This is a genomic window from Fervidicoccus fontis Kam940, assembly GCF_000258425.1.
Lineage (GTDB): Archaea > Thermoproteota > Thermoprotei_A > Sulfolobales > Fervidicoccaceae > Fervidicoccus > Fervidicoccus fontis.
On the sequence record NC_017461.1, the window covers coordinates 518,156 to 633,498 of the forward strand.

Sequence of the window (115,343 nt, forward strand, 5' to 3'; positions counted from 1 at the left end):
GTGATAAGCAACATAACGGGTTTCCTAGAGAAGAACGAAGTAAAGATCATGGAAGGCACCGATGTAAAAGATTTGAAAAAAGAAAATGGGCAGATTAAGCTAATTACGGATAAAGGGGAGATTTTTGCGAAAAAGGTCCTGCTCGCTCCTGGAAGGGGAGGGGCAAGATGGTTCCATGACTTAGCACAGAAAATAGGGATAGATATAGAGCCTGGTCCCCTAGATATCGGTGTGAGAGTGGAAATACCATACTATATAACAGAGCATATTACTAGCATAAACCATGACCCAAAAATAGTAATGTATACGAAGTTTTATGATGACAAAGTTAGAACATTTTGCACTAACCCACACGGCTTTGTTCTTAAGGAATATTATGATGACGGCACTGTAGGAGTGAACGGAGAGACTTACAAAAACTTAAAGTCAAAGAACACGAACTTTGCACTCCTAGTAACTTTAAAACTGACGGATCCGTATTCAGACGTCTTAGAATTTGGAAAATCCATAGCTAAAATGGCTACCAAGGTGGGAATGGGGAAGCCAATCGTTCAGAGAGTTGGAGATCTTGAGAAGGGAAGGAGGAGCACTTGGGAGAGAATTGGCAGGAGTGTAATTACTCCAACGCTCAAATCCGTAACGCCAGGAGACATAAGCTTAATTTTGCCTTATAGGGTTGTCTCAAACATTCTTGAAGCTTTAAGCAGGCTCGAAGAAGTTTATCCGGGTGTCTCATCTCCTCAGACTCTGCTCTATGCTCCAGAGATCAAGTATTACGGAGTAAAAGCAAAAGTCACGCCTTCACTTGAAACCAATATAGATAACATTTACGTCGCAGGCGATGGAGCAGGACTTTCTAGAGGAATAAATGTAGCAGCTTCTACCGGAGTAATTGCTGCCAGAGCGATATTAGGTATTTTATAAGTTTAAAATTTTTTAGAAAATTTTTGGCTTATTTTTAAAAAAATCATTACAAATGATTTGCTTTATTTCTTTAATTCTAAATTATAATTATAGCAATTCATTTACTTTGATCTCTTTTTTCTAATATTATTTTTATTATTTCATCTTAATGGTAAATTACTTATTGAAATTAAATATGCAGAGGAAATAAAAATGGAACCATCATTTTTTCCTATATATGTTGGGAAGAGCAAGAATATTTATAAACATCCTTATGATGAAAAACTCCTGATAATGGAGTTTAAAGACGATGTAACAGCTGGAGATGGCGCTATTCGAACGATAGCTCCTCATAAGGGAATAATTAATGCGAGGACCAGCCATTTCTTTTTCAAATTGCTGGAAGGGAAAGGTTTAAAAACCCATATGGTAGAATTTAACGGCAACAACAAAATGATAGTAAAAAGGTTGAAAATGATCCCTATAGAATTCATCGCAAGGAACTACGCGTATGGATCCCTTCTCAAGCGATTGCCTCTTTTCAAATTAATGCAACCCCTGGATCCTCCTTTAATAGAGTTTCACTATAAAGATGACAGCCTACATGATCCTCTAATTACGCATGATGATATAATCCTTTCGGGTCTTTTAACAAAAGGACAATTGGGAAAAATAGTCAGTATAACTGCAGATATCAATATGATATTAAGAACCTTTCTCGAAGAAAAAGGATTGAAGCTAGTAGATATAAAGCTTGAATATGGTTTCGATGAAAACGGCGAGATAATACTTGCTGATGAAATTACAGGCGATGGATTCAGAGTAGTCGATGAAAGAGGAAATCATCTGGATAAGGAGATCTTCAGAAAGACTAAGGATGTAAAGTTACTTATAGAATCCTATATGAAGCTCGCCAGTATATTAGGTATAGATTTAAGCGACATTAAGTAAGAGGGATGTATTTAGAAATGCCATTGGGATTTTTGGGATTGGTCGCATTTGAAAATGACTGGGACATTTTTCCATATGCATCATATGGTTTGCTTGCATTGCAACACAGGGGTGGAGAAAGACAGATCATATGCGGAGATTTCAAGGGTTCACTTAAATGCATGAACCTTAATGAATATGAAAGTGATAAAAATGAAATTAAAATGAGCTTTATAGCTGCAACAATGAACGGAACCTCTGGAAGCATTGAGGAAGTTCAGCTAGATGGCGAAAAAATTATAGCTATATCTGAATATGAAAGAGATACTCTCAGAGACTTGCTTAGTGAGATTATCAAGCTTAAGGATGAGAAAGTCACTAAACTTAAAAAATTAATAGATGAATACAGCGAACATGAAGTCCCATCTTTCATGGCAATTACTAATAGAAACGAAGTAATAGTGTGGAGAAGCCCAAACGGAATTACACCTTTGTCCATAGGCAACTATGGATTTGACATGGTTCTTTTCTCCTCGGAAACATCAGCAATAGATGTTTTAGACTGCGATTTCAGAAAGCACTTAATTCCTGGAGAGGTTGCGTACGCTTCTCCAAAAATTTTCAAGATCTTCAAAGGTAAAAACTCAAAAGAAAAAGGATCCATATGCCTCTTCGAGCTATTATATACAGCGAGACACGACTCAATAATTGATGGAGTTCCTGTATATGATTTCAGAAAGGAACTTGGAAAAGAACTTGCTTTAAACTTTTCTCATGATGTCGATATAGTAGTCGGCGTCCCCGAAACTGCATACCCTTATGCTATAGGGTTTTCACAGGCGATAAGAAAGCCGTTTGAACTAAGCTTTATTCCAACTGCAGGAAGGATGAGGTCTATGCTTAAAGCTTCAGGGATAGAAAGGCTGATCGCCGTCCACTTGAAAATGAACCCTGTAAAAAGCGCAATGGAGGGAAAAAGGATCGCGCTAATAGATGATAGTATGGTAACCGGGTCAACTATAAAGACTGTTTCGCAAATACTGAGGAATAGAGTTGGCGTGGAGGAGATACATCTTTTAATAGCCAGCCCCAAAATTGTTTCAAGTTGCCCATACAGGATCTTTCCACTAGAGGAGAGGAATCTCATCGCTTCTAACTTGGAAGATACAAATATTACAAGATATCTTGATGTTGATAGCCTTACATGGCTAAGCAATGAAAGCGTTAAAAAAGTAGCAGATAAGTACGGAATAAGTTTCTGCGATAGGTGTTTTAACAAAAATTCTGAGGTGCTCTGAAAAATGAGGGTTTTAATTGTTGGATCAGGCGCTAGAGAGCATGCGCTGGCGAAGCTTTTCATGGATAGTACTATGCTTTCAAGAATTTACGTTTTTGCTGATTATTTAAATCCTGGCCTAAAAAGGGAGACTGAGAAAACAGGAGGTAGTATTGTTATAATGAATACGAATAATGCTGAAACTGTGAGAGAGAAAGCTAAGGAGGTAAATCCAGACTTAATAGTAATAGGAGGGGAGGAACCCCTTTTCATGGGAGTTTCCGATGCTTTAAGAGAAGAGGGTTTTTTTGTTTTTGGAGCATCTAGAAAGAACGCAATGATCGAGCAAAGCAAAGTTTTTGCAAGATCATTCATGTGGAGGAATGAGATACCTGGTAGGCTTTTCTTCCAAGCATTTAAGGATCTTAGCGAAGCAGAAGAATTTATGAAATATGCAGGTGATGTCGTAGTTAAGCCTGCTAGACAAGCAGGAGGGAAGGGAGTTAGGGTTATAAGAGATACTAAAGCTTATCTTTCCGAAGAAAAGAGCTCTGTAAAGATGAAAGTTGCGGAAGATGTTTACAAGCAGCTTAGCGGATATGATGATATCGATTATAAAATACTTCTTGAGCAGAGAGCTGAAGGTGTTGAATATACTTTGCATGTTATCTCTGATGGATTTTATTCGATACCTCTTCCAATAATTCAGGATCATGCCCACGCTTTTGAATATGACATAGGACCTGAAACTGGAGGTATGGGGTGCATTTCTGGTCCGGGCATGTATCCGCCTTTTCTAACAAAAGAGGAGTTCAACAAAACAAAGGAAATTGTTGAAAAAGTTCTGGAGAACTTGAAGAAGGAGACAAAGGAACCATACGTTGGCGTTTTGGCAGGACAGATGATGTTAACTTGGGTATGGGGACCTACTGTGATCGAATTCTACAGCAGATTTGGAGATCCTGAAATTAGTGCCTTATTGCCGTTAGTAGAGGGAGACTTCTTAGAATTCGTTGATAAAGCATCAAGAGAAAAGCTATCGAGTGCTAGCTTGAAATTCAAAGATGATGTTTCTGTAGTAGTTAAAGCAATAGCTCCGTTGGGTTATCCTTTATATAGAAATGAAGCATCAAACCATCCTATCACTATTGATGAGAAAAAGATTAGGAACCTCGGTTGCGAAGCTCTATACGGAAGTGTCGAACAAAAAGATGGAAAAATGCTGACAAAAGGGTCAAGAGCTATTGAGATAGTTTGCTACGACAGCAAATATGAAGTTGCATATGAAAAAAGCGAAAAAGCTTCAAATCTTATAGAAGCTGAAGATGGGTGGCCACTTTTTTACAGAAGCGACATAGGCTCGCTGAGCATGATAAGAGAAAGAACTAAAGTCGCTGAGAGGATGAGGAGGGCATACAAATATAGAGAGAAAAAGGGGTTGCTTGGAGAGTTCTTTGTTTGGTTGCCTGAGAAAGGGATCATTTCTAACCCATTATTAGGATTTAAAAAGGTGAGCGAAAGTGAGAAATAGCCTTCCACTAACTACTCTTTCAAAACCAATTAAAGTCATGCTATTGGGAAGCGGAGAGCTTGGGAAGGAGATTTCTATAGAAGCGCAGAGGCTTGGGGCTGAAACAATTGCGGTCGATAGATATGACTTCGCCCCCGCAATGCACGTCTCAAGTAAAAGATATATTGTTGATATGATGAACAAGGAGGCAATTAAGGCACTAGCATATAGGGAAAGACCTGATGTAATTATTCCTGAAGTAGAAGCAATATCATTTGAAGCATTAGAAGAACTCGAAGATGAAGGATTTGAAGTTATACCTAATTCGGATGCAGTAAGGATTGCAATGAATAGAATTGAGCTGAGAAATGTAGCATCGGTCCAACTTAACCTTCCTACAACGAGATATTTTGTAGCTGAGAATGAGGAAGAAGCTATTGAAGGTTGTGAAAAAGTGGGATACCCTTGCATTATAAAACCTGAAATGAGTAGTAGCGGGCATGGACATTTCAAAATTAAGGAAGGAAGCAAGGAAGAGATCAGAAAAGGCTACACCTATGCAATAGGTCATGCGAGAGGAAAGAGTAAAAGAGTTATTGTAGAGGAGTTTGTAGAGCTTGAGACGGAACTCACTGTTTTAGTTTATAGATATGAAAGTGAAAGTGGAGGAATAAGTACTGAGACATGCGAGCCAGTTGAGCACTGGAGGTATGGAAAATATCACTACATCGAGTCATGGCAACCTTCAGTAAAGGATAAGAATATCCTGGCTAGTGCTAAAAGCATAGCTATTAAGGTCGCTAATAGGTTAGGAGGAAAAGGAATATTTGGAGTAGAGCTTTTCTTGACGAAAGATGGGAGAGTTCTTTTCAGTGAAGTTGCTCCAAGGCCTCATGACACAGGTATGGTGACTATGGTCACTCAAGACTTTAATGAATTTGCTATTCATGTGAGAGCTGCTTTAGGGCTTCCTGTTCCAAAAGTCGATATAATTTCTCCAGGTGCAAGCCTCGCAATTTATTCCAGCTTAGAAAATAGTTGGAGTTCCGTAATTGAGGGCGTATACAGCGCACTTTCAATACCTGGCGTAGGTTTGAGGATATTCGGCAAACCTTTCAGCTATAAAGACAGAAGAATGGCACTACTCCTGGCGAGAGGGAAAAATACGGAAGAAGCGCTAGAGAAAGTAAGGAAAGCATCGTCTTTTTTGAAAATAAAACAATAAGGAGGGGTGTAATTAGATTTGACCTGTAAGGGAAAAGTCTCTATAATAGTTGGAAGCGAAAGAGATCTACCTTTTTCAGAAAGGGCTTCAAAGATTTTAAAAGAAAATAGCATAGAGTTCGAAATAAAAGTTCTGAGCGCTCACAGGAATCCAAAAGATCTTGAGAATTACATATCAAATTCCGACGTAGACGTTTTTATTGCAATGGCTGGGCTGTCCGCACATCTCCCTGGGTTTATCGCTTCAAGAACAAATAAGCCCGTTATTGGAGTTCCTTTAAATGTAAGTCTAGGAGGGTTGGATTCTCTGTTAAGCATAGTCCAGATGCCGAAGGGTGTGCCTGTGGCAACGGTTGGGATCGATAATCCTGAGAATGCAGCTCATTTGGCTGTGAGAATTATAAGCCTATGCAGAGGTGTTTAGATTGGGTCTGTACAAAGTCGAAGTGATTATAACTTATAGAAAAGAGCTAAGAGATCCTGAAAGCGAAATAATTCATAAAGACCTCATTTTAAAAAAAGGTTATGCTAACGTAAAAAAAGTAACAACTGGAAAATACTTTTCAATGCTCGTAGAATCAGATACCAAAGAAAATGCGATAAGTACTGTTAGAGAGCTTTGCGAAAAGCTTAGAATATATAACCCGATAGCTCAGGAAATTGAGGTGTTTGTGCGTGAATAAGGTCGCAGTGATTAGCTTTCCAGGAACTAATTGCGACCTTGACACGGTCTCAGCCATTAAAGAGCTGACTAGTTTAGATGCAGAAATAGTTTGGCATAAAGACTTCAAGGGTAAAAAATATGATGCGATAATAATTCCGGGAGGGTTCAGCTATGGTGATTGGCTGAGGGCAGGTGCTATAGCTGCGAGATCTAAGGCAATGGAAGAAGTTGTTGAAGAGGCAATAAACGGAAAGCCTGTCCTGGGAATATGCAATGGGTTCCAAATTCTTGTCGAATCTTCCCTTCTTCCTGGAGTTCTGCTTCCAAACGAGTTGGGAAGATTTATATGCAGATGGACTAGAGTGAGTATAGAGAACCCAAAAGGTCCATGGCTTAAGCTTGCCAATAAAAAAGAAAAAATAGACATGCCTATAGCTCATGCTGAGGGAAGATTCTACATTGATAGCGAAAAGTTCAAAGCTATTTCAAATTCCTCACCGATTATTTACTATGAAAACGGTTGGAATCCGAACGGAAGCTTTTATGATATCGCTGGCATAGGAAATGAGGAAGGCAATGTGCTTGGACTGATGCCACATCCAGAGAGGGCATATACAGAGATTCTTTCTCCTAGGGGCTTTCACGGAAATGGAGGCTTGTTCTTCAAAAGCCTTGAAGATTCTCTAAAGAGGGGATGGTAATGCCTTTAACGAAGGAAGAAGTTCAAGAAATAAAAAGTTTGCTAGGTAGAGAGCCTACAGGCGAAGAACTTGCAATGTTTGAAGCACAATGGAGCGAGCACTGCTCATATAAAAGCAGCAGAGACCTTCTGAAGCTTTTATATACTAGAGGTGAGCATGTAGTTGTTGGAATTGGGAAAGATGCTCCTGCGGTCGAGCTCTTCCCCGATACACTCGTAGTATTTAAAATAGAAAGCCACAATCACCCTTCTGCTGTAGATCCTTATAACGGCGCTGCAACAGGAATAGGAGGAGTGGTGAGAGATGTTCTCACCTTAGGGGCTAAACCTGTTGCTCTATTAGATCTTCTTTACTTAGGGGAACCTAAAAATCCTCACGCTAATTGGCTAATTAAAGGCATTGTAAAGGGAATAAGTGATTACGGCAATAGAATCGGAGTCCCTACAGTATCTGGAGATACGTGGTTTGATCCTTCTTTCAACACCCAGCCACTGGTCAATGTTGGGTGCGTAGGAATAGTTAAAAAGGAGAATTTAATGAAGGGAAAAGCGGAAAGTGGCAACTTGATCGTTGTAATTGGGAACCCTACTGGAAGAGACGGAATACTCGGAAGTAGCTTCGCATCAAAGTCGCTGAGCGGGGAGCCTGAAAAGGAGATCGGGGCGGTGCAAATAGGTGACGCGCTTACTGAAAAGCTCTTGATAAGTGCCATACTTGAAATGATAGAGAGGAAATTAGTAAACTATGTAAAGGATCTGGGAGGGGGAGGACTTACTACAGCACTCAGCGAAACGCTCTCAGAATTCTCCTTGGGGGCTGAAGTCAAACTTGATAAGCTACACCTGAGGACCAATCTCACTCCTCTTGAAATGCTCGTTTCGGAAAGCCAGGAGAGAATGCTACTTATAATTGATGGGAAAAATTTTGAAGATGTTAAGAAAATACTTGAAAAATATGAAATAGCTTATTCAGTCATCGGGACTTTAAACAATTCCGGAATATTATCAATATATTATTATGAAAATAAAGTCGCAGAAGTGCCGGCTAAAGAGCTTGCAAGACCAAAAAGCATTAAGAGGGAATCTAAGCCTTCTGATACGTCGCTTCTTGGGCTCTATCCTGTTCAGAATATCGATGATACAGACTTGGAAGGATCTATATTGAAGCTGATTTCATCTTTGAATATAGCATCAAAGAGGTGGATTTACGAACAGTATGATCATGAAGTTGGAATAAGAACCGTAATTAAACCTGGGTATGGAGATGCCGCAGTCCTCAGGTTAGGACCAGGAGATAAAAGGGGGTTTGCTGTAAAAGGAGATGGAAATCCTAGATATACTTTTTTAGATCCTTTTAAAGGTTCAGCGAACATAGTAGCAGAAAACTATAGAAATCTTACCGCAGTAGGAGCTGAGCCTTTAGCTATAGTAGATGAGCTTAATGCGGGAAACCCAGAAAAACCCGATCACTATTGGTACTTTGAAAAGATGATAAAAGGAGTTTCCTGGATGAGTGAACAATTAAACCTTCCTGTTGTAGGGGGAAAAGTCAGCTTCTATAATGAAGATTCTAAGGGGAAGATGATTAAACCGACTACTACTATTATTGGAATAGGAAGAATTGATGACGTATCTATTGCTAAAACTTTAGATTTCAAAGAAGCTGGATCTATTATCGCAATAGTTGGGGAAACTCTTCCTGAAATTGGAGGCAGCGAGTATTTGTATGCAATTCATGGAAAAGAGTTCGGTGAAATTCCTTATCCTAGACCCTTAGCAGAAGTTAAAGCTGGAAGCTTTGTGAGAGAGCTCATAAAAAGAAATATTCCTCTTGCAGTACATGATATAGGCTCAGGCGGAATTTCTGTAGCTATTATGGAAATGAGCATTTCAGGAAAAATCGGTGCAACCGTCGATTTATCCTTAGTGCCGAATAGGGGTTGCAAGACTTTGACAGAGGTATTGTTTTCGGAAAGCGGAGCCAGATACATCCTGGAAATACCGAGGGAGATGAAAGATACTGTCATACAAATAGCAAGGACATTTAAGGTTGACCTATCGTTTATTGGGATGGTCTCAGACAATAATAGAATTGAGTTTAAAAATGGGGACAGAACAGTTGCTTCACTAAGCTTACAAGACGCGGAAAAAGTTTACGAGAACAGCCTGCAGGAGAATTTGGGGTAATGTTGATGTGCGGAATAAGCGCATTTTTAGATGAAGCTACATTTAAAGAAGCGATTGAAGAGATCGCGATGATGCTTTATAGCTTACAGCATAGAGGCCAGGAAGCTTTTGGTATATCAGTTTTAAGCAAAGACAGAAAATTCCTCGTTATGCGATCTAGGCATCAGCTTTTCTCCCTGTTTTTAAAATCGTGGAAAAAGGAGCTGATAGAGAAAAAAGTGATCGGTGGAATAGGCCATGTCAGGTATTCCACCACAGGAAGTTACAGTGCACCAAGCCAACCGGTTTTGCTTGAATCTAACGATATAAAATTTAGCTTAGCTTTCAACGGAACAATTGCAAATTATAAAGAGCTTGATTCAAAGCTAGCAAGAAGAAAAGGTGAATACAGGATCTCCCCTAAAATTAAGAATAACGATTCTATAACTTTAGCCAACGTCCTTTATTCTCTGTACATTGACAATGAAAAAGACATAGTGGAAGCGTTAAGATATCTCCCCAACTATGTAATAGGAGGATACAGTATTGTTGTTGAAACCAACGAGCCTAGAATTGTTATCGCAAAGGATCCTTATGGATTTAGGCCTCTTTCGTACTCTTACGAGTCCGGTTTTTATGCAGCATCAGAGAATCCTGCACTTGAGCTTATAGGAAAGAAGTCTTGGAAGGAAGTTCTTCCTGGGGAAATAGTCTCTTATGATGGAGGAAAACTTGAAAGAATATATAGCGAAAGAAAAGTCGAGCCTTCGCCATGTTTATTTGAATACGTTTACTTTAGCAGATCCGACTCCGTTTTCAATGGAATAAGCATATATGATGCGAGAATTAATATGGGCAGATATCTTGCAGAATATGCTCCTGTAGATGGAGATGTAGTAATACCTGTACCTGATAGCGGCAGAGTGATAGCACTGGGTTATAGCAAAGCATCAGGGATCCCGATAGAAGAAGGCATAGTTGTTAATAAATACCTCGGAAGGGGATTCATCACTCCCCCGTTTCAAAGACCACTCGTTACTAAAATAAAGTACAATATTGTTGAGGAGGCTGTAAGAGGGAAGGAAGTTGTCTTGATAGATGATTCGATAGTAAGGGGCACTACAATGAGCGATCTTGTACCAAAGCTTAAATTAAAAGGCGCAAAAAAAGTGCATATAAGAATAGGCTCACCTCCTTATAAATGCCCATGCTATATGGGGATAGACGTTCCTACAAAGAGTGAAGTAATTGCTAAAAACGACGAAAAAGTGATCGCGAAAATGATTGGTGCCGACTCTCTCATATACAACTCACTAGATAATCTAATAAAAGCTGTACCGCTGAGAAACCTTTGTCATGCATGTTTTTCATGCAAATATCCTTTTTCTGAGAAGAGCTCATGTGAATATATAAAAATGTTGATAGATAGAGGAGGGAGAAATGAGATATAAAGATGCAGGAGTAGACCTGCAGAAGCATAACAATATTCACGAGATTGCGAAAATGCATGTTTTTAAGCTCAGCAATGAGCTGGGATCTATCATAGGAGGAGTAGGAGGATATTCACCTTACATGAGAATATTCGGAAGAGAATTAACTCTGCATGTAGACGGTGTTGGGACAAAGGTCCAAATACTGAGTAAGTTTAAAAAGCTCGATGTTGCAGGATGGGACTGCATAGCCATGAATGCAAATGATATGGCTTGCGAAGGTTTTAGGACGTTGGCATTTTCTGACTACATAGCGATGGATAGCGCAGACGAAGAGGGTTTTGAGGAGATAATTAAGGGAATGATAGATGCGTTGAGAAAAGTTAAGGCGCCTCTCCTTTCTGGAGAGACTGCTATAATGCCTGGAATCGTGAGCGGCAAGGATGTTGTATGCTTTGCTTTAGGGTCAAGAGAAATTGAATTCAAAAACAAAGCGAAGGAGGGAGATGTTGTTGTTGGAGTAGAGAGCAACGGATTGCATTCAAATGGCTACAGCTTAGTCAGAAAAGTAGTCGAAGAAAAAATTGGAGGTTATGATAGAGAAATAGAAGGTTTGGACTTAAAAGTTGAGCTCACAAAGCCAACATTTCTGTATTATAACCTCATCATTGAATCCATAAAAAAAGATCTAATTAACAGTGCAGCGCATGTGACTGGAGGGGGATGGAAGAAGCTTAAAAGAGTCTTAGGAGAAGTGTTAGATATGAACCTCTCTCCGCCCCCTCCTCCTCAGATATTTGAGGTTTTACTGAAATACGGGGAAATACCTATTGAAGAAGCATATAGCGTTTTCAATATGGGAGTCGGTTTAGTTTTTACTACTGAGAAAGAAAGCTTAGAAGAATTAATTGAGCTTATAGAAAGACACAGCTTTCGCCCAGTTATTTTGGGCGAGGTTTCCAAAGGCTCAGGACTTTTAAAAATAGAGGCGAATAAATATGGGAAGAATTTCGTCTTATGAAATTGAAAGAATAATAAAAAATAGTGGGAAAATAAGCGTATCTGCGGTAGCAAGCCATTCTGCACTGGATGTTTTCGATGGGGCTCACGATGAAGGGTTCAAAACGATTGCTATATGTCAAAAAGGTAGGGAGAAAACATATGAAAGGTTCATCTCCGTAATAAGTGAAGTTATTATATTAGAAAAATTCTCCGACATCGTAAAAAAAGAACACCAAAAGAAGCTTCAAGAAAAAAACTCGATATTTGTGCCGAACAGGAGCTTTTCTGTATATGTGGGGTATGATAAGATAGAAGAAGAATTTGAAATCCCAATTTTCGGTAATAGATTTATGCTCAGGTATGAGGAAAGAACTGGCGAAAAGAACTACTATAAACTTCTAGATAAAGCAGGAATAAGAAGGCCGAAAACTTTCGCCAATCCTGATGAAATTGATAGACCTGTAATTGTAAAAATGCTACATGCGGTTAAGAAGGTAGAAAGGGGATTCTTTATAGCTATTGACAGAGAGGACTTCTACAGAAAATTCAATAGGCTTGTTAACGACGGCATAGTCAATAAAGAGGATATAAACCATGCGTCCATAGAAGAGCTCGTCATTGGGTCACACTTCAATGTAAACTACTTCAATTCTATAGCATTTAATAGGAACGAAATAATCAGCATAGATAGAAGAATACAAACGGATCTAGACGGCTTTCTCAGGCTCCCTGCAGATATACAGCTTGATTTAAAGGAATTTATAGACGTTGAAATGATTGAAATAGGTCACGAACCTGTGACCATAAGAGAAAGCATGCTTGAGAAGCTTTTTGAAATCGGAGATAAATTTGTTGAAGCTTCAAGAGAAATTGAGTCTCCTGGAATAATAGGTCCTTACACATTGCAACTTATAGTTACGAAAAACCTTGAGCCTATAGTATTTGATGTCGCCACAAGAATCGGAGGGGGGACAAATGCATACATGGGAATTGGCAGTCAATATAGTAAGCTTTACTTTGGCAAGCCAATAAGCCTCGGCAGGAGGATCTCGATTGAATTAAAAGAATGCTTAACCAAAGGTTGTCTGGAAGAAATTCTTACTTGAGGTGAGAGAGATGAATAAAGATGTTATTTGCGTATTTGATTGGAGGTACGGATCTGATGAAATGAGAGAGATATTTTCTCTGAAGAATATTGTAAAGACATATATAAAAGTGGAAAATGCTCTTATGAACGGACTTATAGATGCAGGATTTGCCCCTCCAGCTTGCAGAGACTCAGTAGTTAAATGTGGGGGCAATATATCTCCAGAGGAAGTATATGAAAAAGAAAAAGTCCTTGGGCACGATATTGCATCCCTCACATATATACTTGGAGAAGTTTGCGGAGAGTGCGGGAAATACGTTCATTTGGGCGCTACAAGCTACGATATTGTCGATACTACATGGTCCCTACTAATAAAACAAGCTGATGATGTACTGATATCAAAGCTTAAGAAGATCATTGAAAAGCTTATTGAATTGGCAAAGAACTACGCCAACTATGTAGAGCCAGGCAGAACTCATGGGCAACATGCAGATCCTATAACTTTCGGATTCAAATTTGCAAATTACATATATGAGCTGACAAGGAGCCTGGAAAGGATTAAGGATGCGGAAAAAAGGACTGTGAAAATTAAAATGTCAGGTGCAGTTGGAACGATGGCTGCCTGGAATGGAAAAGGGCTGGAAATTGAAGAAAGCGTAAGCAAGCAATTAAACATTGAACCTCATCTAATAAGCACGCAGGTTGCTCCAAGAGATGGATTGGCAGAAGTTATTTCTTCTCTCGCTATTCTCGCCTCCCAACTAGACAGATTTGCCTTAGAAGTGAGGGAGCTTTCAAGAACTGAAATAAATGAAATGTATGAGTACGCTGAGAGAATAGGCAGCAGTACAATGCCTCACAAAAGAAACCCTGTCACTGCAGAAAGAATATCGGGTCTTGCAAAAATAATGAGAGCATTTGTGATTTCCACTCTTGAAAACATCCCTCTGATGCATGAAAGAGATCTAACCAATAGCTCAAGTGAAAGGGTAATTCTTCCTCACGCATACTTAACTATGGACCAAATGATGGATGACATGATTAAGCTTCTAAATACCTTATATATAAATACTGAAGCCGCTAAAAAGAACTTAGAAATTACTAAAGGAGCAACATTGAGCGAAAAACTTATGCTCCTTTTAGTTGAAAGGGGATTTGCAAGGCATGAAGCTCACAAAAAAGTCATGCAGATATCTAGAGCGCTGAAAGAAGGAGAGAGCTTAATAGATGCTGCGCTAAGAGATGAAGATATTTCCAAGTTATTTACTAGAGAAGAGCTGGAAAGAGAGCTGAAGCCCGAAAAATATCTTGGAAACTATAGGGAGCTCATCGAAAGAACCATAAGTTATGCAGAAAAGAGGCTTCATGAGTTATGAGTGTAAAAAGCTTAATCGAAAAATACGACCTTGAAAACCTTACTATTGCTACTTTGGCAAGCCATTCCTCTCTCCAAATAGTCCACGGAGCGAAAAAGGAGGGATTTAAGACAGCGCTTATTACGCTCCATGATAGAGAGCATTTTTATAGAAATTTCGAAAACCTCATTGACCACCTGATTGTTGTGAACAGCTGGAATGAAATTTGTACTGAAAAAGTAGAAAAAAAGCTGGAAAGCTTAAATTCTATTTTTGTCCCTCACGGAAGCCTTGTGGAATATGTTGGAATTAAATGTGCCGAGTCCTTCAAGATTCCTTATTTTGGGACGAGGAAAATGTTTAGAATTGAAGCCGATCAGTACAAGAAGATGTCCCTTTTATATCAAGCAGGCATCCCAATTCCCAAGGAATATTCTCTTGAAGATGATATAGAAAAGCCCGTGATCGTAAAATTGCCAGGAGCCAAAGGCGGAAAAGGTTACTTTATAGCAACATCGAAAAAAGACATAAAAGAAAAATTGAGCGATCTCAAAAAAAGTGGAATAATAGATGATGAGAAAAATGTGATAATTCAAGAATACGTAATAGGAACCCCTGCTTACTTTCATTACTTTTATAGTCCAATAAAGAACAGAATTGAAATACTAGGTGCAGATATAAGATATGAGAGCAATATTGATGGACTGAAGAGGCTACCATCCGAATTTGGTATTACAAACTTTATTGAGCCTTCATTTGTAGTTGTCGGCAATCTGCCAATGGTTCTGAGAGAAAGCTTGCTCCCTAAAGTATTAGATTACGGGGAGAGGTTTGTAAAAGCATCAAAAACTGAAGCGCAACCTGGTATAATTGGACCATTCAGCATAGAAACCATAATAAGGGATGACCTAGAGATTATAGCTTTTGAGTTTTCAGGCAGGATCGTAGCTGGGACTAACTTATATATTAGCGGAAGTCCATATTCATGGCTTTACTTTAATGAAGAAATGAGCATGGGAAGGAGGATTGCTAGAGAAATAAAAATGGCTAAAGAAAATAACAGCTTGGAACTGGTATTAACCTAATCATTTTTTTAAAGATTTCTCTCTTTCTACATTTTTTTAAATATATCATACCTCTCCAGATACTCATCATCAAAACAAAGTAATTTCTATAAGCATTTTCATGAAATAACACGTCAATCTCAAGTCTAGGCCTTAACTCTGAGAACTCACCTGAGTAGCCAATAGTTAGCCACTAATTCTCTTGGCTATGGGACCTGTGATAGGCAGAACCCAAAACGCTGTTGAGGAAATTTCAAATATTTTGAAGTTATCTGAAAAACATATTCTTTATTCGGGGGTTCAGGTTTTATATAAGTTCATAGATCAATATTATCCCCTCATCTCCATTCCCCTGCATCCCGATCCCGATTGGTTCTACATGTGGCTTAGAGGCTTCCGAGAGCAAGGTATTTGAGGAATATATTTTCTAGCTCAAATCAGATAATCAATATCAGCCCCTATAAACCTTTATGAAACTCAAAACACTTTGTCTAGGCTATCTTTTCTTTTAATTTCTCATCAGTTATTCTTATCGCGCTCCATAGCTGGAGAGATCAATCCGTTGGTGCTCTCCTTCCTGCTTCCATTATTTTCTTAACATCATTTTCAGGAACTTTCTTGTCTATGTATTTTCTTATCGACCTTCTAGAAAGAATTGCATTAAAAACTTCTTCAGAAATCTTCCTAACCAAGTAGAAAATTAAAGACTAGGTTTATATGTTTCTCTCGTGAACAAAATTGATGCTAAAATTCCAAATAATGAAACTCCTATGCTGACAATTATCATAGAACTGATGCTTAAAAAACCTGAGATGGTCTGCAATATAGCAATGCCGAAAAAGACCTGAACATTAAACATTGCTGTAGCTGTTCCTGAGTATTTTGATTGAACTTCTTCTCTTGCCATAACAGGAGCTACTATTTGTAAAGCTATTGAAAGTCCAAGAGATATCATTGAAGCATAGAGCAAAATACTATTGTGTAAGTAAAATGAAATATAAATTAAAAACCATCCAATAAGTGAAGAGAGCGGAGTGGAGATTAAAATTGGCTTTCTCCTCTTTATAACATTATCGCTTATAAAGCCTACTATAGGAGAGAAAATAGTAGCCGTTATAGCAATTATCATAAGCATAATGCTTGCCTTTCCTATACTGAACCCAAACATTTCAGTTAGGTTCCTTTGACCCCATGTGGCTTGATATGCGATGCTAGTGCCATATCCGGCTAAAGCGGCTATTCCGACACCCCATATGTGCTTTTCTGAAGCTATTTTCTTCATTTCGGCAAATCTTTCTCTTAGCTTAGAAGTTTTTTCTATGCTTCCTACATCACTCGATTTTTTAAAAACTAAGTAAGAAAGCAAGGAAGATATAGAGGCCAATATTAAAAGTGTTGTTGTGTAGCCGAACCTCTGAAGAAAAATCCTTAATGGATAAGTCGAGACTATTGTACTGAAGTTCCCAATCATTATTGCGAAAGAGGTTAATTTTGCTTGCATCGATTTGCTAAAATATAGAGAAGATGATCTCATATAAGAAAGAAATGCGACAGCTGCCGCAAAGCCTATTAAAGTCCTTCCTACAATTAGGCCAAACTCATTTTTTAAAAGCATAAGGATAGTACCCAATGAAAGTACTGCAAGCATGGTGGCACCTATTCTCTTAACTCCATAAGAGTCTAATAGTGGACCGGTTATAAGCTGGGAGGTTGCATATGCATAAAAGTATGCTGAAGACATTGTAGATAGAAGAATATTGGCATTTATGCCATAATATCGAGAAAATTCATCAACTTCAGGCTTCATAATACCAGTCATTGTCCTGTGAAAATATACTAGGGCATATGCAATCAATAAAATGATCATTATCGAATAATAACTGTTATTCGACCCCTTTGCAGTCAATTCAATCACTAATCTTTTTATTGATTAGAGTAGGTGTAAACTATTTTTTAATTTTCTTGTATTTATTTTTTAAATTATAATTCAATTCTTTTGGTACTTTCATCCGAAGAAGCCTTCTATATATCTTTTATATTTTTATAAAAATATATAAATTCTATAAATTTATGCAAAAAAGTATAAAAATAGCCAATTAAGAATAAAAAGTATAGAAATGGGGGAAGTGTATAAATTGTCAAATGCTTTCAGTGAACTTGATAGGGCAAAGCTGAGCTGGGGACACATAAAGGTAATGATCGTTTCTGGCTTAGGCTTTTTTACAGATGCCTACGACCTTTTTGTAATTGGAATAGTTCTCATGCTTCTATCTGGACCGTATCAAACTTCATTCCACTTATCAGGGCATGAGATCGGGGCTGTTGGTGCATCATCACTTGCTTTTGCAATGATAGGACAACTTCTTTTTGGGAAGATCGCCGATAAATATGGTAGAAAAAAAATATATGGAATTGAGCTTTCTATTTTGATAATTGGAGCGCTACTGAGTGCAATATCATGGAATTTCGAGTCACTTTTAATCTCAAGGATTTTTTTGGGTATAGGAATTGGGGGAGACTACCCAGTAAGTGCAACTATAATGAGCGAATATGCAAATGCCAAAGATAGAGGGAAGCTTGTAGGATTGGTATTCGCCATGCAGGGCTTTGGAGCAATAACAGCTGTGGTAGCTTCTGTAATATTGGTTTCTTATCTTCCTGCTGAAATTACTTGGAGAGCACTCTTAGCTATCGGAGCAATCCCTCCACTCTCGGTCGTCTATCTAAGAAGAAAAGTACCTGAAACTCCGAGGTATGCATTGCTCGTATCAAACAATCAAGAAGAGGCTAAAAAGGCATCCAAAATCATTATAGGGAAAGAGATAAGATTTAATGTAGGTAACAACGGCATAAATCACTTAACGTTCAGAGAGTTTTTGGAAAAATACTGGAAGTCTTTGTTTATAGCTTCTTTTGCTTGGTTTCTAATGGACATAGCTTTCTACGGAACGGGCATTTACTCATCTTTTATCGTCCCCCAAATGATTTCTGTAGACTCAATACATATGAAAATCTTAATATCGGGAATACCATACTTCGTTGGCGCCTTTGGATACTTCTTTGCAGCCTTCCTAATGGATTCACTAGGAAGGAAGAGGATACAAATACAGGGCTTTATAGCAATGGCCGCAATTTATCTAATCGTTGCACTATCTCTTGTTAGTAATGGGAAAGACGTATTGGGATTCTATGTACCTAAATATTTAGCATTTCTGATATACAGTCTTTCATTTTTCTTTATAAACTTCGGACCAAATGAAACAACATTCGTATTTCCAACAGAGCTTTTCCCAACGAAATATAGATCTACATCGCATGGAATTGCTGCAGCTACGGGAAAGGCTGGAGCGGCATTAAGTACATATTTATTCCCATTAGCTTTGGAATCTATAGGTATCAGGGGAGTTTTGTTTATACTGTCAGGAGTGTCAATGCTTGGAGCGATTATATCAATATGGCTAAAAGAACCTGCTGGCAAATCGCTTGAAGAAATTACGGAAGAGAAAGTTGCGATCGAAGTTCCAATTTCTGTTCCTCATCCATATTCTAACTAAAAAATCTTTATTTTATCTCATCAACATCAAAATATAAACTTTTATGAAACCCGAAACTGTTTGTCTAGGCTAAGGACAGAAAGAAGAAGGATGAGACAATAAGGTTTCGTATAAAAATAACCTTTATGAAAATTTTAAGTAAAGTAGTAATTAGCAAAAAATACGCTCTTAATAGACCCTATTTGAACGAAAATTCTTTTAGTTAAAAATAACAAAATTAGTAAAAATAGAATTGGTGTAAATTATGGGTATTTTTACTTTTGAAAAAGAGTATAATAAAAATGTTAGTCTGAGCGAAATTTTAGATAAGTTTTCCAACTACTTAAAAAATAACGGATGGCAAGTTCAACAAAAAACCGGAGTAGATAAAGCTATCCTTCAAGCGAGAAAGGGGGGGATATTGAGAGATCTATTTGCTGCAGGAAGGGCGCTTACTTTCACTTTTGAGCAAGAGCCTGAGAAACTGAGAGTTAAAGTTGGAATTGGAAATTGGATCCAGAATATAGCTATAACAACAATTGAAACATTATTTTTGAGCTCACTTTTCTTACTAGTAGATATTCCGGAAATGCTTTGGAACAAACATATAGAAGAAGAGATTTTAAAAGAATTAGACAAAATAATTAACAATGCATAAAATTGAAGTGACGTAGTTGAAAATGTCCGAGCAGATTAGAATAGAGGGAGTAAGCATAAAATTATCTGAAAATAAGCCAGGAATTTACAAAATAACGATTTTTATAAAAAACGTTGGGGAAGTTAAAGCTGATATAAATAGCGCATATGTTTTCAACATCTATGGAAACGTATTTTGCTCTGAAATTTTAAACATTAGCCTTCAGCCTGGCGAAGTGAATACTATATCATTAGAGTGCAAGCTTGAAGAAAGAGCTCCTTATTTCGCAAAAGTAGCAACAAAAAAGGGACAGGAATCTCTTTACTCATTTAATATCTAGATATTTTCCTATTTTCCGTATTCCTTTTAACAGCTTCTCTCCTTCTAGTCATAAAGAACAAGGTTAGAAAGATTATCATTAAAGCAAAAGCAAGATTTATGCCAAAAAACTCTATTCCAAAATACTCTTTTGTCCAGCTCAAAGATTCGTAAAGAAGCTGAAGCTCTATAACTAAAGTTATCCCGCCAAACAAATAAACAAAGACCCTTCCTATATTTCCAGAGCTGGAATTTGATAACATATTAAATCTCTTTGAAATAAATCTCAGCATAGAATTTGTGGTGACTATGAAAGCCAACAGCACAAGAGAAGATCCTAATACTCCTATTATTACCCGTATAATTATTTCTATAGAAAATGATAAATTAATATGTTGAAATATTAAGGAGAACATATCGCTAAGATATGAAACCAACAAAACAATTGCTACAAATCTCGTTAGTATCGCAAAAGTCCCAACAAGCGTCTCAATGCTGCTGAAATATAGCTTAGAAATTCCATCTAAGGCCTTTCTCGTATTAAGAGGAATGAACGAAATAAGTTTTAATGCAAAGGTATCAATTCTTGAAGATATAGCTCCACTTACAATTAAAGTCGACATAACCGCTATAGTTGATATGCCAACCATTTGACTTGCAAGCATTCCAGATGATGCCAACGTATCTGCAAATATAATTCCGCTTTCTGCTATAGGGAAAAGGGTTAATGAGATGAGTGAGGCATTTTCAGGAGTCACTCCACCTAGAATCCCACCGATAAACAAACCGATCATTCTTATTGGTACTGCCAGCATCCCTAAAATGATTCCATACTTTATTACTTTTATACTATTGAAAAGACCTATATCTGCTCCTAGAGAAGAGAAGTAAAATAACATACCAATCTCTTTCATCCCTACAAGCATGTCAGCTATCTCCCCCGCACCTAAAGTTGATGAAAAGGCGAGGCCCGAGATGAATGCGCCAAATAACGGAGGGAGACCGAAGTATTGAGAGATAGATACATATCCGAGAGCTATAGCGAGAGATAGAATAAACTTATTGGTTTTTTCCTGCACCAATGCAGAGCTGCTCAAAATCCTGAGTATTAAATAAGCAGAAGCAAACATAATTAGAGAAAGAGCTGCAATCTTTAAGAAAAGCTGGAACCCGCTAATTATCCCAACATTAGAACTGCTGAATGAAAAAAGTATTGAGAATAAACTGAACTGTACAATATCTTCCATGCTGAACTGCAAAGTAGCAATCTGCTTAATTTTTGTCCCCAATCTTCCTCTATCACTGGATATAAGATAGAAAGTGACCATAGAGCAGTTTACAAGGAGAAGAAAAGTAAAAAGCCTTTCAATTTGAGAAAAGCCCAAAGTAAAAGAAACGATGCTGCTCAGAGTCCAAATGAACGTTATAGATACTAATTCTATAGCTACAACTCTAGAAAAAGATGCCCGCAGTCCTGAAATGCTTATCGATGAACCAGCTTCGAAAAAGAAAAGTACCAAACCTATTTCTCTCAATGCATCTGTATAACTGAAGTCAACAGAAATATGAAAATGCAAAGCGATATACGCTATAATAATTCCTCCAAAAATATAACCGAGGATCCTTCCAAAGCCAAATCTCTGAAAAGTTGAAGCTATGAATCCACTGACTGTCAGCAAAATCAGCACTGATAGCAAAGGATCCAATAGGCTTCCCTCATATAAAAACAAAAGTATTAAAATAAAAAAACTTTATCTATTAAATTGAATTCAAGCCTCGATCTTTCTCTTCTTTACTGCCCTATCAAAGACAAGCCAGTTGTTGTACCACTCCTCATTTTCCTTTTTTAAAAGCTCAAGAACCTCCTTCATTAAGTCCTTTGTCGCTATCTCGCTTACCCCTCTTTCAAGCAATCTGCCTTCAATTATTTTTGCTATTTTTCTAGCAACCTCAGGTGTCGCTCCAGTTTTTACAAGACTGACAATTATTTTTTCTGGCATGAACTCTTCTTTTTCTCCATTTCTTTTTAAAACTGAAATATTCATTATTCCACCATAAAGTTCTGTCTATAAAATATTAATGGATAACATAATAATAAGTTTTTAAAAGCAAAATTCTATTCGTAGCTGAAAGCGAGAATACGTTGGTAATCTTTATTAGTATTATTTTTTATAAATAATAACCTGGTAATGTAAAGGAAGATGCGACATGATACCTGAAGAGCTTGTCTCAAAGTATGTGACCCCTTCAATAAAAGGGCTGATTATACATAACTTAGTAAAAAGAGGGTATGGACAATTTAAAGTTGGAAAACTACTAGGAATATCCCAACCTATGGTTAACAAATACTTAAGCGTAAATGAATCCATATATATTGAAAAACTGAAAAAAGTTGGGATAAATGAGGAAGAAGTAAGTAGGCTTGTAGAAGTCCTTTCTGAAACGCTTCACGACAACAGACCGTTTGATTATATAAAGTTGCTCCATTCGTATACTGCTTCATTATTAGAGAGAGGCGTGCTATGCAATTTTCATAGAAAAATTTACCCAATAATTCCAGGTGATTGTAATATATGCCTAACATCGCATAAAGAAAAGAAAGATATCTTAATAGATGAGGTTAGAACCGCTTTTGAGTTGTTCAATTCTAACCCTAATAGTTATCTCCTCATTCCTGAAGTTGGTTCTAACATTGTGGCATTTCCAGAAAGCGGGAGGTCTTATATAGAAGCAGTCGGCTTTTCTGGTAAAATTGTAAACATTGGAAGCAGAGTTATAGCTGTAGGAGAACCGATGAGGGGAGGGAGCAGGCACACAGCGACAGTTCTTTCTAAAGTCAAAAATAGGTTCAATGAAGTGTGTGGTGTCATTGTAATAAGATATGATAGAAAGATAATTGAAAAAATGGATCGTCTTGGATATAAAATTTCTAAAGTTAAGCCGCATAGCTCTATGGAGGAATTTTACCTATATCTTGATGAGCTGTTAGGAGAGCTTAAAGATCCCCCTGATGTGATTGTAGATGAAGGCGGAGAAGGGATAGAACCTGTCTGTTACATATTTGGAAAAAATGCAATTGACGCGGTTAAAAAAGCTCTAAACACTATTTAATTTATTATCTGCATACTATTGATTTCTCCTTATACTTTTTGCAGCATAAGTGGCAATAAATCCATAAACTGCACCGCTAACCATTGATGCAATCACCCATAGAGACATCTCAATGCTACTTCCAATTGTCCCAAACAACAAAGCATCTAATGCCACTGCAACAGGTCCGGCGGCAATCGCTGAAAGAACTCCAGAGATAATATCCCATCTTTTATATCTGAAAAGGAAATATACAAATTCCGATGCGAGTCCCTGCAAAAGCCCGTAAATTATGTTAGTTATTCCGCCTGCTGGAGCTATTAAAGTTTCAACGAATGCCCCTATTACTTCCCCAAATAGAGCTGAAAGAGGCTTTCTTATAAGCGTGGCAGCAAGAGGAGCACCTATAAACCAAAGGCCGTATGAAGCCAATCTTGCGCCAACTGGACCTCCTACAGCTTCAACTGCATAATAAATTGACCATGATCCAGCAAATATAATTCCTGTTACTACACCAACGAGTGCTAAAATTGCGAGGTCAATGCCTGTATAGCTTGTTTTCTTCTTTTCTTTTTTCTCTGCACTGTTCATATGAGACCATCAAAACATTAAATGTAATAATAAGGATATAAAGTTATTGATTGTAAAGTTATAAAAATTTTACAAATATAATCGCAATCGCCCATTCTACTGCAATTAAACTTAGTATAAATATATCATATATAGAAAGTTTCTCCTTTTTTATCCTCTTCCTAAGCTTTACGCCTCTAAGCTCTGCAGAAATTCCGCTCCACTGGGCTCTTTCATAGCTTACATTTAATATAGAAATTAAAACTTCTTTTAAGATTAAAGGATTGAGTATATTTGTACCAGCCTTCCTCTCTTTTCTGGCTATCTGAAGCTCTCTGTAGTCTCTAGAAATTAATGGAAAAAGCCTAAAAGCGTGGGATATAGAAAATGCTATCCACGGCGGCATTCCAAGGTCTCGCTCTAAAGACCTGATCAGCTCTCTGGAACCTCCACTCATACCCAACATGAAGAGAGTTGAACCGATTATTAGGAAGAACCTTAAATTTACAAGCAAAAAGGATGTTAATGCGTTGTACCTAACAGAGAGCCCTCCTATTTTAAACAACATAGGACCGGTATTGTGAAAATAGATGCCGTTGATGAGGGCCCCCCACGCATTTATCATCAAAATAACAAAAATAAGCTTCATTGGAAGGGTCTTCCTTCCATAGCAAATACCTAATATGAAATTCAACAATGAGGGTATTAAGAGAGAGCTTGGCAAATTAAAAACAAATGCCATAATTGATACCGCAATCGCATATATGAAAAGCATAGAAGGCTTGATTTTTCTATGCTCCATGACTTACACCTGAAATGGTCTCTAGCTTTTTCGCTTCATCAATAGGATCCACTTCTTTGATACTTCCATTATATGTAGCATAAGCTCTATCTGCAATTTCAGACAAGACTCTTGGATCGTGAGTAGAAATCAGGAAAGAAGTGCCTTTTTCTTTAAGCTTGATAACATTGCTGAAAAAATCAAATAGCATAAACTTGTCAAGTCCAACAGTAGGTTCATCAAAAAGAACGATTGAAGGTTCGTAGCTCCATGCTATTACTGCAGAAAGCCACCTCCTTTGCCCAAGGCTAAGCGTGTAAGGTGAAGAGTTCTTTCTGCTTTCATAGAAGTCGAGCAGTGCTATTAATTCATCCTTTCTCTTTCCGGTCTTTTTCGATAGGAATTCGAGCTCTTCTTTCAAAGTGTTTTTTATAAACAAATAGTCAGGAACTTGAGGTACATAAAAAGGCTTGACATTCTTTCTTTCCGCATAAATTTTTATCTCTCCACTATATTTTTTATGAAAGCCTGCGATAGTTTTTAAGAGAGTTGTCTTCCCGGAGCCGTTTGGACCTACTAATGCAACAACCTCTCCCCTTCTCAAATCCAGATCAATATTTCTCAATATGTAGTCGCTTTCGTCATACCAGCATTCAACCCCTCTCATTTCTAGAATTTTTTCTCTCCTATTTTCATCTTTTTTCTTCTTGGTTTCAGAAACAGGATAAGAATCTACACCCAAAGAATCTAATTTTTCCAAAAATTCAGGAGAAATAGTGATGTCCTTGAAATAAGTGGTATCTGAATTTTTTCCCAATACTATAAGCTCAGATGCCATATCAATAAAATATTTTACTTTATGTTCTACCACAATAATGCTTTTTCCCATCCTTATTTCGCTAGCAATAAAATTTCTAACATCATTAATACCCCATGGATCTAAAGATGCTGTAGGCTCGTCGAATATAATTATAGGGGGATCATGAGCTATTGCAGAAGCCAATGATAGTCTTCTTTTCTCTCCTCCGGATAGGTTTTCAACATGCTCAAACATCTTTTTCTTCAAACCAAATGTTTCTAAAAGGTTTTCCGTCTTTTTCTTTGCTTCACTTTCTTCGAAGCCAAAGTTTTCAAGTGTGAACATCACTTCATCAAATGGCGTTGGCATTAAAAGTTGCCTATCAGGATCTTGAAGGACAAAACCGAAGATTTTGCCAGAAAATGAAAGCGGCTCATCTAGCTTCAGTATGTCTGTTGAACGGTAAATAACTTTTCCATCAGCCCATCCTTTTAATAAAGATGTAAGCACGCCAGTAATAGCAAAAAGCAAAGTAGTTTTTCCAGAACCTGAATGACCTCCTATTAAAATGAGTTTACCGCTTTCAGCATCAAAACTGATATTGTTCAGTATTTTTTCGCTTTCATTATAACCAGCAGAGTTTATACGTACACTTAGCATAAAAATCAGCAATAATACTATTATCTTTTTATTGATAAATATATTATTATAAAAAAGATTAAAAAATTAGATCCTTTTGATTACTGCTTCAGGGAATTCTCTGAGAACTTCCTCTAAAACCTTTTCTGAAAAAACTTCCAGCTTATATACATTTAAAAATTCCATAGTGAGGTCTACTACCGTCATGTTCTTTTCTAATCCCAAAAGAACAGTTGGTTCTGATGACAGCTCCCCTTTTATCTTTGAGACTATTTCTTTAACTCTCTCTAAAGCCTCCAATGGCTTCACTGTTTGAGGGATGTAGATTCTTACTCTATACATATACCCTATGGGGGTCGTTCTGTTTATAATTATTGAATTGCTCAGTCTTATATTTGAAATAAAGATTCTCTCCCTTCTAGCTGTTTCCAAAAATATGCCATTGTCCTCAATGCTTATAACCCTTCCGAAAATGCCATCAACTTCGATCCAGTCCCCTATTTTAAAAGACTTTGTTCCTCTTAGCAAAAATTGAATCCCCCAGTTCCTAAGGACGTCAGCAAACGAAATTACTATAGCTAAGCCCAGCAATAAGATAATAACGTCTAATATAGAAGTTTGAGGAGAAATTATAGATATTGCAATCAAAGCTCCTAAAACATATATTGCATATGAAAAGACGGATTTTACTTCTAGTCTAAGTGAAGGATCTATCCTTGAAAAGACCTTATTTATTAGCTTATCTAAGTACTTTACGAAAAAATATATAAAAATTATAAATATGACTGATATTATAACTCTTATTACAAATTCATTAGACAAACCGAAAAGGATCATTTTTTATCACCTAAATTTTCAATTATTCTTATGGCTGAGCAAAGATCTTTCACTGCATATGTGGCCTTATTCTTCAAAAAACATGGTACATTTCCGTTGTCTATTAAAATTGACTTGTCCGCCTCTAAAAACATGCACAAATCGACTATTGAGTCTCCTATTGCGAGAGTAAACTCGTCCTTATTCCTCCTAACTATATACCTTTTGCACACAGGACAGTTGAGGCACCAGGGAGTTTCTATCTTCCCAATTGAAATCTTTACGCCTATAACTTTGGAGTTTTCCCTTTCTACAACAAGCTCGGGAGCAAATATGTTTACATTTGAAATGTTCAGCTTATATTTAAATAGCGCTTGAATTGGTTGCTTATATGCGAGAGAGACTATGTTTATTTCGAATCCTTTTTCTTTTAATAAATTGAGAAGCTTTTCTGTGCAATCAAAGATTTTTGTATTAAGGACAGCCTTATTTATTCCTCGTAAATCTATTCCGCTTAAAAGGTTTGAGATCTTTATAGATTTGATGTACTCATCTTCTCTTGACAAAAGAATTTGTCTAGTTTTTTCCTCAAGTCCAAAGCTTCTGCTTATAACAAATGCTGTTCTCTCTGATGTAATAGTAAGATCAAGGTCTATAAATGCCTTCATGTTTCTTTCAGCCCTAAGGTCTTTTTTACAAAATCTTTAATTTTTTCTTGAAAACCTTCAGATTTTTCCTTTTCAATTGCAAAAATCAAATAATCGCCCTGCTCTATCTCATCTATATTCTTTGGTTTATTTTCCTTGGAAGACAAAACTCTTATTGCCTTTACTTCATTCTTGGTGTTAATATTCTTAACAAAACTTACTAGAGCTTCTTTTCCCTCTAGTAACTTAGAAGGTCTCAATGCTAAAATGTCCAGACCGAGAAAATTGGGAAGCTCGTACTTAACAGGTCTGTCTATAGCTATAATACTTTTCACATAGTTCTCTAAAAAAAGCGTAGGATCAATGATAAAATCAGCTCCAGCTTCACGCATGTTTTCATAGTTCATAGGATTGTTAATAAGTCCAACAACTATTGGAACGGAAAAATCCTTTTTTGCAAATGAGCAGAGCTTTATATTTAAAGCATCAGAGTCAGTTAAAGAAAAGAATGTATCTGCCAAATTTATCTCTGCACTTTCAAGCACTTTTTTGTCCCTGAGATCGCCTGCAACTGCTTTTCCATTTACTTGCTTTGCCATAATGGTTGCTACTTCTATAGACCTTTCTATTACTATTATTATTCCACTCGGATCCGCTTCTCTAATCCCTTTCAGCGCAAATGTAGTAAAATGTGTTGAACCTACAATTACATGCCTCACATTTCTTCACCCTCTTCATATTTTTGAGTTTTACTTTCTTCTATGTATTTCGCAAGCAATTCTTCGCCTTTAGATTCAGATATCTTCCCATCTTGGGTAGCTCTTCTAATTATAGTTTGTGCAACTTCGTAAGCCATCTCAGTAAGCATTGGCAATGGTTTCATGTCATGATCTTTAAATCCTAAATTTTCTTCCTTAATTTTGAAACCGGCTTTATATATATCTAGTACTATCCCAATATCAACCCCCCACCCCAACTCCCAATTTACCTTAGAAAAAGCTTCAGAAGTTCCAGCAATTTCGCCGCTTAATGGCTGAGAAAGATACGAAAGCTCAGGATAAAAGATCCTGAGCAGAGGTTTAGCCACAAGCTCAGTTACTCTCCCTGATTTCCTTCCAAATGTTCCCTTTACGAAGTCCGTCTCACCCTTCAAGATCGGTTCAATAAGCTTATTAATAAAATCAGGAGTGAGGTTCTTTATATCTGCATCTAGAAAAACAATTATATCTTTGGTCGAGTAATAGTAACCATCTCTCATCGCAACCCCTTTTCCTGGATACTTTAAAATGCTTTGGAAGATAACTTTTGCTCCAAGTTTTTTCGCAATAGCAGGTGTATTATCAACGCTTCCTCCGTCCACTAAAATGATTTCCCTTACGTTCTTTGCTTTTTTTGCAGTTTTTACAGAATGTGCAATGAATTTTTCTTCATCTTTCGCTGGAAAGATTACAGAAACTTCTTTCATCTTCGATCTTTTAGATATTTATATTTCATTAATAATATTTTTTTAGCTTTAAATGTTTTCTCTACAAGCCAAGTATCTATTTTAATAGTTTTTCCATTTTAATATTAGTTGATTGCTTATTTCACGAGAATGAAAACACTGACCTTCTCTCGCGCCTGGTCTGAACTTTTATCTTCTTCGCAGATGAAATATCTATTTACAAATGAATGAAGGGAGCCAGTAAACTCCCTAAAAGAAACTTATTTCCAAAGGAATGAGATGAATCAGTTTAAAATTTATATTCTTAAAAAGCAATATACTGTGTTTAGCTCCTTTTATGAGGTGTTTTTATGAGTGAGGAAGAAGAGGTAGAAGAGGTAGAAATTGAAGAGGAGGAAGAAAAGGAAGAAGCATCTGAAATGGAAGAGGAGGAAAGCTCTATAGGTTTTGACATATCTCCGGACGAAATCAATACAATGATTGAAATAGTAGAGAAAATTGAACAAGCAAGCGAGGGAAAAATAAGCAAAGAAGATCTCGATAAGGCTTATGGAGAGCTCATTTCACACAAAGCTAAAGAAAAAGAAAAGAAGGAAAAGAGCGAAAGAAAGAAGGAAAAAAGCAACAAAAGTAAAAAAGGCAGAAAACCAAAGGCTAAGAAAAGTTAAACGTCATTGACAAATTTCACGTATTTCTTTAAATTATTAATGACGCGAAGGAAATTGCTGTAATTATCGCTGGAATAGAGAAAAATATAGGACTCTCTCCAAAAGTGAGCATTAATCCTGATAATACGCTTCCGATTAGATTTCCAACTTCTCTAGCCATATAATAAGAATGGTTTCCGTATCCGCTTGTAAGCTCTACAAAATAGTTATAGAGAGTAGAGTTTATAATTGAATACATTATGAGAGAGAATGCAATATATATTGGAAGGAATTGCGGATTTCTCGCAGCATCCAGGAAAAATATGAACCAAGCGCCTCTTATAAGTATAGAAAATGAAGCTAGTGAAAGGCTTTTGACTTTTGTTGATGATAGCATCAAGAGAACTAAGCCCATTAATACATACGCAACTCCATTTGAAAGCCACATAATATGCATAGGAACACTTGATCGCAGAACAATAGGAAGTGCAGTAATCATGTAGTTTCCAACCAACGTTGTTCCAAGAATTGCTATAAGTATGGAGATTGAGCTTTTGCTTTTTCTTATGCCTTCAAATTTTTTGAGGTAATAGCTATTGCTTATCAAATCTGAAGAAGTAAACCCACCGAGATAGAAGTTTATCCAGTTGAAGCTTTGCGAGAAAGCGTGAAACTTCCTCTCAAATCCGAATGGTATGGAAGGCAACGAAAGAAAGAATAATATTGAAAGAATTACAGCTATGAGCATGAATATATCTAAAGACAAGCCTAAAAATACTCCTCCTATTAGGATTAAAAGAACTCCTCTTGTTATATACGAAATCATGTTCTGAAGAATTGATTTTTTTGACCACTGAGAGCTGTCATTCATTTCAAATATCGTGGTAGTAAGGGAGAGCGTCGAGCTTGAATTGCTAATGGCATTCAGTAAAAATGCTATAGTTACAGATAAAAAACTGTGAACATAGAGCAAGACAAATGAAGTCGCCATAGTAATAACTGAAATTGCACTTAGCAATTTATTATCTTCTGAATCTGAAAGAGGAGAAAGTATTTTATTTGACAGAATAAAAGTTACGCTCCACATAGCAGTAATGAATCCGTAAACTTGAGAAGATACATGAAAATTATATGCTATATAAGTTGAAAGTGCGCTGTTTATAAATGAAAGAAAAGACAGCGATATAGTTCCAATAAAAAACCACATCAGCTAATCCACCGTAATAATCAATTTAACGAAAATACCTTTAAAAGAAAAAGACCCTTTCCTTTTTTCATTATTTATTTTAAAAAACAAAAAATTATGGCAAGACCGAACTCAATAACCATATCATGTATATCGGAATAAATACCAATGATATTGTATTTAATAATTTAATTACTATATGTAATGATGGCCCTGCAGTGTCCTTTAATGGATCTCCAACGGTATCTCCAACTACTGCTGCTGCATGCGCAGGTGATTTCTTTCCTCCGAAATGACCAGCTTCTATGTACTTTTTAGCATTATCCCACGCTGCTCCTCCCCACATCATTAAAATTGCTAAAGTTACAGCACTTGCAGTTGCACCCACAACTAGAGCACCAACAGCAGCTCCTCCGAACAAAATTCCTATAACCAAAGGCGGCAATATGACTGTTAGTGCGGGAGAGATCATGTTTCTAATCGCATATTGAGTGCTAATATCAACCGCTCTATAGTAATCAGGCTTTTCCTTCCATTCTAATATCCCTGGTCTCTCCTTAAACTGTCTCCTGACCTCTTCAACCATCATCCATGCTGCCCTTGTCACAGCATCTAATGCGAAAGAACTGAACAAATATGGAATCATTGCGCCTATTAAGAAGCTCAGCATTATATCAGGTCTAATCAAAACTAGCCTGTTGATAAATTGCTGCATAATTACAAGGAAGTTCTGCATATTTATTTGAGCAATTCCACTAACTAGCTGAATTACCGAAGGATCTCTCGCAACATAATCTTGAACAAATGCCTGAAATAGCAGTAAAGCTGCAAGAGATGCGCTTCCCATCGCAAATCCCTTGGTCAAGGCCTTTGTAACGTTTCCTAAAACATCAAGAGGATCGAGCCTATTTCTAACCTCTTCTTCCAGTCCAGCCATTTCAGCGATTCCACCAGCATTGTCAGAAATAGGTCCTGCACCATCGAGAGTCATTATGATCCCTGAAAGCGATAACATTCCTAATGTAGCTAAAGCGGTTCCAAAAATTCCGTAAAGGAATTTTTCTATTGGAATGCCTGCTATTGCCAATGAATTAGAAGTCGAAGGAAGTGGCATATGCATGCCTATCATGAAAGCAATAAGAAGAGCTGATGAAATTACGATAATAGGCACGAATGTCGCCCTCATTCCTATCGTGAGCCCTTTCAGAATTGTCAAAGCAGAGCTGGATTGCGAGACTTGAGCTATTTCAACAACTGCTTTAGATTCCCTACCGGTATAATAGTTCGTAGCTAGCACTATTATAACAGCAGAAATTATTCCTATCAGCGATTCTGAGAGAAGATATCCCCAATACTGCCTAAAGAAAAGAATATATACGATCGCGAATCCAATTAATGCGACAACAGCTGTTACTATAACCCCGTTCCTCATGGGCTCAATCGGGTCATTAAACTTCTTCTGGGAAGCTGCTGTTACAACTCCTGGTATAGTTGAGATTATCTTTACAGCTCCTATCAGCAATGGCAATAGCATGAATTTAATAGCCGTATCCTGGGAAGTTCCTGCATTAATCAATATAAAGTAAACTGCCCAACCAACGATCATAGAACCTAGCAGTTCTGCAGTAATAGATTCGAAAATGTCTGCCCCTCTTCCCGCACAGTCACCAACGTTATCTCCGACCTGGTCTGCTATTACGGCCGGATTTCTAGGATCGTCTTCAGGTATTCCCGCTTCAACCTTTCCAACAAGATCTGCACCCATGTCCGCAGCTTTTGTATATATTCCTCCTCCAACTTGAGCAAATAATGCCGAAAGGCTTGCCCCAAAAGCAAATCCTGCCAAACTGTCAAGTACAATTCTTATGCTTAAAGGATTGCTACCGCCTACAAAGAAAGAATATACTAGATAGAGCAGAGAGAGCATAAAGACGCTCATTGATGGCACTAAAAATCCTAGCACACTTCCTCCTAAAACTGCAGTCCTGAGCGCTTCCCAAGTTCCTCTCCTTGCGGCCTCGGTTGTTCTCACATTAGCCTTTGTTGATGCATCCATACTTAAAAACGCTGCTGTTACAGATGATGCACTACCCAAAACTACTGAGACGGCAATAAGAATGGACTCTGAAATAACTTCGCTTCTCATTTCCGGATGTTGTGGCAAAAGCTTCACATCGTACCCGATGTAAACGCTGATACCAGCAATAACAGCCATAATAAAAGAGAACACAATTATTGTTTTTAATTGCCTTTTCATATATGCTGAAGCTCCTTCTCTTATCGATTTCCATATCTCGACCATTTTTTCCGTGCCTGTAGGTTGCCTTCCAATCCAGTTATAGATATATAAAGCACTTATTATTCCTAGAAGACCTGCAATTAGACCCACATATACGAACAGCACTTTCATTTCACCAATGTTTAAAACTGTAATTACCTTGAAAAAATAAAGCCGAATGGTTAAAAAACTTAATCTTTTTTTATCATTTGCTGTTTTTGCAATAAAAATTTTTCCTTTTTCAATTTTTAAATATTAAAATTTATTCATTTTTTAATATTAATAATTATTATAAAATTTAACTATTTTTATTTGAAGTAGCTATAAATTGCACTTTTTTTAAATATTTGCACCTGCAATATTTAACAAGGTGAAAAAATGAGCAAACATTACCACCATCATATGCATTCCAACAAGAAAAGACTCGAGGAAAATTTGCTTCTTGAATTGGCTCAACTCAGCAACGAAGATGTTATTTTGGACATAGGATCAGGAGACGGTTATTATTCCTTCATATTTTCTAAACATGCAAAGAAGGTCTACGCTATTGATAAAGCATATATGGATGAAAGCCTTATGAATAGCTTAATTCAAGAGGGTAAAGAAAAGGGCATTAGCAACTTGGAATTTTTGGCGAAAGACGTTTGTGAAGGCCTAGAAATAAAGTATTTCAATTTAGCGTTTTTCTCTAATAGCTTTCATGATATAAATTGCAAAAAAGAGTTGCTTAGCTATTTATATAAAAATTCTGCTGAAAATGGAAGATTACTGATAATAGAGTTTAAGCCTTCAGATTCATGGTTATTTGGTCCTCCACCTCATATAAGAATAAAACCAGAGGATCTCGTCAAAATGGCAACTGAAGTTGGCTTTAAATTAGACAAAATGATCGAGAGAGATTCTCAGTATATTGCAATTTTTAAAAAAGAAAAATAGTTCATCGAAGAGAGCGAAAAATTGGGATAAATGATCTTCTTTACCTTTTCCATAACTATATCTAATGATTTTTGTATTTATTTGTATATCAAAAAACTTTATTCTAAAGATATTTCGCACTTTTGATTTAAGTAGCGCCGGGGGCGGGATTTGAACCCGCGCTCCCCGTATGGGGAACTGGCTCTCCAGGCCAGCCCCTTAGTCCGCTCGGGCACCCCGGCTCAAAAACTAAATACTTTTTTCTCCCTTATAGCTTTATCCACTTCTTCAAGATCTTTGTGGCTATCAATGCTTTTCCAGTATATGTCAAAATACTTTTTCCCCTTTAATTTATTTTGTTCTGCAACTTTCGGAAAAGTTTCCTTCTCAATATCCCCTTTTTTTGGAAGCATTTCAAATATTTCGCTTTTTAGTAAGTACACTCCGGCATTTATCCATATGCCCTCTATCTTTGGCTTTTCTCTGAAACCTCTTATATGACCGTTGGTATCTACATCGACAACTCCATACTGGCTTTGAAGAGGAGCGAGAGCAATTACGCCAATCTCATCCTCCAAATCGCTGACCATTTCATAAGGGTTCAGGTTCGTTATAATATCTCCATTTACAACAAAGAAATATTTTTCATCTTTCATTACGTTATAAGCATTTTTAATTGCTCCTCCAGTTCCTAAAGGCTCATTTTCAAAGGAATATTTTATTTCAACTTTAAGCTTTTCACCATTGCCAAAATAGCTTTTTATAATCTCGCCTAAGTATCCAACTAGAAGGACAAATTTTTTTATACCAAGGCTTCTAAGCCAAAGCATCTGCCACTCTAATATGGGTCTTCCTCCAACCTCTATCATTGGCTTAGGAATGGAGTCTGTTAAAGGTCTCAGCCTTTTGCCATATCCTCCCGCAAGTATTGCAGCAGTTTCTACTTTCATAGTTTTCACCGCAGTTAATCTAATATTAAAACTCTCATCGACAATTTAAATCAAATTCGAACACTTCAACTATAAAATATTTTAATCTATTTAAATTTTAAGATACTTTTATACAAAAATAATGTGGCGGTAAGCAAATGGAAAGGATGATTCTAATCGCTAGAGCGCAAGATGTCAGCGAGGAGACCGCTCTTGGGCTGAAAAAATGCATTGATGACTACAGCATAAAGTCCTTTCCTTTGATAAACCCTTTAATATATGACACTAGGGCTTTCAATTGGTCTGAAGGTAAGTATACGGAATTAGTTATTAAGCTGTTAAGAGAGCAACTTTCTTTTGAAGAAGTCCCAGCTGTGATAATTGTAGGAGATTTAATTGATATAAAAGGATATGCTTGCAACAAAGCTTTAAAAGTATGCTTGCTTCAAAAAGATTTTGTAAAAACCGATGGTGTCATAAAGGAAATTTTAAGTGCTTTAGAATTTTTTTAGATCAGCTCAATTTCGATATAAACGTCTTCTGGCACTCTGACCCTCATTATCTGTCTCATAATCCTTTCGTCACTTGCTATATCTATAAGCCTCTTATGTATCCTCATTTCCCAGTGCTCCCAGTGTTTTGAACCTTCACCGTGAGGTAATCTAAGAACCGGAACTACCAACCTTTTAGTTGGAAGGGGCACCGGTCCTCTCATCTTTACTCCTCCTTTCTCTGCTATAGCCTTTATTTGGCTTGTAACCTTATCTAGCGATTCAACATTCGCACTCCATAACCTTATCCTTGCCATTGTAGCCGGCATAAGCTTCACTCCCAATTTTTATTTAAGATAAAAAAACAAAAACTTAAAAATATTTTGGATTTTAGCATTCGATAAAAATTTTATCCCTTTATCTGAACCTGTTCAGGCACTACATCAGTTATTACTCCAATGCCTATCGTCTTGCCCATATCTCTCATAGCGAATCTTCCTAGTGCTGGGAACTCGGAGAACTTCTCTACAACCATCTGCTTAATTGGCTGGAACTTCACAATTGCCGTATCTCCCTGCTTTAGGAACTGCGGGTTCTTCTCAGCCTCTTTACCAGTCCTTGGATCTAGTTTTGATACCAGCTCGGTTATCTTAGCTGCAATGCTTGCAGTATGTGCATGAATAACTGGTGTATAGCCAACTGTTACGGCTGATGGATGCCAAATTATGAAAAGTCTCGCAGTGAATTCCTTTGCAATTGTTGGCGGATTGGTTAAATGTCCTGCTACGTCTCCTCTCTTAATATCGGTCTTTGTGACGCCTCTCACGTTGAATCCTATGTTGTCTCCTGGCTCTGCCTTTTCTATCTGCGTGTGGTGCATCTCGATGCTTCTGACTTCTCCAACTATTGCTGGAGGCATAAATACTATCCTGTCTCCTTTCTTCAGAACTCCCGACTCAACTCTTCCTACAGGAACTGTCCCTATACCGCTTATAGCATATACCGCTTGTATTGGAATTCTTAATGGCTTATCAATTGGCTTTGGTGGAATCTGAATATTGTCTAAGGCTTCTACCAGAGTGGGGCCGTTGTACCAAGGCATGGCAGGGCTTCTCTCTATTAAGTTGTCTCCGTTCCAACCGGATATAGGTATAAACGGAATCTTCGATATATCAAATCCCAGGCCCTTCATAAATTTCTGAAGAGTGTCAATTACTTGTTTGTACCTTTCCTGGCTATACGGTGGCTCTGTTGCATCCATCTTGTTTACTGCAACTATTATCTGTTCAATTCCCATTGTTTTCGCAAGTATTAAGTGCTCTCTTGTCTGTCCTTCTGGGCTCATTCCAGCCTCAAATTCTCCTTTTCTCGCAGAAACGACAAGTATTGCAGCATCAGCCTGACTTGCACCGGTGATCATATTCTTGACGAAATCTCTGTGCCCTGGAGCATCAATTATAGTGAAGTAGTACTTTTTGGTTTCGAATTTCATAAATGAAAGATCTATTGTTACTCCTCTTTCTCTTTCTTCTTTTAGGTTATCGAGCAACCATGCATATTTAAAAGACTCTTTACCTTTCTTCTTTGCCTCTTCTTCTAGCTCGGCCAGCTTTTTAGGATCTACATAACCTAATCTGTAAAGTATGTGCCCTACAGTAGTGCTCTTTCCATGGTCAACATGTCCGATTACTACTAAGTTAAGGTGAGGTTTTTCGCTCATTGGGATCACTCTCACTGTGTTTTTAATTTTTACATTAAAGGATATTTAAAACTACTATGATATTTGATATATGGTGTTATAAGTTTTTTGAAAATAATAAATTTTTCAAAAAAGCTTTTTTACCTAGAGCTCAAAGCTATTCTTTCTACTTCTTCTTTCTTCGCTATTGAATAGCTCTTTGGATCATTGTTGGCTACTGCAATGATCTCATCAGCTAAGCACTCCTCAATTGGCTTAGGTCCGTTGAATGCACAGTTTCTGGCACCATCAGTTATATTTCTAAGAGCTAAGTCGACTCTTCTCTGAGGAGCGACATCGACGGCGACATGGTAGATGATCCCTCCGTACATAATTCTCGTTGTCTCCTCTCTAGGAGCCGCATTTTCTATCGCTCTAACTAGAACCTGAAGTGGGTTCTGTTTTGTTTGAAGGTAAATTATTTCAAATGCATTTTTTACAATATTGTAAGCGAGGTGTTTTTTCCCCATGTTTCTTCCGTGCTTCATTAGGTTGTTTATGAGCCTCTCGACTATAGGTATTCTCGACTTTCCAAATCTGACATGTTCATGCCTTCCCCCGGTATGAGGAAGGAACACCGGTCTAAGAGATATGTACTTTTTCAGGCTCGGGTCTCTGATCTCTATTCCTTCATAACTCCACTTATCGAACAGTTTTATTTCTACAGCCTTAATCTCCTCGTTTTCTGCCAATACAATCACCATTTTAATGAACTTAAACTACTGAAACTAATTAGTTTTAAAGCTTTTATAAAATTACCTCTAATAGTATCGAAGCTTTAAAACTAAAAATGATTTATAAACATTCAACCTCATTGATTTATCTAGTAGTTTTTAATGGTGTTATTTAATTATACAATTATGTAATCTCGTTAAAATGGTTTTCAGTCGAAAGTTTTTTATATTCGATGATTCATTAAATAATTTTCAACAATTGATTTATTGAGTTTCAACAAAAAATAAAAATGGTGTACCGCTTGGTTAAAATTATTGATACTACTTTAAGAGATGCTCACCAATCATTAATTGCGACAAGACTTTCTCAAGACGACGCTAGAGATATTGCTGAAATAATAGATAGAGCTGGATTCTACAGCTTGGAGGTTTGGGGAGGAGCTACATTTGACGTTGATGTAAGATATTTAAAGGAAGATCCTTGGAGCCGGCTTAAAAAAATCAGGGAAGTGGTAAAGAAGACTAAGCTACAAATGCTTTTGAGAGGAAGGAATTTAGTAGGTTATAGAAAGTATCCCATAGATGTCTCAAAGGCATTTATAGAAAAGGCATATGAAAACGGCATAGATATCTTCAGGATTTTCGATGCTTTAAATGATATAGACAACATTGCGGAAGTTATAAAAATTGCAAAGCGGACGGGTGCGATAGTTCAGGGAGCATTGAGCTACACTATCAGCCCAATTCATACAGTTGACTACTATGTTAAACTTGCAGAGAGCTATTTAGAAGCGGGGGCTGATTTAATAACAATCAAGGATATGGCAGGACTTTTAGATCCTTCAACCGCGAGGAGCCTTATTAGCAGAATTAAGAAGGAGCTAAAAGTTAAAGTAAATATTCACACTCATGATTCTTGTGGGCTTTCAGTTGCGACGTATTTAGCCTCAATTGAAGCAGGTGCTGATTTTATTGATACGAGCATTTACCCGTTGGCTTTTGGGACTGCACAGCCAGCTATTCAAACAGTATACAACATACTCCTTAAAAAAGACAGGAAAAAACTCAAAATGAGTGAAATAGAGAAGGCCTCAAGACATATAGATTCCCTTTTGAAGAAAAGATATTCTCAATTATATAATCCAAAGCTTCAAGTTCCCGATCCGAGAGCCATGATCCATCAGATTCCTGGCGGAATGCTTTCTAATATGATCGCACAGCTAAATGAGCTACAAGCTTTAGATAGGCTTGAGGAAGTCTTAATGGAAATTCCAAAAATCAGGAAGGAGCTTGGCTGGCCTCCTTTAGTTACACCGATGTCTCAAATTGTTGGGGCACAAGCAGTTTTAAATGTAATAAGCGGAGAAAGGTATAGCATTGTAGTTAAAGAGTTGGTTGACTATGTTAAGGGTTTGTATGGAAAACCTCCTGCACCAATTGACAAAAACGTCGCTGAAATTATACTAGCAGGAGATGGAGGGTTACCTGAAAAGTCTCTCAGCTTGATTGAGTGCAGGGAATACATGAAAAAATTGCTCAATGATCCGAGGGAAGAGGACGTAATAACATTTTGCCTCTTTCCAAAAGAGGCTGAGGCATTCTTTAAAGAAAAATTTGTATCCGTGTCACCCATTTCACAGCTTTCAGCTCAAAAGCAGCTTGAGAAGCAATAATTTTTTCATTCAAAATTTTTATAATCTTTTAGAGATAGATTATTATTAAGAGCCGCCGTAGCTCAGCCCGGGAGAGCGCCCGAGAGGTAGATACCTCGGCGAAGCTGAAGACCGGGTTGTCGGGGGTTCAAATCCCCCCGGCGGCACCAGAGCTTTATTCCTTTTTCGCGAAGAAAAATTTTCAAAAAACCTGAATAGGCTTGTTTTGCCATTTTATTTTTAATAAAAAACCCACTCAATATTACGTTTTAGATTTTCCATGAACAGTAGAACCATTCTCTCATGTGAAATTGAACTAGATAGGTGGAAGTAGTTTCAAGCATAAAGGTTAAGGTGAAACCCATTCCAGAGAGACCTATAATGATTTAGGGCGGAAAACGGGAAAGATCCAAAACTTATGAGATTGCTTTTGTTTGAATTTTTCAAAATGTTATTTAACTCCTATTTGAAAAATGTTATAGGAAAATACCAAAACTTATGGCGCTACGGAGATGAATGAAACTACCCGGAAAAATGGGAAGCTTTTAAAGGCTGTTGAGATGGATGCATATATAGCATCAAAAGATCCACTCATTCCCGTTATTCTTTTAATTCTCGAGAACGGGGATGAATTTGAGCTCTATAATGTCCCGCTGGAAATTGCCAGATTCGTAATTAATGGCTCTTCAATCTTAAATGGAAATGAAAAGAAGGAAAGGATAGATATTTTTTCATTTATCGCAATGCATGAGGACATACTGAATCTTATCAAAGATGATCTTGAAAAAGTCGTAATAGACGAATATGATCCAACAACAATGCTGTACACTGCTAAAGTTTATTTCAGAAAGGGAAAAACCATGCTCGTGAGAAGATTCATTCCGAGCCATGCTATATTTTTGGCAATGATTGCTGGAAAAGATGTTTATGTATCTGAAAGGATATTGAATATACAGAAGAACTAAAATTTAAAAATTTTACCTTACCGGCTTTTGCTTCTTCCCTTTCAGCAGAGCATCTAAACTTACTCCATTGACCATAACTACTTTGTATCGAACGCCGGGAATATCTCCCATTGATCTGCCCTTAGGTCCTCCTATTCCCTCAATGACAACCTCATCGTGTTCATCTATGAAGTTTAATCCACCGTCGCTAGGCACGAATGCTGTTACGACCTTTCCGTTCTTTACAAGCTGGACTCTCACGCACTTTCTCACTGCAGAGTTAGGCTGTCTAGATTCCACTCCAACCTTCTCCAAAACAATTCCACTCGCTCTCGGAGCACCCTCAAGAGGATCAGCCTTCTTCTTTAAGTTTAGCATCCTCCTTTTGAACTCTCTCTGACTCCATCTGAATTTTAGCTTCTTTCTTCTTAGAGTTCTCGCTGCAAACAATCCAAGGGGCGATTTCTTACCTGGCAAACTAGATCAAACCTCCATTTATTCACATTAAAGGAAAACACTCGAGCCTTATAAAGTTTCTTTTTTAAACAATTATCACATTTGAAACATCATAGTATCTTTTAAGCAGTAGCTTAGCCCTTGTTACATTTTTGCCATTTTTCCCAATTGCAACACCCTTATCGCTAGGTTCAACAGTTATGTAAACAGTCTTCTTCGATGGAGTCTCAACTACCTTCACTGCCTTAACCCTCGCAGGCGCGACAGCATTCTTAGCGAGCTCCTCAAGCGTAGTTCCGTCCTCAACTATCTCTATTTCTTTTCCCAAAACCTTTCTCAACTTCTTTATGTTTGAGCCTCCTCTTCCTATAGCAGCTCCTGCTTCTCCCTTCTTAACAACAAAAATTATCATGTTATTTTCATTGTCTATTATGCAATCTTTCACAGTGGTTCCTGTAACATCCTGAAAAAGGGCTATATGCCTCAGCTCTTCAGGTGTTAGCTTAATCTCTGGCATTATTTTACCACCCTTTATGTCTCTACCAGCTCCAATATCTTTGAATCGCCCACGTCTATTATTGATAGCGCCTGTATCGGGAAAGGTTTCCCAAGCAATGTTCCAAGCTCAACAGATGTACCTTGAAAGACATATATGGGCGTTTGGGACAGCTTGGCATAGTATTCTATGTCCTTCTTAACTGAAGGATCTGCATTAGAAGCTATTACAACCATTTTTGACTTGCCATGCTTTAAGGTTTTTATTGTAGACTGGGAACCTATTTCTAATTTTCCAGTTCTTATTACCATTTTTATCTCGTTTTCGAATGACGCCATATTTACATTTCACCATTTCCACTTTCTTTTTCATTTAAAATTTGTCTTTTATCCTTTTCAATATGAGGAGTGAAATAAAGTTCGATCATTCCCGTACCAACAGGTATAACCTGACCAACTATCACGTTTTCAGTTACTCCTTTAAGTTCATCTGTTTTTCCCTGTGTAGATGCCTCAAATAAATGTTTCGTTGTCATTTCGAATGCAGCCCTAGCGAGGAAGCTCTCCTTTTCTCCAGAAACCCCATGCCTTCCGATCTGCCTCACGACTCCCGTCTGAGTCATGATGTCTGCAACAAGGTAAACGTGCCTCACATCAACGTCCAAACCTTGCTCCCTTAGAACGTTCATTATCTCATTTATTATGACCTTCCTCGCGGCTTCTATTCCCAAAACCATCATCGTTTCATAAACGCTGTTTGTCCTTGTTCTTGTAGGATCTACTCCTTTTACCTTTAAGACCTGCTCCAGATTAGAGCCATCAGTAACTATTACATACTCCTCTCTTCCGTCCTCTCCCCTTCTCGACTGAATTATAGCTCTCTTTATCCCAGCTATTCCCTTTATCTTTAGGTTTAGAACCTTCTCCCTCTTCTTAGAAATATATGAGAGATCGCTGGATTCTTTGAGGTAAATCGCTATCGTGTTCTCTCCTGTTATCTCAGCCTTTCCCACATTGGATTTTTTAATAACTTCATATACTTCCTCTACTGTGAGCCCCTTATCTTCCAGCATTGCAGGATCAAGCTCAACTCTAATGCTATTGGAGAACAGGTCCGCTTCAACGACATTGGCAACGTTTTCTATCTTCGTGAACTCGATCCTCCTAGCAACTTCTTTCGCCTTTTCCCTGTCGTATTTATGCTCCTCATCTAGGTACACTTCCATCATTGGAGTTGATGGGACCTTTCTCGCGTCAACTATCTCTATCAGTCGTGGAAGACCTAAAGTTACGTTTAGCTCTCTGACTCCAGCATAGTGGAATGTTCTGAGCGTCATCTGCGTACCCGGTTCTCCAATGCTCTGAGCAGTTACAGTACCTATAGGCTCTCCCGGCTCAACTAAGCTGTTTAAGTATGTCTGAACCGTAAGCTCAACTATCTTTTCAAGCTCCTCATCAGTAACGTTCCTTTTTTCAAGCTTGCTTGCGAGCTCATCGATCAAATTTTGGGAAAGAACCCCCCTCGCTTTTGACTCTATTTTCTCCCTAACAGACATCCCTACTCCCTCCATCCTACAACTCTCTCAATGATTCTATCTACATTAACTGCCTTTCCATGATCGCTTTTCGCTGGATCGACCTGGTCGTACCCGTATTTGAACTGTACGACTGTCCCATCAGGCAATCTTGCAGAACCGTCGTATTCTATCCTGACATCGAGCAGCGCATTTATTAACCTTCTCTGCATATAACCGCTCTGGCTTGTTCTAACCGCGGTGTCGACCAATCCCTCTCTACCTCCAGCCGCATGGTAGAAGAGCTCTACCGGATTAAGACCTGTTCTGAAGCTGTTGTAGACGAATCCCCTTGAAGCAGGAGATTTATCATTTTCTTTAAAGTGCGGCAGAGGTCTGTTCCTATACCCTCTGTTTATTCTCTCCCCTCTTATTGACTGCTGCCCTAAGGTAGCGCTCATCTGGGTTAAGTTCAATATATTTCCTCTTGCCCCCGTCCTAGCCATGATGAATGCATTGTTGAATATGTCCAAGTTATTTGCCGCGTACTCTCCCGCATCATCTCTTGCCTTGCTGAGCCTCTCCATTATCTTAGTCTCGAGCGTTTCCTCAATAGTTCTTCCAGGCAGTGGTTCAAGCCTACCCTCTTCCATCATTCTAATCAGCTCATTTACATCGTCCTCAGCCTTCTTCAGTATCTTCCTTATTTCCTCCCTAGCCTCCTCGCTTATTTCTACATCATCCAAGCTCATAGTAAAGCCGTGCTTCTCAATATATCTTATGAACATCTTGAACATTACATCTGAGATGTACCTCGCATAATCGCTACCATACTCCTTAGTTATCCAGTGGTAGAAGCTTTCAGGCTGCTGGGCTCCAATGCTTTTCTTGTCTATGACTCCGGTGTGCATCTTTCCTTTTTTAATTACTATATAGCTGTCGTTTAGGCAATCTTCGTCTTCGCACTTCAGCTTACCAGCATTGATGGAGGCCTTCGTCTTGAGCGTGAAATCCTTTGGAAGGAAGAGGCTTACAAGCTGCTTTCCAGTCCAGAACTCCTTTGGAGAGTAAATTGCAGGCTCCGGGAGTTCTTCCTTATATCCGGTAACAGAAAGCACTTCTATAACATCTTCCTTTTCCAAAAGCGTGGCCTTGCTTGTCAAAAGGTAACCTCCGCTGATGTAATCCTGAAGACCCCCAATTATAGGTCCTCCATATCTCGGAGAAAGTATATGCCTCTGAACAAGCATAAGCTCCTTCGCTTCGGCCCTAGCTTCTTCAGTCTGAGGAACGTGAAGGTTCATCTCATCTCCATCGAAGTCTGCATTGTACGGAGGGCATACTAGCAGGTTAAGCCTGAACGTTCTTCCAGGAAGGACCTTTACTTGGTGGGCCATAATGCTCATTCTGTGAAGGCTCGGCTGCCTATTGAAGAGGACTATATCGCCATCTATAAGGTGCCTTTCTATTATGTATCCAGGCGTTAGAGAGCTTGCTAAGGCCTTTCTGTCCTTAAAGTACCTGAGATCGACCCTCTTCCCGTCCGGTCTTATTATATAGTTTGCGCCAGGCCATTTATAAGGACCGTTAAGAACGTAGCTTCTCATTTCCTCTAAGTTCCACTGTGTGACCTTTACCGGCACTGTAAGTATCTTCGCAGCATCCTCAGGAACGCCCACCTCGTTTATCCCTATATTTGGATCTGGAGATATAACGGTTCTTGAGGAGAAGTCGACCCTCTTCCCGGACAAGTACCCTCTGAACCTTCCTTCCTTTCCCTTCAATCTCTGAGCCAATGTTTTAAGGGCTCTTCCAGTCCTGTGCTTCGCAGGCGGTATTCCGGGGACCTCATTGTCAAAGTAAGTAGTGACATGGTACTGGAGCAACTCCCAAATGTCGTCTATTACGATTGGAGGTGCAGCCGCCTCCATGCTTTCTTTAAGCCTTTGATTAGTCCTCACTATATCCACAAGCTTGTGAGTGAGGTCGTCTTCAGCTCTAATTCCAGTTTCAAGCATTATGCTTGGTCTTACCTGAACTGGAGGAACCGGAAGAACTGTTAAGATAAACCATTCAGGCCTAGAATCCTCGGGATTTATACCAAAAAGCCTGACATCGTCATCTGGTGTGTTCGATAGCCTGTTCCTTATTTCATCTGGAGCTAGCTTCCTGCTGCTTCCCTTCTCCTCTTCAAGGAATGTCGTGGGCCTCTCGAGCTTTATCTTTCTCTGAGCAGCGCCGCAGTGTGGACATACGGTCGTCTTGGAAGCCTTCTGCTTTATGTGCTCATAAAGCCTAGGAAGGAGGAATGGCATGTACTTTTCTACTCTCCTCATGAGGTCTAGGTACTGCTTTATCTCCTCCTCAGGGAGGAGGATTCTTCCGCACTTCCAGCATGTTCCTCTAAGCAGATCATATATCTCCTTAACGTACCCTATATGTATTACCGGCTTTGCAAGCTCGATATGTCCAAAGTGTCCAGGACAACTTTGCATAGTATTTCCGCATACAGGGCACTTCTGCCCCGGCTCTATGACTCCCAGCCTCGGATCCATGACACCTCCTTGAATTGGGAGACCGTCGTCGTCGTATGTCTCTGCAGTTATGATCTGAACCTTGCTCATCCTCCTGATCTCATCAGGAGAGAGGACGGAAAGCTTTATTCCCTTTATTTTCTTCTGCACTCCAGGCATGTTAATCACCCACTATATCTCCAAGCTTTAATCTGGGCATGATTCCCATGCTCATAAGCTCCTGAATAAGGAGCTTAAATCCGTATGCCACCTCTACAGGATATATCTCTCCCTTATCTCCGTGTATTGGACAGACATATGCATTTTTGTTTCTATCGAACCACCCTATGTGCCCGCACTTCGCGCAAACATAAATGACCGTCTTGTCGCTACTTTCTAAAAGCCTCTCTCTGAGGAGCATAGAAGCTCCATGCCCTACAAGCACGTCTCTTTCCATCTCTCCGAACCTGAGCCCTCCTTCCCTTGCCCTTCCCTCGGTTGGCTGTCTCGTCAAGAGCTGCACAGGACCTCTTGATCTGGCGTGGAACTTATCAGCAACCATGTGGTGGAGCCTCTGATAATAAACTATACCTATCATTATGGGAACTCCTATTATCTCTCCTGTCCTCCCGTCATACATTACCTCCCTTCCATCTGGCGAATATCCTTTCTTCATCAGCTTCATTCTTATTTCCTCAACGGGCTCCTTTGAGAACGGAGTTGCATCTACTGTTTTTCCTAGAAGAGCTGCTGTCTTTCCTGCGAGCATTTCCAGAAGCTGACCGAGCGTCATTCTTGATGGAAAAGCATGCGGATTTATTATTATGTCTGGAACGATCCCTTCTTCCGTATATGGCATGTCATATTGAGGTATAAGCATTCCTATTACTCCCTTCTGTCCATGCCTCGAGGCAAACTTATCCCCTATCTCAGGTATCCTGTAGTCCCTGACCCTTACCTTAACAAGCTTGTCGCCTTCCTGTGTTTCTGATATGAAAACGCTGTCTACAACTCCCTTCTCTCCGTACCTTATAGTTACGCTAGTGTCCTTCCTTACTGAAGCTCCGAAGCCGTATTCTTTGAATTCCTCAAGGAATCTCGGTGGGCTCGTTTTGCCGATGAGCGCCTCTCCATCCGCGACCTCAGTTTCTGGAGAGATTATGCCATCCGGGTCGAGCTTTTTGTATACCTCAAAACCCCTGTATATCTTCACGCCTGCCTCGGGGACTTCAATTTTGTCCTCCTGACCTCCAGGATACTTCTTCTCCTCAGTTGAGTAGAGCCTGAAGAACGTCGATCTCATGAACCCCCTTTCAACGCTTGACTTATTGAAGATCAGTGCATCTTCGATGTTGTACCCAGTATAGGACATGATGGCTACAACAGCGTTCTGTCCTGCAGGCTTTTCATTATACCTTATTACTTCCAGCGGCTTTGTCTGAACTAGAGGCTTTTCAGGGTGGTGGAGTATATGCCCCCTTGAATCGGTTCTAACGTTGAAGTTAGCTGCATATAGACCTAAGGCCTGCTTAACCATTGCAGACTGGTAGGTGTTTCTCGGGGACTGGTTATGCTCAATGTATGGAATAGTTGAAGCCGCGACTCCAAATATTCCAGCAGTCCAGAGCTCAAGATGAGTATATTCCTTTCCATTCGGTCCTAGCAGATCTGAAGGATCTAGAGCTATATACGCGTTTTCCTCTTCCTCAGCATCGAGGTACTCTATTTTCCCTTCCTTTACAAGATCTGAAAACGTCTTTTCCCCTTTCCTTAAAGCTTCAATGTCTCTTTTAGTTACTGCAGGCTTTCCGTTTCTCACTATGATTAAAGGCCTCCTTATCCTCCCAGCATCTGTATTGACGTAGAGTTCTTTTATTTGAGGTCTCTCGTAATAAACGACATTGATCTCGTGATGAAGATCTCCCTTCCTCCTCATCTCCCTTATTGTGGAAGCGAGCTTTTCACCATCCGGGTAATATCCTATGTGCCTTCCGTTTAAGTAAACCCTAGTCATTTCTAGGTACTGGGTGTTGTTGTTCTCCACAGCGTCTTTAAGGGCTTCTTCAACTGGTATGACTCCGAGCTTGTAAAGCTGGTTTTCAACCTTCTTCTCGCTGATTCCAACAGTTATGTATGTGAGAAGGGAGAGGTTCTTCACCAGACCGCAATTTGGACCCTCGGGAGTCTCGAATGGACACATCCTCCCCCATTGAGTGCCGTGGAGGTCTCTAGCCTTAAACAGGGGCTGGCTCCTGCTCAGCGGCGATACAACCCTTCTCAAATGACTGAGCATGCTCATCCAGTTCGTCCTATCTAAAAGCTGGGATACGCCCGTCTTTCCTCCGACCCATGTGCCCGTTGCCAAGGCATGCCTTATCCTCTCGGTCATAACATCTGATCTTACTATTGACGATATTTTGAACCTCTTGCTCCTGGTTAGGACCTTCTCAGCTTGGTAGTTAAAGTCCTTTACAAAGTTCTTGAAGGACGCCCTGAAGAGGGTTGCAAGCAGGTCGCCTGCAAGCTTCAGCCTTTTGTTCGCGTAATGGTCCCTGTCATCAGGCTCCCTCCAGCCTAAAGAGAGCTCAAGAATCATGTTGGCCATTTGTGCTAAGAAGAAGCCCTTCTTCCTTCTGTCCTTAGGGGAAGAACCCAAATGAGGGAAGAAGTACTTGTCGATAACCTGCTTTGCCCTTTCTATTCTGTTCTCCCTGACCTGACCTATTGCAACTCTAGTTCCTATATAATCTAAAGCGTCATCGACAGTCGCTATAGATCTGGAGGCTTCAAGGCTTGGGAGAAGGAGGCTCTGAACCTCCGGGTTTAAGCTTACCGCATAAACAATATCCTGATCCTTCTCAAATCCGAGGGCCCTCATGAGTATGGCAAAGGGAAGCTTTCCAGGAACTCCTCCAAATGAGATCGTGATAGTCCCATCCTTATGGAGCTCCATCATAACTGAAATCCTATAAGATCCGGTGCTAGATATTGCCTTAGCCGTATAGAGAACATTGCTCCCCGCCTTTCCCTCATCGACCAATACTCTGTTTGTTACCATATCTTCCTGAGCTATTATGACTTTTTCAGTTCCATTTATTATAAAGTATCCTCCCGGATCATCGGGATCTTCGTTTATCTTTATAAGCTCCTCAGGGCTCATCTTGCTCAGAGGATCGAGCTTGCTTTTAATCATTATTGGAAGATCTCCGATGTATACCTTATCCTTTATGCTCTCAACTCCATTTTCAACCAGCGTTATTTCAAGGTACATTGGGGACGCATAAGTAATGTTCCTTACCCTCGCCTCAAACGGAGTTATCTCTACTTCAGATCCGTCAGCCTCTCTAGAAACTGGCTTTAAAACTTCAATCTTACCAAGCTTAAACTTCACTTCAGGGAAAGCTGTTTCTATAATCTCCTGTTCATCTATAATTTCCTGCAGCATAGTCTCAACAAATCTGTTATAAGAATCGAGATGCTGTCTAGAAAGCCCCTGCTCTTCAATAAACTTTTTAGCTAAAAGCCACCTCGCTTCTCCATCTAAGTAGCTAAGGTCTTCTTTTTTCTTGGATTCACGCGCTCCCTCTTCTTGGATATTATTGGACATGTCAGCCGATCACCACTAGTCTGTAGACAACTGATTCTCCTGTTATCTCATCTCTCCTTGTAATCTTCACAAGCTCTCCTGGCTTTGCTCCTATCTCCCTCGCAACTGGATCGCTCGATCTGATTAGCGGGAGCTGATTAATGCTAACATTAAGCTCCTTCAGTACCTTTGGGACCTCAGTTATTGGTATCCTCTCATGCTTTGGAACGAGAACGTGATCTTGTACAGAAAACTTTTTTGGAGACATGACCTTTTACAACCCCATTTTGTTGTTAAGAACGATTTTACGCATTTTACTAAACCTTTCATAAAACATAAAGCAAACAAAAATTTACACTGAATAAGAGTTTTTAAATATTTATGCTCTTTTTGTATTTCATGATTATAAATATAAGGGATTTTATTTTTTACTATGAAAATTTTACTACTGAATAGAAAATATTTAATGTGCCGCGGCCGGGATTTGAACCCGGGTCACGGGCTCGAGAGGCCCGCATACTTGGCCGGGCTATACTACCGCGGCTTCTCTTTAAAAATCTCTTTTAAAAGATTTTAAAATTTGCTCTCAATTGTACAAATTAAAAAATATATACCCTGTATTTAAATAAAAAATTTCCGTTCTCCGCTTTAACGAGTAGAGTTTTTATCTAGTAAATTAAAATATTAAAGTAGAGGGCGCCGGGGTGGCCGAGCGGTCTAAGGCGGTGGGCTCGAGACCATAAGGATGAGTCGTTTCCGGCCTTCAGCAGGAGACCCACTGCTCCTTGCGGGGCGCGCGGGTTCAAATCCCGCCCCCGGCGCCTTAGTGCGCTATTTCTGTTTTTATAAAGGTTATAGTTGTTGAAACATCTCAAGCGATTATGCATATAAGTTAGCAAACATTATTGCAGACATAGCTAATAGATACGATGCTTTAGTTCTGCAGGAGGATCTGAAGGACATCAAAGAAAACATGAAGAAGGGTAACAACTTCAACAAGACGCTTTCTCTGCGGTTCTACAGAATACTTGCCTAGACAAAGTGTTTTGAGTTTCATAAAGGTTTATAGGGGCTGATATTGATTATCTGATTTGAGCTAGAAAATATATTCCTTAAATACTCAAGATGTGGGGTGCCTGGGGTCACTCTGAATGCCCTCAAGCCAGATGAAGCTCCCCATGAATCCGCGAGGAATGTAAAGGTGATGAACCCCAAGAGCTACATAAGTCTACAAAAGACTACGTAGTCCCAAACCCTTCTGCTTCTAAAACTCATAACATAAATTTTATTATTATAAAAAATACAATTATCATTTTGTAAAATTCAAGTGGGATAAAAAATGTCTCCAAATTCAATATACGGATACGCTGGAAAAATTTTATGGTTAGATTTAACGAAAAGAGAGGCGAAAAAGCTAGAGCTTAGCAGAGAAATGGCAAGAGATTATATTGGCGCTAGGGGATTTGGTATAAAAATTCTATGGGACAATATGAAAAAAGGAACTGATCCCCTCAGCCCGGAAAGCTTGTTAGTTGTATCAGTAGGTCCTTTGGCCGGAACCTCTTCTCAGAGTGCGAGTAGGTGGTTTGTAGTATTCAAATCACCATTAACTGGAACGTACTTCAGAAGTGTTGGGGGAGGGTACTTCGGTGCAGAGATGAAGTTTGCGGGTTATGATGCAATAGTCGTAAGCGGAAGAGCTGAGAAGCCCACTTACGTTTGGATAAAAGATGATAATGTCGAGTTCAGGGATGCCACGAGGGCTTGGGGCCTAACCACAAACATGACGACTGAGCTTTTAAAAGAGGAAACGGACAAGAGCGCGAGGCTCATTACTATAGGTCCTGCAGGAGAGAGGTTGGTGAAGATCTCCTCTATTCAGAGTGACGACCAGAGGAGCGCAGGAAGAGGTGGAGGAGGTGCAGTGCTTGGAGCAAAGAACTTGAAGGCTATAGTGGTTAAAGGCTCAAAGATGCCGAAGCTATTTGATGAGGAGAGGTTCAGAGAAGCAGTAAAGGAAGAAATTCAGACGTATCAAAAGAGCCCTGCACTTGAAGGATTTAGGGCCCTTGGAACTGCGGGAGTAGTCGATCTATTTTATTCTTTGGGGCATAACCCGAGCTTCAACTTCATGCAGAGGGAATTCAACGGAATAGATAATTATAAAGCTGATGTATTTCCAAGGTATATTATTAAAAGGGGAGGCTGCTATGGATGCATGATAAGCTGCTGGCAGTTCTTGAAGACAACGGACGGTCCTTATGCCGGCTTCTTTTGGGACAAGCCAGAATACGAGGCTCTCTGGTCTTTCGGATCAAACCTTGGCAACGCTAACCTTGAAGCCGTTATGCAGGCCAACATGCTCTGTGATAAATATGGGCTTGACGTAATTTCTGTTGGTTCAGCGATTGGTATGGCCTATGAGCTGTATGAAAAGGGGATCCTGACGAGAAAAGAGACGGATGGAATGGAATTGAGGTGGGGGGATCCTGAGCCAGCGCTTGAAATTATCAGGAAAATAGCGCTTAGAGAAGGAATAGGAAGGATTTTGGGAGAAGGGACGAAGAGAGCTGCCGAAATTATTGGCAGAGGTGCGGAAAAGTATGCGATACAAATAAAAGGTCTCGAGTTACCCGCATATGACCCAAGGGCAGCAAAAGCTCACGGATTAAGTTTGGTGACTTCAAATATTGGAGCAAGTCATAACATGGGCTGGAACTACTTTGAGATAACTGGAGTTCCAAAGGACGGAAAACAGGTTGATCCGCTTTCGATTGAGGGAAAAGGGGAGCTTACCAAGTACGTGCAGGATGAGACCGCAATGTATGAAGTTGCGGGAAAGTGCACATTCCCTGCAGACTTCGTAATGTTTACAAGGGAGAACCTTGCAAAATTACTTTATTATGCTACAGGTATTGAGGAGTTCAAGAACCCAGACTACTTAATGCTTGTGGGAGAGAGAGTATATAACTTAGAGAGGGCATTCAATGTAAGAGAGGGATTTGGAAGAGAGCACGACACCATTCCTGAGAGGTTCGTAAAGGAGCCTTTCCCGAGAACACCTGCGAAGGGACAGGTGTTCGAGCTTGATAAATTGCTCGACGACTACTATAAGGCAAGAGGTTGGGACTTGAAGACTGGTAAGCCAACTAAGGCGAAACTAGAGTCTTTAGGATTGAACGATGTTGCAAAAGAGATAAACGCGGAGTAAAGATGGAAAGAGAAATAAGCGTATATGTGGAGTTCGTGGGGCCCGCAAAAGAAAAAGTAGGAAGGGGCTTTATGTGGGTGAAGCTCCCTTCGGGCTCAAATTTAAGAAACTTTTTTTACTCAATTTTTCAGAACAGAAACGAGGCAGAAGATTTTCTGAGCAGAATTGAGAGAGAGGAGCTCTTTGTATTTTTAAATGGAAGGAGAGCGAGGGATCTGAGCGCTATGCTCAATGATGGAGACAAGATATACGTGACATTTATAGCATTTGGTGGCTGAGAATTCGTCAATTATCTAATTAAAAGTAGATTTCTGACGAAAACAATATATTTTTAGAAAAGAAAAAATTTGTGGAGGTCTTTTTATGAAGAGAGATGTAGCAATAATAAGTTCCGGGATGTCGAAGTTTGGAAAGAGGGAGGGAAAGGGGCTTATAGATTTGTATTTGGAAGCTATTGAGGAAGTCATTCAAAGCACAAAGCTTGAAAGGATTGATGCTCTTATAGCAGCATCTATGAGCCCTGGAAGATATGAGAACATTATGGGCCCTGCAAATATACTCGCAGGACTTCTGGGGATAGAGGAAGGAACTGTTATGAGAGTTGAGAACACAAGCGGAAGCGGAGGAGCTGCCATATTCGTAGGTTATCAGCTCGTCTCATCTGGAAGGAGCGACTTCGCTCTTGTTATAGGTGGAGAGAAGATGACTCATTTAAGCACTGAAGAGAATACCTCGATCATAGCAGGCTTGGTTCATGAGTATGAGAGGAAGCTCGGCATAACTCTTCCAAGCTATGCAGCGCTTTTGGCCAGGGCGTACATGAATGAGTTCAATGCACCTCAAGAGGCGCTTGCAAGCGTTGCAGTGAAGAACCACCTCCACGGCAGCATGAACCCTAAGGCACACTTCCAAAAGAGGATAACAATAGAAGACTACTTCAATTCTAAAGTTGTGAGCGATCCTCTTAGAGTTATGGACTACACTCCAATAAGCGACGGCGCCGCAGCTATCCTACTGACTCCCAAGGATATTGCACTGTCATATACAAGCAAGCCCATAATTATAAAAGGAGTGGCGGGGGCAACGGATACTCTAGTTGTTCATGAGAGAGATGACTTCTTAAACCTCAAAGCGGTCGAGATCTCATCTAAAAAGGCACTCAAAGAGAGCGGTTTGGACTTGAAGAATATAGATTTGATTGAACTCCATGACATGGCGACAATACTGGAAATTGTCGAGCTAGAATCAATGGGCTTCTATAAGAGAGGTGAGGCGTGGAAGGCTGAAATGAACGGAGAAAACAGGTATGATGGAGATCTCCCTGTGAATACGAGCGGCGGGCTTAAGGCGAAGGGACATCCTATCGGAGCTACAGGAGTAGCACAGGCATATGAGATTTCAATGCAGATGTGGAAAAGGGCTGGAGAAAGACAGGCGAAGAGGGAAGTTAACCATGCACTCTCCATGAGTATGGGGGGTTTTGGAAATAACGCATATACCGTAATTTATGAGAAGGGGTGGTAAAAATGTTCAAATATTACGTATGCGAGAAGTGCGGGAAGGGGTATTATCCTAAAAAGGTAAGGTGCAGGTGCGGATCTACAAGCTTTAAAGAGGTCATTGATGAGAATGCAGAAGGGAAGATATATACCTATACGATCATTTACGTACCTCCTAAAGGCTTCACTCCACCCATTGCTGTTGCAATAGCAGAATACAATGGCATGAGGTTCCTTGGAAAGTATAATGGAGATCCGGGTAAAATAAAAATAGGAGAAAAAGTCAGACTTGACACCAGCGAAGACGGATCTATACTAATCTCTCCTATTGAATCCTAAAAATCTTAGAAATTAAAAAATCAAAGATTTTTCGAATCTAGCAAAACATGTGAACTACCCCGCCCTTACTGAAGAGGCATCTCCCCCCTTGCGGTGGAGGTTTCCTGTTTCTTCCAGGAAACTTACTATACACTCATCTTTTTTTTACATCTTCTCTCGTTGGATAAATCTTGTACTTGAATGCCAATTGGATCACGTTATTCTCTCTCTTTGGCTCTTCACATATTTTTTCAGGGCCTCCAGTGTTAAATGTTGTCCACTCCATCCCCGCCTCATTGAAGGAGACTTTCACCCAAAAAAGTTAAAACGATTATAAATATTACAACCTAAATTGCCTTCAATTTGGTATGATTGAAAAGTTTTAATCTCTGTATCATCTATTTCGCTTTAATGATGAGTATTAGGATAACATATTGATGATAAATTTGTCCTCGAGAGCTAAATGAAAAATCGTCGATTCTGGGAAAAGATCAAGGATATCTCTGAACATGAAAGAAGTGCAGCTTAATAAATGTGAAGGACCTACAATCTCTCCAAAAGAGAAAGAGAAGGGCAGCTTAAAAGTACGAGAAATTTTACGTTTATATTCCTCTGAAAGAGGTTCAAACGAAAGGAAGAGTGGACCGGCCGGGACTTGAACCCGGGACCTCTCGGGTGCAAACCGAGTGCTCTTCCAGCTGAGCTACCGGCCCTCAAAAGAAATTTTATTAAAAAAAGATTTTTAAAATTATTTCTTCTGGTAAGAACCTATTACCTTAAGAATCTTCACCAGCTTCGTAGCTGCGAGCTGAACATCCGGGTCGCTGAAGGCCCTCATGAGTCCTGTGAGTCCTGTCTTCTTCTCCTCTTTCTCTATCATGACATCTGTCACCTGCTGGAGAACAGCCATGAGGTCATTTATGCTGTCCATGAGCCTTAGAAATTCAGGAGTCATTATCAGTTTCATGAGGGAAGCGATAAAGTCCTCGTTTACGATAGCATTGAGCATGTCCAGCAAACCGGTCTTGTTCAGGTTAATTAGCAGAGATAAAGTCTTGTTGAGAGATTCTACTAGCTCAGGATTCTGAAGCAATTTCAGAAGCTCCTGCTCTTCCTTCTCACTCAACTCCTTTGTCTCCATTTCTACCATCCCCTCTCCCCCAGTACTGAAGGTTCTGTTGCTTTAAAGTAGGTGTCAAATATGCTCTCATACTTTAATGGGTACCTCAGAGAGGCCCAGTACATCACGATAAATACATCCTCAAGAAGCCTCTTGAACCTCGTAAACCTCACGGGTACTGCGTGATGATCATAGTCGCTTATCACGAAAAGTCCTTCGTCATCTGTAATGCAGGGACAGTTGGTCCTCCCCGTAAAGTAAGATTCCTCTCCCAATATCCTCTTAGCAATTGCAAAAGCTCCAAGATGCGCAGTTACACCGGACTTAGAAGTTGGAAGGTTCGTGCAGTCTCCGACAGCAAATGCATCGTCATAGCCTTCTATATTTAAGTAATTCTTATGTACTTTCACATACCTGTCATCATCCAATACCTCAGGCGGATTGAACTTTATATTGGTCCCCTTGTGCATTGGTATCATTATCAGAGCGTCGAAGCTGACTTCCTCACCAGTAGCGCTCCTGACAACTTTCTTCTCATTGTCTATGCTGTCTATGAGGAAAGAAGTTCTGTAGTCAATGTTGCCAAACTCCTTCATCTTCTCTTCAATAGCCTTTGAGACCTCCTTCTCTCCATAGACGTGGGGAGCTGGATATAACAGCTCGACCCTCACGTCCGCCCTTTTCTCCTTAAAGTATCCGGCAGATAGAAACGTCCCCTTGTGCGGCGCTGGAGGGCACTTTATAACGAGATCTGGAACGCCTATTACCAGCTTTCCTTTCTTCATATCCTTTATATTGTTCCATACCTTTACAGCAGCCTCTGGAGTTGAGTAGTAGTCTCCCATCTTCTCATAGTTTTCTCTGTGCCCCGGTATTAGGTCGTAGTTGAGAGATGCGCCTGTTGCTACGACAACCTTCTCATAGCTTATACTCTTCCCCTTCTCCGTCTTGATGCTCCTTTCCTTGAGGTCTACTTCCGTTACCTTATCCTGAATGAATTTAACTCTCGGATCTAGAAGTTCCTCAACAGTCCTTATATATTTTGAAGGCTCATGACCCTTGAACGCTATAAAAAGATAGCCTGGCTGGAACGGATGAATGTTTGAGTCGCTTATTAATGTGACGTCTTTTCCCTTTTCTGCCAATATGTTTGCAGTAATTATTCCTCCAGCTCCTCCTCCTATAATAACGATGCCTCTCTTCTCGCTCATCTCAATTTTACCCCTATTTCTTTCCGGCTACCTCTATTGTTGCCCTTATTACATCTCCTTCAACTTTAAGCTCCAAAAGCTTATTTCCAGTGCTCTGGCACCAAGCCTTAACATCTTCTATGAAGCCCTTGTCTGTCGCGAGGGCCTCTATTATATCTCCATTCTTTGCCTCTCTGTATGCTCTTGTGAGTTTAGAAATTGGGCCTGGACAGGCCATTCCTCTCGCATCAACAACTTTTTTCTCTCCCATTTGTTCTCACCTTTTTTATTTTTAATAAAAATTAAATATATATAATTAAATATATATAACAGTATCCCCCTTTGTCTGTGTGAGGAAGAACGTCGCCCCTACTATTTCATCTACCAGAGGATCCCAGTCCTCCCTCTTTACCCCGAGCGCCTCAGCAGTCATTGAGCAACCGTAGATCTTAACTTCACCGACTTCCTTGGCCTCCTTCAGCATGTCATACCAGCTAGGAGATTTCAGCTTCTCCATCCCCTCGAACATCTTCTTCGCATAATCCTCAAACTCCTTTGAAGGTCTCAGCTCCGGCTTGTTCTTCGTAAAATACGGAACAGCTAGACCAGTTACGAATACTTTCACAGGTACTCCTAAATTCGCGGCAGTATAGGTAAGAACTCCTAAAGAAATGAAGTTTTCTGCCTGACCTCTTGCAATTATTATGCTTAACCCTGACGTTTTCAACACCTTTTAAGATTTATATATGATTTATTTGTAAATCGGTGGTAAAATAATTAATTATTAATATTTTTTTGCAAAATATTCGTAAAAAATTTTATTATTTAAGAAAGCCAATAAAGCTCGCTCAATAAAGAAACAAGACATGTTATTATTGCTTTTCGCAAAAAAGATAAAGGTTATTTTTAAGAAAATTTCCATATATTGATTTGAGATGATTTATAATGAGCTCCATAATTCCAAAGCTTGATGAAATAACGCCGGAAAGCTTTTTAGAGAGCGTTAACAGGATTTTTGAGCTTAAAAGAAAAGCGGGACTTGTTCCATATTTAGATAATCCTGAAGATGTGAGGAAGAGGGCTGAGCTTTATGCAACGAAGTATAAGAACGGTTCCCTAGGCTGGGCATCCAATATTTGGAGCAGGTCCGCAGCAAATACTGTGGTTATAAACTCTGAGAGCGAGCTTAAAAAAGAGCACAAGCTCCTCATGCTCAGGGTTCTTGAACACATACTTGCTCAGGGACCGATGATAAGAGTAGACGGCGCTTATGGGTCTCCAAACTCTAAGGTAAGGATGCACATTAGAGTCTATGTAGACACTCAATTTCCAGATCTGGCATATAGGTGGAAGCAGCTCGTCTTCGATGTAGACAAGGAGAGTAAAGTGGATGCAACTTTATTCGTAGTCCCTCACTACTTAGGAAATCCAAATATTCCCGGAAGCGATAAGTTGCTTGCTGTAATTAGGTTCCCCTTCCAAAATTTCACAATAATAACACTCTCTTCCTACCAGGGAGAAATAAAGAAGGGAGCTCTATGCCACTGGATATTCCATGCATATAAGCAGGGATGCACGGGCGAGCATGCCGCGCTCAGAGAGTTCTCCGTCAGAACCGTTGAGGAAAGTTGGAAGAGGGTTGTATTGGCGATTTGGGGACTGACAGGAAGTGGGAAATCCACGCATGGATTTTACATGTGGACTGAGAAGAACGCGCCACTATATGTAAAGAACTTCGGCACAAATCCGCTGGATTATGTTAAGGATCAGGAGGTGAAAAACGATGACATCGTTGCAATATGTGAGGATAGAGTCTATGGCTCTGAGCTCGGGGCGTGGACGAAAACCGAGGACTTGACCCCAGATATGGAAGCGATGTGGAACGGCGCTTTCAGCAGCAGAGCTCTCCATGAGAACACGGAGTTTGACGAGAACGGGAACCCCTCATTTGAAGGTAAGCTCTTCCAGTACTTCGGCTCTCCCAACAGAAATGCGAGGACCGTTCTCTACTTAGAGGACACAGGTTTCTTCAAGGGGAGCGTCGACAGCTCCGGACCTCTCAACACGGCAGTGTTCCTAAGCCCAGGCTACTTCACTGACTATGCATGGGTGAAGCTCAATGATATAGAGCTCGCTGCAAAGGCTCTGGCCGATGGTAGGACGGTCGGCCATCCAGCGCAGGCAAGGGAGCTAGTAGGGAAAGTGAGGTTCGTGCCGAGATACACTGAATTTACAATAGGAATTGGGGATGATGCCCATGTATTGAGATTCTACGAGTTCCTTAAGAAGTGGAAGGAAAGAGGGAATGAGGTTGAAATATTCATGTGGAATACAACGGGAAGGATCATAGCTAAGTACAGATGGGTGGAAAAAAAGCTTGGAGATAAGATGATAATGGTTCCCGAGCCCATACTCCAGGAAGTTAATGGAGTTCTCAAGCCTATAGGAGGGGAGAGACCTACGATAGAGGAGACGGAGTTTTTCCTCCTTCAAGCGACAAGAGGGGCTGTGGAGTACAAGCCTCATCCTGTCTGGGGAGAGAAGGTACTTGTCCCCAAGCACGTGCCTGGAATAAAAGATGAGAGGCTGAAGCAACTGGATCCTACAACATACCTATCAATGGATGAGTTCAAGGCTCTACTGAAGGCTCAAATAGAAGAGAGCAAGTACAACCTCCAGAAGCTTGGCTTAAAGCTTCCCAGCGAGATCATGAACGCCATGGACTTCTAAAAACTTTTCAAAAATTTTAATATAAAGCTTTTAGAAATCAATATTTAGTAGTTTTTTTAAAGATAAATTATTCTCCTTTACATAAGTGGAGAGTGCAGGTTTTGAGCAACAGCGGAAGGATCATAATTTCTAACCCATTTCACCCATTAATGCTAGTTGTGTACTTTGTAATATTCTTCCCAGCGTTCTTGATAATGCCCTCAGTATTCTCATCCCTCTCCTTCTTCATAGGTTTGCCTCAGGGAATTTCCATCCTCATCGGTCTTTCAATGCCTATGCTAAGCTTTGTATTTAGCTTTATGAACATCGTTATAAGGAGGATAAGGCTCGAAGGGTTTTTCTATACGATTGAGTCTAGATATGTTTACTTCATGGGGATACCTTTTCCTGTATACTATCCAGTCTACCAGAGGAGGGAAATCGTGATAGCGATAAATATTGGAGGTGCAGTTATACCGATAACCTTCAGCGCTCTTCTCCTTGCAAGGCTCTATTGTATGTCTTCTCTATATTTCATAGACGCATTAATAGTCATAGCAATAACCTCAATCATTACATTTCTCATCTCAAGGACGGTACCAAATGTGGGAATTGCTACTCCCTCTCTGATACCTCCCCTCGTCTCGGGAATAAGCGCACTAGCAATATGCGGGACCAACTACATATTTCCTGTCGCATATGTGGGAGGGGTCCTGGGGAGCCTGATTGGCGCTGATGTCCTCAGGCTCAGTAAGGACTTTTCAAAGTTCACTCATCAATTGGGGCCCGTATTCTTGAGCATTGGGGGGGCTGGAACATTTGACGGTGTGTTCCTTTCCGGAATAATAGCGGCAATATTCGCATACATATTCACATAAAGGTGCATTGCTTTGACCGCGGAGATCTCATTCTCTATAGAGAGCGCATCAATGCGTGATCTGAAGGAGGTTTATGAGATAGAGCTCTCCTCATTCCCTAGGTATCCTTACTCTATAAGCGTTCTCGTCTCATTCTTAACCCTATTCCCAGAGCTCTTTTTGATTGCAAGGCATGAAGAGAGGATAGTTGGCTACATTGCAGGTTTTATGGAGAAGGAGGACAGGGGGCATATAGCATCCATCGCCGTGAGGCAGGAGTACAGAGGGAGGGGGATAGGGAGGAAGTTGCTTGAAGAGGAGGAAAATAAGATGAGGAATCTCGATGTGAAGGAGGTTGTTCTTGAGGTCTCTGAAAACAATGAAGTTGCGATAAGGCTCTACACCTCAATGGGGTACAAAAAAATCAAGAGAGTGAAGAACTACTACCCAGACGGAAGCGCCGCATTTATTATGAAGAAGACTTTATAGCATTTTCTTTATGATCTTTACAAGATCCTTCAATTGAAGCGGGTTGTAGCACTCGATTATCTTTATCTTCATTTTATCCATAGCTTCCTGAACATGATATCCTATCCTTCCAGCCACGATGGCATCAGCCCTGTTGTCAACTATCCACTTAGCTATTCCTATTCCTACCCCTCCCCTTAAGTTAGAGATCTCGTTCCTAACAAATCTCACGCTTTTGACTTCATCTCCACTGAAGTCTAATACTGCTAAGAAATTTGAGTGATTTAAGAACGGATCGTATGTGCTCTCCATGCCTCTGTCATCAGCAGTTGCAAGTATGACTCTCTTCTCCCCTTCATTCTTTTCGAAAACAGGCATCTCCTTTACCTTTTGCATAATGTATTTTATAGTTTCAGGGTCGTGCTCATGAACCTCGTGATCATGCTTGTGTTGCATTTCGTTTCACCTTATCATTTTGAAAAGAATTAAACACTCGAGAACTAATAAATCTTTAAACTTATTTAATTCTCAATCGCTAAGCTTGTACCAAGTTCCAGTAGCTATGGCTACGGTTTCATCCTTAGAGCTCTTTATTGTGACCAAAGTTACTATGCTCCTCTTTCCTGCATGAACAACGCTCCCCTCAACCGTAAATGGAGATCCGGACTCAAGCATGGGCAATAGATAGTTTATCTTCAGCTCCATTGTGACCTGTTGCTCGCTCATGTGTGTGCTCCAAGCCGCAATTGCTCCGACTTGATCTATAAGAGTGGCGATTATCCCACCGTGAATAGAGCCGTCAGGATTTGTTAGCATTGGAGAGTAGATGAACAAGGCCTTCGCTCTCCCCCTTTCAACGCTCAAAAGCTTCAAGTTGGTTATCTTGTATACAGGATTCAGCTCCCTCATCGCCTCATCTATCGCGTCCTCAATCTTGTAACCTTTTGACATGAGCTCCTGCGCTTTTTTATAGATCTCAGAGTATATCTTCTTGCTCATCAAAAGCACCTGATAAAAAATTGAGAAAGAAGGTTAAAAGATGTTTCGAAACTTGCAATTGAGATACTCGCATTTCAATGTAGAATAAAAAATTTTGAAGATTTTCCGACCACGAACTCTACTGATAAGTCTGACCTCCTATTCGCCCTAAAGAGCGAGGGTTCCCCTTAGGGAATTCATCTGTTCCACGCATCTATTCGTGAATACATCTTTCATCTGCAGGGCAGTCGTGGTGATCAGAGATCCCCTTTTCCATCTAGACAATGGATAAAGCCCTCCTCTCAATGTTTAGAATAGCGATTGTATCCATGTCCATGGGTTAGCCACATTCTAAACGTTTTTACACCTGATATCCTCCCTCTCCTCTGGTTCCTAAGCCAGACCCTGGCGATCGCGATAGCCTCTCTGTAGCAGTCCTGGGCGATTTTAAAGGGTAAAGAACCCATGAACTACATGAAGGAAGCTTTTTCCTGAGAGGAGAGGGGAGGTCAGATCCATGTGCTCTTTAGAACTCTGATCACGTTGCCTCCAACAGCCTTGGAAATCTCCTCATCGGAGTATCCGTTCTTTATCATCCACCTAATTATGTTTGAGAATTCTGAGGGATTTTCGAGCCCATCTACATATTCCACTGACTTGAAGTTTGGTGCGAGATCATAAAGAGCCTTGAGCGCTGATGCACCTCCGAATATCTTGTGATATGCTACATGATCACCGAAAAGCGTATCCGGACCAAATGCGACATGATCTATTCCCACAAGCTTCTCCACATATTGGAAGTGCTCCATAACACTTTCTATACTGTGAACTGGGTGGTTCTTCGTCAATGTACTGTGAGGAGCGGCTTCAATACCGAAAAATCCCCCCTTTTCAGCTATTGCATGTATGAGCTCATCAGGCTTCATTCTCCTAGTAGGCCAGAGAGCCCTAGCGCCTGCATGTGTAACAACCACCGGGTACTTAGATGCTTCTACAGCCTCCATTCCAGTCCTATCTCCAGCGTGACTTACATCTATAAGGATCCCAAGCTTGTTGCACCTTTCAATGAGCCCATATCCGAGATCTGTGAGCCCGTTGTCCTTCTTGCTCGTAAGCCCGCTCCCGAACTCGTTGTTATTTCCATAGACAACCCCCATAACCCTCACTCCTAGCCCATAAAGAGCGTCTATCTTAGCGATATCATCTCCTATAGAAGGAGCTGATTCCAGAGAGAGTATCATTGCTATCTTCCCCTCATTATGAGCCCTTTCAATGTCCTCAACCCTCCTTCCAATAAAGACCATATCTTGGTGATCCACATCGCTTTGGATCATCCCTATCTGAAAGACCTGGTTCTCCCAGCTCCAGGAATCTGGAGAATAAGTATATGTTTCCCCATCCATCATGTTCTCAAAGACCGCATCGAGCCCTGAAGCTGAGAGGCCTTCATAACCTATGAAAGGCCTACCAGTCCTCGCGTACTCCATAAACTCTCCAGGATCTTCAGGATAAACTAATGAGTGATCGTGTACTGAGACTACTATGTTATTCTCGAGGAATGACTCGAACCTCTCCTCCTCCGCCTTCGAGAGCGGGATAGCTTTCGATGGAACCCTTCCTATCTCCTTCGCTAGCCTGAACTTCCTGTAATCCTTCCCCTCCTCCAAAAAGCTCCAAGACTTGTACCCTCTGTAGACTTTGTTCTTTCCCAAAGTTTTGCACCTTAATTTAAAATATGAGCTGTTTAAATATAAAATTTTTTTATAAAAAATTTCTCTTACTGCAAAGCTTCCTCGAAGTACTTTCCCTCATTTTCCTCCTTCAAGCCAGAGAGAGAAAAGTATATTGTGAGAGAGAGAAATATTATGTGCCACAGCGCCCAGAAGAGGTTTACCGCTATAGCGCCCCTCTCAGTTGGGAGGCTTGAAGTCAAGAGCCAATACGAACCATTTACTACAGAAGCTATGAGGAGGATGAAGATTATTATGTGCGGTATTATGGCTTTAAAGCTCCTCATCCCCTTTCCCTTAGGGGTGACCTTGAACGGGATCTTCCTTCCAAGCAAAAATGAGATGAATGCCATGGTTATGCCGAAGAATGCTAAATATTCATTAGCCTGGTGAACCAAGAATCCCCTCACACCATAGCTTGTACCTCTGATGGAGAATGCAAATATGAGGAAGGTTATTATCATGTAAGGTATATAAGCCAAAATGTAGGCATATGGGTTCATCGCGATGAACCCCTGCTTGAATAAGAGGAAAACGACTGGGGCTATGAGCTCGAAGAGGGTGAGTATCCCCTCCTTCAACCAATAGAAGAACCCCGAGATGTAGTCGAAGAAAGCGATAAAGCTCAGGTCGCTCCTCAGTATCTTTCCAGTTATCTTGAAGTTCCCAAACGCCCACCTGTTCTGCTGCTGTATGTAGGAAGCCGCATCGAGGGGAGGCTCCCCGTACCAAATGAGCTGCTCATCATGATAAATAGACTTCCACCCCCTCCCATGCATTCTCACAGAGATCTCCGCGTCTTCAGTAATTGCGCTTTCATCAAAGTATCCCACATCCCTCACAGCATCAATCCTGAAAGTTGTGCCTGAGCCTAATGAGAATGCGGAAACGATGTTCCTCCCCTTCATTATTACTCTTAGGAAAGGCTCCTGCTGGAACTTCGCCCCATGCGCTATTTTTGACCGTGTTTCAGTGTACCTCTGGGGGATCTGGACGAATCCGACTTTTGGGTCTGAGAAGTATGGGATTATGTGGTCGAAATAATCGCTCCTCGGCCTCTGATCGGCGTCGAATATTGAGACGAGGTCGTACTTATCTCCATAAAGCTTTAATGCATTGTTTATAGCCCCAGCTTTGAAGCCCTTTCTATTTTCCCTATGAACGTAGGTTATCCCGTTCTTCTCGCAGAAATTTTTGAGCTCCTCGGCAATCTCCTTCTTAGTCGAGTCATCAAGAAGGAAGACTTCTCCCCTCCCTCTCAGTGCGGATTTCACGGAGAGAAGGGTCTCCTCAACTATCTTAGGATCCTCGTTATAAGATGTTACAAAGGCCGCGATCCTGAGATTTTTCACTTCTCCTACATGCTTTAAAGAATACTTTTTAGATCTTATATATGTGGAGGTGTAGTTCGCAGCCACGTAAGCCCCGACGACCATCGCGAGCCATATAAAGTATGTGAGCCAGGCTAGGTAAATTGAGGTCATTGTAAAGATTGTGAAGATGAGGGCGATTAAAAAGGGAGAAAGGAAGAAAAGGATATTCAAAGCCTTCATAAGGTCCACGGAACCCTGCTGTACTCTAAGATATACCTGATCTCTCCATCCTCAGCTCTAGCCTTAACAACGAGGTCGACGTGCCCCTCTACCGCCAGGCAATTAGCTTTTTGCGGATCGCATATTACAGCGATAGAGATGTTCTCAAAGTTGCTCATCAGTTGCGTTAATAGCTCGTTCCAAAATGTCTTTGAGAGCAGAGATCTGTCGCAACAGTCGCTTGACGGCTCTATGTCTTCGGATGGGAAGAAGAAAATTAAGCCCTTCTCGAAGCTCTGCTTCCTCATCTCCTCCGTTATCTCTCCAGCAAGCTTCTTGGCCAATCTTATCCCATCGTCGAGGCTCTTGAGCTTTGTCCTCTCAGAAAGGTATGAATATACAGATTTGAAAACCGTGATTCCAATGAATGGATATATGCTGAGGGATGTGAACAGAAATCCTTTCGAGTTCGAGTAGCTCTCCCTAAGGACCCTCGATGCAGCTCTTATTACTTCTTGAGCTCCATTATAATCCGCTTTTATTAAAGCTGAGGAGCTTGAGAACACGATCCTCTTTATAGGGTCGAGGGGAGAGGGGAATATGATCTCTCTCCCCCTCGGCTTCCTGATGAGGTAGTTCCCCAATTCCATAACCTGCGTGGGAACGCCTATCTTCTCGAAGTCAACCTGCTCAACTTGGTAGATAGGATAGTAGGGTATTGCAACTCCTATCTCGGATCCCATGGAGTCCATGAATTCGAGAAGCGTTGAGAGAAATTCGCTTTGGCTGATCCTTGAGAAGTCCACCTTGTTAAGAACAGCCGCATCGATCCTTTCACTTATATGCCCATTCTCCTTCAGCACTTTGAAGTACCTAATGGAACCTTCAATCGATGCCTTCGATGGATCGCTAATCATTATATAAGTGCTTTTCTCGCTGGAATGCTGATGAAAAGTAGCATATTCCCACCCCGTCACAACCTCCAGAGGAGTTGTCGCCGCCATTGTATCTACAATGACAATATCAAAGCTCCCATTTTCAAGTATCTTCCCGTAGGCTTCAGAGATCCTCTCCTTGTTTTTAATAAGGTCGTCCCTCTCATACTCTATAGGTATTCCGTCGCTGAATAACTTGAGAGCAGTTATGCTCCCCCTTCCAAATTGAACTTTTGCCAAAGCCTTCTCGTATCCTTCCCCCTTCTTGATGAGTTGTATCAATCCTAGCCCGCTCAGCCCCAAATACGATGAAGCCGTGCTTATAGCATCTCTATCGACGAGGAGGACCCTCTTCCCGATCATTGCGAAGTACTTTGAGAGCGAAAGGCTTATCGAAGATCCTCCAACCCCTCCCTTCGCCCTCAAGATATCGATTCTCATAATGATCACTTTCTGTCATGATCATATATTATGAAAATTTATATTTAAAAATTTATTAATTAATGAAAAAATGGTGGGTTTTCATTTAAGGAGGAAGAAAGCTTTGAATATGCCCTACCTCTCGATTAAAGCTATCTCATCCGCATGGAGGGGCGTGGAGATATTCATAATTGCATCCATCGCGCTATCTATATCTTTTCCCTTCGCATCTCTATACGACTCGATGAGCTCCATATTCTCCCTCTACCAAGCACAGCAGTACAGCTACCAGATGCCGTTTGGAGCAAAACTTGGAGAAGGGTATTACCTCTCTGTAATATGCTCAGGGGGAGGAAATGAGGGGATCTTGCTTCCCGATTACATGAGGGAGGAATTTCCAGTAAACTCTACGGTGGAAATAAATGGAGATGGGTACAGAGTTTTGGGATATACCGGCTCAAACTCCTCCCTCGCGGTCCTCTATTCGAGATCCTGCAACTCCTTCTCCCAGCAATTATCCCCCATGCAGGTTCTGCTAAACTCAGCTCTTAAGGAAGCATTTGGAATAAGCATTTTGTGGATCTCCTTCTCCCTTATCCTCTCATCACTGACAACAGCCCTCCTCATGCTTAAGAACAGAGAGAGGGCGGAGGGTGAAATTAAAGCCCTCATTTCTATGGGCATAAGGAGGAGGCACTTTCTCCTGTCCTCGATCCTCTATTCTCTGATCCTCTCACTTCTCTCCTCGTTCATGGCTCTTTCCATAGGAATATTTTCCATGAAGCTTGTAGCCTATGCTTCTTCATCACTCTTCAACCTCTCAATACTCCAGCCATATATAACGCTCGATCATGCGCTATCTCTCCTTTCTGTAAGCGCCCTCTCCGTCTTTGTTCCATCTTTCTCTATTTCATGGGCTGAGTTCAGAATGTGCATGAAAAATGCTACAGAACAGGGCGGTGGGGGAGAGTGAAGAGGCTGGTCTTAAAGAGCTTCGGAATGAGGGGCTTCGCTATTGAAGTGCTCTCCCTCTTCTTCATCCTGATTTTCTCATACTCTCTCATATCGATAACCTCATCAGTAGCTTATGCTCCATTCTACATAGCTGAAGCTGGAGGTGGAGGGGAGCTGTTGTACAGCTCTTCAAGCACACTTGTATATACAGGCTTAGTTCCCTCATCCCTCTACACTTATCTTTTAAACGTAACAGGAGGTCAAGGGATTAGCCCGGAGGTTTCTGTACCAATTCTGATAGATGGAAAAGCCGTTTTAGCTAGGGGGATAGAGGTGGGGAGATTCGTGAAGTGTACGGATTTGAAAGTAATAGAAGGAGGTCTGAATTTATCGAATGGAGGCGCACTAGTGGGAGAGAGGGTTGCAGAAGGCTTTAAATTGAAGGTCGGGGATCAATTCACAGCGCTGAGCGCGATGAGCAATAGGAGCTTGACGTTTTTCGTAGTGGGAATCATCTCCGGTAGTGCTGTCTCCGATGAGGTGCTGATAAGCATAGATGATGCGAGATACTTAAGGGGGATAAATGATGAAATGCTCTCCTACATAAGGGTTTGCTCGCAATCTCCTGAAGTTATGAACGCGATAGGAGAAATAGGGAACAGCTCTCAGGAGAGGGAGGGGATCTCCGTCCCCTCTTGGCTCCTTTCCCTGGCTTCAAGGTTCTCAGTATCATCGACGCTATCAGGCTACTCAACAAGGATCTCGAAAAATATAGAGGAGGCTGAGAGGGTCACTCTGATAGCATCTCTATCCGTATCAGTAGCTCTCTCATCGATCCTAGCCTTTTCTCTCTCAGGGGCTTCAATATCATCATCCTCGAGCGCAATAAAGGCTTTGAGGGATATGGGGATGAGAAAAAGGGATGTCCTAAAGAGCGTGGCGGTCGAGAAATCTATCGCTTTTTCATCATCTCTAATACTGTCGATCGCATCTTATTTGTTAATGGAGAAAATGGGCATAATTTATGCGTACGTGCTTGAACACAGGATCCCGCCATCTCTTTCATGGATCGATGCAATGATATACACAATTGCAGTATTCTCTATTTACATAGCGATCTCTCTAAGAAGAGCGGAGGTCATTTTAAATGAGATCTAGCGAAAAGCTATTGATAATAGCCTCGCTTTCATTCTTCTCCCTTCTCAGGCTCTTCCCTTACTTGAGGACTGGCGTTCCATATTCTATGGACTCACTCGGCTTGATAAGGAACGCCCTCGTTTTTTCATCACACTCCCCTATATCACTCTTCTCCGATCTGTTCGACGGATACAACAACTTCTGGCCAGGGGCCAGCATACTTGCATCTTCCCTCTCAATTGTAATCGGGGGAGAAATCGTCAAGGTCTCCTCCCTCCTCCCCGCATATGCTTTCTTCTCAACTGCCCTCTTGTTCTCCCTCCTGGGAATGGGCTTGAGGAGGGGGACTTCAATTGCGATAACATCAGCTATACTAGGGAGCACTACTGGAATACTTATGTTGCAGGGATCGCTCATAAAGGAGGGGTTCGCCTACCCGCTCTTCGGTCTATTTCTATACCTCCTCTTCAGAAGGGAGAGCTCCCTGAGAACTGGGATCCTATTAGTGCTGACATCTTTTTCCCTAGCATTTACGCATCATTTCACCACTTTAATAGCTGTTCTCATCGCTGTTTTCTTCCTGATCTCGGACCTCTTCAAGTCTATAAGCTTCGGGACTCCGAAAATAGGCTTCCACATCCTCTCTTCGCTTGAGATCATCCTTCCCTCATCGATCCAGTTCTTTCTCCTAGGGAGGTACAGCACCCTCTCTCTAGCGACTCCCTGGCTAGCCATTTCCCTATTCTCCTCTCTTTTCTTAACTGCATCTCTCTTCTCTCTCTCATCTCCATACATCGAGAGGAGGATGAGAGAGGTGAAGATCGCATCGCTCTTTTCAATTCTCATCCTCTCCATGGTCTCTCTCTCATTCTACAAAGCGTTTGGATTGGAGCAGTTGCCCCCGAGCACCTACTTGTTAGCTACAGCATTCGCGCTCCTCCTCTCCTCCGCGATTCTGACCGCAGAGGGAGGAGATCTCAACGATTTCTGGATCCCCTTCTTCTCCGTTCTCTCTTTGATGCTCTTCGCTCTTTCCGAGGACATCCCAATGAAGGTGGACATCCTTGAGAGATCTGCGACGTTCCTTATATTCCCACTCGCCACCATGCTCTCAATAAGGGGAAAGGGACTCAGGATCAGGAGAGCTTCGGCTCTCTCCTTCTCTCTGATAATGCTCTTAGTATACCTCCTCGTTCAGGCAGGAGTGTTTATATCTCCCGGATGGCACTGGATATATCATGAGGATGAGTTCGAGGCTGAGAGCTTCCTCCAGGATCACTACAGGATTGGAGAGAGCATAATGAGCGACATCAAGCAGGAGTATTTGCTCAGCTCATACGGCAACCTCAGCTCATCTCTTTGGAATGGGAGTATTGAAAGAGGCAACATTCTCTACTCAAGCTACATGGACAGGGAGGGGATGCTCCTGAACACGGGATATGTAATGGTTCTTGAAAAAATCTCCTTCTCCGCTCTCTGCCATATGAATAGCATAGTATACAGCAACAGAGAGGAGGTGCTTTTTGTTGGGTAGGGTGTTGAGGCTTAAAGAAATTGAAGCCTGGTACGGGGACAGGATCGTGCTGAACGGAGTCAGCTTGAGCGCTGATGAGGGGGAGCTCATGAGGATTAGGGGAAGGAGCGGATCTGGGAAGAGCACGCTGCTCAGGATAATGTCTCTGCTCCAGAAGCCAAATGTGGGTGAGGTTGAAGTTCTTGGGAAGAGCGCGTGGAGCATCAGCGAGGGCGAGAGGGAGGAGCTGAGGGGAAAGATCTCGTACATCCCTCAGTTCCTGGAGCTCATAGAGAACTTGACTGTGCTAGAGAACGTACAGCTCGCGCTTGAAGTTAGAGGAATAGAAAACGGAGAGGATAGAGCGAGGGAAGCTTTAGAAGTTCTAGGAATAAGAGGATTTGAAGAGAGGCTTCCGAGAGAGCTCTCAGGGGGACAGAGGCAGAGGGTCGCGATAGCTAGAGCTCTAGTTTCAAGCCCAAAGATTTTGATCGCGGATGAGCCTACGAGCTTTTTAGATGATATAGCTTCATCCTCATTCTACAGACTGCTCGAAGAGCTTTCCTCATCTTTTAAAATGGGAATAATCGTGTCAACAACTGAGCTGAATCTTCCCAAAAGAAGCGGGTGGAGGGAGATGATCCTGGAGAAGGGATCTCTGAGGGAGTTGTGAACTTTTTGAAGCTAAATAAGAAAACCTTTTATACTATTTCTTTTTATAAGATAAAAAAGGTGCATATTATCTATGTCCGCGCTCGAGGACGGAAAGGCGATAGAAAAAGCTAAGAGTCTTCTTTCAGAGATACTGCTGTCTGAGAGAATAACGGGCGCGGATGTAGAGAAGTACATAAGGAAGGCTATAAGGTACAATGTTTGGAGGCTCCTCCCCGATGAGAGGAGGATTTTCCTGATCCTCGCGAGGAGGAAGAGATCCTTCACTTCAAAGCTAATTTCTGAAGTCATTAGGTCTTCCCTTATAGAGATTGAATCGCTAACTTTAAGGGGGAAGGCCCTAATTCATGGAATTATCCTCAAGTTCAAGGAAATGATATTCGGGATAGGCAAGAAGGAAGTGGAGAGGGAGAAAGATATCATTTTGGCTTTGGGAATATCCCACCTGAATGCTCCATCTCTAGGATATGTCCCTGGGTAGAGAACGGGAATGTTCAATAAAGCTTAAATTCATACATTATGCTCTAGACAATTGGAGAGGAAAATGGTGATAAAGCTCCCTCACGAAGTTATGATGAAGTATGTTCTGAATAGAGTTGGAAGGGAAGATCCCCAGGTTATAATGGGTCCGAAAATAGGAGAGGACGCTTCTATAATCGATTTGGGAGATGGGAGGGTCCTAGTCTCCCACGTCGATCCAATAGTAGGCGCAATCGAATCGATAGGTTGGCTCTCTGTGAACATAGTAAGCAACGACATAGCGGTTAGGGGAGTTGAGCCGAGGTGGCTTCTCTCGGACATCCTCCTTCCCGAGAGTTCGAGCATTGATCTTCTGGACAGGATAACTTCCCAGATAGATGAAGCCGCAAAGGAAGTAGGAGTGATGATCGTAGGAGGGCACACAGTATTCGCTCCTAAGCTGACGAGGCCCATAGTATCTATGACGGCTATTGGAATAGGGGAGAGGGAAAAGATCGTAACGACCTCTGGTGCTAGAGAGGGAGATGAAATTGTTATGACGAAAACTGCAGGCATTGAGGGGACAGCGATTCTCGTCACGGACTTCAAGGATGTCCTTCTGAAGAAAGGTATAAAGGAAGAAGTTCTGGAAAGGGGAAGAGAATTCCTGAAGATGGTGAGCGTTGTCAAGGAAGCCCTAGCGCTCTCGAGGAGAGGATTAGCTAACTCGATGCACGATGCAACGAACGGAGGGGTTCTCGAGGGAGTAGCGGAGATGGCTTATGCCTCTAGGAAAACCATTGAGCTCTTCGAGGATAGAATCCCAGTTGCTGAGGAGACCGCTTCAATGTCAAAAGCCTTGGGAATAGATCCCCTAAAGCTCATAAGCTCGGGAGTCCTCATTGCTTCCGTACCTAGCGGAAGGGGGAGAGAGGCTGTTGAGCTCCTGAGATCAATTGGAATAAAAGGTTCTGTGGTAGGGAGAGTAAAGGAGTTCTCAGGAGATTATCTTCTGCTGCACAGAAAAAATGGAGGAATTGAGAGGATCGGGGATATATACATTGAGGACGAGCTCGATAATCTTTGGGAATCCTACAGAAAGGAGGTTTCGAAGAGCGATCTCTAGGAATGAATTCTAGGATTTTGGTTACAGGAGGAGCGGGCTTCATAGGAAGCCATCTCGTTGATAGGCTAATAGAGAGAGGAGAGGAAGTCTTAGTAATAGACGACCTGAGCAGCGGGAAGACAGAGAACTTAGAGAGATGGTTTGGGGAGAAGAAATTCAAGTTCATCAAAGCAGATCTCTCCGAGCCTGGAAAATGGATAGACGAGCTGAAAGGCATAGAGGCCGTTTTCCACTTCGCAGCGAACCCAGAGGTCAGGGTCAGCACAACAAACCCAGAAGTGCACTACAGAGCAAACGTACAAGCTACCTTCAACGTCCTGGAGGCTTCCAGAGCTAATGGAGCCGAGATCTTCATCTATGCTTCCTCTAGTACCGTTTATGGAGAAGCTAGGGTAATCCCAACTCCAGAGGATTATGAGCCCAAGGAGCCGATCTCGATCTATGGAGCTTCTAAGCTGATGGGAGAGGTGCTTGTATCAACATATTCTAGGATTTATGGAGTGAAGAGCGCGATGCTCAGGTTCGCGAATGTTGTTGGGAAGAGGAGCAACCACGGAGTGATATTTGACTTCATAGCGAAGCTGAAGAGGGATCCAGAGAGGCTCGAAATCCTTGGAGATGGAAAGCAGAGGAAAAGCTACATCTATATAGACGATGCTATTGAAGCTACACTGAAAGTTATGGAGCACATGGAAAGCTCGCAGGAAATGAGCGAGGCATTCAATGTGGGGTCCCTCGATGCAATCGGAGTCGACGATATCGCATACATAATCGAGGAGGAAATGGGCTTGGGGAAGGTGGAACACGTCTTCAAGAGCGCAACTCATGATGGGAGAGGTTGGATAGGAGACGTCAAGGTCATGCAGCTAGACGTTTCAAAGATAATGGGGAAAACCAATTGGAAGCCGAAGATGAATTCCAGGGAAGCTGTGAGGAAGGCTACGAAGGATCTTCTCGAGAGAATGGAGCTCTAGAGAGATGCTGGAATATATAGGACTAGGATTGGCCTTAATCCACTTCGGGACGCCCCTCTCCTATTATGTTTATATGAAGAAGAAGTATTTCGGAAAGCCCTGGGACATGAAGAGGGAGGAGGGCTTTAAGCCCAAGATCACTGTAATTGTTCCGACATACAACGAAGCGAAACTCATAGAGAAGAAGCTCGATGACATCTACGCCCAAGAGTATCCTAGAGATAGGCTGGAGGTTATCCTCATAGACTCCGCATCCTCCGATGGCACCTTGGAGATAGCTGAGAAGTGGAAGGAAGAGCATGGGGAAATAAACCTGAAGATAATTGGGGAAGATTCTAGAAGAGGGAAGGCTCATTCTCTCAATGAGGCTCTCAAGCACTCTACAGGAGAAATAGTCGTAATCACGGATGCAGATTCTTTCTGGGGAACGAGGGATTCTCTGGGAAGAGCTGCCGAGTGGTTCTCCGATCCTTCAGTTGGAGCGGTTTCATGCTTGAAGGATCCAGAGGGATCGGAAGCTCCAAGCATAGAACTGGGCTACAGGGGGTACTACAATGTCCTAAGGGTAGCCGAGAGCAAAGCCTACTCCACTCCAATATTCCATGGAGAGCTCGCATCCTTCAGAAAAGACCTTTTGGAGGAGGTTGGAGAGTTTCCAGTAGATATAGGCTCAGATGACAGCCACACGGCGACGAAAATAGCAGCAATGGGATACAGAGCCATAATACCTGAGGATGTTCTGTGTAAAGAATTGGTGCCCAAGAGAGGTTACAATTCCTGGAGGATAAGGAGGGCTCAGCACCTTGTGCAGCACTTCATGAAAGCGATGAAGCTAAAAGTGAAGGCTCCTAAGAATTTCGATAGAATATTGAAGGTGGAGGAATACCTTCACTTGATGAATCCATGGATACTCTTGGGTGGAGCAGTTCTGCTTTCAGCATCGGCCATAATGGGCTCTCTCATTTCCTTGATATTCTTAGCTTTAGGCATAGCTCTGCTCATGTACAAGCCATACAGGACTTGGATATCGATGCAACTTTACCTAGTAATTGCAGCAATTAAGAATCTCTGGAGCAGGGAAATTGTCTGGGAGAAGCAGGAAAAGTAGAATATCGAATGTTATAACAGAATGCTAAATGAGAATAGTTTCAATAAGACTAAGGTTTGTGTCGAAACGTATAGCTTCCCAATCGTCTCGTAAAGACTTTCAATCGCGTTTGAAGCTGAAGCAACTGTAAGAAAAACCAGAGGATATATGGATAATCCGCTTAGCACATGCCAATTATTATCTCGGTATTCTCATAAATTGACTAGTTTATAGTGTTATTATTGAGAATATTATTCGTGTCACCCAGCTATTATCCACATATAGGTGGTGTAGAGTACGTAGTCAAGAGCATAGCTGAAAGATTAGCTAGGATGGGTCATGACGTTATTATACTAGCGGGAAAGCCTGATTCTGAGAAACCTTATGAGGAGGTTGTTAATGAAGTCAACGTTATTAGATGGCCTGTCTGGAGCCCAAGCGGAGCGTATCATATACCTAAAATGCATAGCAAATTGGATAAACAGCTGAGAGATGTGCTCAATTATCTTGATGTCGTTCATGTTCACAGTGCACATAGCATTTTCTCCGTCTATACAGGTTTAGCCGTGAAAAAGCTAAAACCTGATATCAGACTAGTCTTTACTCCCCACTATCATGGGGGCGGTCATTCTTTTACTAGGAACGCTTTATGGTTTTTGTGGAGAAGGCGTATGTCTAAGCTTGTGGAGATATCAAGTATGGTTCACGCAGTCAGTAAACCTGAAGCTTCTAGAATACTAAATCATTACCCTAAGGCGAATGAAAAGCTGGTCGTGATACCAAACGGTATTGAAGAAGATGTATTGGAATATAAATGGATTGGGAAAGATAGCGATTATATGATTTATGCAGGGAGGATAGAAAAGTACAAAAATCTGGAGAAAGCGATAGAAGTGGCTAGGCAGCTGGGATTAAAACTCCTACTCATCGGCAATGGTCCCTATAAGAAGAGGCTCGAGGCTAAAGCAGAAAGAACTTACCCAAATGCGGTAGCTTTTAAAAATTTCTTACCAAGAGCCCAATATTTGGATTTACTTTCGAAAGCTAGATATGTCATAAACCCCAGTGAAAGAGAAGCTTTCAGTATATTCATAGCAGAAGCTCTAGCAATGGGAGTACCAGCTATTATTTCGAGAAATATAGCAGAAAACCTAGATGTTAACGGTAGTGAAATGGTTGAAGGTTTAGTCGTTGTGGAAAAAGGTTTAGTAGAAACATGGAACAACGTTTTAAGAAAATATCTAAGTATTTATTGATGGGTTTTTACGATGATACGTTCAGATAAAATTATTACGTTTATTACAACTTCGGGGAATTTCTTATTGTGTTATGGACATTGGGGCGATATACTTCACAATATTAGCTACCAGGGAAGAACTTAACTTAAGAGCAGTTATCGTTGGACCAGGTGACCAAAGGCTGTATAGGGAACTAGCCGATAAGCTCGGCATTAGCAATAAAGTCTTATTCACAGGATTCGTTGATGAAGATACTAAGATTGGGGCCATTGACGCATCAATAGCCCTAACCCTACCCAGTTTAAGTAACTATGTAGAAGCATATTCACTGGCAATAACGGAGGCATGGGCCAGGGAAAAACCAGTAATAGCCTCAGCTACAGGCGAAATACCATACAGGGTAAAGCACATGATTAATGGACTCGTGGTACCACCCAGAGACCCTAAAGCCCTAGCCGAAGCAATAAAAATACTTATTCAAGATAGGGGGCTAGGTGAAAAACTTGGTGAGATCGGAAAGAGCGGAGTGATTACTTGGAGCAATGTGGTGGATATGCTATTGAAAATATATGGTGAAGTATTTAATGCATCCAAGGGTTAAAGACTCTGTGGATCTGTTAAACATGTATGGGGGAAGGATAGATAGCATCATTGAACTTGGATTTGGTGATGGGTCAATTTTATCTGAAGTTGCTAAGCATGTTAGAGTTAGGGCATTGTATGGATGCGATATCAATTATGAGGCTCTTAATAAAGCCAGTGAAAAAGGGATAATTACCGTTAAGGCTGATCTCAATACTGATAAGCTTTCCTTTCCAGACAATTACTTTGACGCAGTCATAATGGAGGAGGTAATAGAGCACCTAGTTAATCCAGACAATGCATTAGAGGAAGCATACAGGATACTTAAGCCAGACGGTATATTCATATTGACAACACCTAACCTGGCCTGGTGGGTTAATAGGTTCATCCTCCTATTAGGGTCCAGCCTTATTGGAGCGAAGTGAGCACCAAGTACAATGTTGGTAAACTGCTCAGGAGCACTAATGAGCCGTTAAGCGGCCACTTAAGGCTATATACTCTCAGGGCGTTAAAAGAATTATTAAGACTACATGGATTCAATGTAGTGGGTGTAAAGGGTACATCATACCCTCACAATAGCTTACTTCACGTAATTGATAAGGTGGCATCAGCTATATCTCCAGGCCTAGCCGAAATATTAGCTATTGCGGCAAAACCTATGAAGTGACTGGTATGAAGATTGCATTAATACGCCGTGAATACATAACGCACATTGACGGTGTCAACAGGTTTATAGCCTGGCTTGGGGAGGCGTTCAGGAAGCTTGGCCATGATGTTGTAGTGATTAGCTGGGGCTTCTATAACGTTGATAGGGATGAATTAAGTAAGTGGATTAAGGATATACATGCATTAGATGAGGAGATAGAGGTAATGACACTAATGGATAAGCCAACACATGGGGATCCTTGGAGTAGAATAACATTCGACTGGTTAATTAAAGGAGCTAAGCTTCTCAAGAAAGAGGAGGTAGATATTGCTATAGTTAATGGTGTTATTCCTTTAAGCTCTAGACCAAAGATTGCGATTGCTCATGGACCTATTTCTATTTCAAAAATTCAACACATGGTAATCAAGGCACTTTATGCAACCTATGACATGGTAATCTGCGTTTCTAGCAAGAGTAGACAAGAGTATGCTAGTATAGTTAACTGTGAAGCTATAATACCATTACCAATGAAGCTAAGTCTCTATAATCCATTAGATTATCGGCAGCGGAGCAATACTATAGTACACATAGGCACTAGATCCGTGAAGAATCCTGAAATTAGCATAAAAACTATTGATATACTTAGAAGGAAGGGATATGACGTTAACTTAGCCGTAATAGGACCATATTCAAAGCAGGTAGAGGAACTAGCCAAGGGTGATAACTCCATTGAATTGCACTTTAATGCTGAGGAGAGGGAGAAGATGAGGATTTTATGCGGTGCTAAGGCACTAATATTACCATCAAGCAATGAAACATTCTCATTCACAGCCATGGAAGCCATGGCCTGTGGTACGCCTGTAGTGGTTTCAGATGCAGTACCTGAGGAGGTCGTTATAGATGGATACAATGGGGTGAGGGTGAGGAGCCTTAACCCTAAGGACTACGCCGCGGTACTTGAAAGATTGCTGGTCGATAAAGAGCTGTGGATTAGATTATCAACAAATGGCATTGAATTCGTTAAGCAATTTGACTACATCAACATAGCTAAGAGGTATATTGAAATCTCTGAAAGGCTAATTAAGGAAGGTTAAGAAATTGGTTATGAAGGCTTCCGTAATTGTACCGTCAACAAGCCTAGAGAGGCTAAGTGTTCTCCTTCGCAGCCTTACCTATCAATCTATTAAGCCTCATTATTTGTTAGTATAAAGGATTCATGACTAACATCCTTATAATTTCTGAAAAATGGTGGCCGGAGGGAGGTGGAGCTGAATTAGCAACATATCTTATAACTGATATGCTTTCAAGGCACTTTAAGGTAACTGTAATTACAGGTAGCAAGCTACATAAATCGCTAAATGGCGTAAGAATGTTCAATACACCATTACTCATATCACACAGCAAACACGAACTTTGGATCAAGACTACGTTACTAGCAAACGAATCATGGTTTAAAAAACTAATTAAGAATACGGATATTGTTTACATACCAGGTTTCTCTTTCCCAGTAATATCATTGGCAAAAAGAATGGGTAAAAAAGTTATTGTACATTTACATGGTTATATACCTGTAAGTTATACGTCATTAATTCCGGCACCATATGAAGAGAATAAAAACAGTATTTGGAAATTCAATATTTGGCTAGAGCATAGAAGAGGTCTGGTTAACCTATTATTAGCGGGATTATCATCGTATATAATGCCTAGAATAGCTCGAACCTGGTTAGAACAAGCAGATAAAGTATTATGTGTTTCCAACAGGCACGCAAAGATAATAAGTGAGTTAGCACCAAAGCTAAAGAATAAGATAGCAGTCATCTATAATCCGCCGCCAAAAGATTCACTGATGATTAACACTAATGAGATAAGTAAGGAACATAAGCCAACAATTGCGTACAATATCTCAGATATAATTAAGGGATATCATATATTTCTCAAGGTACTTTTAAGATCGTCAGATAACACAAGATTCATAACCTTCGGCTCTACCATTCCTGCAAATATAAAAAATAAGGAAAAAAACATCCTTCACTATCCGAGAAGACTTTCTCATGAGGAAGTTATTAAAATTTACATGAGGAGCTGGGCCGCATTATCTCTCTCGATCGTGGAAGAGACCTTTGGTTACGCTGTTCTTGACGCAGGATTAGCAACAGCAATACCCATAGCGTTTAAAGTTGGTGGCATAAGTGAGATTATTGAAGGAACTCATGCTGAATCCTTTTCCGTGAAACCATATGATATCTCCAGCTTACTGGATAAGATCGAGTATATCTCGTCCATGTCTCCTCACCAAGTCATGGATATTGGTATCAAGATAAGGAGTGAACTTCTTAGAAAATTTGATGAGAAGAAAATAGAGAGTTCTTTAATCGAGATATTTAATACGATCCTATCAGAATAGTAGTTAATGATCACTATGTGTGAAAAAGAGGCATCAACGTGTGTCAGTATTGTTTTAACAACTTATAATGATGAGGATACAATATCAGCAGTTCTTAACAGTATTTATACATTAGGATTAGATCTAAACCATATAGAGTTAATAATAGTTGACGGAGGTAGTACTGATAAGACTCTTAGTATAATTAATGACTTTCTTTCTAACAATGCGATATACTTTAAACGTAATTTGTTAATAGTTCATGATAAAAATTACGGAATATCAAGGGCACGTAATGACGGAATTAGAGAGGCACGGTGTCCGTATGTGCTAATACTAGACAGTGATATAGTGCTGCCAAGTAATGCGTTAGAGACAATGCTACAATACTTGATAAGTGAACGAAAAACTAAAAAAGTTGTAGGCGTTAAACCACTAATAGATACGGCTCCTTTTATATTTAAGGTTATCGCACAAGGTAAGATACATCGTAAGAATTTGGGTGCCTGTGAAGCTTTTTTAGCATCAACCGAGATATTAATGAAAAATATGTATGATGAAACTATGGGTCCACCTCACTCATCTGATGAAGATATTGAATTAGGAGCTCGACTATTAAAGCAAGGTCTCGAAATACACATGCTTGGCTTTATTACGGCACATCATATTAAATCCCCGCAAAGCTTATATGTGACGACAACTAGATCTAAAAAGAAATACCTTATAAAAATATTAAAAATAATACGTAGTTATTATACTCCTTACGTGAAATATGGATTCAAAAGATACTTTAAGAGCCTTCCTATCTTAATTAAATTTTCATATATTTTAGACATGATAACGTATATGACTATGATAATGATTATTGCTCTCTCAGTAATTACAATCAGCTGGCATACTCAATTTTCATATTGTTCAGGACTATTAAGTATTATGTTCACTAGTTCGATCATTAGTTCATTAATTATTAAGATTATTTTCGAATTAAAAGGCTTATTCGATTATAGAACTCTGCATTATATAGTTTTATACGCATTCCTGCAGTCAATTAATAGATTCTTAAGAATGTTATCCTTGATTTAGCCTAATTGATAAGTATGAATAATAAGAAACTGTTAATGTATAATATTATTATTTTAATAGTAATACTTATCATATATGATTATACAACTATAAGTGGAACAGTGACTAATAATTATAATATCGCATTGTTCGTACAAAGATTATTGTTGATAATTCAGTTTGTTTCATTAGCGATCCTTAATGTAAAAATCTTCTTCAAGGCAAATTTATCAAAATATGATATGTTATACTTAGTTTTATCTATTGCACTAGCGCTTAATGCTGAATATATTACGCATATTTTTTCATCCGGAGCATATTATTTACTTCAGAACGATTATCAAATTCTTCCTACAATGAGAACACCAGCAGCCATTCTCATGTTAGATAGTGGTCAATTAAAAATTATAGATCCACATTATTTGTTCCCATCAGAATTCATAATAGTATGGTTATTGAGTAAATTCACAGGTCTAAATGTTGCTTCTTCATATATAATTAGTTTTGGTATGATGCAATTAACTCTATGGATATCGATATTTCTAGCTATATTTAATAGTTATAAATTATTTATAACCAATAGTAAATCTTATATATATAACTTTATGCTAATACTATCAATAACATTGCTTATATTTAATGGACCTGGATTTTTCTTTTCCGAATTTTCAATAGGAAAACCTCTTCTTCTTTTAATACTTCTAAGCATGATTAATATAAAGAATAAAAGATACATTATTAATGAAACTAATTTATTAATTATCCTTCTATTAACGTTAGGAATTATATTAAATTCATTAAGAGATACCATAGCATTAATTATGATATTCACTATATCAATAATCTACCTTTTACTATCTAATCAATCCGTGAGTGGCAATAGATCAGGGAAATTAAGAATACTTATCCACACCTTTATAATAGTAATATCTCTATCAATGATTAGGATTTTATATTTTGGCTCACTCTATCTAGTAGGATATCATGACTATGTTAAATACTTGCTTGATGCATTATTAAAAGCATTAGAGATTGGATTTAAGTTTCAAAGACCTCCACTTCATACAATAGCCTATTCAGATATTAACATTATTGATAAGATTCTTAATTTATCTGGCTCAATAGATTTATTCCTATTGTTTACTATGCTTGGTATAATATCTATTTATCTAATGTATAACTTATTAAAAGATACTCATGGTGATATAGATCATTCTATATTCGCAGGTATATATACATCTTATATATTAACAGGCGCAGTTGCAGCAATGGCTTACATTGTAAATATTTCGGCATATTTTAATATTGATTTCGAGGTATTCTTTTCTCTTATTCCATACTCAGCATTAATGCCTCTTGGTTTTGTTTTGCTTTTAAAAGATAGACATATCAATATTGATAAACATAGAGAAATTAAAATCATTATAGTATTTTTGATAATCTTTATGACTATGTTCTCATCATTTGGATTAGCGAATCGTACATTTGTTAGATCAATCATTGATATCAGAAATGATCCCAATAATCCAGATAATGCTATTATACAGTTAAATCAGTTATATTATCTTCTTACAAATAATTACGATTATAAAATATTGTATGTAGAGTATAATGCGGGTTATATTCAATTATATCTGACTCTTCCATTAATGTATGACGGATTTAATACAATTAATAAGTATTCATGTAAGTTACCTTATAATAATATTATTTATAGTAATGGTATCTTTAATATAGATTTATATGAACAGAAATATGCTTTATTATGCCAGAAATATGCGGTGGTGCTACCGTATTAGTAACGTTATAATATGGGTTAAACTTTAAAAGGGTATTAAGAATGAAGATAGCTGTCATACATGATTCATTGAATAATGGTGGAGGTGCTGAGAGACTCGCTGTTTATATGGCTAAGACTCTTAGTGAGTCTGGTTATGATGTTTATCTTGTGACAATGGAGAAGACGAACTGGCTTAGGTTAAGGGGAATTATGGGGGATGATGTGGAAAGTTACTTTAAAGGTGAAGTAATTATACCTTACTTGAAACTCCCTCTTTCACTATATGATAGGTTTAATGCATGGCTTATTAGGGATATAGTAGCCTTCTCCTTAAAGGTAAGGAGTCGTTATGATTTAACCATAGTAACTAAACAATATGGTATACCAATACTCGCGGATATAGCCTATATTCATTTCCCTGACTTTTACCCAGGGGTGGAGTCGCTGTATTATCCTGAGAGATACGTTAAAAATACGTTCCTGAGAATATACTCCATGCCATATAGGCTAATTTTAAAGGCATTGCTTGAGCTATATAAAGTGATAGATTATAGGCCCTTAATACTCACTAATTCATCATTTAGTAAAGCCGTGATTGAAAGATGGTTAAGGACGCCAGCCATAGTACTTTACCCGCCTGTAAATGTGGAAAAATACCTTAAATATTCCAGCAATAAGCAAAGGGATAATTTAGTGGTTAGTATAGGCAGGATTGAGAGAGCTAAAGGGCTTCATGTAATACCCTACGTAGCTAAGGAGACCTCAGGAATCAAATATGCAATAGTCGGTCTAGTAAGTGACCATAAGTACTTAGCCGAGATTAATGAATTAATTAAAAAACTCAACGTGGAAGATAAAGTTAAAATACTTAATAATTTGAACGAGGATAAGAAGCTTAAAATATTATCAAGAGCTAAAGTGTATTTTCATCCAATGAAGTATGAACATTTCGGTATATCTATAATTGAAGCCATGGCTGCTGGATTAGTTCCAGTGGTAAATAGGATGAGTGGGTCATGGAGTGATATTATAAAATTTGGCAAGTATGGATTAGGTTGTGACGGCCAGGATGATTGCGCTAATATGATTACCTACGCAGTAAATAAGTATGACCAATTATCTAAAATAGCTACTATGCGTGTACGATACTTCAATTATGAACGGTTCAAAGACAATTTAACAAGAATACTTAAAAAATTTTCTTAAAATACAAAGGATTTAATTATATTAAGGCTTTGTTTTAGATAATGAAGAGCTAGCAATTGTTCATTTCTAATTCCTCTTATTCTGTAGCCTGGCAAGTAAAAGTCATTCATGTTCTGTCTAGATTTAAAACCCATATTTACTCCTCTAATTCCCAAATCTAATTAATAATCAATAGTAGGTATTAACGTTTTGCTAAATAATCCTTGCCCTTGCATGCTAATAAACCCATGCCATTGATGATATAATTTCGGTGATTTGAAATAGTTAATCAACAATTTAATTGATTTTAAGTGTTCATAACAACATTGGGTAGCAAGTACGGAAAGCCCATGAATTATTGCTGTTTCATCGTGATATCTATGGAATGGTACATGATTCCTCAAATCTCTTTCCAATCATTCTTTAGCAATCATAGGTATGAATATATATGGCAGTTCAATGGAACATTACTATACTCTTAAAGCCTAATTTACCGGCGAATGCATTAGCAAGCATTAACCATCTAATTCTCTCCCACAGGATTAATATTGTATCGATATTGTAGTCACGAGACACCCTAGTTATGTTATTTTTTTCTCCTGAGTACAAGTACTGGTACGGAACTCAAGATGTTGAAAGAAAGTATCCATTCCCCGCTATCATGCTTGCTATAGTAAAAATCGTGACAGATATACCTCTGGGCACACTTCCTTTGCTACCCCTTCCAGGTATTGTCATAGTTATCATATTTTACCTGATACTTAAATTAGCAGTGCGGGAATTCAAAAACATACTTAATAAATTCGTTCTAATATCATTTCTAACGATGTATTTAGCGGTGTTCACATTGTTAGGTCTACACGCCTTTTACGTTGGACGAGCTACACTAGGCGTCGCTCTTGTCATGCTTTATGTATTCGTACTTATCAAGTTACATGTATTCAAGGGCATCGAAGTACCGTCAGTGGTTGCTTTAATTTTTTTGATGCTAGCTTCGACCTTTACTTATTACACTACGTCTCTGGCGGTGTTTGTACTTCCAACCACATTACTGATGTCTGGCCTAATCAGCAAGAATAGTAAAGGATATAACAGCAATATTAATATGAACGTGCTGAAAACATTAGCCATAATAGGCCTTATCCTGATATACTTCCAACCAATTGTGTCTTCACTTGTTAAATCTGCATCTCCCTCTACATTTTTCTATAATTTGTACAAGTTCGTGTTGGCTCAATTAAAGTTTGAAAAGGAGAGTGAAGCGTATTTGCTAAATGTTGGTTATGTAGAGATCGATCTCTTTACTCGCATTACAGGTGTTTGGTTTAGTTATTTCATAAGAATTGCTATCGTAGTTATTGTTACATATACCTTTATGTACCTTTATGCGATATCTACCATCGCGGACTACGAAAACGATAGAATGGGTGATCGCCGCCATAGCAATAGGTGGCTTGGTAGCCGAACTGCCATATACCTTACATGTGCCTACAGTATCGTTAAGGTTTGTAACAATATTTGGAGTGCCACTACTCCTGTTAATTGTCGTAAAAGGCTTTCAAAATAAAGGCAAATCTAGACATATTGTAGTAAGGCTTTTTTCAATTATTATAATGGTAGTAGTGCTACTCAACTTTTTCGCAAATATTTACAGCTCTACAAAGTACTCACACCCCAGAATTTTTGGTATTGAAAACATAAGACCCTTAACCAAGTTTATCTGTTCAAACTCCGGCAGCCATATTCAAATTGCAGCAAGTGATGCTTACTATGCTGCATTTTTGACATATTTTTGTGTTACTTCAAATAGCATGTTTATTACTGTTCCTCTGGGCAAGAATGCAATAAGCTTGAAGCTGGCACTGCATAATGTAAGCATGCTTACCGATTTTATAATTCACAATTTAAAAGAGGGAGGAATCACATATCTAGTATATGTCGACGATGGATACCCCCCTATTTGGGGATGCTTGGGGGTATGCGGTATCTTTATCTCCGTTTGACTTTGCAAAGTTTTATCGGTATATGTCTTTAATATATGTGAATGGTAAATCTGTAGTGTTAACATTAAGTATTTAAGTATTTGAGTCATATAGTTCTGTGTTATCGGGAAACCTCGTGAGATCATGAAGTTACTAGCTATCTCTCATGGCTTAGTACTCGGTGGTGCCCAGCTTTCAACTTTGGAGTTTCTTGAATTACTAAAAGATAGGGTTGAAGTTAAAGTTCTCACGTGCGATAATGCTGTTAACAGCTTTACGCAGGGCTTAAGGAACCTGGGCCTAGAGGTTTACAAAGTTACCTGCTTAAGGAAACTCAACTACCCTATTATGTTATACAATCCCTCTGTTGAAAAGCTTGTCAAGTGGGCTGATATCATTTGGATTACCGATATAGAATTCACTATTGCTTATCAAATTAAGGAAATTAAAAAGAATATCCCGATAGTAGCGCATTTACATAGTTATGCCTTGGTGTGTCCTTGGTGGGGGGCCTACTATAGTTTTAGAGAAACTTGCACAAGAAGATGTAGTATACGGAGAATCATCCAATGCAAATTGGGAATAAATAATGAGCTATCCAAGGTGGGATATTTAAACAAACGGAAAGCATGTATTTATAATGGGGCTAGCTTTCTCAAAGGTCCTCTAGACTACACGAGATGGCGACAGCTCGTTGGAGACGTTGTCGATAATATAGACGGGTTTATCGCGGTATCTAATTCGCTATGGAAGATTCACGTAGCACATATACCTCACCTGGGGAATAAGCCCCACGTGATTATTAAAAATCCCTCGGTAATGCCTCTTAAGTACATTTCGCCTAAGCCTCACAAAGCTTATGGTAACTACATCGTATACGCGTCTGGAGAAAATCCTCTAAAGGGTCCCCATGTTTTGCTTAAAGCATGGGTTGCGGTATCAAAGGAGCTTAAAGATTTAAAACTCTATATGATAAGATGTAAGGACACTTGCGTTGAGAGACAAGCTAAGAAACTGGCTTTGAAGAACATAACTTTCACAGACTACGTACCTCCGAAAGAACACTACGAACTCATGTATAGAGCACGTGCTGTAGTGATGCCTTCGCTTTGGCCGGAACCCTTCGGTCGTATTCCTATTGAAGCTAATCGTCTAGGGGTGCCTGCGATTGTCTCAGACACCGGAGGTTTACCTGAAATAATTATCAATGATACTACAGGATTTATTTTCAAAAGAGGGGACCCAGGCGATCTGATTACCAAAATATTAAAAGTATTCGATTTGAATTTCGAAAGACAGAGAATAATTGATTCGTCATTTGAAGTTGTAAATCCAAGTGAAAGTTTGAACCAATTGTTGGACTTTTTCAGGGATATAACATCAAGTTCCAAAGGGGTAAAATAACATAGATTGGCGGCCTTCTATCTGCATAACATCGCTACACGAAGATCCCTCCCAAACTTATTCTTGGAAATACCGGGATCCATAATTAATGAGACTGATCGATCTCTTGATGCGTTTTAAACTGCTATTGTATAGTTGAGGGAGGACTAGAAATCATTTGAAAGGTCGCTACCCAAGCTTATATAACCATTTCGGGAGGATATGAGGTGGTTAGCGTAGGAGTCCTTACCTTTCACTGGGCTAATCATGTTGGTGCTGTCCTGCAAGCGTATTGTATGCAGAGTATTTTATCTGATCTGGGTTTTGATGTAGAATTCATCAACTACATACCTAAGCTCGAGTCTCTCGTCAAAACGTATTCTGATGTGTTAAAGATCCCGAGGAAATATAGTGTGATACGCGGTCTTCTTAATCTTTCAATGTTTAGTGCCTTTAGGACAATTGTTGGCGAATTAGCTAATAGCTTATATGCATACAAAATGGAAAGATTGAAAAATGAGGAATTCGAGATCTTTAGGAAATCGCACCTTAAGTTGACAAAACCATTAACATCCTTAACGGAGCTCAAACAAGCAGCAGAGAAATACGACTATGTCGTTGTTGGTAGCGACCAGGTATGGAACCCGATCTTTCTTATGTATTCTGATTACGCGTATATACTTCCATTTAAGACAAGCTCAAAGAAGATGGCACTTGCTGCCAGTATAGGGGTAGATCCAAGTAACATCCCAAACCACATTCTTAATTATTTTAGGCTTGCATTAAGAGATTTTGATTTTATTTCCGTAAGGGAAAAAAGGCATGTTAGTATCCTCAGCAAGCTGATCGGACGCGATATATATCATATTCCTGACCCCGTGTTATTAGTGAGATCTGAGATTTTGAGTAATCTTGAGCAAAGAGTTGAATTTCCTTTTGATGAGTTTGTAATGGTTTATAATCTCGACCCTACGATTCTACCCCTGATCGATAAAATAAGTGAAGATCTTGGTTTGCCAGTAGTAATATACTCTAAGCCCTACGTATTTCCGTTATCACAGTATCTTCAGTACAGAAGATGGGGTAAATACGTGTCGATTTATAATGTTGGCCCTAAAGGGTTTATCTATTTGATCAAGAAAGCTTCTTATGTGATCACAAATAGTTATCATGGGGTAATACTCTCGATAAGGTTTAAAAAGAGTTTCGCTATAGTCCCAGGAGGTGTTGCGTCTAAGGTTCCATCACGTATAATTGACTTATTGGAAGAACTAGGTCTTCTTGATAGGGTTGTTAGTAATAGGTTAAAACTCATAAACACCGTTAAGAAGGATATCGACTGGGACAATGTTAACTTAAGAGTAGAAGAAATGAGTAAAAACGCTTATACACTATTAAGAGAGGCGTTTAAACGATGAGTAAGTCGCCAAGAATACCGCCAGACCTATGTTCCGGATGTGGTGTATGTTCACTTATATGTCCAAAAAACGCTATAAGATTTAGAGTTTTCACGAATGGGTACATTAGGCCTTTATTAGATTCAAGCAACTGTATCAATTGCTATCTATGTGAAAAGGTTTGCCCCTTTCTCGAGGAACCCAATTCTTTAATGTCGAGAGGTTTATATGGAAATAAAGAGAACGCATTGATTGGTAAATACCTGAAAGTAGTTTTAGCGTGGTCTACAAACAAGTATGTTAGATTTATGGGGAGTAGCGGAGGCGTAATCACCTCTCTACTCATTTATCTCTTAAGAAAGAGACATGTAGATGCGGTGGTAGTTCCAAAACTACATGTAATTAATGGTAGGGTTTTTGGTGTATATGAAGTTGTGACAGACCCGGCTAAGCTTATTGAGTACTCAGGCTCTATCTATGCTCCAATTTTTGGTGTCCATAAAGCACTTAAGGAAGTATCCCTGAGGAAATATAAGATCGCGATCGTAGCACTACCGTGTTTAATTAGAGGTTTAAGAAATGCTATGAGATTTAATCCGAGGCTTAGAAACAGTATTAGATACGTCTTTGGGGTATATTGCTATAACACGCCGAGTGCTTCGGCTACTGAGTACGTTATGAATACATTTCTTAACAACGTCTCCAATGTAAATCACGTCAGATTTAGAGGATTTGGATGGCCAGGTTATTTAATTATTCGGACAGTAAATGGTAGGTCTTTCAGGATAAAATACCAAGAATATTCCGATAGCGGATTTGGTCAGTATTTCTATGATTATTCATGCTTCATGTGTAATGATCAGACAGCTGAGTTGGCTGATATATCATTTGCGGATCCGTGGACATATCAAGTTGATATAGGTTTAGGTAAGACTTTAGTTGTGATAAGGACGGCTGAGGGTTGGAGGGTCTTTAGTGAAGCCGTTGAGGAAGGCTATATAGAGTATCGAGAATTACCATCATTCATATATGCAGTTCAATTCACAACTCTGTTGAAGAAAACCCTGAGAGGTTTCACACTTCTATCAAAACACGAAGTAACGAGAGGAAACTATGTGTTACCTCCAAGCATATCAACAATCGTACATGAGATAGATTATAGAGTAGGGCATTTTCTGGCATCGAATAAGAGGTTGTGGAACCTCTTGAGAATGTACGTAGAATTGAAACCATATGTATACTTGCCGTTAATAGCATTAGACTATAAGCTAAAAACTCGCTGGACGCAGATATTAATGAAGATTGTTAGCACTTGGAAAATAGGTAAATGAACTATTCGGGTTCTCCTTACAATAGGCAAACCTGAGTTGTGTTCTTTTATAAAAGTTTCGTTCACGATCTACTCATAGTGTGCAGGAAGACACTTGATCTCTCCGAGGGCTGTTATATAATTCGTTGCCCAGAGTTAAACTGGGGAAAGAGTGTTTTCTACGCATACGCGGAGACTCCGGGGGTGTCACGAGTTTCTTGCTCGTAGCCTTGTAGGGAGGGTGTTGTGGAAGCTTGCATCGGTATTTACATCATTGGTGTTGATATTGAGCCCGGTAGGTACGTAGATATTGTTCTACCGGCTGAGAGGACTGTTGATTACTTCGGTTCTAGATGTCGACATTAAAACTGCTGTTGAGAGGAAGAAAGATATTGTGTCGTTGAAAGAGCTTGAGTTTAAGAGGAAGCTGTACCTTTTACTTGAATATGCCTGTTGTTAATGCTGGAAGGAGTGTTGATGATGTTGTTCAAGAAGTCTGTGAGAAGCTAGGATTAGGGATAGTGAAAACATCCCATGGTATTTAGCATTTTAAAGCTTGAATTATGTTAAAGCTCCTAACATAGCCCGGTTCATCGATTGTACAGCAGTATGTGAGATTTTGAAAGTGGGCCGTGCCGAGACTGAGGTCGCCTTCTGGCGCTGAGTGCTTTGAAGATGCCGGCATCTGCTAAGGGCTCAGGCTGAGAAGCTTATCAACGGCGTGAAGCCAACGACAGCATCCCATTACCTATCATGCTAAGTGAGTTGTGTTGAATATAGTTCGTTTCTCAACTCTTTACTTTTCTTTTTCTGGGAGGTCTTGAAATTGCTCTGCAACTACTCGACTAGTAATCATGGTTTAACCAATGCCACGGTTTTAGGCATTAACCCTAGAATTCGCAACGAAGAGACTAACAACGCGGTTATTGATCACGTGGCTGATATGATCAAGGTCTTTACAAGTAAGGGTCTCGCTAGAATAGTCTTCGTATCGATCGGCTTTGGTAGCTTTCAATACAAGTTCCTTGGTTACGACTTGATGATGTCTCGGTAGTTCAACAACAGAGCTGAAGACCCAGTGTTCATTGGTGAAAAGCTCGATCAAAGGCGGGTGTGCTGTGCCTATCTAACTACCCTGTCAGTCAAGAAGCCTTTAACGGCAATCACACATGATACGCAGTCACCAGAGTTGATCAAAAGCACCGACAGTAACAATAGCGAGATTGCGACCATGGACCTAAAAGGCTAGACCATGATAGAACACCGAGAGTCATTAGTGGGAACACCGACAAAAGAGCTTCTTAGAAACGCTGAGGGCATTCGCGAAGTGCTCGTCGAAGCCTCTCGAGAGTTAACCTCGGAGATTTCCAGTGCGTGTAGGATTCTTCACCTGCCAGGGGTGGAGGTGTTGCTTTCTCTGAAGGAGTCCCAGGAAGAAGAAGGCGAAGGTACGCTTATCGAGTGCGGTAGGTACGATCCAGTTAGCAGGGAGATCCTGGTTTCTCTACCGTGTCTGTTAAGATCAGGTGGGAATATTGCTGATAAATTCCTTGAGACCGTCTCTCACGGGCTTGTTCACCACTGCCAGTTTGCTGGAGGCCCTGATAAAGTGTGTAAAGTAAAACTTGGTGTGAAGTAATGCAGAGTTGCTAAATAAGATCCTGCCCTATGCTCATAGACCACATGAAATCGAGGCTTATAGCAGGCAACGTAGGTTGAGCGAGTTAATTAAACATTACCTAGGTAAGTCTGGGAAGCTCATAATGAGGGTGTTACGTACGCTCAAAAACAATGTAGAGCTTGAACACCCACAGTGGTTTTCCACTCAAAGCATAGACACAAGAGATGAGTTTAGCGCTGGATCACTCTTCGAAACTCTAGAAAACTTCGGGGTTAACGAGGTTGTTGTTGACCCGGACTTGTCCAAGGAGCCTGGCGAAGCCCAAATATATGTGCTTACAGATAAGGGTGTGGCAATCAAGTATTTGGGGCGCGAAGATCCGCAGAGAGACATCTACATACCTCTAAAGCCTGTGAGCATTAGACTTCCCAGAGGAAAGTACCAGATTAAACACGTCAAGGCATCGTACGATTTCCTCGAAAGCACTCGAAGAAGCAAAGATCAAGATGTTGAATACAACGTTCTAAAGCCAGCAGAGGTAGAGAGCTACATTATTAATAACACTTGTAGGTTTAAACAAAAAGCGATTCGTGCGAAGGATCTGATCTCCTTAGAGCCATAAGGCACCTAATGTCGAATTTGTGGGTAGGGTCCCGCACGATTACTTAATGCAGGAGCACAGACGTGCCTGGGACCTGCTATTCCCCTCAATTAACGAAGAGCAGCTACCCTACGCTGTCGTGGAGTCGGTAGCTGCCGGTACAATGCCGTTGGTGACCAGGGTCGGGGGACTAGAGGAGGTACTCGAGGGGACGCCAGCCACAAAGTGCTTCTTCAGGCCAAACAACCACGTGGACTTGCTCGATAAAACCCTTGCTCTCGCGGGCGAAAGCCCCGAGAGGGTTGTAGAGCAGAGCCTGGAGACGAGGGGCACCGTGGTCAAGCGTCTCGAGTAGTCCGCTAGCCGGCTGGCCAGGTACCTTTTAGACTTGGTGTAACAGTAGATGAAGCAGGAGAGGGCGATGAGGGTTCTAGTGACGGGAGGGGCGGGTTTCATAGGCTCCCACCTCGTCAGATCTCTGGTGTTTTCCGGTTTTCAGGTTAGGGTACTCGACAACTTGTCGAGGGGATCGCTGGACAATATCAGGGGCGTGCTGGACTCTATAGAGTTTGTCGAGGGCGACGTGAGGGACTACGGCACTGTGGGAGACGCTGTCAGGGGCGTCGATGCCGTGGTGCACTTGGCGGCGCTAACAGACGTGGCGGAGTCCACTGTGGAGCCAGACCTGTACTTCGACGTGAACGTGAGGGGCACTTACAACGTCGCCAAGGCCTCCAGGAGCGTGAGCGTCTTTGTCTTCGCCTCGTCTAGCGCTGTCTACGGCGAGCCCGTTAAACTGCCCATACCGGAAGACCACCCCCTCCAGCCGAAGTCCCCCTACGCTGCTACGAAGGTTGCCGGGGAAGCCCTTGTCCTGTCTTTCAGCGAACTCTACGGTTATCGCCCTGTCGTCCTGAGACTATTCAACGTATACGGGCCTCGCCAGTCGAAGAGTTACACCGGTGTCATCACAGAGTTCATTAAGAGGGTCTCTAGAGGGGAGCCCCCGGTGATATACGGATGGGAGGCAGACCCGGGACTTTGTCCACGTAGCAGACGTTGTTGAGGCGGTGGTGACCTCTATAAAGAGCAGTAGGGCGAGAGGAGTTTATAACATAGGTAGCGGTAGGGCTGTGAGCGTAAACGAGCTCGCAAAGACAATAATGGAGCTAATGGGTCGCTTGGATCTAAAGCCTATATACAAACCCCCGAGGCCAGGTGACGTAAGGCACTCTGTTGCAAATATCTCCAGAGCCTTCACCGAGTTGAGATTTAACCCGAGAATATACCTTCTCGAAGGGTTAAGGGGGCTAATTTTAGGGGGCGTCGCTTCAGGGATGATGTGAACTACATACATGGGTAACGTAGATTGGCAACCTTGAAGAGAAAACTAGACAAAACGATCGTGTTCGTCTTTATCGGTGATCCATGGGTTGGTAAAACAACCCACATTATGGCGGTTTACAGGAGGCTAAAGCGATCTCAACATACACATAGCCTATGCTAAAAAAGTGTTTTTGGTCTTTACCAAAGTATATAAATAGACAAGATTATACGGATGATGAAGTCCTCATAGGCACTTCTGAACTGAGCCCCATCGAAGTAGTTGCCAGGGTGTTGAAGTGCGTTGGAAACCAATACGGTTAAGCTTATCAGAGCTCTCGAAGGCTCAGCGAAGCTTCAAGAAGATGAGCTTAAAGGGCTTCTGAAGCTTGCTGGAGAGAACAAGGTGCTCCTGGGGCTCTTGAGGAAAACGAATTCACGTGATGAAATAAGAAGAAATGAGGAGAGAAGATACAGGAGGTTCGCTGGAAGCGTTATCGAGGTAGCCGAAGCTCTAAAAGATCTGAACTACGCACTTCACAAGTTCAGAAAGCCAGTTGAGCACGTTTCAGTAGACATCGATGTCCTCATCGATAGGAAGGATCTAACCAAAGCTGCCAGGAGGCTCTCGGATAGAGGATTCAGGGTCGAGGTCAGCGAGAAATATACTGTGACCATGACCAGAGGTTCAACAATAGTTGACCTCTACACGAATCCTGCTTTCGCCTGGGTTATCTATTTGGATGGTTCCAAGCTGCTCGAGTGTTGCATCGAGGATTTCGAATTCGAGGGATACACGCTGAAAGGTCTGAGCAGAGAGGCAGAGGTCGTTGTCTCTGCATCGCACGCAGTGTACAAGGAGCATATCTATCTATTAATAGACTATTTCACTGTCAAGAAGTGGCTCGATGAGAAGGCTTTGAAGCTCTCAGTTGAGTTCGGAGCAGAGGAATCGATAAAGATCGCTTCCATGCTGAACGATTTGGTTGAAAGCGGCTCGATGGAGTTGCCTTCGAGGATCCCCCCGGCTCTCCTCGCCAGAGCCTATTCGCTTAAGTTTCTTAAAGATGAAGAGTTCAGAGCAACATCTCCGAACTTACTGAAGTACCTCATTTCTGAGAGAGCGGGTAAAGCTATATTCTGGAGGTTAACTAGAAAAACATACTGAAGGATTGGCTTTTCTGATCGAAACTTTTTCTATACTTTAAAGCTTTTTTCGCTTAACGAAGTTTTGAAGAAAGCATCAGTTTCCAGGCAATAGAAAATCTAAAAAGCAGAAGGCTCGCGGGCTCGAGGCAAAAGTTCCAGTTAAAAGAATTTAGATTGATAAAGTGGTGCATGAATATAAAAAATATTTAGAATATATCAAAATTTAAAAATCTATAGATATTAGAGATTTTTTTAGTAAGTTATATAAACTCCTTCTATTCTATCTTATTTTAAGGAGATAAAAATGAAGGAAAGAGCAATATCTTATCTGGCTGTGACTGTCATAATAGCAGTTCTAGTGCTGGCATCGGTCGGAGCATACTTGGCTCTGAGCAAAGGCAGCTCAAGCACTCCAACATCTACACCTTCTCAGACTTCGACGCCTTCTCAAACGACCTCTGCCCCGATACAGACAACAACCCAGAAGCCCCCTGCTACAACAACGACATCTCAGCTTTCAGTGACGCTCAAGGCTGGAGGAGCGACCTTCCCGCTACCCCAGTACATAGCCTGGATAAACGAGTTCATGAAGAATTATCCCAACATCAAGATATCTTATGAGGGTGTGGGCTCGGGGGCGGGGCAGTCCAACTTCTTCGCAGGAGTCTTCGACTTCGCTGGAAGCGATCCGCCTCTCTCCAAATCTCAATGGAGCAACTACACGGGGAGGGTCATGCAGATCCCGATAGTCGCTGGTGCCATAGTAATAGTCTACAACGTACCGAACTTGAACGGGCAGCTCAAGGTGACTCCAGAGATACTCGCCATGATATACAACGGGACGATTGAGTACTGGGACGACCCGGCCATAAGGCAGGTGAACCCCAACCTCAACCTCCCCCACCAGAAGATCTTCGTCGTCTTCAGATCTGATGCTTCCGGAACGCAGGAGATATTCACGACATATCTGAACGTCGCTGCCCCGCAGTACTGGCCGACCTCCCTCGTGGGTAAGGCTCCAGACTACCCAGTTAAGGCCACTGGGAGGGCTGCTGGAGGTCAAGGTAACCCGGGCGTAGCTGCAATACTCAACCAGACTCCATACTCAATAGGGTTCGTTGAGTGGAACTACGCCATTCAGCAGAACATGACGATGGCACTGCTCAGAAATGCCAATGGGAACTATGTGCTCCCTACTACTCAGGGAATCATCGAGGCATTGAACTCCGCCGGGGGGAGCATACCTCTAGACCCCTTCGCCGACTTCAGCCAGGACATAAAGGCATTCCTCAACCTCCCAGGGAACGATTCTTACCCAATAATCGCTGCTACTCACCTCTTGGTGTGGGGCAAGTACCAGAACAAGGACATTGCGAAGGGTATTGCCACGTTCCTGGAATGGATTCTCAAGTACGGAGATAACTACATAGTTCCTGGATATGCTCCGGTCGGGAGCACGTTGAAGCAGATAGGCTATAAGGCTGTGGATGTCCTGAACAGCCAGTGAAAGGATGAGGTGGAATGCAGAGGCCTCCGAAGCACGACAAGCTTTTTTTTCTATCGCTGCTCCCATTCGCTTCCATACTCATAGCTATCTTCATGTTCCTGTTCTACTTCCTCTACGAGAAGTCGATCCCCATCCTCTCATCGGAGGGGATGAAGTTCTTAATTGGGAGTGTGTGGAATCCCGAAATGAACGAGTACCAGATCTTCCCAATGCTCCTTGGAACCCTCGAGACAGCTGCGATAGCACTGCTCATCTCTATTCCGCTCAGCCTAGCGGCTGTGGCTTTTCTCAACGAGTACGTTCCTTCGGGGAGAGTGGCGAAGTGGATCACGTTGATCTTCGAGCTCTTCGCTGGAATGCCCTCCATAATATTTGGAATATGGGGGGCCCAGTACTTGGCGGGGGCTCTCAAGGATAGCTTGATGGTTCCCCTTCATAACTACTTTGGCTTCATCCCGCTCTTCTCCTGCTCCCCAATGAGCGGCTTCACCCTTTTCACGGCCTCGATCCTCCTCTCCCTCATGATAACCCCATACATGTTCTCGATGCTCAACAGCTCCTACAATTCTATTCCTAGCCACATAAGGGAAGCTGCATATTCGATAGGGTTGAGGAAGTACCAGGTCTTCAGGATCCTCCTCTCGTATATGAAGCCTGGGACCTATGCCTCCCTCCTCCTGGGCTTTGGAAAGGCCGCGGGAGAGACGGTGGCTGTTTCCCTCGTAATAGGGAACATAAACGTCGCATCCTACTGCCTCTTCTCTCCAGGAATGACGATATCTTCGCTCATAGCGAGTCAGTTCCCGGAGTCCTATCTATATCCAAACATGCTCTCAGCCCTCTATGCCGGGGGGTTGATTCTCCTGATAATAGGGATGGTGTTCAACTACCTAGGCTTCGTGCAAACGAAGAAGTTCAGAGCGAGGTTGAACCTATGAAGATGGACAAGCTCCTGGACAGGGCATTCTTCCTCGCGGTTCTCTCCATGACGGCTATAGCCATATTCCCCTTCTTCGTCCTGCTGTTCCATGTCATAGAGAATGGCATTGAGGCTATCCTCCAAGTCGGGATCTTGAGATTCTTGACCTCCCTCCCCCCGAGTCCGGGGAATGGGATGGGGGGCGTCGGGCCAGCGGTCTTGGGAACGGTGATCGTCGTGGGGCTCTCGACCCTCTTCTCTATCCCCATATCTTTTGCTCTCTCGGTTCTGTTCGTGGAGTTCCCCAATTCTAGGATCTCAAAGATATCCTCGGTCCTCACGGATTCTCTGCTGGAGCTTCCCAGCATAATAGTTGGGATGCTCATCTACGTCTTGGTCGTAGTCCCCATGAAGACTCCCTCTATGATTGCTGGCTCCATCGCATTGACTGTTGTATCTCTGCCTATTTACGTGACGTATATGAGGAACGCTTTACTTTCAGTTCCCCCGCAGTACAGGGAGGCCGGGTACTCGATAGGGCTGAAGAAGCTCCAGGTCCTCCTGAAGGTGATGATGCCGATAGCGAGGAGGGGTCTTTCTCTCTCGGTGGTGCTCGGAATTGCCAGGGCGATGGGGGAAACGGCTTCCCTCCTCTTCACGGTGGGCAATGTGCTGTATTATTATCCGAAAGATGTAGCTGAGCCTGGAACTACTCTCACTATACTGATATACAACTTCGTCCAGACTCCTTACGGGAACTACATCGCGATGGCGTGGGGCGCCGCGCTGATGATAGTCCTCTTCTATCTGCTGCTCTTCGCCATATCTAAGCTTCTGGTCAAGGAGGTGAGAATATGAGGGAAGTTATAAGGACCGAGAGGCTCTCGTTCTGGTACGGGAGCAAGAAGGTGCTCCACGATGTGGAGCTGAGCATAATGGAGAACAGCATAACCGCGATCCTGGGTCACTCTGGCTCGGGGAAGAGCACCCTCCTCAAGGTCTTCAACAGAATGACAGACCTCATACCTGGAGCTAGGATGAGCGGTAAAGTTGAGGTCTTCGGGAAGGACGTGAGGGAGTGGGATCCATATGAACTGAGGAGGAGGATGGGGATGCTGTTTCAGATCCCCAACCCCTTCCCCCATCTGAGCATTTACGATAACGTGGCCATTGCTGCTCAGGTATCTCGAAACATCAAGGATAAGAAGGAGATCCAGGCAACTGTGGAGTGGGCCCTGAGGGCAGCGGCCCTGTGGGATGATGTCGAGGACAGGCTCGATGATTTCCCATACAAGCTAAGCGGGGGGCAGCAGCAGAGGCTATGCCTCGCTAGAGCGCTAGCCATGAAGCCCGAGATACTGCTTCTCGATGAGCCTACTGCGAACATAGACTTCGAGAACACGATAATAATAGAGAACGCTCTCAAGGATATAGCCAAGAGCTCCGGTATAACGATCGTTATAGTAACTCATCTCCCGGACCAAGCTGTAAGGGTCTCGAACTATATGATAATTATGAACAGAGGAGTAGTTGTTGAGGGAGGGAAGACAGAAGAGATAGTTAGGAATCCGAAGGAGAAGTTCACGAAGCTACTCTTCAATGGGTTCTTCCGGGAAAAAATTTAAGGGACTTCAGCCGATCGCATAGCTTTGATATATTTGGAAGCTATATCCTTCAGCTTTTCATCGTCTGTTACTAAAGTAAAGCCGTTCCTAATGGCTATATATAAATAGACTGCATCGTAAACTGTTATACCTTCTTTTAAAGCTAAATTTAAAGCCTCGCCCTCAAAACCGGTTATGGAATAAGCCTCTATTGAAGAGAAGATCTTTGCTATGGAGCCTGCAAGCTTTAATGCTGTTTCCTCCTTAAGCCTTTTGAGCAAAAACGCTTCTTTCCAAACAGCATTCAAGCACTCATACAGAGCTAAATCTGTTGTGCTTGCATTTTCAAATGCTTCTAGCTTTTTGTTCTTAATCAAGTTTATAATAGCGCTTGCATCCAGCAGATACAAAGCTAATGCCCCTCCCTGTCTTCGCGTATTAGCCTCGCAATCTCATCGTCTTGAATAGCGGAAAGCTCTTGGGATATCTCGCTCAGCTCCTTTTCCACTTCCTTGAGGACGTACTTCTTTACTTCCTCTTCTATAGCCTTCCTTATTACAGGACCAGGCTTGATGCCATACTTGTCCATGAGCTCTTTCAGCCTTTTTGGAATCTTAGCGGAAACTGTTTCATAGCTCATATTTATCACTGGTTTACTTTATATCTGTTTACTTATATAAAGGTTACTTTGTTAAATTATTAGTCTAAAAGCAAAGCGTAAAAAACTGGAGAAAACTTCAATTACTTATGGGGGTAAGTAATGGGATACTTCAGCCCTGAGCCAAAGAAGAGAAAAAAGGAACTCTTCAACATGGAAGAAGAGTGAAATTTACTCGAGAATTCTCTTCAGAAGGGGAAAATGATTTCGGACACATGTCTGAGGAGGTACGGGAAGACCTCTCTTATGCTCACTTTCTTGAACGAGAAGCGGGAAAACTATATTTTCGTGGACTGCAGGCTGATGCAAAGAGGGGTATTCACGCTCAAGTCCTTCATTGAGATCCTCGAGGAAGAGCTGAGCAGGCTCGACTGGGCTCGCGATCTCCTAAAGAATATAGAAGAAGTTAGAGTTTGGACCTTTTGGAGTTAGGATCAGAGATAAGAAGGAGACCACGCTCCTCCGCATACTGAGATCGTTGGAAGGATCGGTCCTAGTTTTGGATGAAGCTAAGGAGCTCAGGAGATCGAACTACAGGTTTGACTCGCTACTTGCATACATATACGACGATCTGAACATAAAGGTTATCGTTTCAGGCTCCATGGTTGAACTCCTCTACAGGTTCCTCAGGGTAGAAGATCCTGAAGCTCCCCTCTACGGAAGGGCCTACTCGGAAGTTCGCTTGAAGCCACTCCCGAGGGAGAAGGCTATCGTCGCGATTGCCCATTTCTTCATGGGGAAGCATTTATACAATTCTTTCAAGAGGAGGGAGCTCTTGAGCTTCGCTCTGAAGTATCTCCTAGCATATCTCAAAAAATTCGGGTCATATTGATCTTTTCTCTTTTCTGTTCGAGGAGAAAGCTTTTGGATGTGGTTTTATTATAGTAATATTCAAGAAGATAGATGCTCAACTTGATTGAATTTCAGGTAGGAGGTCTCTGTAATCATGAAAAAGGTCGTAGTCGCGCAGCACCTATATGGCTTCATAGGAGGCGGGGAGATACTAGCAACTCAGTTCATAAAGGCCTTCAGAAAGATGGGCTATTCTATTGCGATAGCATCGACTGCTGAAATCAACAGGGATAAGGCGGAGAAGTGGTTCAACGTAGACTTGAGCGATGTCCGCACTTATGCTCTGTTCCCATTCTTCTTCCCGTACCTCGGTCTCTACCAAAGGTACTTCTTTCCATACGCGATAAACAAGGCAATAGAGAGGGAGAAGCCTGACCTCGTCTACATCGATACTCTGCTGTACAAGCCAGTTTTGAAGAAGAAGGAGAAGATGGGCTTCAAGATAATGAATTATATTCACTTTCCCGACCCGTATTAATATAGAGGATGGTCTAAGGAGGGCTTTTGACCCGGTCGCTGCTCAAAGGTTCAAAGAGGAGCAAAAAGAGTACCTGAGCAAGTACAACAGCGGATGGTGGAGCTTCTACTACAGAGCATGGGCAAGAATTTCGAAGAGGATAATGGTCGAAGATCCGTTCAGTTCCGCAGAGTACGTCCTGACCAACAGCAAATACACTGCTCGAGCCATATATGCACTCTACGGGAAACAACCTACAGTACTGTATCCACCAGTCGAAGTAGAGATATTTGAGAGGAAGAGGAAGCCTTACAGCGAGAGGGAAAAAGCTGCCGTGATGATAGGAAGGATAACGAGGGAGAAGGGGCACCAAGCCGTAATAGAAGCGATCGCGAAGACCAAAAGCAAGCCCAAGCTCAGGATAGTGGGGGGGGCTTGCTCCCGCCGATTCTGCTTATAAGGATGAGATAGAGGCTTTTGCAAGGGAGAGGGACGTTGAAGTGGAATTCCACATAAATGTTCCGAGAGAGAAGGTTGCGGAGATAGCGGGCAGCTCCCTGCTGTTTATCCACAACACATCGGGAGAGCACTTCGGAATTGCAGTAGTAGAAGCGATGGCTGCAGGGCTTCCCGTCATAGTGAGAAAGAGCGCAGGTCCCTATCTGGACATAATAGATGAGGGGAGATATGGGTTGTTCTTCGAGGGCATCGAAGACCTGGCTTCGAAGATCGATGCCATAGCTGAAAGCGAGAGCGAGTGGAAGAAATACAGCGAGCTCTCAGAGAGGAGAGCAGAGGATTTCACTGAAGATAAGTTCTTCGAGAATCTTTCCAGAATAATGAGGGAGTGAAGTTGCGCTTTTTTTAATTTAGAAGAAATCTCGCAAAGGTTAAGTATTTGGCATGATTTCTGAAATAAACAGGATTGATGTGAGCGTTCAGGGGTAACCAGTATGGCTGAGGAGAGAGATACTTGTGTGGTAACCGCGACTTATAAAAGAGCTTGGGCGCTGCCCTACTTCATAGGTTCTCTGAAGAGGCAGAGCCTTCTCCCTTCAAAGGTCATCTTCGTGTTGAAGCCTTCAGGTGATGAGAGTGAAGAAGTTATCGAAAAGGAGGCTCAAGGTCTGAACTACGAGATAGTTTTGCAGAAGAGCGGAAACTTTGTTGAAGCTGTCGAGCTTGGCATTAAAGCATGCGGAGGTCACAGTCTAATCCTTTTTATAGATGATGATGCCATAGCTTCTGAAAACTGGATCGAAAAATATGTTCAGTTCTTCAATTTGAGAAAAGACGCAGGAGGTGCTGGTGGAGCCGTATATAAGGCGATTTTCGACGGCGATGATATCTCACCGACTGGAGACCATTTCTATGGAAGGGATACTTATAAGACGAAAGGAGGGATCCACAGGAGACCACTGCCGGAGTATGAAGACTACTGTGAATGGCTCTCCACTTCAGGTCTCCCAAGAGGTAAAGAGTGCCAAGGGGATGCGATCCTCTCTACTCTCTTAAGCGGGGTGAACATGGCCTTCAGAGACGATGCCATTTTTGATTGCCCTCTCAGCAGGCTCTTCAAGAACAGCAGAAAGGGGTTCCATTCTGAGCAGACCCTCGCATTTTGTGCGAGGAGAAAGGGATATCACACGTACAGGCTGACCGGCGAGAGCTCTCCAGTAGTATATCATATAGTAGAGATCGAAAGCCTCAAGAGAAGAAAGGGGTTCATGAATGATTTTTGGATTCATTATGACATCGCGAGGGATTTCTGGAGGCTGAGGGAGCTCGGGGCGGAAGTCAATTTCCTTCACTATCTAATAGGTATGCTCATATTGGCGAGGAAAAAACCACTCGCCAGAATACCAGCAACTCTCTACGCTTTATTCAAGTGAGTTTCCTCTATGCTTCATAGAGCGGGATTTTCAGCATAAAAAAATTAGTTTTCAATCTCCTTTAGACTGAAGTCCACATATCCAAAGCCCCAGTGCCCTTTCTCTGAAAAGATTTTCACTAGGCAGCTTTTCCTATAATATCCCAGGAATTCTCCAGGAAGCCTTTGACCTTCAGGGACTCAGCATTCTTCTCCCTTATGGGTCTCAAATTTTCCCAGTCCTCCTCGGTTATCGGAGCTTCCCTTGACTCGCTCCTGAGGCCCCTGTAGAGGTCCACAGCTAGTTTCCAGCCGCTCTCGTTTATTGGTACTGTGAGGAATATGTGGTATAGAAGCGTTGTTTTGAATAGCCTGGGGATCTCAGCCAGGAGATGTATGATTATCAGATCTTCTCCTACCATCATTCCCTCCACGAAGACTACTTTCTTCGAGAGAGCATAGAAGAGGGATGTGGGCGTGAAGAGGGCTAGTGCGAGGCTCTTCATCACATCGGAGGTGCTCGCGGTAGCCTTAACGCTCATCTTCTCTAGAACCTCCTTCGCCTCATCTCTGTCGAGGTCCTCGAACTTTATCCCCTTATCAGAAATCATCTTCTGAAGAGGCTTTCTCCCGAGCATCCCGACTCCATGCTTCTTCTTCAGCTCCCCGAAGAATTTATCGTTCGCGAAGAGAACGAACGGCTCGTGCTCAACTGTTCCCATCAGTTTTCACTACGCAAAAGTTCCTTGAAAATACATTATCCTATCGAATATATAAATTTATAGATTTTTCTTTTTGAGCTGATTATTTAATCAAGAGTTTCAATATAGAATGAAAATTTTTGAAATGTTTTTATTTTTCGATAGAAGAGAGCTCGATGAGAATCAGATGAATTCCCTCGGTATTCCATCGGGGCTGAATGCTTTCTTCGGCCATATTCCATGCCTATTCATTAGCTCGACAACATGCGGATAGAGGAATACATACTCCTCCTCGAAGCTTTCCTCAAGAGATGGATCTATGCTACCCAGCCTCTCCTTGAGCTCTCTGCAAGATTCCTCTCCGCTGAAGCTCATCATCACTGCTGGATGAGCTTCGACACCCGCATCCAGGAGGTTCTCCAGAGCTCTTATCTGAAGCTCGAAGAATTCTTGCCTCGCTCCAGTTATCTCGAAGAATTCTTCGCTATTGCAACCCTTTATCGATACTCTGACGTGGAGATTCACGAAAGGAGAGAGCTCCTGGGCGAGCTCCCTCGAATATCCCAAGTATATGCCGTTCGTCTCCAGAATGAAGGTTTTATCCCGATCTCGGAATGTTCTCAGCACTCCGAGGAGGTGCTCGAAACCCAGGGTTGGCTCCCCTCCACTGATTCTAACATAGCTATATCCCTTTTCCTCAGCTATCAGAGAGAGCCTTTCAGCTACAGCTTCAGGGGAGTAAAATTCGCCGTAGCTCCTAGGGCTATCCCTCTGTCTCCAGCTCCAGCAGAACTTGCACTTCAGATTGCAGCCCACGGCATCAGCTGTAGCTATTCCTCCGTACCATCTACCTCCCCGGAACCTGTAGTACTTCCTGTAGAGAGATCCCCCCTCTCTTCTTGTCACGACTTCCTCAATGATTTTGCCCAGTGCAATGGGGTCGTATCCCGTCTCCATGCCGAACAGCTCTTCTTTTGTGATCCCTCCTTCCCGAAGTTTCTCAGTCATTTTGAGGAAAGTTGATCCTTTTGAGAATATGTTCCAAGGCGCTCATAAGCTTTTTGAAGGACAGAAAGAAATGTGAAAAATTGGAAATGTTGTGAGCTTCTGTGCCCTAAAGAGCGGAGCTTTCAGTATTTATGTCGAGCTCTTCACAGCTCATCACCACCATAAATTGCGGTTGTTTTTCACATTGAAAGTTTTATAAAGTCCGTTCGAGCAAAGAAAAGAGAAAAACCGGCTCATGCATCTAGAGATGCGTTGATGCGTCACAGCTCGAAATAGGGGGCCCGTCGTCTAGCCTGGTTAGGACGCCGCCCTGACACGGCGGAGGCCCTGGGTTCGAGTCCCAGCGGGCCCACTATCAATTTATCAGAGTTCTTCTTCGGTATTGAGTTTATATAAGGTATCATACCAGTTGTGAGCTATTCTGCGAATCCGCTCACATTTCCGCTAGGGCGATGTTTGTAGTGAACCATCCCACCATCACGAAGGGGATTTTTTCTTCAGCCCCCGAGAGGTTAAACTAAATGCTAGCTTCAGATCCTTCAACTAGCGTTGAGCTGACCTCCTCCTGCTCCAAGGGAACCCTAGCTCTTTAGAGCTGATCATCGGTTTCCATCATTTACTCGCTTCCACATATCTCATCTTCTGGACACCCGGGAATGCAAGAGATCCTCATATCTGAGTAATTGCCTTTCCCTGATGTTCGATGCTCCTATGAGGTCTCTATCAGTTTCAAGGAATAGATAGGGCTTTGTTCTCGGTTATCTTTTCAAATAGATTAGTTCAATGCTCTTCTGTATCTTCTCAGAAGGTCTTGTACTGTGGGCTCGGGGCTAACCTTCTTCCCAATTGTCACGGTTAGCACTTCTCCACCGCCCACAGCTTAAGCACGTCAAGTGCTAATGAAAGCATGGAAAATTTATGAGTATTCATCCTCACCATAAATGGCGAGGCTTCCAAGAGGTAAAATTTATATATATAAAAAAATTTTTATACGAGTTTATCTTAAACATACTTGGAAACTGGCTTTCCTTGCTGGCTCCTTTTCCGGATGAAGTGATGCCTAATGAACTACGTTAGGTCATCGGCTCCAGTTCTTTTAATACTAGTCTTAATAAGCCCGCTATCAGCTCCAATAGTCGAGGCCCAGAGAGATACGTATAAGGAGTTGGAGAACTGGATTAAACAAAATCTTAGGCCAATAGGCTTTACTCTCTACCGTGGACCCGCTTACAATACGACTGGCTTGTATAATGACCCTTTGGTAGAAGTGAGATTGAACAACTATTCGAGGCCTATCGTGGCAAAGTACAGTGACTTCATAAACATGGTCAATAGAGGAGCCTATAACCTCACATTCCTAGTCGTCTCATATGGAAGTGGTATATATGGACCTATTGTCGCTACTTGGCCCCCCTACAACTTCACTCACAGCAGGATGGTCGATCCCATCGCGTTGGCATGGGGAGCCTACCCAACACAAAACTATCCTATTGACTTCTTCTACAGCAATGAAGCCGACCCCTACACGATCAACGCACTTCACTTCAACCTGTCCGAACCAATCTTCTCGAAAAACCCCGAATATCTATATTCCTACCTCCCGTTAAGCAACAGTTCGCGGACCACTCTACCAAAAGGCGAGAACTTAATACTAGGCCTATACCCGTTCAGCGGCTACGACGAAGTTTATGATGTCCTAGCTGGAGCTTTGAAAAGCGATAGAGAGGTGCCTCTACCATACGAGTTGAGCAGGATACTGGAAGCGATGCCCAAAGATGACCCATTCGCCTCCACGATATCGGTAACCTGGGAGGTGATTGGCGACAGAGGATATTTGAAGCCAGCTGTGCTGTATAACTACACTCACCTGGCCCCCCAAAATCTGAGCCTCATAGCCTATGTCAGTTCCCCATTCTACAATCCTGAGAACATGACTTACGAGCAGTGGTATGCTGAGGCTGTTGAACAAGGAAAGGGTGAAGTTGATAGGACTGACTACAAAGTGTCTCTCCGCAGCTACAGCACAAGGATCTTCCGTCCTTTCGGTGTCCCATTGAAAACTTATTCCTTGCTAATAGACTTGGCTAACTCTACTGCCTCACGCCTTCTCACCTCCAGCTCAATGTTCTTCATAATAAGTCCGGAGGTCTTCAACGGAACTGAAACGGTGAAATTAACTATAGCGGATCTCAGGGGTAGATTCAATATAACATATTTCTTGAACATAGAGATAGGTCCGGAAAAATTCAAGGTGGACGTGGAGTACGAGCACTTCGAGAGTAAAACAAGTGAAGAACATGCGTCTGTAACTAGGCAAAAATACCACTACATCGAGCAAGATTCAACCAGGAGCTACGATGAGGACGGGTGCTTAGTAACCAGCTTAAATTTGAAGAGCCACGAATCTTATACCTACAAATATCAAAGCGGCACTCAACCTGTTGATTTTGGAAATAGTTTTGAATTGTATGAACAAGGAGAAGAATACTCTGCCTCGGGTGGAGGCGAGGTTAAGATAGGGGGATGGCTCCCCAACCCACCTCCACCGGGCAACGTCATCGAAGTGAGCTATGACCTAGAGGGATCCAAGCAGAGCTATTGGCATAGTCTGCATGAATATAAAGGTTTAGCTGGGAAGTCATATGGCAATCCATGGATGTCTTGCTGGTACTATGGCTACGATGATCAAGGCAATCTGCAGAAATACAGTGTGGACTGTTATTCGTTAAGATATTCTGGTGAAGCTTGTGCGAATTTATTATCTAATGCGGAAAGCTGGTACTTGGAAAAATGGAATCAAATTAATGAAATCAAAGATATGTATGGTAGAATTTATTATAAAGATTATACAAGCAGTTATTTGGAGGAGAGCCATTTCAACTCTAACACGCTTTCTCGCCATGTCGGCATCCTCTACATGAACGACAAGTTAGTTGAGTTGAGATCTGTCGGAATCTCAGAAGCTGAGCGGGGTTGGAGTAGTAGCTATAGTACATCGACCTACCCCGAGGAGAGAAAGGTGATTATCCTCAACGAGACTAAGTCTTGGGGGAGCTGCCAAAGTGTCTCACTTAATAAAAATGTATATGTTGAAACGGGAGCGTATTTAGAAGCCAATGTGTGGAGTTATCGTACTGAAACCTCCTACAACTACGATTCGTGGGATGAGTTTCCCCAATATAAACCAGGTTCCTTAGAACCAGGAATGAACGAATTCAAATCATCTTATGTCATGGTTTATGACCAGAAGGTCTCATATGGACCCCCCTCGGGCTCTGAGTCGAAGAATCTGTTCGTTTATTTCGATAAGACCGATGTGTTTCCTGGAGAGAACGTCACGGGTTTCGTGCGTACATACGGCGTCGATCCAAACCAGACTCGAGTAACATTGAGCGCTTTCCTGAGCTTCAACGGTACTACTGTGAAGCTCAACTCAGAGCCATCCATAGTCGAACTTGATGAAGAGGGGGTTGGCTCTTTCACGCTGAAGATGCCGAGCGTAAGTGATATAAACAAGACTTTCAATTCCCTTGGCTTCCTTCCTCCTCTACTCACCGTTAACTTGACAGCTATGGACAACAACGGGCAGAAGTCATACGCAACCCTCGCACTACACGTGACCACGAAGAACCTCGTGCTAGACTTACACGACATCGACATACCTGTACCGGAGGAGCTATATAAGGGGAAAGGTCTCGTCCTGGAGAAAGTCAGCGGCACCTACAAACCCCTCATCGATAAGCCTCTGAAGCTAGGTAGAGACGTTTACATAAATCTCCAGGTCAGAGAGAAGAGCAGTGGTAACATAGTCTACTGGGTTGCTGAAAACAAAGGCAAGAGCAGGATTTTAATAGATGTCACAAGCCTGGATCTACGCGAGAACGAGACTTATATTGTAAGCTACGAACTAGCGATGGATTTATCTTCAATCTTCCAAAACACGAAGTACGGTTGGGTCCAACTTAACGTGACAGATGTTGGTTTGGAGTTCAAGCTCAGCGACTTCACGGAGGAGAGGACAAACAAGTTCCTGGACATCTACGTTCCGTACTCGCTCTTCCTGAAGTACTACAAGCAGTTGATAGCACTCGCCGGGAACGACGATAGGTTTAAGATGCTCCTCGCCGATCAGGCAATCCCATTCGATTTGCTGAGAAATGCCCTGAAGAAAATGATCGAGGCCGCATCTCTAACGGATGCAGAAGTCCACAAAATACTCGATGGCATCTTCGGGAAACTGGATAACACGTTCCTCAAGATTGGGCCGAGGGTGATGTTCCCGTTAGTTTTAACCGATGACGCTTTGTCGAGCGAGCTCGAGGTCTTCAGCAAGGACTTGAGCTTCAGAGATAAGAGGTTCAACCTCACCTATAGTAGTCTCGAAGACCCGGATAATTACTGGAGCAAGTTCGCCAAGCTGATTGTACTTCAGGCCATGATGCTCAAGACCTACATATATGCTGAGTCAATAACGCTGCTGGCATCGAAGATCATCGCTCTAGCAGTCACGCTGGAGACCTTCAAAGGTTTGTTCACTTACACGAAGCTCTGGAACAAAGGAAACTTGTTCAGTTTCTTAAACAACAAATTCAAGGGTGGCGCCTTCGCCTTGTCGAAGGACACGCAGAAAATGATTGGGGCGTTCAAAGTTGGTGCGCTCACAACGTTGGGTGATTTCCTCAACATACTCGCGTTAACCAACCCGTGGCTCGGCGGCATGAGCGCTCTGAAGGGTTGGCTCGTCAATATGACTGGAGACAGGGACATGGCCAGCATTATCCTAGCGTTGATATTCAAGGTGATCAGGTTCGTTATGGTGTTCCTCGTTGGCTGGGGCGAGTTCGCGGGAGAAATGGGCTTCGAGATCATGTTTCAGATAGTCAACTTCGTTGTGGCCCACGTCCTCATGTTCTTCACTAGCCTGATGAACCAATTGATTGTTGTCCAGGAGGTTGCCAAAGGGATCTATGCATGGGGAGTGATCCCGGGCATCTTATCGTTCTTCCTCAAGCAGTATGGGGGCGATTATTCCTTCAAAGATTTAGCAATTACGGTGGGAGCAGGCGGAGAGAGCAAGTGGGCTTCGAGGCAAGAGCCAGAGCCCGTGTTACATTTGGGCTACTGGTACACGGACGAGCAGGCTTTCTTCTTCGTAGCTGATATATACAAGAATTACGTTGAGCCCATCGCATCTCTGACGATATCCACGCTGAGAGGGCTGGATGGAGTTTTAGCCAAGTTGAAGGGAAGTGGTCTTGCGGCTTCTGAAGAGGTCCTGAAGTTCATGAACACTCCTCTACAGGTCACAGTCACCACCAAGGACGGAGCCAAGGTTTTCCCAGTGAAGCTCAACGACGTCCTATCCAAGTCATACCTAGCTTTTGTGGGCGTCTTGGTCACGGACTTAATGATGAAGGTCGGTTGGAACCTGGCGTTCTACAACGCTCTGGTAAAGGGGAATGATGCGGTGAAAGGGTGGATGTTCATAGTGCAGGTGATGCAGGCACTGGCCCCCCTGACAGCGGGGCTTCTAACCTCTAGGATCCCCTTGGCCAGGTCTCCCGCAATGAGCCCAGCGCCAGCAATGGAGCAGAGTGCCTCGATGAGTCTTTCCCCCTATGTCCTGAGTCCGGTTTCAAATAACCCGACTTATGCCTCAGCCAGAAGTTATTCGAGCGAGTTGACAGGTTTGTCTAAGAGGCTAGAGGAATTGAGGGGGCCTTTCTTGGACATGCTGAACACCAACAGGTACAACCTCGCCAAGTTGGAGGAATTATCTTCGGTGATGAACGAGGGAGACCTAGCTCTTCTGAGGGTAGCCTACCATGTCAAAGATGCTGAGGCTCTGGACTACCTGCTTGGTCTTAGGGACCAGTATTACTCTGCGCTGAGCAATGTTGCCCTGGTCATTGAGATGGTAATGGATTCGCCGTCTCTCAGAACGTCTTCGCGGCTCGCACCAATCGTTGATGTTAACATCAATGAGATGGTTGAGGCATTGAAAAATGCGACTAAGGTCCTGCGCCAAGCCGAGTCGAATGGTGCTGTAGCCGATGCCATTGGTCCTGCCATATTAGTGAGGGGGGAGGACATAGATTCGTCGAACTATCCATATGAGGGGAAAATAGCCGTGACAGTCAACAACCTGGGGGATAGTTCTGCTAGGGTTAAGATAGTTGTGGGGGAGACCAACTTGACCAAGAGCTCCGAGAGCGATGTGGTTGAGGTTCCGGCTTTCAGCTCAAAGACTCTTGAGCTGAGAGTTGAAGCCAAGCCTGGTTCCAGGGGTATCGCGACCCCAACGATACGAGTCTACGCGGAGGGAGAGCTGCTGTACGAAATAGACACAATAGTCAAGCTAGAGGAAACGTTCTTCTCCGATAGAAAGGGAGATGTCTTCGCAGTGAGTGATGGCCCGATAACGTTGAGGACTGGCAACGAGTTCTACGTGACCCTTGTGAACTCAACCAGAGTTCAAGTATTCCTCCCAGGCTATGCTTCCGACTACTCTGTCACCCTGAACGACACCCTGGTTAGAAGCGGGATAATAAAGACGGGCAACGGGACGATAGTGGGTGTGTCGTTCACCAAGCCAGTGTCAGGCACTCTGAGAATAAAGCAGATGAACGTTAAGTCACAGTATCTAAGCGGTTCTGGTGTGGTCTCAACTACTTTCGGAGTTAGCTTGGAGTCTGGCGGGAACTTGACGGCGCAGATCAGTTTGTACCTTGATAACCCGTACCCGGAGGCTAGTTTGAACGCTACAAACGCTATCTTCCTCGCCATTGATTTGATCGAGGCCGAGTCCAGCTCCGCGTTGCTGAAGATAAAATACGAGGAATTTAACTTCAAAGACCCCTACCAGGTGCAGATCCTAAAGTACAACGCTACTATGGAGGCATACATACCTCTGAGAGACTTCAAGGTGGACATTGCATCGAAGACCATATCCATTGAGATTAGTCCTGGTGACCCAGTTCTGGCTTTGGTGGGAGCCAAGGTGAGCGGACCTCAGGAGCCTTCCACGACCACTGGACAGACTACCACGAGTTCTCCTGGAACTCAAAATCAGAGCGCAGGTCCAGGAACTACGGCCATGGTGATAGTTGGAGCAGCGGTGGCTATAGCTGTGATAGGGGTAGCCCTCTACGCTGCATCCAGGAGGAAGAAATAGATTTTTTCATCTCGCAAACTTTCTCATTTTTTTGTGAACCTCTCCACCTTCAATTGTGAAGCCTCGAGTTTTGAAAATGATATCCCGAAGATCCTAGATTCGAGTCCCCGCTAGTCAATGCATTCTCTTTTCAGTCTCAGGAGGCGGGACCTTTTAGAGAACCTCTCTTGTCATTTGAAAAGCGGAAAATGGATTCGGAAAGGGAAGGGATCAGCTCCTGGGGAACTTCTTCCTGGATAGGTTGTAGCAGCCGCTCCCCCTCTCAATATATCCCTTCTCTATCAAGGACTCTATTATTCTCCTGGGCTCCTTAAGGCCCATTATACTCTCAAGCTCTCTCACAGCAAGTATCTCTCATACAGAAACATTACTCATGAAGTATGTGAGCACTTTGTACTCTTCATCGCTGAGGTCTGGATATTGCTTCCTCCTATCGCCCATCTGCCTTCTATCTTCGAACGGCACTTTCCTGTTCATCTCCTCTCTGCTTTGAGCTCAAGAGGAGACCTATGGCATACCTTATCGCGTCGCTCCTGCTCTCAAAGTGACCTCTGTTGACCAGATCATCTATTTCTTGGGCCATTTCGATCGGGATCTTGCATGTTATCAGAGATGTTCCAATTCTCCCCATTTGAACTTTCACCAAGATATGCATTTCGTATGCTTAGGTTTTTAAAACAAAGCTCATCATCATTTCCCGAGCCTAAAGTTTTTTCCTCGAAGAAAGCGGGTGGATTGAAAAATCTTATTTTTTGGATATCCGCTATTTCCATAAGTTGTGAAACATTCAGATGTGAGATCGGAGATGCGGAAATGGCGGATCCTTGGGAGAGGAGGAAGTCGGCTTTCCTCGAGAGGATAAAGAGAGATAGAGAGATCGGCTATCTTGACCCAGGAATAGAGGAGACGCTCGACCTCATAAACTCGAGGGAGAAGAGCTACACAACCTCCTCCTGCAGTGGCAGGATCTCCGCAGTAGACTCCGAGTTCCCATGGAAGAGGGACGATGAGCACCCAATCTTCAAGAAGCACGCTCCAATTACTGAGGAAGAGCTGGAGGACTTTCTCAAGGTAGAGCCGAAGGACATCATTTGGCTGATAGTGAGCGGACCTATACTGCACATATGCTGCAGGGATATAGAAGAGGCGAGGGAGATGCTGAGGGTGGCGAGGCAGGCTGGGTTCAAGCATTCGGGCATAATGAGCATATCCGAGGACTGCTTCATGGTGGAGCTCATAAGTGGGACTCAGCTCTTTCTCCCGCTGAAGAGCAGGACAAAGCTATTTATAGAAGCAGGCTCCATGAATGATATCCTGTTTCTCGTCAACGAATCCCTCTCGGAAGGGAGAAATAGGCTGAAGAGGCTCAACGAGGCTCTGAGGGCGTGAAAGATGGATGGGAAGAGGCTTTCCGATTTGGGAGAGGTCGAGGCTATAAGGAGGATCCTGAGGACCCTCGAACCAGTTATGGTCGAGGATCCCTGCCTCCCGATAGATGATGATGTCCAGGCGATCGATGGTTGCAGAATCGCTGTTAAGATAGATGGATATAGTGAGAGAGCGAGCAGATATCAATGGGAAGATCCAAGTGACTGAGGATGGAGGGCTATAACTGGACCCATAAGCGACCTCTCTGCGAAGGGATATAGAGCTGTGGGAATAGTCTACAGCCTAGGGATCCCAAAGGAAGAGAGCTTCGATAAGGTCAAGAAGATAGTCAGGGGCATCAGAGAAGCCCTTGAGCACTATGGTATTCCGTTCTTGGGAGGAGATCTGAACTCGAGCGGCAGTGAGACATGGATAGATGTAGCGGCTGTAGGGATCCTCTCATCTCCCTCTCCAGTCTCCAGGAGAGGAGCTAAGCCGGGTGAGAGCGTCTACACCACGATGCTGAATGGATACGGGAAGCCGGGTCTCCTATACAAGTTCTATGTCGAGGGGGCTTGGCAGAAAGTTTCCCCGAAGCTGCTCAAGTTCAGGCCAAGGGCAGTAATGAGATTTCCAGAGCTACTCTCATCTCTGTGAGTGAGCTCCTCGATGGACTCGAGCGACGGACTGGTGAAGACGCTCAAAGCTATGGCCGAGGGGAGCAAGGTATCAATAGAGCTGGAGAAGTTGCCCGTAACGAAGCAAACGAGGAAGATATTGAGGATGCATGGTGTAGACGTGGAGCATGCGGTGCTTTTCGGAGGGGAGGAGTACGAAGTTGTCTTCACAAGCAGCGAGGATGAGAACGAGGTGATGGGCTCATGCAGGGAGAAGGGGATCAGGTGCATGAAGATAGGGAAGGTTCTCAGGGGGAGAGGGAAGGTATACTTCAGGGGAAAGGAGCTGGTGGGGGGATGAGATCAGTTCAGAGGTCACGAATCTCCTTGAGCCAATTCGCCTTCCAGGCAAAGCCTCCGGTGTGAAAAAATGAAGATGAAGGCGATATTCGCAGATCTCTTCAAGCCGATCCAAACTGCTTTCCTAGTGCTCTCGGGGCTCATAAGCTACACTGTTTCTTCCGATGGCTCTCCCGATTGGAGAGTTCTCTTAATGCTGACTTTTTCTCTGTACTTCACTATTTCTGGGACGACGGGGCTCAACATGTACTTAGACAGGGACATCGATTCCATGATGGAGAGGACGAAGAAGAGAGCTTTACCCTCGAGAAAGCTGAATGAGGGGGATGCAGTATACGCTTCAGCGCTCTTCCTCTCCATAGGGCTATTGCTCTTTGCATCAATAAACTGGGGCGTCTTCATCGCGGGTCTCCTTGGAGCGATTGTAGACTTAGCGATCTATACGAGGATGCTCAAGAGGAGGACCCCCCCTCAACGTCATTTTCGGGAGCATAGCTGGGGGAATGCCCGCGCTGGGGGGTTGGCTCGCACACCCCAGCTCCCCCATAATAGGAGGGATCCTCATAGCCTCTCTAGTTGCCCTATGGTCTCTGAACCACATATGGTTCATAGCCTCATACTATTCGGAGGACTACATAAGGGCCAGAGTCCCCATGCTCCCCGTAGTTGCGGGTAGGAATGCTACTGGGAATGCTTCTGGGACCGTAGTTCTTGCGATGATCATCATTGTGACATCGATGTGGATGGTGGGGATCCTGAAGTTCTGGACTCTCATCATTCTCTTTGCATATATGACATACATGCTCTTCCTTCAATTCAAATATATGAGAAGTGGGGAAAGAGCCATTGCGAAGCGGATATTCAGGGGATACACAGCCTTCCTTGGAATAGCTATGGTGCTCATGCTCCTAAGTGCTCTGCTCTGAGAAAGAATTGAATTTAAAAAAAGAGTTTTGAGTAGAATGCTACTGCTTCCTGTAGTACTTCGCCGCATCCATCACGGCATCTATTATCTGCTTGTAGCCAGTGCACCTGCACAGTATGCCGCTGAGGAACTCCTTGACCTCTTCTCTAGTTGGGTTCGGGTTCTTCTGCAGGAAGTAGTGTGTTGCCACGACGAAGGCTGGAGTGCAGAAGCCGCACTGGAAGGCTCCATGCTCTATGAACGCCTTCTGCACGGGCGCTAGCTCTCCGTCTCTGCTTATCCCTGCGGCTGTCACAACTTCCCCTCCATCTGCCTCCACTCCGAGCACCATGCATGATTTCACTGGTCTCCCGTTGAAGAGCACCGTGCAGAGGCCGCATTCGCCCTTCCAGCACGCAGCCTTCACACTCATCTCGCCGAGCCTATCTCTCAGGACTTCGAGCAAGGTCTCGTTGTCTTCCACTTCTACAGTCCTCATCCTTCCGTTCAACTTTAATGTGATCGTTCTTGCCATCTCACATCACCTCGAGAGCGTTTTGAAAGCCCTTATGGTTAGAACCTTGATCAGGTGCTTTCTGAACTCAGCGCTCGCATAGGGATCCTCTATGACATCTAGGCTGTTGGCCAGCTTCTCTGCTTCTTGCTCCAGGACATCGTCGATTCTCTCTGCCTTCTTGAGATTCTCCTCGAACTCCCTCGCCCTATACGGGAGCTGAGTCGCTGCTGTCACAACTAACCTCACGTCCCTCTTCCCCGGAGACCCTGCATTGGAGAGGAGCGCGGATAGGTTGACTATACCATACTCCGTCCTGGACTGGAGCTTTATATACGTCGATTTGCTCCCTGCAGGTGGCTCCTTGAATAGGATCTCGGTCACTATTTCTCCGGGAAAGAGCTGCGTCATGGCTGGTCCCAGCACCAGTCCATCAACTGGCAACCACCTCTCGCCCTCTAGACTCACTGCGTGGACTTCCGCATCGAATAGGACTGCTGGGCCTGACATGTCAACGTATGGGAGTCCTTCCAATATGTTCCCGACTATAGTTCCCCTGTTCCTCAGTATGGCATCTGCCATGTGCGATGCTGCCTCGTAGAGCGCTCTGAACTTTTCCCTAACTTCTGGGTTCTTCTCGAAGAACTCCAGGAGCTCATTCCCGGTCACTGTTGCCCCTATTAAGAGCCCCTTGCCTGGGACGTATTCTATCTTCTTCAGTTCTCCTATGCCCTTTATATCGACGATGTACTGAGCTTCCACGAGCCTCTCCTTCATGAAGCCTATGAGCCCAACTCCTCCGTTCATTACTTTTGCTGCATCTCCGTTCTCCTTCAAGAGCTTCAGAGCTTCCTCCAAGCTCTTCGGCCTCACATACTTGAACTCTGGAAGTGTTGTGTAAGGTGCGGACATCTCACTTCACCCCCTCCACTCCTTGAGAGCTTTCATCGCCTTCTCGATGAGGTCGGGTCTCTGCTGCCTTATCGCCTTCCATACCCTCTCATTGGTTATCGGGAGCTCGGTTATCTCGACTCCTGTCGCTCTTTGGATAGCGTTGGCAATCGCAGGTATCACGGCTATCATCACGTTCTCCGAGAAGCCCCTCGCTCCAAATGGAGCGTTGGCCTGGGGCGTCTCCAGGAACTTCACCCTTATGTCGTCTGGAACGTCCTTGGCTCTGGCTATGTAGTAGAAGCTGAAGTTGGGGTTAGCAACTCCGCCGGTGTCATCGAATATTATCTCCTCGAAGAGGGCCCTGCTCATACCCATGACGAGCCCTCCAATTGCCTGTCCAGTCGCAGTTAAGGGATTGATCACCCTTCCAACACAACGACTTTAACGGTTTTATGCTTCAAGTCCTTCTTAACGCCCCCCTCTCTGAGCTTCCTCAGAGCAGCTCTCAGCCTCCTACCCCCATTAACCCCGTATAGAGAAGACCACCTCTTCCGGATCCCAGTCCTCCTATAGACATAGCCCAATACAATTTTGGAAAAGTTGGCCACGATTGTTACGGCTTTGCTATTTCTATGATCATAGACCTGATGTTGTTCTCATTAATATCAACTCCATAAATATTCCGCACACCACTCATACTCTTAGTTTCAACTTACTTAAAGAATACAATATAGAGGTGTAGCCTGTCCCCAACAATCCTCCCCCTGCCATAGACGTTGACGGCCCTAATCCTCCCCTCAGCA

At 41.9% G+C, this 115,343-nt stretch carries 118 protein-coding genes, 6 tRNA genes and 3 pseudogenes (2 of these 127 running past the window's edge); 79 read left to right on the plus strand and 48 right to left on the minus strand.

The genetic code is table 11. From position 1 onward, the window contains the following. The 14 genes from FFONT_RS02720 to FFONT_RS02785 form a co-directional block, all read left to right on the plus strand. A protein-coding gene (locus tag FFONT_RS02720) for an NAD(P)/FAD-dependent oxidoreductase (RefSeq protein ID WP_014557694.1) crosses the window boundary here: on the plus strand, positions 1 to 924 show its 3' portion. 501 nt of this gene lie to the left of the window's left edge; only the last 924 of its 1,425 coding nucleotides appear in the window; its start codon lies off the left edge, out of view; it ends in the stop codon at positions 922 to 924. Positions 925 to 1,116: 192 nt separating this feature from the next. Further along, positions 1,117 to 1,854 (plus strand): phosphoribosylaminoimidazolesuccinocarboxamide synthase, encoded by a 738-nt coding sequence (locus tag FFONT_RS02725; RefSeq protein ID WP_014557695.1) that lies wholly within the window; start codon positions 1,117 to 1,119, stop codon positions 1,852 to 1,854. Positions 1,855 to 1,859: 5 nt separating this feature from the next. Further along, positions 1,860 to 3,131, plus strand: a complete 1,272-nt coding sequence (locus tag FFONT_RS02730) for an amidophosphoribosyltransferase (RefSeq protein WP_014557696.1) — start codon at positions 1,860 to 1,862, stop codon at positions 3,129 to 3,131. 3 nt (positions 3,132 to 3,134) lie between these two features. Then, positions 3,135 to 4,640 (plus strand): phosphoribosylamine--glycine ligase, encoded by a 1,506-nt coding sequence (gene purD / locus FFONT_RS02735; protein WP_014557697.1) that lies wholly within the window; start codon positions 3,135 to 3,137, stop codon positions 4,638 to 4,640. Then, entirely contained in the window at positions 4,630 to 5,844 is a 1,215-nt protein-coding gene (purT, locus tag FFONT_RS02740; protein ID WP_014557698.1) for a formate-dependent phosphoribosylglycinamide formyltransferase, read from the plus strand. The genes purD and purT overlap by 11 nt, the downstream gene beginning before the upstream one ends. An 18-nt stretch (positions 5,845 to 5,862) precedes the next feature. Next, entirely contained in the window at positions 5,863 to 6,267 is a 405-nt protein-coding gene (gene purE / locus FFONT_RS02745; RefSeq protein ID WP_014557699.1) for a 5-(carboxyamino)imidazole ribonucleotide mutase, read from the plus strand. A gap of 1 nt (position 6,268) precedes the next feature. Next, complete coding sequence (purS, locus tag FFONT_RS02750; protein ID WP_211206259.1) at positions 6,269 to 6,526, plus strand: phosphoribosylformylglycinamidine synthase subunit PurS; 258 nt, start codon at positions 6,269 to 6,271, stop codon at positions 6,524 to 6,526. Beyond that, positions 6,519 to 7,208 (plus strand): phosphoribosylformylglycinamidine synthase subunit PurQ, encoded by a 690-nt coding sequence (gene purQ, locus FFONT_RS02755; RefSeq protein ID WP_148683561.1) that lies wholly within the window; start codon positions 6,519 to 6,521, stop codon positions 7,206 to 7,208. The genes purS and purQ overlap by 8 nt, the downstream gene beginning before the upstream one ends. Continuing rightward, positions 7,208 to 9,394 (plus strand): phosphoribosylformylglycinamidine synthase subunit PurL, encoded by a 2,187-nt coding sequence (gene purL, locus FFONT_RS02760; protein WP_211206260.1) that lies wholly within the window; start codon positions 7,208 to 7,210, stop codon positions 9,392 to 9,394. Before purQ ends, purL begins: the two co-directional genes overlap by 1 nt. 5 nt (positions 9,395 to 9,399) lie before the next feature. Continuing rightward, positions 9,400 to 10,824: an amidophosphoribosyltransferase gene (gene purF / locus FFONT_RS02765; RefSeq protein WP_148683562.1), complete on the plus strand. Its 1,425-nt coding sequence runs from the start codon at positions 9,400 to 9,402 to the stop codon at positions 10,822 to 10,824. Beyond that, positions 10,814 to 11,824: a phosphoribosylformylglycinamidine cyclo-ligase gene (gene purM / locus FFONT_RS02770; protein ID WP_014557704.1), complete on the plus strand. Its 1,011-nt coding sequence runs from the start codon at positions 10,814 to 10,816 to the stop codon at positions 11,822 to 11,824. Before purF ends, purM begins: the two co-directional genes overlap by 11 nt. After that, the gene (locus FFONT_RS02775) at positions 11,802 to 12,911 is read left to right on the plus strand and encodes a formate--phosphoribosylaminoimidazolecarboxamide ligase family protein (RefSeq protein WP_014557705.1); all 1,110 of its coding nucleotides are present in this window, start codon (positions 11,802 to 11,804) and stop codon (positions 12,909 to 12,911) included. Before purM ends, FFONT_RS02775 begins: the two co-directional genes overlap by 23 nt. A 10-nt stretch (positions 12,912 to 12,921) precedes the next feature. Beyond that, complete coding sequence (gene purB / locus FFONT_RS02780) at positions 12,922 to 14,268, plus strand: adenylosuccinate lyase (protein ID WP_148683563.1); 1,347 nt, start codon at positions 12,922 to 12,924, stop codon at positions 14,266 to 14,268. After that, positions 14,265 to 15,332 carry a formate--phosphoribosylaminoimidazolecarboxamide ligase gene (locus FFONT_RS02785; protein WP_014557707.1) on the plus strand — a complete coding sequence of 356 codons (1,068 nt, stop codon included), beginning with the start codon at positions 14,265 to 14,267 and terminating at the stop codon, positions 15,330 to 15,332. The genes purB and FFONT_RS02785 overlap by 4 nt, the downstream gene beginning before the upstream one ends. Positions 15,333 to 15,865: 533 nt before the next feature. Here FFONT_RS02785 and FFONT_RS07090 read toward each other — a convergent pair. Together FFONT_RS07090 and FFONT_RS02795 are read right to left on the minus strand one after the other, a co-directional pair. Continuing rightward, the gene (locus FFONT_RS07090; RefSeq protein WP_014557709.1) at positions 15,866 to 16,003 is read right to left on the minus strand and encodes a nitroreductase family protein; all 138 of its coding nucleotides are present in this window, start codon (positions 16,001 to 16,003) and stop codon (positions 15,866 to 15,868) included. Between the two features lie 8 nt (positions 16,004 to 16,011). Beyond that, positions 16,012 to 17,217, minus strand: coding sequence for an MFS transporter (locus FFONT_RS02795; RefSeq protein ID WP_148683564.1), 1,206 nt, complete (start codon positions 17,215 to 17,217; stop codon positions 16,012 to 16,014). A 211-nt stretch (positions 17,218 to 17,428) separates the two neighbouring features. Between FFONT_RS02795 and FFONT_RS02800 the strand changes: the two genes are divergently transcribed. The 3 genes from FFONT_RS02800 to FFONT_RS02810 all read left to right on the plus strand — a co-directional run bounded on the left by FFONT_RS02800 (position 17,429) and on the right by FFONT_RS02810 (position 19,821). Then, the gene (locus FFONT_RS02800) at positions 17,429 to 18,865 is read left to right on the plus strand and encodes an MFS transporter (RefSeq protein ID WP_148683565.1); all 1,437 of its coding nucleotides are present in this window, start codon (positions 17,429 to 17,431) and stop codon (positions 18,863 to 18,865) included. A 244-nt stretch (positions 18,866 to 19,109) separates the two neighbouring features. After that, positions 19,110 to 19,502, plus strand: a complete 393-nt coding sequence (locus FFONT_RS02805; RefSeq protein WP_014557713.1) for a hypothetical protein — start codon at positions 19,110 to 19,112, stop codon at positions 19,500 to 19,502. A gap of 16 nt (positions 19,503 to 19,518) precedes the next feature. Beyond that, positions 19,519 to 19,821, plus strand: coding sequence for a hypothetical protein (locus tag FFONT_RS02810; protein WP_148683566.1), 303 nt, complete (start codon positions 19,519 to 19,521; stop codon positions 19,819 to 19,821). Here the strand turns inward: FFONT_RS02810 and FFONT_RS02815 are convergent. Both FFONT_RS02815 and FFONT_RS02820 read right to left on the minus strand, forming a co-directional pair. Next, entirely contained in the window at positions 19,811 to 21,505 is a 1,695-nt protein-coding gene (locus tag FFONT_RS02815; RefSeq protein ID WP_158308294.1) for a cation:proton antiporter, read from the minus strand. The genes FFONT_RS02810 and FFONT_RS02815 overlap by 11 nt on opposite strands. A 63-nt stretch (positions 21,506 to 21,568) precedes the next feature. Further along, entirely contained in the window at positions 21,569 to 21,844 is a 276-nt protein-coding gene (locus FFONT_RS02820) for an ATP cone domain-containing protein (protein ID WP_014557716.1), read from the minus strand. Between the two features lie 163 nt (positions 21,845 to 22,007). Here FFONT_RS02820 and FFONT_RS02825 point away from each other — a divergent pair, with 163 nt between their 5' ends. Beyond that, the gene (locus tag FFONT_RS02825; RefSeq protein WP_014557717.1) at positions 22,008 to 22,910 is read left to right on the plus strand and encodes a thiamine-phosphate synthase family protein; all 903 of its coding nucleotides are present in this window, start codon (positions 22,008 to 22,010) and stop codon (positions 22,908 to 22,910) included. 15 nt (positions 22,911 to 22,925) lie between these two features. On the opposite strand, the gene FFONT_RS02830 is transcribed toward FFONT_RS02825, so the two are convergent. From FFONT_RS02830 to FFONT_RS02860, 7 genes are all read right to left on the minus strand, one after another. Next, a complete protein-coding gene (locus FFONT_RS02830) occupies positions 22,926 to 23,480 on the minus strand; it encodes an ECF transporter S component (RefSeq protein WP_014557718.1) in 555 nt (184 codons plus the stop codon). A gap of 58 nt (positions 23,481 to 23,538) precedes the next feature. Beyond that, positions 23,539 to 24,261 (minus strand): energy-coupling factor transporter transmembrane component T, encoded by a 723-nt coding sequence (locus FFONT_RS02835; RefSeq protein WP_014557719.1) that lies wholly within the window; start codon positions 24,259 to 24,261, stop codon positions 23,539 to 23,541. Then, positions 24,251 to 25,699: an ABC transporter ATP-binding protein gene (locus FFONT_RS02840; RefSeq protein WP_014557720.1), complete on the minus strand. Its 1,449-nt coding sequence runs from the start codon at positions 25,697 to 25,699 to the stop codon at positions 24,251 to 24,253. Before FFONT_RS02840 ends, FFONT_RS02835 begins: the two co-directional genes overlap by 11 nt. 66 nt (positions 25,700 to 25,765) lie before the next feature. Further along, positions 25,766 to 26,515 carry a mechanosensitive ion channel family protein gene (locus FFONT_RS02845; protein WP_014557721.1) on the minus strand — a complete coding sequence of 250 codons (750 nt, stop codon included), beginning with the start codon at positions 26,513 to 26,515 and terminating at the stop codon, positions 25,766 to 25,768. Further along, entirely contained in the window at positions 26,512 to 27,162 is a 651-nt protein-coding gene (locus FFONT_RS02850; RefSeq protein ID WP_014557722.1) for a phosphoserine phosphatase, read from the minus strand. Before FFONT_RS02850 ends, FFONT_RS02845 begins: the two co-directional genes overlap by 4 nt. Beyond that, on the minus strand, positions 27,159 to 27,860 hold the full coding sequence (locus tag FFONT_RS02855) for an NAD(P)-binding protein (RefSeq protein WP_014557723.1): 702 nt from the start codon (positions 27,858 to 27,860) through the stop codon (positions 27,159 to 27,161). Before FFONT_RS02855 ends, FFONT_RS02850 begins: the two co-directional genes overlap by 4 nt. Continuing rightward, positions 27,857 to 28,606, minus strand: coding sequence for a glycosyltransferase (locus FFONT_RS02860; RefSeq protein WP_014557724.1), 750 nt, complete (start codon positions 28,604 to 28,606; stop codon positions 27,857 to 27,859). Before FFONT_RS02860 ends, FFONT_RS02855 begins: the two co-directional genes overlap by 4 nt. A 329-nt stretch (positions 28,607 to 28,935) precedes the next feature. Here FFONT_RS02860 and FFONT_RS02865 point away from each other — a divergent pair, with 329 nt between their 5' ends. After that, on the plus strand, positions 28,936 to 29,253 hold the full coding sequence (locus FFONT_RS02865) for a hypothetical protein (RefSeq protein ID WP_014557725.1): 318 nt from the start codon (positions 28,936 to 28,938) through the stop codon (positions 29,251 to 29,253). 28 nt (positions 29,254 to 29,281) lie between these two features. On the opposite strand, the gene FFONT_RS02870 is transcribed toward FFONT_RS02865, so the two are convergent. Together FFONT_RS02870 and FFONT_RS02875 are read right to left on the minus strand one after the other, a co-directional pair. After that, complete coding sequence (locus FFONT_RS02870; RefSeq protein ID WP_014557726.1) at positions 29,282 to 30,439, minus strand: hypothetical protein; 1,158 nt, start codon at positions 30,437 to 30,439, stop codon at positions 29,282 to 29,284. 94 nt (positions 30,440 to 30,533) lie between these two features. Further along, complete coding sequence (locus FFONT_RS02875; protein ID WP_014557727.1) at positions 30,534 to 32,828, minus strand: sodium-translocating pyrophosphatase; 2,295 nt, start codon at positions 32,826 to 32,828, stop codon at positions 30,534 to 30,536. Positions 32,829 to 33,074: 246 nt separating this feature from the next. Between FFONT_RS02875 and FFONT_RS02880 the strand changes: the two genes are divergently transcribed. Continuing rightward, positions 33,075 to 33,632 carry a class I SAM-dependent methyltransferase gene (locus FFONT_RS02880; protein WP_148683568.1) on the plus strand — a complete coding sequence of 186 codons (558 nt, stop codon included), beginning with the start codon at positions 33,075 to 33,077 and terminating at the stop codon, positions 33,630 to 33,632. Positions 33,633 to 33,767: 135 nt separating this feature from the next. Here the strand turns inward: FFONT_RS02880 and FFONT_RS02885 are convergent. Together FFONT_RS02885 and FFONT_RS02890 are read right to left on the minus strand one after the other, a co-directional pair. Further along, positions 33,768 to 33,853: transfer RNA gene (locus tag FFONT_RS02885), tRNA-Ser, on the minus strand. Then, positions 33,854 to 34,561: a nucleotidyltransferase family protein gene (locus FFONT_RS02890; protein ID WP_014557729.1), complete on the minus strand. Its 708-nt coding sequence runs from the start codon at positions 34,559 to 34,561 to the stop codon at positions 33,854 to 33,856. Between the two features lie 137 nt (positions 34,562 to 34,698). Here FFONT_RS02890 and FFONT_RS02895 point away from each other — a divergent pair, with 137 nt between their 5' ends. Next, positions 34,699 to 35,052: a hypothetical protein gene (locus FFONT_RS02895; RefSeq protein ID WP_014557730.1), complete on the plus strand. Its 354-nt coding sequence runs from the start codon at positions 34,699 to 34,701 to the stop codon at positions 35,050 to 35,052. Here FFONT_RS02895 and rpsJ read toward each other — a convergent pair. The 3 genes from rpsJ to FFONT_RS02910 all read right to left on the minus strand — a co-directional run bounded on the left by rpsJ (position 35,049) and on the right by FFONT_RS02910 (position 37,473). After that, positions 35,049 to 35,360, minus strand: a complete 312-nt coding sequence (gene rpsJ / locus FFONT_RS02900; RefSeq protein ID WP_148683569.1) for a 30S ribosomal protein S10 — start codon at positions 35,358 to 35,360, stop codon at positions 35,049 to 35,051. The two genes, FFONT_RS02895 and rpsJ, sit on opposite strands and share 4 nt — an antisense overlap. An 80-nt stretch (positions 35,361 to 35,440) precedes the next feature. After that, positions 35,441 to 36,751 carry a translation elongation factor EF-1 subunit alpha gene (tuf, locus tag FFONT_RS02905; RefSeq protein WP_148683570.1) on the minus strand — a complete coding sequence of 437 codons (1,311 nt, stop codon included), beginning with the start codon at positions 36,749 to 36,751 and terminating at the stop codon, positions 35,441 to 35,443. A 119-nt stretch (positions 36,752 to 36,870) separates the two neighbouring features. After that, positions 36,871 to 37,473, minus strand: coding sequence for a 30S ribosomal protein S7 (locus FFONT_RS02910; protein ID WP_014557733.1), 603 nt, complete (start codon positions 37,471 to 37,473; stop codon positions 36,871 to 36,873). Between the two features lie 263 nt (positions 37,474 to 37,736). On the opposite strand from FFONT_RS02910, the gene FFONT_RS02915 reads away from it, so the two are divergent. The 3 genes from FFONT_RS02915 (at position 37,737) to FFONT_RS02925 (ending at position 40,060) form a co-directional block, all read left to right on the plus strand. Continuing rightward, entirely contained in the window at positions 37,737 to 39,116 is a 1,380-nt protein-coding gene (locus FFONT_RS02915) for a pyruvate carboxylase subunit B (RefSeq protein WP_409335743.1), read from the plus strand. Between the two features lie 51 nt (positions 39,117 to 39,167). After that, positions 39,168 to 39,265 (plus strand) — tRNA-Phe (locus FFONT_RS02920). 342 nt (positions 39,266 to 39,607) lie between these two features. After that, complete coding sequence (locus FFONT_RS02925; RefSeq protein WP_014557735.1) at positions 39,608 to 40,060, plus strand: bifunctional nuclease family protein; 453 nt, start codon at positions 39,608 to 39,610, stop codon at positions 40,058 to 40,060. Positions 40,061 to 40,072: 12 nt separating this feature from the next. Here the strand turns inward: FFONT_RS02925 and FFONT_RS02930 are convergent, their stop codons facing one another. The 8 genes from FFONT_RS02930 to FFONT_RS02965 form a co-directional block, all read right to left on the minus strand. Beyond that, the gene (locus FFONT_RS02930; RefSeq protein WP_014557736.1) at positions 40,073 to 40,516 is read right to left on the minus strand and encodes a 30S ribosomal protein S12; all 444 of its coding nucleotides are present in this window, start codon (positions 40,514 to 40,516) and stop codon (positions 40,073 to 40,075) included. A 64-nt stretch (positions 40,517 to 40,580) separates the two neighbouring features. Next, positions 40,581 to 41,012: a NusA-like transcription termination signal-binding factor gene (locus FFONT_RS02935; protein WP_014557737.1), complete on the minus strand. Its 432-nt coding sequence runs from the start codon at positions 41,010 to 41,012 to the stop codon at positions 40,581 to 40,583. 14 nt (positions 41,013 to 41,026) lie between these two features. Further along, a complete protein-coding gene (locus tag FFONT_RS02940; RefSeq protein WP_148683572.1) occupies positions 41,027 to 41,329 on the minus strand; it encodes a 50S ribosomal protein L30e in 303 nt (100 codons plus the stop codon). 2 nt (positions 41,330 to 41,331) lie between these two features. Further along, positions 41,332 to 42,561: a DNA-directed RNA polymerase subunit A'' gene (rpoA2, locus tag FFONT_RS02945; protein WP_014557739.1), complete on the minus strand. Its 1,230-nt coding sequence runs from the start codon at positions 42,559 to 42,561 to the stop codon at positions 41,332 to 41,334. After that, positions 42,549 to 45,197, minus strand: a complete 2,649-nt coding sequence (rpoA1, locus tag FFONT_RS02950; protein ID WP_014557740.1) for a DNA-directed RNA polymerase subunit A' — start codon at positions 45,195 to 45,197, stop codon at positions 42,549 to 42,551. Before rpoA1 ends, rpoA2 begins: the two co-directional genes overlap by 13 nt. A 1-nt stretch (position 45,198) precedes the next feature. Next, entirely contained in the window at positions 45,199 to 48,624 is a 3,426-nt protein-coding gene (locus FFONT_RS02955; RefSeq protein WP_014557741.1) for a DNA-directed RNA polymerase subunit B, read from the minus strand. 1 nt (position 48,625) lies between these two features. Next, positions 48,626 to 48,871 (minus strand): DNA-directed RNA polymerase subunit H, encoded by a 246-nt coding sequence (locus FFONT_RS02960; protein WP_014557742.1) that lies wholly within the window; start codon positions 48,869 to 48,871, stop codon positions 48,626 to 48,628. A 201-nt stretch (positions 48,872 to 49,072) separates the two neighbouring features. Then, positions 49,073 to 49,147: transfer RNA gene (locus FFONT_RS02965), tRNA-Glu, on the minus strand. 154 nt (positions 49,148 to 49,301) lie between these two features. Here FFONT_RS02965 and FFONT_RS02970 point away from each other — a divergent pair. From FFONT_RS02970 to FFONT_RS02990, 5 genes are all read left to right on the plus strand, one after another. Beyond that, positions 49,302 to 49,424: transfer RNA gene (locus FFONT_RS02970), tRNA-Ser, on the plus strand. A 518-nt stretch (positions 49,425 to 49,942) separates the two neighbouring features. After that, a complete protein-coding gene (locus FFONT_RS02975; protein WP_014557743.1) occupies positions 49,943 to 51,814 on the plus strand; it encodes an aldehyde ferredoxin oxidoreductase family protein in 1,872 nt (623 codons plus the stop codon). Positions 51,815 to 51,816: 2 nt separating this feature from the next. Next, positions 51,817 to 52,092, plus strand: coding sequence for a hypothetical protein (locus FFONT_RS02980; RefSeq protein ID WP_014557744.1), 276 nt, complete (start codon positions 51,817 to 51,819; stop codon positions 52,090 to 52,092). 85 nt (positions 52,093 to 52,177) lie between these two features. Then, positions 52,178 to 53,338 carry a thiolase C-terminal domain-containing protein gene (locus tag FFONT_RS02985; protein WP_014557745.1) on the plus strand — a complete coding sequence of 387 codons (1,161 nt, stop codon included), beginning with the start codon at positions 52,178 to 52,180 and terminating at the stop codon, positions 53,336 to 53,338. Between the two features lie 2 nt (positions 53,339 to 53,340). Beyond that, positions 53,341 to 53,652, plus strand: a complete 312-nt coding sequence (locus FFONT_RS02990; RefSeq protein ID WP_148683573.1) for a Zn-ribbon domain-containing OB-fold protein — start codon at positions 53,341 to 53,343, stop codon at positions 53,650 to 53,652. A gap of 133 nt (positions 53,653 to 53,785) precedes the next feature. On the opposite strand, the gene FFONT_RS07200 is transcribed toward FFONT_RS02990, so the two are convergent. The 6 genes from FFONT_RS07200 to FFONT_RS03015 all read right to left on the minus strand — a co-directional run bounded on the left by FFONT_RS07200 (position 53,786) and on the right by FFONT_RS03015 (position 56,671). Further along, complete coding sequence (locus tag FFONT_RS07200) at positions 53,786 to 53,917, minus strand: hypothetical protein (RefSeq protein WP_280101538.1); 132 nt, start codon at positions 53,915 to 53,917, stop codon at positions 53,786 to 53,788. 354 nt (positions 53,918 to 54,271) lie between these two features. Continuing rightward, positions 54,272 to 54,344 (minus strand) — tRNA-Ala (locus FFONT_RS02995). Between the two features lie 35 nt (positions 54,345 to 54,379). Then, positions 54,380 to 54,781, minus strand: a complete 402-nt coding sequence (locus tag FFONT_RS03000) for a helical membrane plugin domain-containing protein (protein WP_148683574.1) — start codon at positions 54,779 to 54,781, stop codon at positions 54,380 to 54,382. Further along, positions 54,775 to 55,962 carry an NAD(P)/FAD-dependent oxidoreductase gene (locus FFONT_RS03005; RefSeq protein WP_014557749.1) on the minus strand — a complete coding sequence of 396 codons (1,188 nt, stop codon included), beginning with the start codon at positions 55,960 to 55,962 and terminating at the stop codon, positions 54,775 to 54,777. The genes FFONT_RS03000 and FFONT_RS03005 overlap by 7 nt, the downstream gene beginning before the upstream one ends. Positions 55,963 to 55,975: 13 nt before the next feature. Then, positions 55,976 to 56,212: a sulfurtransferase TusA family protein gene (locus tag FFONT_RS03010; protein ID WP_014557750.1), complete on the minus strand. Its 237-nt coding sequence runs from the start codon at positions 56,210 to 56,212 to the stop codon at positions 55,976 to 55,978. Between the two features lie 45 nt (positions 56,213 to 56,257). Then, the gene (locus tag FFONT_RS03015) at positions 56,258 to 56,671 is read right to left on the minus strand and encodes a DsrE/DsrF/DrsH-like family protein (RefSeq protein ID WP_014557751.1); all 414 of its coding nucleotides are present in this window, start codon (positions 56,669 to 56,671) and stop codon (positions 56,258 to 56,260) included. Positions 56,672 to 56,886: 215 nt separating this feature from the next. Between FFONT_RS03015 and FFONT_RS03020 the strand changes: the two genes are divergently transcribed. The 3 genes from FFONT_RS03020 to rimI all read left to right on the plus strand — a co-directional run bounded on the left by FFONT_RS03020 (position 56,887) and on the right by rimI (position 59,996). Then, positions 56,887 to 58,671, plus strand: a complete 1,785-nt coding sequence (locus tag FFONT_RS03020) for a phosphoenolpyruvate carboxykinase (ATP) (protein ID WP_014557752.1) — start codon at positions 56,887 to 56,889, stop codon at positions 58,669 to 58,671. A gap of 101 nt (positions 58,672 to 58,772) precedes the next feature. Further along, complete coding sequence (locus FFONT_RS03025) at positions 58,773 to 59,528, plus strand: DUF1614 domain-containing protein (RefSeq protein WP_148683576.1); 756 nt, start codon at positions 58,773 to 58,775, stop codon at positions 59,526 to 59,528. Positions 59,529 to 59,540: 12 nt separating this feature from the next. Then, on the plus strand, positions 59,541 to 59,996 hold the full coding sequence (gene rimI, locus FFONT_RS03030; RefSeq protein ID WP_014557754.1) for a ribosomal protein S18-alanine N-acetyltransferase: 456 nt from the start codon (positions 59,541 to 59,543) through the stop codon (positions 59,994 to 59,996). On the opposite strand, the gene FFONT_RS03035 is transcribed toward rimI, so the two are convergent. From FFONT_RS03035 to FFONT_RS03055, 5 genes are all read right to left on the minus strand, one after another. Beyond that, entirely contained in the window at positions 59,991 to 60,431 is a 441-nt protein-coding gene (locus tag FFONT_RS03035) for a NifB/NifX family molybdenum-iron cluster-binding protein (RefSeq protein ID WP_014557755.1), read from the minus strand. The genes rimI and FFONT_RS03035 overlap by 6 nt on opposite strands. 72 nt (positions 60,432 to 60,503) lie before the next feature. Continuing rightward, entirely contained in the window at positions 60,504 to 60,974 is a 471-nt protein-coding gene (locus tag FFONT_RS03040) for a PaaI family thioesterase (protein ID WP_148683577.1), read from the minus strand. Positions 60,975 to 61,462: 488 nt separating this feature from the next. Further along, positions 61,463 to 62,665: a dipeptidase gene (locus FFONT_RS03045; protein ID WP_014557757.1), complete on the minus strand. Its 1,203-nt coding sequence runs from the start codon at positions 62,663 to 62,665 to the stop codon at positions 61,463 to 61,465. A 65-nt stretch (positions 62,666 to 62,730) separates the two neighbouring features. Next, a complete protein-coding gene (locus FFONT_RS03050) occupies positions 62,731 to 64,236 on the minus strand; it encodes a glycosyltransferase family 2 protein (protein ID WP_014557758.1) in 1,506 nt (501 codons plus the stop codon). Further along, positions 64,233 to 65,591 (minus strand): ParA family protein, encoded by a 1,359-nt coding sequence (locus FFONT_RS03055; RefSeq protein WP_014557759.1) that lies wholly within the window; start codon positions 65,589 to 65,591, stop codon positions 64,233 to 64,235. Before FFONT_RS03055 ends, FFONT_RS03050 begins: the two co-directional genes overlap by 4 nt. 109 nt (positions 65,592 to 65,700) lie before the next feature. Between FFONT_RS03055 and FFONT_RS03060 the strand changes: the two genes are divergently transcribed. The 33 genes and pseudogenes from FFONT_RS03060 to FFONT_RS03215 all read left to right on the plus strand — a co-directional run bounded on the left by FFONT_RS03060 (position 65,701) and on the right by FFONT_RS03215 (position 97,184). Then, a complete protein-coding gene (locus tag FFONT_RS03060; protein WP_341871631.1) occupies positions 65,701 to 66,543 on the plus strand; it encodes an FtsX-like permease family protein in 843 nt (280 codons plus the stop codon). Beyond that, positions 66,540 to 67,682 (plus strand): ABC transporter permease family protein, encoded by a 1,143-nt coding sequence (locus tag FFONT_RS03065; RefSeq protein ID WP_014557762.1) that lies wholly within the window; start codon positions 66,540 to 66,542, stop codon positions 67,680 to 67,682. Before FFONT_RS03060 ends, FFONT_RS03065 begins: the two co-directional genes overlap by 4 nt. Continuing rightward, positions 67,672 to 69,195, plus strand: coding sequence for a hypothetical protein (locus FFONT_RS03070; protein ID WP_014557763.1), 1,524 nt, complete (start codon positions 67,672 to 67,674; stop codon positions 69,193 to 69,195). The genes FFONT_RS03065 and FFONT_RS03070 overlap by 11 nt, the downstream gene beginning before the upstream one ends. Position 69,196: 1 nt before the next feature. Further along, the gene (locus FFONT_RS03075; RefSeq protein WP_014557764.1) at positions 69,197 to 69,847 is read left to right on the plus strand and encodes an ABC transporter ATP-binding protein; all 651 of its coding nucleotides are present in this window, start codon (positions 69,197 to 69,199) and stop codon (positions 69,845 to 69,847) included. Between the two features lie 72 nt (positions 69,848 to 69,919). Then, positions 69,920 to 70,327: a hypothetical protein gene (locus FFONT_RS03080; protein WP_014557765.1), complete on the plus strand. Its 408-nt coding sequence runs from the start codon at positions 69,920 to 69,922 to the stop codon at positions 70,325 to 70,327. A 63-nt stretch (positions 70,328 to 70,390) separates the two neighbouring features. Next, positions 70,391 to 71,431: an AIR synthase family protein gene (locus FFONT_RS03085; RefSeq protein WP_014557766.1), complete on the plus strand. Its 1,041-nt coding sequence runs from the start codon at positions 70,391 to 70,393 to the stop codon at positions 71,429 to 71,431. A 2-nt stretch (positions 71,432 to 71,433) separates the two neighbouring features. After that, positions 71,434 to 72,405 (plus strand): NAD-dependent epimerase/dehydratase family protein, encoded by a 972-nt coding sequence (locus FFONT_RS03090; RefSeq protein WP_014557767.1) that lies wholly within the window; start codon positions 71,434 to 71,436, stop codon positions 72,403 to 72,405. 4 nt (positions 72,406 to 72,409) lie between these two features. Continuing rightward, entirely contained in the window at positions 72,410 to 73,513 is a 1,104-nt protein-coding gene (locus tag FFONT_RS03095) for a glycosyltransferase (protein WP_014557768.1), read from the plus strand. 221 nt (positions 73,514 to 73,734) lie between these two features. Further along, positions 73,735 to 74,748 (plus strand): glycosyltransferase family 4 protein, encoded by a 1,014-nt coding sequence (locus tag FFONT_RS03100; protein ID WP_148683580.1) that lies wholly within the window; start codon positions 73,735 to 73,737, stop codon positions 74,746 to 74,748. A 73-nt stretch (positions 74,749 to 74,821) separates the two neighbouring features. Continuing rightward, positions 74,822 to 75,331 (plus strand): glycosyltransferase family 4 protein, encoded by a 510-nt coding sequence (locus FFONT_RS03105; protein ID WP_014557770.1) that lies wholly within the window; start codon positions 74,822 to 74,824, stop codon positions 75,329 to 75,331. After that, positions 75,315 to 75,737, plus strand: a complete 423-nt coding sequence (locus FFONT_RS03110; RefSeq protein ID WP_158308295.1) for a class I SAM-dependent methyltransferase — start codon at positions 75,315 to 75,317, stop codon at positions 75,735 to 75,737. Before FFONT_RS03105 ends, FFONT_RS03110 begins: the two co-directional genes overlap by 17 nt. Then, positions 75,734 to 75,979, plus strand: coding sequence for a hypothetical protein (locus tag FFONT_RS03115; RefSeq protein ID WP_148683582.1), 246 nt, complete (start codon positions 75,734 to 75,736; stop codon positions 75,977 to 75,979). The genes FFONT_RS03110 and FFONT_RS03115 overlap by 4 nt, the downstream gene beginning before the upstream one ends. A gap of 5 nt (positions 75,980 to 75,984) precedes the next feature. Further along, positions 75,985 to 77,052, plus strand: coding sequence for a glycosyltransferase family 4 protein (locus tag FFONT_RS03120; RefSeq protein ID WP_014557773.1), 1,068 nt, complete (start codon positions 75,985 to 75,987; stop codon positions 77,050 to 77,052). 122 nt (positions 77,053 to 77,174) lie between these two features. After that, on the plus strand, positions 77,175 to 78,362 hold the full coding sequence (locus FFONT_RS03125) for a glycosyltransferase family 4 protein (RefSeq protein ID WP_014557774.1): 1,188 nt from the start codon (positions 77,175 to 77,177) through the stop codon (positions 78,360 to 78,362). A 15-nt stretch (positions 78,363 to 78,377) separates the two neighbouring features. Then, the gene (locus tag FFONT_RS03130) at positions 78,378 to 79,424 is read left to right on the plus strand and encodes a glycosyltransferase family 2 protein (protein WP_158308296.1); all 1,047 of its coding nucleotides are present in this window, start codon (positions 78,378 to 78,380) and stop codon (positions 79,422 to 79,424) included. A gap of 14 nt (positions 79,425 to 79,438) precedes the next feature. Beyond that, complete coding sequence (locus FFONT_RS03135) at positions 79,439 to 81,202, plus strand: hypothetical protein (protein WP_014557776.1); 1,764 nt, start codon at positions 79,439 to 79,441, stop codon at positions 81,200 to 81,202. Positions 81,203 to 81,243: 41 nt separating this feature from the next. Further along, positions 81,244 to 82,389, plus strand: coding sequence for a glycosyltransferase family 4 protein (locus tag FFONT_RS03140; RefSeq protein WP_014557777.1), 1,146 nt, complete (start codon positions 81,244 to 81,246; stop codon positions 82,387 to 82,389). Positions 82,390 to 82,951: 562 nt separating this feature from the next. Next, on the plus strand, positions 82,952 to 83,935 hold the full coding sequence (locus tag FFONT_RS03145) for a hypothetical protein (protein WP_014557779.1): 984 nt from the start codon (positions 82,952 to 82,954) through the stop codon (positions 83,933 to 83,935). A 214-nt stretch (positions 83,936 to 84,149) separates the two neighbouring features. Continuing rightward, a complete protein-coding gene (locus tag FFONT_RS06975; protein ID WP_158308297.1) occupies positions 84,150 to 84,371 on the plus strand; it encodes a hypothetical protein in 222 nt (73 codons plus the stop codon). 180 nt (positions 84,372 to 84,551) lie between these two features. Further along, positions 84,552 to 85,754 (plus strand): glycosyltransferase family 4 protein, encoded by a 1,203-nt coding sequence (locus FFONT_RS03155; protein ID WP_158308298.1) that lies wholly within the window; start codon positions 84,552 to 84,554, stop codon positions 85,752 to 85,754. A 206-nt stretch (positions 85,755 to 85,960) separates the two neighbouring features. Next, positions 85,961 to 87,151: a polysaccharide pyruvyl transferase family protein gene (locus FFONT_RS03160; RefSeq protein ID WP_014557782.1), complete on the plus strand. Its 1,191-nt coding sequence runs from the start codon at positions 85,961 to 85,963 to the stop codon at positions 87,149 to 87,151. Then, complete coding sequence (locus tag FFONT_RS03165; protein ID WP_014557783.1) at positions 87,148 to 88,461, plus strand: Coenzyme F420 hydrogenase/dehydrogenase, beta subunit C-terminal domain; 1,314 nt, start codon at positions 87,148 to 87,150, stop codon at positions 88,459 to 88,461. Before FFONT_RS03160 ends, FFONT_RS03165 begins: the two co-directional genes overlap by 4 nt. A 288-nt stretch (positions 88,462 to 88,749) precedes the next feature. After that, on the plus strand, positions 88,750 to 88,899 hold the full coding sequence (locus FFONT_RS06980; RefSeq protein WP_158308299.1) for a hypothetical protein: 150 nt from the start codon (positions 88,750 to 88,752) through the stop codon (positions 88,897 to 88,899). 816 nt (positions 88,900 to 89,715) lie between these two features. After that, entirely contained in the window at positions 89,716 to 90,078 is a 363-nt protein-coding gene (locus FFONT_RS03170; RefSeq protein ID WP_148683584.1) for a hypothetical protein, read from the plus strand. 76 nt (positions 90,079 to 90,154) lie between these two features. Then, complete coding sequence (locus FFONT_RS03175) at positions 90,155 to 90,682, plus strand: hypothetical protein (protein WP_148683585.1); 528 nt, start codon at positions 90,155 to 90,157, stop codon at positions 90,680 to 90,682. Between the two features lie 13 nt (positions 90,683 to 90,695). Next, a pseudogene (locus FFONT_RS03180) lies at positions 90,696 to 91,016 on the plus strand (glycosyltransferase); the annotation flags it as partial. A gap of 66 nt (positions 91,017 to 91,082) precedes the next feature. Then, positions 91,083 to 91,722: pseudogene (locus tag FFONT_RS03185) on the plus strand (NAD-dependent epimerase/dehydratase family protein); the annotation flags it as partial. A gap of 12 nt (positions 91,723 to 91,734) precedes the next feature. Beyond that, positions 91,735 to 92,007 carry a Rossmann-fold NAD(P)-binding domain-containing protein gene (locus tag FFONT_RS07205; protein ID WP_014557789.1) on the plus strand — a complete coding sequence of 91 codons (273 nt, stop codon included), beginning with the start codon at positions 91,735 to 91,737 and terminating at the stop codon, positions 92,005 to 92,007. Positions 92,008 to 92,288: 281 nt separating this feature from the next. Then, positions 92,289 to 93,152, plus strand: coding sequence for a nucleotidyltransferase family protein (locus tag FFONT_RS03195; RefSeq protein ID WP_014557790.1), 864 nt, complete (start codon positions 92,289 to 92,291; stop codon positions 93,150 to 93,152). A 285-nt stretch (positions 93,153 to 93,437) separates the two neighbouring features. Then, complete coding sequence (pstS, locus tag FFONT_RS03200) at positions 93,438 to 94,640, plus strand: phosphate ABC transporter substrate-binding protein PstS (RefSeq protein ID WP_014557791.1); 1,203 nt, start codon at positions 93,438 to 93,440, stop codon at positions 94,638 to 94,640. Positions 94,641 to 94,654: 14 nt separating this feature from the next. Beyond that, positions 94,655 to 95,578 carry a phosphate ABC transporter permease subunit PstC gene (pstC, locus tag FFONT_RS03205; RefSeq protein WP_014557792.1) on the plus strand — a complete coding sequence of 308 codons (924 nt, stop codon included), beginning with the start codon at positions 94,655 to 94,657 and terminating at the stop codon, positions 95,576 to 95,578. Next, positions 95,575 to 96,417: a PstA family ABC transporter permease gene (locus FFONT_RS03210; RefSeq protein WP_014557793.1), complete on the plus strand. Its 843-nt coding sequence runs from the start codon at positions 95,575 to 95,577 to the stop codon at positions 96,415 to 96,417. The genes pstC and FFONT_RS03210 overlap by 4 nt, the downstream gene beginning before the upstream one ends. Next, on the plus strand, positions 96,414 to 97,184 hold the full coding sequence (locus FFONT_RS03215) for a phosphate ABC transporter ATP-binding protein (protein ID WP_014557794.1): 771 nt from the start codon (positions 96,414 to 96,416) through the stop codon (positions 97,182 to 97,184). Before FFONT_RS03210 ends, FFONT_RS03215 begins: the two co-directional genes overlap by 4 nt. Here FFONT_RS03215 and FFONT_RS03220 read toward each other — a convergent pair. Both FFONT_RS03220 and FFONT_RS03225 read right to left on the minus strand, forming a co-directional pair. Next, a complete protein-coding gene (locus FFONT_RS03220; protein WP_014557795.1) occupies positions 97,181 to 97,573 on the minus strand; it encodes a type II toxin-antitoxin system VapC family toxin in 393 nt (130 codons plus the stop codon). The genes FFONT_RS03215 and FFONT_RS03220 overlap by 4 nt on opposite strands. Before the next feature lie 2 nt (positions 97,574 to 97,575). Next, the gene (locus FFONT_RS03225) at positions 97,576 to 97,803 is read right to left on the minus strand and encodes a hypothetical protein (RefSeq protein ID WP_014557796.1); all 228 of its coding nucleotides are present in this window, start codon (positions 97,801 to 97,803) and stop codon (positions 97,576 to 97,578) included. 219 nt (positions 97,804 to 98,022) lie between these two features. Here FFONT_RS03225 and FFONT_RS03230 point away from each other — a divergent pair, with 219 nt between their 5' ends. The 6 genes from FFONT_RS03230 to FFONT_RS03255 all read left to right on the plus strand — a co-directional run bounded on the left by FFONT_RS03230 (position 98,023) and on the right by FFONT_RS03255 (position 101,022). After that, positions 98,023 to 98,253, plus strand: a complete 231-nt coding sequence (locus FFONT_RS03230; protein WP_148683587.1) for a hypothetical protein — start codon at positions 98,023 to 98,025, stop codon at positions 98,251 to 98,253. Between the two features lie 46 nt (positions 98,254 to 98,299). Then, entirely contained in the window at positions 98,300 to 98,653 is a 354-nt protein-coding gene (locus FFONT_RS03235; protein WP_148683588.1) for an ATP-binding protein, read from the plus strand. 114 nt (positions 98,654 to 98,767) lie between these two features. Next, positions 98,768 to 99,151: a glycosyltransferase gene (locus tag FFONT_RS03240; RefSeq protein WP_148683589.1), complete on the plus strand. Its 384-nt coding sequence runs from the start codon at positions 98,768 to 98,770 to the stop codon at positions 99,149 to 99,151. Between the two features lie 142 nt (positions 99,152 to 99,293). Continuing rightward, the gene (locus FFONT_RS03245) at positions 99,294 to 99,590 is read left to right on the plus strand and encodes a glycosyltransferase (protein ID WP_148683590.1); all 297 of its coding nucleotides are present in this window, start codon (positions 99,294 to 99,296) and stop codon (positions 99,588 to 99,590) included. Positions 99,591 to 99,597: 7 nt separating this feature from the next. Next, positions 99,598 to 99,981 carry a glycosyltransferase gene (locus tag FFONT_RS03250; RefSeq protein WP_148683591.1) on the plus strand — a complete coding sequence of 128 codons (384 nt, stop codon included), beginning with the start codon at positions 99,598 to 99,600 and terminating at the stop codon, positions 99,979 to 99,981. Between the two features lie 102 nt (positions 99,982 to 100,083). Further along, positions 100,084 to 101,022, plus strand: a complete 939-nt coding sequence (locus FFONT_RS03255) for a glycosyltransferase family 2 protein (RefSeq protein ID WP_014557799.1) — start codon at positions 100,084 to 100,086, stop codon at positions 101,020 to 101,022. A 118-nt stretch (positions 101,023 to 101,140) separates the two neighbouring features. Here FFONT_RS03255 and FFONT_RS03260 read toward each other — a convergent pair whose 3' ends face one another. Further along, positions 101,141 to 101,722 (minus strand): hypothetical protein, encoded by a 582-nt coding sequence (locus tag FFONT_RS03260; RefSeq protein WP_014557800.1) that lies wholly within the window; start codon positions 101,720 to 101,722, stop codon positions 101,141 to 101,143. Between the two features lie 162 nt (positions 101,723 to 101,884). Further along, complete coding sequence (locus FFONT_RS03265) at positions 101,885 to 102,517, minus strand: radical SAM protein (RefSeq protein ID WP_244403685.1); 633 nt, start codon at positions 102,515 to 102,517, stop codon at positions 101,885 to 101,887. A 469-nt stretch (positions 102,518 to 102,986) separates the two neighbouring features. On the opposite strand from FFONT_RS03265, the gene FFONT_RS03270 reads away from it, so the two are divergent. Continuing rightward, positions 102,987 to 103,061 (plus strand) — tRNA-Val (locus tag FFONT_RS03270). A gap of 711 nt (positions 103,062 to 103,772) precedes the next feature. Then, a complete protein-coding gene (locus FFONT_RS03275) occupies positions 103,773 to 109,883 on the plus strand; it encodes a hypothetical protein (RefSeq protein ID WP_014557803.1) in 6,111 nt (2,036 codons plus the stop codon). Between the two features lie 210 nt (positions 109,884 to 110,093). Here the strand turns inward: FFONT_RS03275 and FFONT_RS07210 are convergent, their stop codons facing one another. Genes FFONT_RS07210 through FFONT_RS03285 form a run of 3 tightly spaced genes read right to left on the minus strand, consistent with a single transcriptional unit; the run spans position 110,094 to position 110,514 of the window. Beyond that, on the minus strand, positions 110,094 to 110,225 hold the full coding sequence (locus tag FFONT_RS07210; RefSeq protein ID WP_014557804.1) for a PolB1-binding protein PBP2 family protein: 132 nt from the start codon (positions 110,223 to 110,225) through the stop codon (positions 110,094 to 110,096). A 12-nt stretch (positions 110,226 to 110,237) separates the two neighbouring features. Beyond that, positions 110,238 to 110,360, minus strand: a complete 123-nt coding sequence (locus FFONT_RS07215) for a hypothetical protein (RefSeq protein WP_014557805.1) — start codon at positions 110,358 to 110,360, stop codon at positions 110,238 to 110,240. Continuing rightward, entirely contained in the window at positions 110,332 to 110,514 is a 183-nt protein-coding gene (locus FFONT_RS03285; RefSeq protein ID WP_014557806.1) for a ribbon-helix-helix domain-containing protein, read from the minus strand. Before FFONT_RS03285 ends, FFONT_RS07215 begins: the two co-directional genes overlap by 29 nt. A 29-nt stretch (positions 110,515 to 110,543) precedes the next feature. Here FFONT_RS03285 and FFONT_RS03290 point away from each other — a divergent pair, with 29 nt between their 5' ends. The 6 genes and pseudogenes from FFONT_RS03290 (at position 110,544) to FFONT_RS07225 (ending at position 113,154) form a co-directional block, all read left to right on the plus strand. Continuing rightward, on the plus strand, positions 110,544 to 111,272 hold the full coding sequence (locus FFONT_RS03290) for a tRNA(Phe) 7-((3-amino-3-carboxypropyl)-4-demethylwyosine(37)-N(4))-methyltransferase (RefSeq protein WP_244403686.1): 729 nt from the start codon (positions 110,544 to 110,546) through the stop codon (positions 111,270 to 111,272). A gap of 3 nt (positions 111,273 to 111,275) precedes the next feature. Next, a complete protein-coding gene (locus tag FFONT_RS03295) occupies positions 111,276 to 111,479 on the plus strand; it encodes a hypothetical protein (protein WP_148683592.1) in 204 nt (67 codons plus the stop codon). Positions 111,480 to 111,491: 12 nt separating this feature from the next. Then, positions 111,492 to 111,908, plus strand: a complete 417-nt coding sequence (locus FFONT_RS03300; RefSeq protein ID WP_148683593.1) for an AIR synthase related protein — start codon at positions 111,492 to 111,494, stop codon at positions 111,906 to 111,908. Between the two features lie 12 nt (positions 111,909 to 111,920). Beyond that, complete coding sequence (locus FFONT_RS03305; protein WP_148683594.1) at positions 111,921 to 112,229, plus strand: AIR synthase-related protein; 309 nt, start codon at positions 111,921 to 111,923, stop codon at positions 112,227 to 112,229. A 75-nt stretch (positions 112,230 to 112,304) separates the two neighbouring features. Then, positions 112,305 to 112,628 (plus strand): annotated as a pseudogene (locus FFONT_RS07290) (UbiA family prenyltransferase); the annotation flags it as partial. Between the two features lie 40 nt (positions 112,629 to 112,668). Beyond that, a complete protein-coding gene (locus FFONT_RS07225) occupies positions 112,669 to 113,154 on the plus strand; it encodes a UbiA family prenyltransferase (RefSeq protein ID WP_280101545.1) in 486 nt (161 codons plus the stop codon). 39 nt (positions 113,155 to 113,193) lie between these two features. On the opposite strand, the gene FFONT_RS03320 is transcribed toward FFONT_RS07225, so the two are convergent. The 4 genes from FFONT_RS03320 to FFONT_RS03335 form a co-directional block, all read right to left on the minus strand. After that, on the minus strand, positions 113,194 to 113,667 hold the full coding sequence (locus tag FFONT_RS03320; protein ID WP_014557810.1) for a (2Fe-2S)-binding protein: 474 nt from the start codon (positions 113,665 to 113,667) through the stop codon (positions 113,194 to 113,196). A gap of 6 nt (positions 113,668 to 113,673) precedes the next feature. Then, a complete protein-coding gene (locus FFONT_RS03325) occupies positions 113,674 to 114,558 on the minus strand; it encodes an FAD binding domain-containing protein (protein WP_014557811.1) in 885 nt (294 codons plus the stop codon). 6 nt (positions 114,559 to 114,564) lie between these two features. Continuing rightward, on the minus strand, positions 114,565 to 114,963 hold the full coding sequence (locus tag FFONT_RS03330) for a molybdopterin cofactor-binding domain-containing protein (protein WP_014557812.1): 399 nt from the start codon (positions 114,961 to 114,963) through the stop codon (positions 114,565 to 114,567). Between the two features lie 289 nt (positions 114,964 to 115,252). Next, on the minus strand, positions 115,253 to 115,343 hold the 3' portion of the coding sequence (locus FFONT_RS03335) for a helix-turn-helix domain-containing protein (RefSeq protein WP_148683595.1). The gene runs 74 nt beyond the window's last position; the window shows 91 of its 165 coding nt (coding positions 75-165); the start codon falls outside the window, past its right edge; it ends in the stop codon at positions 115,253 to 115,255.

Excerpts from the sequence above, each read along its gene's own strand:
- FFONT_RS02725 (WP_014557695.1), top strand. The coding sequence starts at position 1,117 with ATGGAACCATCATTTTTTCCTATATATGTTGGGAAGAGCAAGAATATT.
- FFONT_RS02730 (WP_014557696.1), top strand. The coding sequence starts at position 1,860 with ATGTATTTAGAAATGCCATTGGGATTTTTGGGATTGGTCGCATTTGAA.
- purD (WP_014557697.1), top strand. The coding sequence starts at position 3,135 with ATGAGGGTTTTAATTGTTGGATCAGGCGCTAGAGAGCATGCGCTGGCG.
- purL (WP_211206260.1), top strand. The coding sequence starts at position 7,208 with ATGCCTTTAACGAAGGAAGAAGTTCAAGAAATAAAAAGTTTGCTAGGT.
- purF (WP_148683562.1), top strand. The coding sequence starts at position 9,400 with ATGTGCGGAATAAGCGCATTTTTAGATGAAGCTACATTTAAAGAAGCG.
- purM (WP_014557704.1), top strand. The coding sequence starts at position 10,814 with ATGAGATATAAAGATGCAGGAGTAGACCTGCAGAAGCATAACAATATT.
- FFONT_RS02775 (WP_014557705.1), top strand. The coding sequence starts at position 11,802 with ATGGGAAGAATTTCGTCTTATGAAATTGAAAGAATAATAAAAAATAGT.
- purB (WP_148683563.1), top strand. The coding sequence starts at position 12,922 with ATGAATAAAGATGTTATTTGCGTATTTGATTGGAGGTACGGATCTGAT.
- FFONT_RS02785 (WP_014557707.1), top strand. The coding sequence starts at position 14,265 with ATGAGTGTAAAAAGCTTAATCGAAAAATACGACCTTGAAAACCTTACT.
- FFONT_RS02800 (WP_148683565.1), top strand. The coding sequence starts at position 17,429 with ATGGGGGAAGTGTATAAATTGTCAAATGCTTTCAGTGAACTTGATAGG.
- FFONT_RS02805 (WP_014557713.1), top strand. The coding sequence starts at position 19,110 with ATGGGTATTTTTACTTTTGAAAAAGAGTATAATAAAAATGTTAGTCTG.
- FFONT_RS02820 (WP_014557716.1), bottom strand. The coding sequence starts at position 21,844 with ATGAATATTTCAGTTTTAAAAAGAAATGGAGAAAAAGAAGAGTTCATG.
- FFONT_RS02825 (WP_014557717.1), top strand. The coding sequence starts at position 22,008 with ATGATACCTGAAGAGCTTGTCTCAAAGTATGTGACCCCTTCAATAAAA.
- FFONT_RS02830 (WP_014557718.1), bottom strand. The coding sequence starts at position 23,480 with ATGAACAGTGCAGAGAAAAAAGAAAAGAAGAAAACAAGCTATACAGGC.
- FFONT_RS02835 (WP_014557719.1), bottom strand. The coding sequence starts at position 24,261 with ATGGAGCATAGAAAAATCAAGCCTTCTATGCTTTTCATATATGCGATT.
- FFONT_RS02840 (WP_014557720.1), bottom strand. The coding sequence starts at position 25,699 with ATGCTAAGTGTACGTATAAACTCTGCTGGTTATAATGAAAGCGAAAAA.
- FFONT_RS02845 (WP_014557721.1), bottom strand. The coding sequence starts at position 26,515 with ATGATCCTTTTCGGTTTGTCTAATGAATTTGTAATAAGAGTTATAATA.
- FFONT_RS02850 (WP_014557722.1), bottom strand. The coding sequence starts at position 27,162 with ATGAAGGCATTTATAGACCTTGATCTTACTATTACATCAGAGAGAACA.
- FFONT_RS02860 (WP_014557724.1), bottom strand. The coding sequence starts at position 28,606 with ATGAAAGAAGTTTCTGTAATCTTTCCAGCGAAAGATGAAGAAAAATTC.
- FFONT_RS02865 (WP_014557725.1), top strand. The coding sequence starts at position 28,936 with ATGAGTGAGGAAGAAGAGGTAGAAGAGGTAGAAATTGAAGAGGAGGAA.
- FFONT_RS02870 (WP_014557726.1), bottom strand. The coding sequence starts at position 30,439 with ATGTGGTTTTTTATTGGAACTATATCGCTGTCTTTTCTTTCATTTATA.
- FFONT_RS02875 (WP_014557727.1), bottom strand. The coding sequence starts at position 32,828 with ATGAAAGTGCTGTTCGTATATGTGGGTCTAATTGCAGGTCTTCTAGGA.
- FFONT_RS02880 (WP_148683568.1), top strand. The coding sequence starts at position 33,075 with ATGAGCAAACATTACCACCATCATATGCATTCCAACAAGAAAAGACTC.
- FFONT_RS02890 (WP_014557729.1), bottom strand. The coding sequence starts at position 34,561 with ATGAAAGTAGAAACTGCTGCAATACTTGCGGGAGGATATGGCAAAAGG.
- FFONT_RS02895 (WP_014557730.1), top strand. The coding sequence starts at position 34,699 with ATGGAAAGGATGATTCTAATCGCTAGAGCGCAAGATGTCAGCGAGGAG.
- rpsJ (WP_148683569.1), bottom strand. The coding sequence starts at position 35,360 with ATGCCGGCTACAATGGCAAGGATAAGGTTATGGAGTGCGAATGTTGAA.
- tuf (WP_148683570.1), bottom strand. The coding sequence starts at position 36,751 with ATGAGCGAAAAACCTCACCTTAACTTAGTAGTAATCGGACATGTTGAC.
- FFONT_RS02910 (WP_014557733.1), bottom strand. The coding sequence starts at position 37,473 with ATGGTGATTGTATTGGCAGAAAACGAGGAGATTAAGGCTGTAGAAATA.
- FFONT_RS02925 (WP_014557735.1), top strand. The coding sequence starts at position 39,608 with ATGAATGAAACTACCCGGAAAAATGGGAAGCTTTTAAAGGCTGTTGAG.
- FFONT_RS02935 (WP_014557737.1), bottom strand. The coding sequence starts at position 41,012 with ATGCCAGAGATTAAGCTAACACCTGAAGAGCTGAGGCATATAGCCCTT.
- FFONT_RS02940 (WP_148683572.1), bottom strand. The coding sequence starts at position 41,329 with ATGGCGTCATTCGAAAACGAGATAAAAATGGTAATAAGAACTGGAAAA.
- rpoA2 (WP_014557739.1), bottom strand. The coding sequence starts at position 42,561 with ATGGAGGGAGTAGGGATGTCTGTTAGGGAGAAAATAGAGTCAAAAGCG.
- rpoA1 (WP_014557740.1), bottom strand. The coding sequence starts at position 45,197 with ATGCCTGGAGTGCAGAAGAAAATAAAGGGAATAAAGCTTTCCGTCCTC.
- FFONT_RS02955 (WP_014557741.1), bottom strand. The coding sequence starts at position 48,624 with ATGTCCAATAATATCCAAGAAGAGGGAGCGCGTGAATCCAAGAAAAAA.
- FFONT_RS02960 (WP_014557742.1), bottom strand. The coding sequence starts at position 48,871 with ATGTCTCCAAAAAAGTTTTCTGTACAAGATCACGTTCTCGTTCCAAAG.
- FFONT_RS02975 (WP_014557743.1), top strand. The coding sequence starts at position 49,943 with ATGTCTCCAAATTCAATATACGGATACGCTGGAAAAATTTTATGGTTA.
- FFONT_RS02980 (WP_014557744.1), top strand. The coding sequence starts at position 51,817 with ATGGAAAGAGAAATAAGCGTATATGTGGAGTTCGTGGGGCCCGCAAAA.
- FFONT_RS02985 (WP_014557745.1), top strand. The coding sequence starts at position 52,178 with ATGAAGAGAGATGTAGCAATAATAAGTTCCGGGATGTCGAAGTTTGGA.
- FFONT_RS02990 (WP_148683573.1), top strand. The coding sequence starts at position 53,341 with ATGTTCAAATATTACGTATGCGAGAAGTGCGGGAAGGGGTATTATCCT.
- FFONT_RS07200 (WP_280101538.1), bottom strand. The coding sequence starts at position 53,917 with ATGGAGTGGACAACATTTAACACTGGAGGCCCTGAAAAAATATGTGAA.
- FFONT_RS03000 (WP_148683574.1), bottom strand. The coding sequence starts at position 54,781 with ATGGTAGAAATGGAGACAAAGGAGTTGAGTGAGAAGGAAGAGCAGGAG.
- FFONT_RS03005 (WP_014557749.1), bottom strand. The coding sequence starts at position 55,962 with ATGAGCGAGAAGAGAGGCATCGTTATTATAGGAGGAGGAGCTGGAGGA.
- FFONT_RS03010 (WP_014557750.1), bottom strand. The coding sequence starts at position 56,212 with ATGGGAGAGAAAAAAGTTGTTGATGCGAGAGGAATGGCCTGTCCAGGC.
- FFONT_RS03020 (WP_014557752.1), top strand. The coding sequence starts at position 56,887 with ATGAGCTCCATAATTCCAAAGCTTGATGAAATAACGCCGGAAAGCTTT.
- FFONT_RS03035 (WP_014557755.1), bottom strand. The coding sequence starts at position 60,431 with ATGCAACACAAGCATGATCACGAGGTTCATGAGCACGACCCTGAAACT.
- FFONT_RS03040 (WP_148683577.1), bottom strand. The coding sequence starts at position 60,974 with ATGAGCAAGAAGATATACTCTGAGATCTATAAAAAAGCGCAGGAGCTC.
- FFONT_RS03050 (WP_014557758.1), bottom strand. The coding sequence starts at position 64,236 with ATGAAGGCTTTGAATATCCTTTTCTTCCTTTCTCCCTTTTTAATCGCC.
- FFONT_RS03055 (WP_014557759.1), bottom strand. The coding sequence starts at position 65,591 with ATGAGAATCGATATCTTGAGGGCGAAGGGAGGGGTTGGAGGATCTTCG.
- FFONT_RS03060 (WP_341871631.1), top strand. The coding sequence starts at position 65,701 with ATGCCCTACCTCTCGATTAAAGCTATCTCATCCGCATGGAGGGGCGTG.
- FFONT_RS03070 (WP_014557763.1), top strand. The coding sequence starts at position 67,672 with ATGAGATCTAGCGAAAAGCTATTGATAATAGCCTCGCTTTCATTCTTC.
- FFONT_RS03080 (WP_014557765.1), top strand. The coding sequence starts at position 69,920 with ATGTCCGCGCTCGAGGACGGAAAGGCGATAGAAAAAGCTAAGAGTCTT.
- FFONT_RS03085 (WP_014557766.1), top strand. The coding sequence starts at position 70,391 with ATGGTGATAAAGCTCCCTCACGAAGTTATGATGAAGTATGTTCTGAAT.
- FFONT_RS03090 (WP_014557767.1), top strand. The coding sequence starts at position 71,434 with ATGAATTCTAGGATTTTGGTTACAGGAGGAGCGGGCTTCATAGGAAGC.
- FFONT_RS03095 (WP_014557768.1), top strand. The coding sequence starts at position 72,410 with ATGCTGGAATATATAGGACTAGGATTGGCCTTAATCCACTTCGGGACG.
- FFONT_RS03105 (WP_014557770.1), top strand. The coding sequence starts at position 74,822 with ATGGACATTGGGGCGATATACTTCACAATATTAGCTACCAGGGAAGAA.
- FFONT_RS03110 (WP_158308295.1), top strand. The coding sequence starts at position 75,315 with ATGCATCCAAGGGTTAAAGACTCTGTGGATCTGTTAAACATGTATGGG.
- FFONT_RS03120 (WP_014557773.1), top strand. The coding sequence starts at position 75,985 with ATGAAGATTGCATTAATACGCCGTGAATACATAACGCACATTGACGGT.
- FFONT_RS03125 (WP_014557774.1), top strand. The coding sequence starts at position 77,175 with ATGACTAACATCCTTATAATTTCTGAAAAATGGTGGCCGGAGGGAGGT.
- FFONT_RS03130 (WP_158308296.1), top strand. The coding sequence starts at position 78,378 with ATGTGTGAAAAAGAGGCATCAACGTGTGTCAGTATTGTTTTAACAACT.
- FFONT_RS03135 (WP_014557776.1), top strand. The coding sequence starts at position 79,439 with ATGAATAATAAGAAACTGTTAATGTATAATATTATTATTTTAATAGTA.
- FFONT_RS03140 (WP_014557777.1), top strand. The coding sequence starts at position 81,244 with ATGAAGATAGCTGTCATACATGATTCATTGAATAATGGTGGAGGTGCT.
- FFONT_RS03145 (WP_014557779.1), top strand. The coding sequence starts at position 82,952 with ATGTTATTTTTTTCTCCTGAGTACAAGTACTGGTACGGAACTCAAGAT.
- FFONT_RS03165 (WP_014557783.1), top strand. The coding sequence starts at position 87,148 with ATGAGTAAGTCGCCAAGAATACCGCCAGACCTATGTTCCGGATGTGGT.
- pstS (WP_014557791.1), top strand. The coding sequence starts at position 93,438 with ATGAAGGAAAGAGCAATATCTTATCTGGCTGTGACTGTCATAATAGCA.
- pstC (WP_014557792.1), top strand. The coding sequence starts at position 94,655 with ATGCAGAGGCCTCCGAAGCACGACAAGCTTTTTTTTCTATCGCTGCTC.
- FFONT_RS03210 (WP_014557793.1), top strand. The coding sequence starts at position 95,575 with ATGAAGATGGACAAGCTCCTGGACAGGGCATTCTTCCTCGCGGTTCTC.
- FFONT_RS03215 (WP_014557794.1), top strand. The coding sequence starts at position 96,414 with ATGAGGGAAGTTATAAGGACCGAGAGGCTCTCGTTCTGGTACGGGAGC.
- FFONT_RS03225 (WP_014557796.1), bottom strand. The coding sequence starts at position 97,803 with ATGAGCTATGAAACAGTTTCCGCTAAGATTCCAAAAAGGCTGAAAGAG.
- FFONT_RS03230 (WP_148683587.1), top strand. The coding sequence starts at position 98,023 with ATGATTTCGGACACATGTCTGAGGAGGTACGGGAAGACCTCTCTTATG.
- FFONT_RS03240 (WP_148683589.1), top strand. The coding sequence starts at position 98,768 with ATGAAAAAGGTCGTAGTCGCGCAGCACCTATATGGCTTCATAGGAGGC.
- FFONT_RS03245 (WP_148683590.1), top strand. The coding sequence starts at position 99,294 with ATGGTCGAAGATCCGTTCAGTTCCGCAGAGTACGTCCTGACCAACAGC.
- FFONT_RS03255 (WP_014557799.1), top strand. The coding sequence starts at position 100,084 with ATGGCTGAGGAGAGAGATACTTGTGTGGTAACCGCGACTTATAAAAGA.
- FFONT_RS03260 (WP_014557800.1), bottom strand. The coding sequence starts at position 101,722 with ATGGGAACAGTTGAGCACGAGCCGTTCGTTCTCTTCGCGAACGATAAA.
- FFONT_RS03275 (WP_014557803.1), top strand. The coding sequence starts at position 103,773 with ATGAACTACGTTAGGTCATCGGCTCCAGTTCTTTTAATACTAGTCTTA.
- FFONT_RS07215 (WP_014557805.1), bottom strand. The coding sequence starts at position 110,360 with ATGAACAGGAAAGTGCCGTTCGAAGATAGAAGGCAGATGGGCGATAGG.
- FFONT_RS03285 (WP_014557806.1), bottom strand. The coding sequence starts at position 110,514 with ATGGGGAGAATTGGAACATCTCTGATAACATGCAAGATCCCGATCGAA.
- FFONT_RS03290 (WP_244403686.1), top strand. The coding sequence starts at position 110,544 with ATGCTTAGGTTTTTAAAACAAAGCTCATCATCATTTCCCGAGCCTAAA.
- FFONT_RS03295 (WP_148683592.1), top strand. The coding sequence starts at position 111,276 with ATGGATGGGAAGAGGCTTTCCGATTTGGGAGAGGTCGAGGCTATAAGG.
- FFONT_RS03305 (WP_148683594.1), top strand. The coding sequence starts at position 111,921 with ATGGACTCGAGCGACGGACTGGTGAAGACGCTCAAAGCTATGGCCGAG.
- FFONT_RS03320 (WP_014557810.1), bottom strand. The coding sequence starts at position 113,667 with ATGGCAAGAACGATCACATTAAAGTTGAACGGAAGGATGAGGACTGTA.
- FFONT_RS03325 (WP_014557811.1), bottom strand. The coding sequence starts at position 114,558 with ATGTCCGCACCTTACACAACACTTCCAGAGTTCAAGTATGTGAGGCCG.